The organism is Marinobacter sp. RI1 (assembly GCF_041155085.1).
Classification (GTDB): Bacteria; Pseudomonadota; Gammaproteobacteria; order Pseudomonadales; family Oleiphilaceae; genus Marinobacter; species Marinobacter nauticus.
Genome location: NZ_AP031605.1, coordinates 802720 through 918062, shown reverse-complemented (window position 1 = coordinate 918062; position 115343 = coordinate 802720). Strand labels below are relative to the sequence as shown.

General features: G+C 59.0%; 93 protein-coding genes (2 of these 93 only partly in view). 37 read left to right on the top strand and 56 right to left on the bottom strand.

Translation table 11 applies throughout. The annotated features are described in order from the left end of the window. The 3 genes from ACAM27_RS04025 to ACAM27_RS04015 form a co-directional block, all read right to left on the bottom strand. Window positions 1-2556 carry the 5' portion of a cation-translocating P-type ATPase gene (locus ACAM27_RS04025; protein ID WP_369612606.1) on the bottom strand. Its footprint begins 177 nt before the window's first position, so only the first 2556 of its 2733 coding nucleotides appear in the window; the start codon lies at window positions 2554-2556; the stop codon falls past the left edge of the window. Window positions 2557-2659: 103 nt separating this feature from the next. Next, a complete protein-coding gene (locus ACAM27_RS04020) occupies window positions 2660-4390 on the bottom strand; it encodes an alkaline phosphatase (protein WP_369612605.1) in 1731 nt (576 codons plus the stop codon). A 211-nt stretch (window positions 4391-4601) separates the two neighbouring features. Then, a complete protein-coding gene (locus ACAM27_RS04015) occupies window positions 4602-5213 on the bottom strand; it encodes a Yip1 family protein (RefSeq protein ID WP_011787018.1) in 612 nt (203 codons plus the stop codon). A gap of 260 nt (window positions 5214-5473) precedes the next feature. On the opposite strand from ACAM27_RS04015, the gene ACAM27_RS04010 reads away from it, so the two are divergent. Further along, window positions 5474-6277 (top strand): dienelactone hydrolase family protein, encoded by an 804-nt coding sequence (locus ACAM27_RS04010; protein WP_011787019.1) that lies wholly within the window; start codon window positions 5474-5476, stop codon window positions 6275-6277. A 62-nt stretch (window positions 6278-6339) separates the two neighbouring features. Here the strand turns inward: ACAM27_RS04010 and ACAM27_RS04005 are convergent, their stop codons facing one another. From ACAM27_RS04005 to cysZ, 5 genes are all read right to left on the bottom strand, one after another. After that, window positions 6340-6546 carry a cold-shock protein gene (locus tag ACAM27_RS04005; RefSeq protein WP_008172950.1) on the bottom strand — a complete coding sequence of 69 codons (207 nt, stop codon included), beginning with the start codon at window positions 6544-6546 and terminating at the stop codon, window positions 6340-6342. A 260-nt stretch (window positions 6547-6806) separates the two neighbouring features. Next, window positions 6807-7187, bottom strand: coding sequence for a fluoride efflux transporter CrcB (gene crcB / locus ACAM27_RS04000; protein WP_011787020.1), 381 nt, complete (start codon window positions 7185-7187; stop codon window positions 6807-6809). Between the two features lie 14 nt (window positions 7188-7201). Then, window positions 7202-9649, bottom strand: a complete 2448-nt coding sequence (locus ACAM27_RS03995; RefSeq protein WP_023009476.1) for an acyl-CoA dehydrogenase — start codon at window positions 9647-9649, stop codon at window positions 7202-7204. A 138-nt stretch (window positions 9650-9787) separates the two neighbouring features. Next, window positions 9788-12649 (bottom strand): RNA polymerase-associated protein RapA, encoded by a 2862-nt coding sequence (gene rapA / locus ACAM27_RS03990; protein ID WP_011787022.1) that lies wholly within the window; start codon window positions 12647-12649, stop codon window positions 9788-9790. Between the two features lie 18 nt (window positions 12650-12667). Next, window positions 12668-13417: a sulfate transporter CysZ gene (cysZ, locus tag ACAM27_RS03985; RefSeq protein WP_369612604.1), complete on the bottom strand. Its 750-nt coding sequence runs from the start codon at window positions 13415-13417 to the stop codon at window positions 12668-12670. Between the two features lie 95 nt (window positions 13418-13512). Between cysZ and ACAM27_RS03980 the strand changes: the two genes are divergently transcribed. Further along, entirely contained in the window at window positions 13513-13917 is a 405-nt protein-coding gene (locus tag ACAM27_RS03980; RefSeq protein WP_222448528.1) for a VanZ family protein, read from the top strand. Between the two features lie 463 nt (window positions 13918-14380). On the opposite strand, the gene ACAM27_RS03975 is transcribed toward ACAM27_RS03980, so the two are convergent. Beyond that, window positions 14381-15037: a 50S ribosomal protein L11 methyltransferase gene (locus ACAM27_RS03975; RefSeq protein ID WP_369612603.1), complete on the bottom strand. Its 657-nt coding sequence runs from the start codon at window positions 15035-15037 to the stop codon at window positions 14381-14383. Between the two features lie 114 nt (window positions 15038-15151). On the opposite strand from ACAM27_RS03975, the gene mnmH reads away from it, so the two are divergent. The 5 genes from mnmH to ACAM27_RS03950 all read left to right on the top strand — a co-directional run bounded on the left by mnmH (window position 15152) and on the right by ACAM27_RS03950 (window position 19714). Beyond that, window positions 15152-16255 carry a tRNA 2-selenouridine(34) synthase MnmH gene (mnmH, locus tag ACAM27_RS03970; RefSeq protein WP_369612602.1) on the top strand — a complete coding sequence of 368 codons (1104 nt, stop codon included), beginning with the start codon at window positions 15152-15154 and terminating at the stop codon, window positions 16253-16255. A gap of 132 nt (window positions 16256-16387) precedes the next feature. Beyond that, on the top strand, window positions 16388-17221 hold the full coding sequence (locus ACAM27_RS03965) for a mechanosensitive ion channel family protein (protein ID WP_011787027.1): 834 nt from the start codon (window positions 16388-16390) through the stop codon (window positions 17219-17221). A 160-nt stretch (window positions 17222-17381) separates the two neighbouring features. Next, window positions 17382-17939, top strand: a complete 558-nt coding sequence (locus tag ACAM27_RS03960) for an aminoacyl-tRNA deacylase (RefSeq protein ID WP_121207836.1) — start codon at window positions 17382-17384, stop codon at window positions 17937-17939. Between the two features lie 77 nt (window positions 17940-18016). Beyond that, window positions 18017-19312, top strand: a complete 1296-nt coding sequence (locus ACAM27_RS03955) for an FAD-dependent monooxygenase (protein ID WP_369612601.1) — start codon at window positions 18017-18019, stop codon at window positions 19310-19312. A gap of 36 nt (window positions 19313-19348) precedes the next feature. Next, the gene (locus ACAM27_RS03950; protein ID WP_011787030.1) at window positions 19349-19714 is read left to right on the top strand and encodes a histidine triad nucleotide-binding protein; all 366 of its coding nucleotides are present in this window, start codon (window positions 19349-19351) and stop codon (window positions 19712-19714) included. Between the two features lie 64 nt (window positions 19715-19778). Here ACAM27_RS03950 and ACAM27_RS03945 read toward each other — a convergent pair whose 3' ends face one another. From ACAM27_RS03945 to ACAM27_RS03920, 6 genes are all read right to left on the bottom strand, one after another. Beyond that, entirely contained in the window at window positions 19779-20801 is a 1023-nt protein-coding gene (locus ACAM27_RS03945; RefSeq protein WP_369612600.1) for a CNNM domain-containing protein, read from the bottom strand. A gap of 102 nt (window positions 20802-20903) precedes the next feature. Then, on the bottom strand, window positions 20904-21626 hold the full coding sequence (phoU, locus tag ACAM27_RS03940) for a phosphate signaling complex protein PhoU (RefSeq protein WP_011787032.1): 723 nt from the start codon (window positions 21624-21626) through the stop codon (window positions 20904-20906). A gap of 31 nt (window positions 21627-21657) precedes the next feature. Next, entirely contained in the window at window positions 21658-22545 is an 888-nt protein-coding gene (gene pstB / locus ACAM27_RS03935) for a phosphate ABC transporter ATP-binding protein PstB (RefSeq protein WP_023009471.1), read from the bottom strand. Between the two features lie 11 nt (window positions 22546-22556). Then, complete coding sequence (pstA, locus tag ACAM27_RS03930) at window positions 22557-23831, bottom strand: phosphate ABC transporter permease PstA (RefSeq protein WP_113879120.1); 1275 nt, start codon at window positions 23829-23831, stop codon at window positions 22557-22559. Beyond that, entirely contained in the window at window positions 23824-25212 is a 1389-nt protein-coding gene (pstC, locus tag ACAM27_RS03925; RefSeq protein ID WP_011787035.1) for a phosphate ABC transporter permease subunit PstC, read from the bottom strand. Before pstC ends, pstA begins: the two co-directional genes overlap by 8 nt. 141 nt (window positions 25213-25353) lie before the next feature. Continuing rightward, entirely contained in the window at window positions 25354-26406 is a 1053-nt protein-coding gene (locus tag ACAM27_RS03920) for a substrate-binding domain-containing protein (protein ID WP_014422886.1), read from the bottom strand. Window positions 26407-26598: 192 nt separating this feature from the next. On the opposite strand from ACAM27_RS03920, the gene ACAM27_RS03915 reads away from it, so the two are divergent. Continuing rightward, complete coding sequence (locus ACAM27_RS03915; protein ID WP_369612599.1) at window positions 26599-27003, top strand: acyl-CoA thioesterase; 405 nt, start codon at window positions 26599-26601, stop codon at window positions 27001-27003. On the opposite strand, the gene ACAM27_RS03910 is transcribed toward ACAM27_RS03915, so the two are convergent. The 8 genes from ACAM27_RS03910 to ACAM27_RS03875 all read right to left on the bottom strand — a co-directional run bounded on the left by ACAM27_RS03910 (window position 27000) and on the right by ACAM27_RS03875 (window position 34069). Beyond that, the gene (locus ACAM27_RS03910; protein WP_222448522.1) at window positions 27000-28091 is read right to left on the bottom strand and encodes a DUF3524 domain-containing protein; all 1092 of its coding nucleotides are present in this window, start codon (window positions 28089-28091) and stop codon (window positions 27000-27002) included. The two genes, ACAM27_RS03915 and ACAM27_RS03910, sit on opposite strands and share 4 nt — an antisense overlap. Window positions 28092-28131: 40 nt before the next feature. Further along, window positions 28132-29307 carry an MFS transporter gene (locus ACAM27_RS03905; RefSeq protein ID WP_369612598.1) on the bottom strand — a complete coding sequence of 392 codons (1176 nt, stop codon included), beginning with the start codon at window positions 29305-29307 and terminating at the stop codon, window positions 28132-28134. 78 nt (window positions 29308-29385) lie between these two features. Then, on the bottom strand, window positions 29386-30183 hold the full coding sequence (gene fetB, locus ACAM27_RS03900; RefSeq protein WP_011787040.1) for an ABC transporter permease: 798 nt from the start codon (window positions 30181-30183) through the stop codon (window positions 29386-29388). Beyond that, a complete protein-coding gene (locus ACAM27_RS03895) occupies window positions 30170-30778 on the bottom strand; it encodes an ATP-binding cassette domain-containing protein (protein WP_049756947.1) in 609 nt (202 codons plus the stop codon). The genes fetB and ACAM27_RS03895 overlap by 14 nt, the downstream gene beginning before the upstream one ends. A 7-nt stretch (window positions 30779-30785) precedes the next feature. Continuing rightward, complete coding sequence (locus tag ACAM27_RS03890) at window positions 30786-31457, bottom strand: SDR family oxidoreductase (RefSeq protein ID WP_121207844.1); 672 nt, start codon at window positions 31455-31457, stop codon at window positions 30786-30788. After that, entirely contained in the window at window positions 31450-32661 is a 1212-nt protein-coding gene (gene arsJ, locus ACAM27_RS03885; RefSeq protein WP_369612597.1) for an organoarsenical effux MFS transporter ArsJ, read from the bottom strand. The genes ACAM27_RS03890 and arsJ overlap by 8 nt, the downstream gene beginning before the upstream one ends. A 1-nt stretch (window position 32662) precedes the next feature. Next, window positions 32663-33667, bottom strand: a complete 1005-nt coding sequence (locus ACAM27_RS03880) for an ArsJ-associated glyceraldehyde-3-phosphate dehydrogenase (RefSeq protein WP_369612596.1) — start codon at window positions 33665-33667, stop codon at window positions 32663-32665. Window positions 33668-33712: 45 nt separating this feature from the next. Then, entirely contained in the window at window positions 33713-34069 is a 357-nt protein-coding gene (locus ACAM27_RS03875; RefSeq protein ID WP_223268811.1) for a metalloregulator ArsR/SmtB family transcription factor, read from the bottom strand. 90 nt (window positions 34070-34159) lie between these two features. On the opposite strand from ACAM27_RS03875, the gene arsH reads away from it, so the two are divergent. From arsH to ACAM27_RS03860, 3 genes are all read left to right on the top strand, one after another. Beyond that, the gene (gene arsH, locus ACAM27_RS03870; protein ID WP_011787046.1) at window positions 34160-34876 is read left to right on the top strand and encodes an arsenical resistance protein ArsH; all 717 of its coding nucleotides are present in this window, start codon (window positions 34160-34162) and stop codon (window positions 34874-34876) included. A 9-nt stretch (window positions 34877-34885) separates the two neighbouring features. Next, window positions 34886-35956 carry an ACR3 family arsenite efflux transporter gene (gene arsB / locus ACAM27_RS03865; protein ID WP_228224180.1) on the top strand — a complete coding sequence of 357 codons (1071 nt, stop codon included), beginning with the start codon at window positions 34886-34888 and terminating at the stop codon, window positions 35954-35956. Between the two features lie 124 nt (window positions 35957-36080). Further along, window positions 36081-36878, top strand: a complete 798-nt coding sequence (locus ACAM27_RS03860; protein ID WP_369612595.1) for an undecaprenyl-diphosphate phosphatase — start codon at window positions 36081-36083, stop codon at window positions 36876-36878. Between the two features lie 371 nt (window positions 36879-37249). Here the strand turns inward: ACAM27_RS03860 and uvrD are convergent, their stop codons facing one another. Continuing rightward, window positions 37250-39415 carry a DNA helicase II gene (uvrD, locus tag ACAM27_RS03855; protein ID WP_369612594.1) on the bottom strand — a complete coding sequence of 722 codons (2166 nt, stop codon included), beginning with the start codon at window positions 39413-39415 and terminating at the stop codon, window positions 37250-37252. A gap of 252 nt (window positions 39416-39667) precedes the next feature. Between uvrD and ACAM27_RS03850 the strand changes: the two genes are divergently transcribed. Genes ACAM27_RS03850 through ACAM27_RS03840 form a run of 3 tightly spaced genes read left to right on the top strand, consistent with a single transcriptional unit; the run spans window position 39668 to window position 42938 of the window. Next, entirely contained in the window at window positions 39668-41281 is a 1614-nt protein-coding gene (locus ACAM27_RS03850; protein ID WP_014422897.1) for a methyl-accepting chemotaxis protein, read from the top strand. A gap of 28 nt (window positions 41282-41309) precedes the next feature. Then, complete coding sequence (locus tag ACAM27_RS03845; RefSeq protein WP_011787052.1) at window positions 41310-42515, top strand: hypothetical protein; 1206 nt, start codon at window positions 41310-41312, stop codon at window positions 42513-42515. A gap of 9 nt (window positions 42516-42524) precedes the next feature. Further along, window positions 42525-42938, top strand: coding sequence for a substrate-binding domain-containing protein (locus ACAM27_RS03840; protein WP_014422899.1), 414 nt, complete (start codon window positions 42525-42527; stop codon window positions 42936-42938). A gap of 67 nt (window positions 42939-43005) precedes the next feature. Here the strand turns inward: ACAM27_RS03840 and ACAM27_RS03835 are convergent, their stop codons facing one another. After that, on the bottom strand, window positions 43006-44454 hold the full coding sequence (locus tag ACAM27_RS03835; RefSeq protein WP_113879109.1) for an NAD-dependent succinate-semialdehyde dehydrogenase: 1449 nt from the start codon (window positions 44452-44454) through the stop codon (window positions 43006-43008). A 205-nt stretch (window positions 44455-44659) separates the two neighbouring features. Here ACAM27_RS03835 and ACAM27_RS03830 point away from each other — a divergent pair, with 205 nt between their 5' ends. After that, window positions 44660-45673: a histone deacetylase family protein gene (locus ACAM27_RS03830; RefSeq protein ID WP_369612593.1), complete on the top strand. Its 1014-nt coding sequence runs from the start codon at window positions 44660-44662 to the stop codon at window positions 45671-45673. Here the strand turns inward: ACAM27_RS03830 and thiI are convergent, their stop codons facing one another. Continuing rightward, a complete protein-coding gene (thiI, locus tag ACAM27_RS03825; RefSeq protein WP_369612592.1) occupies window positions 45674-47128 on the bottom strand; it encodes a tRNA uracil 4-sulfurtransferase ThiI in 1455 nt (484 codons plus the stop codon). 121 nt (window positions 47129-47249) lie between these two features. Between thiI and ppnN the strand changes: the two genes are divergently transcribed. Then, window positions 47250-48632, top strand: a complete 1383-nt coding sequence (gene ppnN, locus ACAM27_RS03820; protein WP_011787057.1) for a nucleotide 5'-monophosphate nucleosidase PpnN — start codon at window positions 47250-47252, stop codon at window positions 48630-48632. 26 nt (window positions 48633-48658) lie between these two features. Here the strand turns inward: ppnN and ACAM27_RS03815 are convergent, their stop codons facing one another. Then, window positions 48659-48997, bottom strand: coding sequence for a c-type cytochrome (locus tag ACAM27_RS03815; protein WP_011787058.1), 339 nt, complete (start codon window positions 48995-48997; stop codon window positions 48659-48661). Between the two features lie 214 nt (window positions 48998-49211). Here ACAM27_RS03815 and ACAM27_RS03810 point away from each other — a divergent pair, with 214 nt between their 5' ends. Beyond that, window positions 49212-50321, top strand: a complete 1110-nt coding sequence (locus tag ACAM27_RS03810; protein WP_222562213.1) for an enoyl-CoA hydratase/isomerase family protein — start codon at window positions 49212-49214, stop codon at window positions 50319-50321. 1 nt (window position 50322) lies between these two features. Here the strand turns inward: ACAM27_RS03810 and ACAM27_RS03805 are convergent, their stop codons facing one another. Then, window positions 50323-50910, bottom strand: a complete 588-nt coding sequence (locus tag ACAM27_RS03805; RefSeq protein WP_014422904.1) for an ankyrin repeat domain-containing protein — start codon at window positions 50908-50910, stop codon at window positions 50323-50325. Window positions 50911-50979: 69 nt separating this feature from the next. Further along, the gene (locus ACAM27_RS03800; RefSeq protein ID WP_369612591.1) at window positions 50980-53121 is read right to left on the bottom strand and encodes a tRNA(Met) cytidine acetyltransferase TmcA; all 2142 of its coding nucleotides are present in this window, start codon (window positions 53119-53121) and stop codon (window positions 50980-50982) included. Between the two features lie 57 nt (window positions 53122-53178). Here ACAM27_RS03800 and ACAM27_RS03795 point away from each other — a divergent pair, with 57 nt between their 5' ends. Together ACAM27_RS03795 and ACAM27_RS03790 are read left to right on the top strand one after the other, a co-directional pair. Further along, the gene (locus tag ACAM27_RS03795) at window positions 53179-55503 is read left to right on the top strand and encodes an ATP-dependent helicase (protein WP_222198302.1); all 2325 of its coding nucleotides are present in this window, start codon (window positions 53179-53181) and stop codon (window positions 55501-55503) included. Window positions 55504-55671: 168 nt separating this feature from the next. Further along, the gene (locus tag ACAM27_RS03790) at window positions 55672-56877 is read left to right on the top strand and encodes an OmpA family protein (protein ID WP_369612590.1); all 1206 of its coding nucleotides are present in this window, start codon (window positions 55672-55674) and stop codon (window positions 56875-56877) included. Between the two features lie 77 nt (window positions 56878-56954). On the opposite strand, the gene ACAM27_RS03785 is transcribed toward ACAM27_RS03790, so the two are convergent. Continuing rightward, window positions 56955-58199 (bottom strand): methyltransferase, encoded by a 1245-nt coding sequence (locus ACAM27_RS03785; protein WP_369612589.1) that lies wholly within the window; start codon window positions 58197-58199, stop codon window positions 56955-56957. Here ACAM27_RS03785 and ACAM27_RS03780 point away from each other — a divergent pair. Continuing rightward, window positions 58198-58878: a tRNA/rRNA methyltransferase gene (locus ACAM27_RS03780; protein ID WP_288036722.1), complete on the top strand. Its 681-nt coding sequence runs from the start codon at window positions 58198-58200 to the stop codon at window positions 58876-58878. The two genes, ACAM27_RS03785 and ACAM27_RS03780, sit on opposite strands and share 2 nt — an antisense overlap. Before the next feature lie 2 nt (window positions 58879-58880). Here ACAM27_RS03780 and ACAM27_RS03775 read toward each other — a convergent pair whose 3' ends face one another. Both ACAM27_RS03775 and ACAM27_RS03770 read right to left on the bottom strand, forming a co-directional pair. Further along, the gene (locus ACAM27_RS03775; protein ID WP_023009455.1) at window positions 58881-60152 is read right to left on the bottom strand and encodes a D-amino acid dehydrogenase; all 1272 of its coding nucleotides are present in this window, start codon (window positions 60150-60152) and stop codon (window positions 58881-58883) included. A gap of 10 nt (window positions 60153-60162) precedes the next feature. Then, window positions 60163-60993: a polyphosphate kinase 2 family protein gene (locus tag ACAM27_RS03770; RefSeq protein WP_023009454.1), complete on the bottom strand. Its 831-nt coding sequence runs from the start codon at window positions 60991-60993 to the stop codon at window positions 60163-60165. 119 nt (window positions 60994-61112) lie between these two features. On the opposite strand from ACAM27_RS03770, the gene ACAM27_RS03765 reads away from it, so the two are divergent. From ACAM27_RS03765 to ACAM27_RS03755, 3 genes are all read left to right on the top strand, one after another. After that, window positions 61113-61922, top strand: a complete 810-nt coding sequence (locus tag ACAM27_RS03765) for a TatD family hydrolase (protein ID WP_023009453.1) — start codon at window positions 61113-61115, stop codon at window positions 61920-61922. Further along, on the top strand, window positions 61919-63127 hold the full coding sequence (locus tag ACAM27_RS03760) for an HD-GYP domain-containing protein (RefSeq protein ID WP_023009452.1): 1209 nt from the start codon (window positions 61919-61921) through the stop codon (window positions 63125-63127). Before ACAM27_RS03765 ends, ACAM27_RS03760 begins: the two co-directional genes overlap by 4 nt. A gap of 69 nt (window positions 63128-63196) precedes the next feature. Next, the gene (locus tag ACAM27_RS03755; RefSeq protein WP_369612588.1) at window positions 63197-64804 is read left to right on the top strand and encodes a Na/Pi cotransporter family protein; all 1608 of its coding nucleotides are present in this window, start codon (window positions 63197-63199) and stop codon (window positions 64802-64804) included. Here ACAM27_RS03755 and ACAM27_RS03750 read toward each other — a convergent pair. The 7 genes from ACAM27_RS03750 to ACAM27_RS03720 all read right to left on the bottom strand — a co-directional run bounded on the left by ACAM27_RS03750 (window position 64786) and on the right by ACAM27_RS03720 (window position 72725). Continuing rightward, window positions 64786-67065: a diguanylate cyclase domain-containing protein gene (locus tag ACAM27_RS03750; RefSeq protein WP_369612587.1), complete on the bottom strand. Its 2280-nt coding sequence runs from the start codon at window positions 67063-67065 to the stop codon at window positions 64786-64788. The genes ACAM27_RS03755 and ACAM27_RS03750 overlap by 19 nt on opposite strands. After that, window positions 67062-68018 carry an ABC transporter substrate-binding protein gene (locus ACAM27_RS03745; RefSeq protein WP_023009449.1) on the bottom strand — a complete coding sequence of 319 codons (957 nt, stop codon included), beginning with the start codon at window positions 68016-68018 and terminating at the stop codon, window positions 67062-67064. The genes ACAM27_RS03750 and ACAM27_RS03745 overlap by 4 nt, the downstream gene beginning before the upstream one ends. Before the next feature lie 108 nt (window positions 68019-68126). Then, window positions 68127-69035, bottom strand: coding sequence for a lysine exporter LysO family protein (locus ACAM27_RS03740; protein ID WP_023009448.1), 909 nt, complete (start codon window positions 69033-69035; stop codon window positions 68127-68129). Window positions 69036-69096: 61 nt separating this feature from the next. Further along, on the bottom strand, window positions 69097-69417 hold the full coding sequence (locus ACAM27_RS03735; protein WP_011787074.1) for a DUF2288 domain-containing protein: 321 nt from the start codon (window positions 69415-69417) through the stop codon (window positions 69097-69099). A 69-nt stretch (window positions 69418-69486) separates the two neighbouring features. Further along, complete coding sequence (locus ACAM27_RS03730) at window positions 69487-69879, bottom strand: response regulator (protein ID WP_023009447.1); 393 nt, start codon at window positions 69877-69879, stop codon at window positions 69487-69489. Beyond that, a complete protein-coding gene (locus ACAM27_RS03725; RefSeq protein ID WP_369612586.1) occupies window positions 69876-71015 on the bottom strand; it encodes a response regulator in 1140 nt (379 codons plus the stop codon). Before ACAM27_RS03725 ends, ACAM27_RS03730 begins: the two co-directional genes overlap by 4 nt. Before the next feature lie 24 nt (window positions 71016-71039). Beyond that, entirely contained in the window at window positions 71040-72725 is a 1686-nt protein-coding gene (locus tag ACAM27_RS03720; protein ID WP_369612585.1) for a diguanylate cyclase, read from the bottom strand. Window positions 72726-72886: 161 nt separating this feature from the next. Between ACAM27_RS03720 and ACAM27_RS03715 the strand changes: the two genes are divergently transcribed. The 3 genes from ACAM27_RS03715 to ACAM27_RS03705 are packed head-to-tail and all read left to right on the top strand — an operon-like array spanning window position 72887 to window position 78572. After that, a complete protein-coding gene (locus ACAM27_RS03715) occupies window positions 72887-74611 on the top strand; it encodes an ATP-binding protein (protein WP_369612584.1) in 1725 nt (574 codons plus the stop codon). After that, window positions 74598-76643: a GAF domain-containing protein gene (locus tag ACAM27_RS03710; protein WP_369612583.1), complete on the top strand. Its 2046-nt coding sequence runs from the start codon at window positions 74598-74600 to the stop codon at window positions 76641-76643. The genes ACAM27_RS03715 and ACAM27_RS03710 overlap by 14 nt, the downstream gene beginning before the upstream one ends. Window positions 76644-76655: 12 nt before the next feature. After that, entirely contained in the window at window positions 76656-78572 is a 1917-nt protein-coding gene (locus ACAM27_RS03705; RefSeq protein ID WP_369612582.1) for an ATP-binding protein, read from the top strand. On the opposite strand, the gene acnA is transcribed toward ACAM27_RS03705, so the two are convergent. Further along, window positions 78569-81331, bottom strand: coding sequence for an aconitate hydratase AcnA (gene acnA / locus ACAM27_RS03700; RefSeq protein WP_369612581.1), 2763 nt, complete (start codon window positions 81329-81331; stop codon window positions 78569-78571). The genes ACAM27_RS03705 and acnA overlap by 4 nt on opposite strands. A gap of 215 nt (window positions 81332-81546) precedes the next feature. On the opposite strand from acnA, the gene ACAM27_RS03695 reads away from it, so the two are divergent. Together ACAM27_RS03695 and ACAM27_RS03690 are read left to right on the top strand one after the other, a co-directional pair. Continuing rightward, entirely contained in the window at window positions 81547-84447 is a 2901-nt protein-coding gene (locus tag ACAM27_RS03695; RefSeq protein WP_369612580.1) for an MHYT domain-containing protein, read from the top strand. Then, a complete protein-coding gene (locus ACAM27_RS03690) occupies window positions 84441-85433 on the top strand; it encodes an HD-GYP domain-containing protein (protein WP_369612579.1) in 993 nt (330 codons plus the stop codon). Before ACAM27_RS03695 ends, ACAM27_RS03690 begins: the two co-directional genes overlap by 7 nt. On the opposite strand, the gene ACAM27_RS03685 is transcribed toward ACAM27_RS03690, so the two are convergent. From ACAM27_RS03685 to ACAM27_RS03675, 3 genes are all read right to left on the bottom strand, one after another. Further along, window positions 85430-86731 (bottom strand): methyl-accepting chemotaxis protein, encoded by a 1302-nt coding sequence (locus ACAM27_RS03685; protein WP_226538079.1) that lies wholly within the window; start codon window positions 86729-86731, stop codon window positions 85430-85432. The genes ACAM27_RS03690 and ACAM27_RS03685 overlap by 4 nt on opposite strands. 180 nt (window positions 86732-86911) lie before the next feature. Then, complete coding sequence (locus ACAM27_RS03680; protein WP_023009438.1) at window positions 86912-88435, bottom strand: methyl-accepting chemotaxis protein; 1524 nt, start codon at window positions 88433-88435, stop codon at window positions 86912-86914. 11 nt (window positions 88436-88446) lie between these two features. Beyond that, on the bottom strand, window positions 88447-89016 hold the full coding sequence (locus tag ACAM27_RS03675) for an SCO family protein (protein WP_023009437.1): 570 nt from the start codon (window positions 89014-89016) through the stop codon (window positions 88447-88449). Window positions 89017-89280: 264 nt separating this feature from the next. Between ACAM27_RS03675 and ACAM27_RS03670 the strand changes: the two genes are divergently transcribed. Further along, window positions 89281-90735, top strand: a complete 1455-nt coding sequence (locus ACAM27_RS03670; RefSeq protein ID WP_183577623.1) for a hypothetical protein — start codon at window positions 89281-89283, stop codon at window positions 90733-90735. Window positions 90736-90753: 18 nt separating this feature from the next. Here ACAM27_RS03670 and ACAM27_RS03665 read toward each other — a convergent pair whose 3' ends face one another. After that, window positions 90754-92205: a rhomboid family intramembrane serine protease gene (locus ACAM27_RS03665; protein WP_369612578.1), complete on the bottom strand. Its 1452-nt coding sequence runs from the start codon at window positions 92203-92205 to the stop codon at window positions 90754-90756. Window positions 92206-92430: 225 nt separating this feature from the next. Between ACAM27_RS03665 and ACAM27_RS03660 the strand changes: the two genes are divergently transcribed. Next, on the top strand, window positions 92431-92871 hold the full coding sequence (locus ACAM27_RS03660) for an OmpA family protein (protein WP_369612577.1): 441 nt from the start codon (window positions 92431-92433) through the stop codon (window positions 92869-92871). Window positions 92872-92928: 57 nt separating this feature from the next. On the opposite strand, the gene ACAM27_RS03655 is transcribed toward ACAM27_RS03660, so the two are convergent. The 5 genes from ACAM27_RS03655 to ACAM27_RS03635 form a co-directional block, all read right to left on the bottom strand. Then, entirely contained in the window at window positions 92929-93330 is a 402-nt protein-coding gene (locus ACAM27_RS03655) for an MAPEG family protein (RefSeq protein ID WP_011787087.1), read from the bottom strand. A gap of 1 nt (window position 93331) precedes the next feature. Continuing rightward, window positions 93332-93574, bottom strand: coding sequence for a GlsB/YeaQ/YmgE family stress response membrane protein (locus tag ACAM27_RS03650; protein WP_011787088.1), 243 nt, complete (start codon window positions 93572-93574; stop codon window positions 93332-93334). Between the two features lie 71 nt (window positions 93575-93645). Continuing rightward, on the bottom strand, window positions 93646-94365 hold the full coding sequence (locus ACAM27_RS03645; protein ID WP_022993254.1) for a 1-acyl-sn-glycerol-3-phosphate acyltransferase: 720 nt from the start codon (window positions 94363-94365) through the stop codon (window positions 93646-93648). Between the two features lie 49 nt (window positions 94366-94414). Next, complete coding sequence (locus tag ACAM27_RS03640) at window positions 94415-95002, bottom strand: class GN sortase (protein WP_023012123.1); 588 nt, start codon at window positions 95000-95002, stop codon at window positions 94415-94417. Then, window positions 94999-97137, bottom strand: coding sequence for a marine proteobacterial sortase target protein (locus tag ACAM27_RS03635; RefSeq protein WP_369612576.1), 2139 nt, complete (start codon window positions 97135-97137; stop codon window positions 94999-95001). The genes ACAM27_RS03640 and ACAM27_RS03635 overlap by 4 nt, the downstream gene beginning before the upstream one ends. A gap of 189 nt (window positions 97138-97326) precedes the next feature. On the opposite strand from ACAM27_RS03635, the gene pdsR reads away from it, so the two are divergent. From pdsR to ACAM27_RS03620, 3 genes are read left to right on the top strand one after another with little or no spacing between them, the layout of a single operon-like run. Next, window positions 97327-98028 carry a proteobacterial dedicated sortase system response regulator gene (gene pdsR, locus ACAM27_RS03630; RefSeq protein WP_369612575.1) on the top strand — a complete coding sequence of 234 codons (702 nt, stop codon included), beginning with the start codon at window positions 97327-97329 and terminating at the stop codon, window positions 98026-98028. Window positions 98029-98031: 3 nt separating this feature from the next. After that, window positions 98032-100071, top strand: a complete 2040-nt coding sequence (gene pdsS, locus ACAM27_RS03625) for a proteobacterial dedicated sortase system histidine kinase (protein WP_369612574.1) — start codon at window positions 98032-98034, stop codon at window positions 100069-100071. Further along, window positions 100068-101375, top strand: a complete 1308-nt coding sequence (locus ACAM27_RS03620; RefSeq protein WP_369612573.1) for a DUF3422 family protein — start codon at window positions 100068-100070, stop codon at window positions 101373-101375. Before pdsS ends, ACAM27_RS03620 begins: the two co-directional genes overlap by 4 nt. A gap of 4 nt (window positions 101376-101379) precedes the next feature. On the opposite strand, the gene ACAM27_RS03615 is transcribed toward ACAM27_RS03620, so the two are convergent. Next, on the bottom strand, window positions 101380-102159 hold the full coding sequence (locus ACAM27_RS03615; RefSeq protein ID WP_011787095.1) for an ATP-binding protein: 780 nt from the start codon (window positions 102157-102159) through the stop codon (window positions 101380-101382). Window positions 102160-102277: 118 nt separating this feature from the next. Between ACAM27_RS03615 and ACAM27_RS03610 the strand changes: the two genes are divergently transcribed. After that, window positions 102278-105217 (top strand): transporter substrate-binding domain-containing protein, encoded by a 2940-nt coding sequence (locus ACAM27_RS03610; RefSeq protein ID WP_236078939.1) that lies wholly within the window; start codon window positions 102278-102280, stop codon window positions 105215-105217. A gap of 16 nt (window positions 105218-105233) precedes the next feature. After that, window positions 105234-106205, top strand: a complete 972-nt coding sequence (gene cysK / locus ACAM27_RS03605) for a cysteine synthase A (protein ID WP_011787097.1) — start codon at window positions 105234-105236, stop codon at window positions 106203-106205. A 76-nt stretch (window positions 106206-106281) separates the two neighbouring features. Here cysK and ACAM27_RS03600 read toward each other — a convergent pair whose 3' ends face one another. From ACAM27_RS03600 to ACAM27_RS03590, 3 genes are all read right to left on the bottom strand, one after another. Further along, window positions 106282-106860, bottom strand: a complete 579-nt coding sequence (locus ACAM27_RS03600; RefSeq protein WP_011787098.1) for an outer membrane beta-barrel protein — start codon at window positions 106858-106860, stop codon at window positions 106282-106284. 120 nt (window positions 106861-106980) lie between these two features. Further along, complete coding sequence (locus ACAM27_RS03595) at window positions 106981-107277, bottom strand: hypothetical protein (protein ID WP_011787099.1); 297 nt, start codon at window positions 107275-107277, stop codon at window positions 106981-106983. After that, window positions 107274-108191, bottom strand: a complete 918-nt coding sequence (locus tag ACAM27_RS03590) for an esterase/lipase family protein (RefSeq protein WP_369612572.1) — start codon at window positions 108189-108191, stop codon at window positions 107274-107276. Before ACAM27_RS03590 ends, ACAM27_RS03595 begins: the two co-directional genes overlap by 4 nt. Before the next feature lie 204 nt (window positions 108192-108395). Here ACAM27_RS03590 and ACAM27_RS03585 point away from each other — a divergent pair, with 204 nt between their 5' ends. Continuing rightward, entirely contained in the window at window positions 108396-108995 is a 600-nt protein-coding gene (locus ACAM27_RS03585; RefSeq protein WP_011787101.1) for an ATP-dependent zinc protease, read from the top strand. A 1-nt stretch (window position 108996) separates the two neighbouring features. On the opposite strand, the gene ACAM27_RS03580 is transcribed toward ACAM27_RS03585, so the two are convergent. Further along, window positions 108997-109884, bottom strand: coding sequence for a DNA ligase (locus ACAM27_RS03580; protein WP_369612571.1), 888 nt, complete (start codon window positions 109882-109884; stop codon window positions 108997-108999). 51 nt (window positions 109885-109935) lie between these two features. Then, on the bottom strand, window positions 109936-110373 hold the full coding sequence (locus ACAM27_RS03575) for a YtoQ family protein (RefSeq protein ID WP_011787103.1): 438 nt from the start codon (window positions 110371-110373) through the stop codon (window positions 109936-109938). Window positions 110374-110593: 220 nt separating this feature from the next. Here ACAM27_RS03575 and ACAM27_RS03570 point away from each other — a divergent pair, with 220 nt between their 5' ends. Next, window positions 110594-112003, top strand: a complete 1410-nt coding sequence (locus ACAM27_RS03570; RefSeq protein ID WP_369612570.1) for an SPFH domain-containing protein — start codon at window positions 110594-110596, stop codon at window positions 112001-112003. Between the two features lie 60 nt (window positions 112004-112063). On the opposite strand, the gene ACAM27_RS03565 is transcribed toward ACAM27_RS03570, so the two are convergent. Next, window positions 112064-115343: the 3' portion of a DNA repair ATPase gene (locus ACAM27_RS03565; RefSeq protein WP_369612569.1), read on the bottom strand. 1970 nt of this gene lie beyond the right edge of the window; the window shows 3280 of its 5250 coding nt (coding positions 1971-5250); its start codon lies off the right edge, out of view — the gene reads right to left on this strand; it ends in the stop codon at window positions 112064-112066.

Genomic DNA, 115343 nt, shown 5'->3' with positions numbered 1-115343 from the left:
TGCGATCGCTGCCAGCACAACGGGGGTGCCGAGCACCCCCCGCAGGGTAATCGAGGCACTGTCGAGATAACGCACCGCAAACAGGTAGAAAACCTCCATCGCCACCAGGGTGTTGACCGCCAGGGTGCTGGCCAGCACCGGGTCCTGATGGCGATGCATGACCCAGAACCAGGCCGCGAAGATGCCCACCAGAAACAGCAGGGATACAAACGCCACCCGCCAGACCACAAAGCCCTGCAGCAAGGACTCGTCCCGTGGCCTGGGAGGTTGCCGCATAACTCCGGGCTCGGGCGGTTCAAACGCCAGGGTCATGGCCAGCAGCACCGAGCTGACCATATTCACCCAGAGAATCTGCAAGGCGGAAATGGGCAGCGTGAGCCCCAGCAACAAGGCGGTGATCAGGCTGACGGATTCCCCCCCGTTAATCGGAAGCATAAAGGCAATGCCCTTACGCAGGTTGGTGTAAACCGTGCGCCCTTCCCGGACAGCCGCAGCAATGCTGGCGAAGTTATCATCCAGCAGCACCACCGATGACGCCTGCCGGGCCGCTTCCGAGCCCTTTACACCCATGGCAATGCCAACATCCGCCCGCTTCAGTGCCGGGGCATCGTTGACGCCATCACCGGTCATGGCCACCACACCATGCAGTGCCTGCAGGGCTTTCACTAACCTGAGTTTGTGCTCGGGGCTGGTGCGGGCAAACACATCCACCTCTCCGGCCAGACTCCGGAGCTGATCTTCATCCAGGTCATCAAGCTCTTTGCCGGTCAGTACCCGGTCGGCATTACGCAGCCCGAGTTTTCGGGCAATGGCACCGGCCGTCAGGGCGTGGTCGCCGGTAATCATCTTCACCCGAATACCGGCATCGTGGCACTCTTTGATAGCGCGGATAGCCTCCTGCCGGGGCGGATCCAGCAAGCCCACCACCCCCAGCAATTCAGCGCCCTGTTCCAGCTCTTCCAGCACCAGTTCCCGGCTGCCTTTCGCCATTGGCCTGCGCGCCAGTGCCAGCACCCTCAGGCCTTCGGAAGCCATTTCCGTAATGATCCGTTCCCAGTGCTCCGTGCTCAGCGGCTCCGTTCCACCGTCGGTGGATACCTGGTGCGCACACATGGCCAGAATCCGTTCCGGAGCGCCTTTGAGATAGGCAATACCGTGACCGTGGTGGTCGTGATTCAATGTGGCCATGAACCGTATGCGGGTATCGAAGGGAACCTCATCAACCCGTGGCCAGGCGGAGGCACTGTTCACATGATCAAATTCCGCCTTGCCGGCAAACACTTTCAGCGCGGCTTCCATGGGGTCACCATGAATAGAAGGCTGCCCGTCTTTGCCAATAATGCTGGCGTCGTTACACAGTGCCGCCGCCCGGGCAAGCTCAGCCAGCACCCCATCGCCGGTGACCGGCTGCCCCCCCCGGCAGACCATGCCATCGCTACCATAACCTTCGCCGGTAATCTCATAGCGCTCACCGGAGGTCACAGCAGTAGTCACCATCATTTCGTTACGGGTGAGCGTGCCGGTTTTGTCAGAGCAAATGACTGAAACCGCGCCCAGGGTTTCGATCACCGGCATCCGGCGTACCACCGCCTTGCGACGCGCCATCTGGCGCACACCAATGGCAAGGGTAATGGTGAGAATGGCAGGCAAGCCTTCAGGAATGGCTGCCACCGTCAGGCCCACCACCGCCATGAACAACTCCCGGAATTCCAGGCCACTGAACACCAGTCCGCCAAAGAAGATGAGAATGCCGGTCGCGATGACAATCAGAGAAAGCCCCCGCGCAAACCGGTCCATCTGTTCCAGCAGCGGAGTTTTAAGACTGGTGGTATCAGCCAGCAGGCCGGAAATGCGGCCGATTTCGGTATGTATACCGGTACGTACGACAACGCCCCGGGCGGTGCCCGTGGCCACCATGGTGCCGGAGAACGCCATGCCAGTCTGGTCGCCGAGGGCCGACTGCTCGTCCACCGGATCGGGGAACTTGTCCACCGCCTCGGATTCGCCCGTCAGGATAGCTTCCTCAATCTTGAGGTTGTTGGTTTTTTCCAGGCGAAGATCGGCGGGCACACGGTCACCAGCCTCCAACAGCACCGTATCACCTGGTACCAGATCGCCGGCATCCACCTGATGCTGGCCGCCGGCCCTGACAATGCGGGCGCGGGGAGCCAGCATATGACGGATAGCGGACAAAGCCTGCTCGGCCCGACCTTCCTGGATGAAGCCGACCAGGGTCTGAACAATCACCACCGCCAGAATCACCCCGGCGTCGACCCAGTGTCCGAGAGCACCGGTGATGGCCGCTGCGGTCAGCAGTACATAAATCAGGAAATTACGTAACTGGCGACCGAGCCGGGCCAGGGGGCCGGACGCCCTACCCTCTGGCAACTGGTTGGGACCAAACCTCTCATACCTGGCCCGCGCACTTTCGTCGGTCAAAGGCTCCGGCGCTTCCAGAAGAACCCGCGCCTGTTCTGCGGCCAGGGCATGCCAGGCCTGAGACTGTGCGCCCCCGGCCACTGTCCGCTTTGAACCTGGCGTGCTGACATCTGACATATCCCTGCTCCCTGCCTGAGGTCTGGGTCAACTACACAGGATTCTGCCGGTACCGCCAATGCGCCAGGTCAAACCGATGGCCGGTATAGCTGCACCCGGTTGGCTATACCGGATCGACCGTTCGGTTCCCGGCACCCGGCAAGGTCTTCCGTGCCGCAGACCGACTGTTATCAACGGTGTATTCCCGGCTCTTGACGGTATCCACGAAATACCAGTTAGCCAGGGCTTCGTCCTGAGTGAAAGTAACCACCATATAACCACGTTGATTGATGTTCAGGTAGTCCAGGCCATCCACCAGCAGGCCAATGCCCTGCTCTGCATCGGCAATCATGGCATCAGGCAGTCCCAGATAGTCCTCCAGTCCGGGAGAAGACACCGAGGCAGTGGCAAATTCCACACCCACCTGGTTGCCATTCATATCCTTCAGATTATTGGCCCAGGCGTTATGGGTATCTCCGGCCAGCACCACCAGGTTTTTGTCGAATTGCCGCGCCATGCCCAGAACAACTTCTCTTTCGGCCTGATAGCCGTCCCAGGCATCAAGATTGTAGGGCGCGGCCGTGTTGATTCGGCTCAGTTCCTGCTCAGTGAGTGTGGGGTCGCGCTGCAGGGCTCGGAATTTGATAGTCGCAAGTTCCGCCAGAGCTTGCGGCAGTTCCGAAACGTTTCCCGTGGCAATACCCAGCAACAATTCCGCAGGCAAATCCATACGCCCCATCAACACCTGCTGCCCCAGCACCTGCCATCGCCCGGATGACGTAGCCAGCTTGTTCTGTAACCATAAACGCTGTTCAGCGCCCAACAGTGTCCGGTTTGGATCAGCCACATCGGCCATGAATTGCTGTGCGTTCAGCCCGCTTTCACTCAGATAATTCAGGTAATCCAGCTGCTGATCGCGCCCGATAATGCGCGTATCCAGCATATGCAGATCCACCAGATCGCCAAAACGGAAGCTGCGATAGATGGCCTCGTCATTACCTTCAATCACCGGTCGGATCGGCATCCACTCGAAGAAGGCCTGCAGCGCCGACAGCTTGCGCTGATCAAAATCGCCTTCAGAGTCATCGTGATTTTCAGCACCGTTACGCCAGGTATCGTTAGCCACTTCATGGTCGTCCCACACCACAATGAACGGTAACCGCTGATGGGCCAGCTGCAGATCCGGATCCTGCCGGTAAATAGCATACCGGCGGCGATAATCCGCCAGTGTCAGCAACTCCCGGTTATTGTTTTCCGGGAAGGTCCGGCCCAAAGCCCGGGCATCTTCCGAGGCATAGCTGTCCGGGTCACTGCTGTACTCATAGATATAGTCGCCCAGATGAATCACAGCATCCAGGTCCGCCTGGTTTGCCACTTCACGGTATACGTGAAAGTAACCGGCCGGGTAGTTGGAGCAGGACACCACAGCCAGTCGCACCTGCTCTACCGACCCTTCCGGCAAGGTAGTCGCGGCCCCTACGGGAGAGGTGGCACCCGAGGAGCGGAAACGGTAATAGTAACGCTGGCCCGGCATCAGCCCCTGGGCATCCACCTTAATGGTGAAATCATGATCTTCGGTGGTTTCGGCGGTTCCTGAGCGCACCACCGAGGCAAACTCCGCATCGGTGGCGATTTCCCAACCTACTTTCACCTTGCTGCCACGCTCGGGCACGGCCCGGGTCCAGAGAATAACGCTGTCCTGTAGGGGATCACCACTGGCCACACCATGGGTAAAATCAACCCGCCGTTTGTCATCGCTGTCCAGCACACACCCCGCCAGGCCGCTGGAAATCGCCACCGCCCCCATACCCAGTGCCGATGCTTTCAGAAAATCCCGTCTCGTCAGTCTAGCCATTGTCCACCCCTGTCATGTTCGTCATATGCTTTTTATCGTGTCCGGAAACCAAAACCGGTTGGCCTGAAAAGCTAGACCAGAGATATGAAGAACGCGTTGCCGGATTGCGACAGGGCTGTGGCAAATTCCGACAGGTGCATCGCAAGCAGACGGCAGTCACAAAAAACGGGAGCCGAAGCTCCCGTTTTGACAGAGTGAATAACGTGTTTGGCTAGCCGCTGACGAACACCGGCCCGAGCCCCAGATTCCAGAGAATGACCGAACCGACTCGGGTGGATACCAGGATCACCAGTGCCACCGTGAGTAGAGCCCCTCCGTACATGACCGCCCGCTCCTTTTCGATGCCCATGACGATCGGTAAGCCGTCGTACATCAGCCAGGCGCCGTAACAGGCCGCTGCCAGAAACACCACAGCATTGAACCAGGGCACCGGGTACAGCAGCGCAAAACCGGCCAGGAACAGTGGCGTACAGGAATAGGCTGCCAAGGCAATACCGTTAGACGGCACGTGCTCTTCCTTGGCGCCATAGGTTTTCGCCATCCAGTTAATGGCGTACCCGAGGGCGAAGACCCCCACCAGCATGGCGAGGTAGGTCAGAACGCTCATCTGGAGGGCACTGATTTCGGTGAGCTTGATCAGCCGTTCGCTACCGATAGACCAACCAAAATGGGCCGTCGAGATGTAGGCACAGATTGGCGCTATGGCCGCCAGAACGACGACGTACGCCACATAAAGACGAGTTGGATGTTCGTGTTCTTTCTTAATGGATACCCACTCATCTTCCGGGTGGGTGAAGAGACCAAACGCATGGGACAGAAGCATAAACCACCCCCTTTATTGCTGTTGTTGGTATGGGTGGATACGGTGCCCGAACCATTTCGGACTTAAAACCGTTCCTGTTCTTAACTATAGTCAAGAATCAGATTCGGGAAAGCCGGCATTGATTCTCTTTACTTATCAGATCCGGCCTATAAGACCGTTTTGTTCTGAGAACAGGACACGCCAGTGAGTCTGGATCGATTTTCTGGCTGCCAACGTAATCATGGAAGTGTCACCAATCCTGGCAAGGAGTAAAAAACGCGATGATCCGTATCAGAACCGCAGTACCCACAGCAATCCTCTCCCTTTTTATGACCAGCACACAGGCGCTTGCAGAAATGCAGACCGAAACCATTGAATACACCGTAGACGGCCAAACCTTCACCGGCTACCTGGCCTGGGACGACGAGTCCGACCAGAAACGCCCCGGCGTGCTGGTGGTACACGAATGGTGGGGCCACAATGACTTTGCCCGGGAGCAGGCGGAAAAGCTGGCAGCCTCCGGCTATACCGCCTTCGCACTGGATATGTATGGCTCCGGCAAACAGGCCGACCATCCGGATACCGCCCAGAAGTTCATGCAAGAAGCCACAAGCAACATGGAGCAGGTTAAAGCCCGCTTCCTGAAAGCCAAGGCACTTCTGCAGAACCATGACAGCGTTGACCCAGACCGTATTGCTGCCCAAGGCTATTGCTTCGGTGGTGCCGTGGTCCTGAACATGGCTCGTATGGGCGTGGATCTGGATGGCGTAGTCAGCTACCACGGTGCCTTGGGCAGCCCGCTGCAGGCCGAAGCTGGCGCTGTAAAAGCAAAAGTGCAGGTCTACACAGGCGGCGCAGATGACATGGTTCCCTCGGAACAGGTGGCCGGGCTGGTTCGGGAAATGCAGAATGCCGAAGTGGATCTGACGCTTGTCAGCTTTCCCGGCGTGAAACATTCCTTCACCAATCCCAATGCCGATAAGGTGGCCGAACAGTTCGGCATGCCAATCGCCTATGATGAAGCAGCTGCGCGGCGCTCATGGCAGGGCACCATGCGTTTTTACGAGGAAATTTTCGGGGAATAAACAGGCAACAAAAAAGGCAGCCTCGGCTGCCTTTTTTGGGTTATTGCTGAATCCTCAGGGGATTACAGAGCAACAACGTTCTCCGCCTGAGGACCTTTCTGGCCCTGAGTTACGGTGAACTCGACCTGCTGGCCTTCGGCCAGGGTCTTGAAACCAGAGCCCTGAATGGCGCTGTAGTGAACGAATACGTCCGGGCCGCCTTCACGAGTGATAAAGCCAAAGCCTTTTGCTTCGTTGAAGAACTTAACAGTACCGGTAGTAGTAGACATACTTAAACTTCCTGAAATCAATCATATTATCTGCTGCCACACACTCATAGGGTGCTGGTCAGCGTGTAACGGAAAAACAGAACTCGCGGGATCAAAAACAGGACGGTCACTACTAACTGCGGAGGTACGTCTTATTCATGAACTGCTTTACTGATTCTTTCCTACGAACCCACTCTACTCTGGAATTTCGGGCTTGCCAAGCGTAATTTCAATAATTTGTGTAGGTAGTGATACCCACAGATTCTGACTCGCCCGCAGGCTTACCCACGCACCAGGGAAAAAGTCAGAAATCCGAGTGCTGTCATCAGGATAGAGCCAACAACATGGGCCAGAATTCCGACCAGGGCCATACCCCACTTGCCTTCCTGAAGGGCGGCGAACATCTCCAGCGAGAAGGTCGAGAAAGTCGTCAGGGCGCCACACAAACCTGTCACCGCAAACAGACGCCATTCCGGCGAAAGCACACTGCTCTGGCTGAAAAAAGCCATCAACACGCCAATCAGCCAGCCACCACTGAGGTTGGCAACCAGTGTGCCCCAGGGAACGGCGTGATAACTGGCGTTAAGCCAGAGCCCAAGCCCCCAGCGCAGGTTGGCGCCTATAACGGCACCAACGCTGACTGCAAGAACCGACCACCACATGCTACCCGGCCGCCTCAGGCCGGGTTGTGGTCGATCAGGGTTTCCCGGTTTCGGGCAAACTCGTCAAACGGGAAATCATCCACGGTGAGCATTTCCAGCACCACCTCTTCATACTGGCGCATGAAGTCGGCTTCTTCCTTGCTGAATACACCGGCCTCCAGGGCGGCCTCAAAACGCTCCTCGGGATGCAGTGCGGTCATCGGCAGTTCGCCCTTGGCGTAAGCCTTGGTGGCCTTCCGATACAGCTGCTCGGCCTTGTCGTAGTCTTTCAACAGACCGTTATAGCGGGCGACGGGATTTTCCACCGTGCCTTCCCCGTCTGTAGTCCAGGCACCAGCCATCAGCTTGTTGCGAACCGGAGTATCGGTGGTGATGGAACGGGCCAGCTTGCGCGCCAGATCATCATGGGGCGCATCCCAACGGCATCCCAGCGGCAGGGTAATAGCTCGCAGAGCCAGTGCCACCGGCCGGTTCGGCAGGTTCTGGAGGAACTCGTCCAGTGCCAGCTCGGTACGATGCAGCAGATAGGCCAGGCTGTACTGCATCAGTTCTTTCTCGCCATCCACCGGCTGGGTTTCGTGCCAGTTCTTCAGCACCATGGAAGCCAGGTACAGATTCGCCAGCATGTCACCCAGGCGTGCCGAAATCAGCTCGCGCATTTTCAGCTCGCCGCCCAGGGTTGTCATGGCCGCATCGGCACACAGGCCGAAGGCAGAGCTGAACCGCGCCAGGGCCTGGGCATACTTGCGGGAGGCACTGTCGAATGGCACATCAGCCTTGCCCAGGCCCAGCGCCTGCGTAAAGGCGCGGGCGGCATTGCCAAAGATTAGCCCGGCATGACCAAAGAACGCCTCATCAAACGCCTTGATATCGTCATTGTCCTTCGCGGCAAGCTCTTTCAGCACATAAGGATGACAACGGATGGCACCCTGACCGAAGATCATCAGGCTGCGGGTCATGATATTGGCGCCTTCAACGGTGATCGACACCGCCGCACCACTGTAACCAATGCCCAGGTAGTTGCGGGGTCCAAGGGTTACGGTTTTACCACCGTGCACATCCATGGCATCGGTGAGGATTTCACGCTGAAATTCGGTCAGGTGATACTTGAGGATAGCGGACGGTACCGCCGGCTTCTCGCCCCGATCGATCATGTTAGCGGTGTGATTAACCGCCGCCTGAGCAATGTAGGTTTTAGCCGCAATGCGGGCCAGCGGGGCTTGTACCCCTTCCATCTCCGCCACCGGCGTATTGAACTGGCGGCGAATTCGGGTAAAGCCACCGGCCGTGCCCACAGCATAGGCAGCGGCGCCGGCAGCACCGGACGGCAGGGTGATACAGCGACCCACCGAGAGACACTCAACCAGCATGCGCCAGCCCTGGCCCGCCATTTCCTGGCCACCAATAATATAGTCCAGCGGAATGAACACATCCTTGCCCTTGATCGGGCCATTCATGAACGGGGACCCGATGGGGCAATGGCGCCGGCCGATTTCCATGCCCTCGGTATCCCGGGGGATCAGCGCACAGGTAATGCCGTAATCTTTGGTGTCCCCCAGCAGCCCGTCCGGGTCAAACATCCGGAACGCCAGCCCGACCACCGTGGCGACTGGCGCCAGCGTAATCCAGCGCTTTTCAAAGTTCAGGCGGATACCCACCACTTCTTTACCATCCACTTCCTGCTTGCAGACAATGCCGGTGTCTGGCAGCGAAGTGGCATCAGAGCCTGCGCGAGGCCCGGTCAGGCCAAAACAGGGGACTTCCCGGCCATCGGCCAGTCTCGGCAGATAATAGTCTTTCTGCTCTTCGGTACCGTACTTCACCAGCAGCTCGCCCGGGCCGAGGGAGTTGGGCACGCCGACTGTGACCATCAGCATTTCGTTGGCGGCCAGCTTCTGCAGCACTGCAGTCTGAGCCTTGGCGGAAAACCCGAGGCCACCGTATTCCTTCGGAATGATCATGCCGAAGAACTTCTCTTTCTTCAGGAAATCCCAGAGCTCCTTGGGTAGATCGGCACGCTCAACCGCCAGATCCCAGGCGTTACACATGGAAATGGCCTGGGTGCACTGGTCGTCGACGAAGGCCTGCTCTTCCTCACTCAGACCGGTGTGGCGGTTAATCAGCAGGTTGTGCCAATCCGGGCGACCGGTGAACAGTTCGCCATCCCAACCAACGGTACCCGCTTCCAGAGCCACTTTCTCAGTGTCTGACACCTTGGGCGCCACCTTCTTGAACATGGCAAACACCCGGGGGGTGAGCCAGCTCTGCCGGAACTGGGGCAAACCCGCAACAGCGGTAACGGCCGCGCCCGCCAGAAGGACAAAAGCAAGCCAGCCAGAGGCCAGAAACAGGGACAGCACACCCACCACAGCCATCACGCCAATGGCGGGTTTGGCACCGGATTCCCGGCGCATCACGTACAGCAGGCCGGCCAGAGCCACCAGAAAAAGAATCAAAGTCATCTCAGGATCTCTCTGTCTTCCATGGATTGGAGTCTCCGGCCAGTGCCGGAGCCCTTTGACTACACTTCGTTACGTTCAACTTACCCTAACAGATGTCTGTTCGCCAGATAATGACCAGTGTTCAGTCGGTTAGCACCATTACGATGTGACAATCACACGGATACCTTCCAGGGCCAGGGACGCATGCTCTACAGCACTGCGGGCGGCATCCAGCTGGGTGCGCAGGAAGTCGATTTCTTCGTTGCGGATGGCCGGGTTCACTTTCTGCAGTGCTTCCAGACGCCGAATCTCCGGCATAAAGCTGTCTTCTACCCTCGCCAGCGCCTGTTCGCGAAGCGGTGACAGATGCGGCTCCGCCAGTGTCTCGACGTGGTCGACCATGGTTTCCACCTCGGCCCGGATTTTCGGCACGATGGCCTGGGCCGTGCGTCGACGGATATTGGAACAAAGCTCATTCAGCCTTTCATGGGGCAGAGCCTTGGACAGATCCCGGCCATTCACATCCACCACCAGGCGCAGGGGCGAAACGGGCAGATACCGAGTCAACTGCAGCGATTCGGGCGCCGGACAATGCACCGCGAATACGGCTTCCAGCAGGAGCGTCCCCGGGGGCAGAGCCTTGACCGAGAGATTGGCCAGGGCAGCCTTGCCCAGACCGGAACTATTCACCGAATCCATCACCCCGGTAACCATCGGGTGCTCCCAGCTCATGAACGCCATATCTTCGCGCTGCAACGCCTGCTGACGATCCCAGGTAACGGTCAGCCCGTCTTCCGGAAGCTCCGCCACCAGGCCGGCCTGGAACTGCTCGCCCGGCTTCAGGATATCCGCATGCTCACTGTGGTCTTCCAGGTCGACGCCGAGGATATCGAAAGCCTGAATCATGTAGTCCCGAACTTCAGCGGCGTTCTCCTCTTCCTCGATCCCGGCGATCAAAGCCTCAGCCTCATCAACACGACAGGAGTTCAGTTCAATCAGCGCATCCCGGCCGTTGTGCAATATGTCTTTCAGACGCGCCGTCTCAGACGCACTGGCCGCCACCAGTGGCTCCAACTGGCTTTCGTCTCCGTCCAGGGCCTGCTGCCACTGGCCCTGAACATGTTCCTGAACAGCAACACCCACGGCGCAGCTCTCGGCAAACGCATTCAGCCCTTCCTGGAACCAGCGGTACTGTACCTCCTGACTGGTGCCCTGAAGATAGGGGATGTGAATACGGATCGCTTCGGTCTGGCCGATCCGGTCCAGGCGACCAATGCGCTGTTCCAGCAGATCCGGATTAGCCGGCAGATCAAACAGCACCAGATGGTGGGCAAACTGGAAGTTGCGCCCCTCGCTGCCGATTTCCGAACAGATCAGCGCCTGTGCCCCCTGCTCCGTATCGGCAAAATAGGCCGCGGCCCGGTCGCGCTCAATCAGACTAAGGTGTTCGTGGAAGGCTGCACTGCGAATACCGGCCCGTAACTGCAGATAATGCTCAAGTGCCATGGCCGTGCTGGCTTTGGCACAGATCACCACCACCTTGGCCGGGCGCAGGCTGGCCAGTTTCTTCTCCAGCCAGCTCACCCGGGGATCCTGAGCCAGCCAGTCTTCTTCATCCACTGACTGCTCGGGCGCCAGCCCGGTGACACCGTATTGATGGTGTTCATACAGGTCCGGGCACGGCAGGGGTTCCGGTAACGGCTGTCGCTCCGGGAAGCCCTGAATGGCGGCCCGGGTATTCCGGAACAACACTCGCCCGGTGCCGTGACGATCCAGCAACGCATCAATCACCGCCTGGTGGGCATCATTCCGGGCCAGCAATTCGTCCAGCTCATCTCCCAGCCAACCGGCCAGGGCCTGCCGATCGTCTTTTGAGATAGTATCCGGCGCCTGCTGCAGGCGCCGGACCACCTGATTGATCACTTCATAGTGCTGTTCTTCTTCCCGGAAGGTCTCCAGATTGTGGAACCGGGCCGGGTCGAGCAAGCGCAGGCGGGCAAAGTGGCTGGCCACGCCGATCTGTTCCGGTGTTGCGGTCAGCAGCAGCAGGCCCTGGCTGGCACCGGACAACTGCTCAACCACATCGTATTCCGGGCTGGACTGTTCCGGCGACCAGGCCAGGTGATGAGCTTCGTCCACCACCATCAGATCCCAGCCCGCCGCCACTGCGTCTTTGCGGGCCTTCTCGCTGCGCACCAGGAAGTCGAGGCTACACAGCACTAGCTGGTCAGATTCAAACGGGTTAACCGCATCGTCATCACCAAAAATATGGTTAACCAGAGCGTCGACATCATCTTCTTCGGCCTTGAGGTCGTCGTACCGGGCCTGATCAATAATGGAAAAGCGCAGATTGAAACGCCGCAGCATTTCCACCAGCCACTGGTGGATCAGTGAATCGGGCACCACAATCAGCGCCCGGCGGGCTCGACCGGTCTGCAGCTGATAATGAAGAATCAGACCTGCCTCAATGGTTTTACCCAGACCGACCTCATCGGCCAGCAGAACCCTGGGAGCATGCCGGCGTGCCACTTCGTGGGCAATATAAAGCTGGTGCGGCAGGTGCTGGGTGCGTGCCCCAATCAGCCCCTGGGCCGGCGACGCCCGCAGACGGTCCATGTGCTGAAGGGTGGCGACTCGAAGCCGGAAGGCACCGTTGCGATCAAACTGGCCGGCAAAGAGGCGCTGATGAGGCGCGGAAAAATTCACAGAGCCCGCCAGCTTAACCTCGGAAATCGGCTGAATATTCTCACCGTCATCGGCGTGATACACCAGAACGCCATCGAGATCTTCCACTGCGCGCACGGTATAGCGCTCACCGTCAAAGGTCTCTATTTCCTCGCCCTGTTGATACACGATCCGTGACAGGGGCGCATTGTCGATGGCATAGGTGCGTTCCTCATCGGCGGCGGGGAATCCCAGGGTGACTCGGCGACCTGAGATGTCCGTCACGATACCCAGACCCAGGGCAGTATCGCTGTGGCTGACCCAACGCTGGCCGATGACAAATTCCGATGTTTCCAAGAAACCTCCGATAAATGATTACTGAGTGTTTGAACCGTTTTCCCGAACCCAATAGGCCGTTGCACCACACACCGCCGCTGGCACCACAAACAGGTTGAGCACCGGCACCATCGCCGCCAGGGCGACCGGCAGGCCGAACCCGAGGGCCGACAGCCGGGTGTCTCCCAACAGCTTGCGCAGAGCCGGAAAACTGACCTTGTGATTGTCAGCTGGATAATCCACATACTGCAGCGCCATCATCCAGCTGTTGAACAGAAACCAGAGCACAGCGGCCACCAGGTTGACCACGGGAATCAGGCCAATAATGAACAAGCCCAGGGCTCTGGGCAGGTAATAGGCAATCTTCTGAACCTCCCGCCAGAGCGCGCGGGGAATGTCCTTGATAATGGCGGACCAGCTATCGTCCGTAGACACTTCCTGACCGGTCAGCTGTTTTTCAGTGAGCTCTGCCAGGTAACCGTAGAAGGGAGAGCCGATCAGGTTGGCCACGATCACAAAGCCATAGGCCAGCATCAGCAGAATCACCACGCCGTACAGCAGCCAGAAAAGCCAATCGAGTGCCTGCAACCAGGCCCAGTCCGGCAACCAGGCCATGGCGGCAGCGATCATGGCGGTGAACAGTTCGGCCAGAAAATAGAACAACACACCGAAAAGCAGGATGTTGATGATCAGCGGGATGACCACAAACAACCGGAGGCCTGGCTGGCGAATCAGCCCGAAGCCTTCCCCCAGATAGCCCAGTCCACGAAAAAAGTTACCCTTGAGCATTACTGGTGTTCCTCCGCTGCCATGACAATAACGGGGCGCAAAGCATATCATGTCGGAACCATTCCCACAGCCCGCGAGGACTCTCGGATTCCACTATGCCCCGCATCCGTTCCATTATCGTCTCCATTCTGGCCATGCAACGGCTATGGCAGGCAGCGCTGTTTGTTTCCATTGCTGCGATCCTTTACCTGGCAACCACCAGTAACAGCTATCCCATCCCTGCGGCGCCCAATGACAAGATCAATCATCTGATTGCCTTTCTGGAGCTCACCCTGGTGACCCGCCTGGCGTGGCCGCGACTTTCTGTGCTTTGGTATGCCCCCGCCTTGCTGGTTTTCGGCCTGATACTGGAGGTGGTGCAAGCCAACCTGCCGTACCGGGATTTCTCCCTCGCAGATCTGACAGCGGATGCCGTTGGCATCGGGCTTGGCCTGCTGCCTTGGCCGGGACTTCGACTGGCTCAAGAAACGGATTTGCGAAAATCGCCCGAATCCTTGTGAGACATTTCCTACATACCTGTAGGAACTCCCTGTGACATCTCGTACGCAGTCTGTAATTCCAGTTACAGACCAAAATCTACATGAATGATTTGTAACAACTTTCCCGTGTTTGGCGAGTTCGGCAACGCGTTCTGCGTGCATAGTTCACACGTTTGTAAAGCTGGCATTGGTAATATGAACGCCGTCAAGGATGACAGGGAAAGGACGACGCACTGGATGCACCCCGGCACGGACTGCGGGGAGAAGCAGGGACACAGGGACGCTTCGCTTAAGGGATAACGAATCGGATCGCCGGCTCGGATGCTGGCACCAGGGAACGGCAGCAAGGAATGGCAACACGGCAGTTGCCCATCGCGCACGGAGGCGCCAACCTGTTCCGAATCTGAACTGCCCCGGACGGCGGTTCAGTACCTGTTCAAGGGCAGCTTGATGGCTGCCCTTTGTTTTTTCTGGTCAGAAAAATTCAGTCACCGCCGGCCAGATAGATCCTCACCTTGTTGAATTCCTCAAACTCATTCAGATCCGGCCAGGTTCTGGCTTCGATCACAGCCTGCTGCACATAACCGGGATGTCCAAGGTCCTTGATTCGCGAATCCGCCAGCAGCACCTGGGGCGCGGCTGCTTCGAAGGCCGCCAGTAACGGGCGATTTTCAGGGTCGTACAGAACATCCGCAGCGGTAATCAGATCGACGCTCCCGGGCCGGCTTGCCCAGTCGTCACACAGATCAACTTCCACATTGTTCAGGCGGGCATTGGCGGCCGCGGCATCCAGCGCTGCCGCGTCGATGTCGCACGCTATAGACCGTGCAGCACCGGCCAGTGCGGAGGCGACAGCCACTACCCCTGAACCGGAGCCAAAATCCAGCACGGTCTTGCCAGCCACCACGTCCGGATGCTGCAGAATCCACCGGGCCAGCACCTGCCCGCTGGCCCAGCAGAACGACCAGTACGCCGGTTCGGCCACCACAGCCTGGGCTTCATCATGGCTCAACGGTCCATCCAGCACCCCCGGGTCAAACAGATACAGCTGGATATCCGGGCAGCCCGCAGGCGCCGAAACCGCCACCCGACCTCGACTCAGGGTTTTCTGAAGATGCCGATTGAGAACATCCGGGCTCATAATTTTCCCTCGCCAGTGCTGAAAGGACATGGGATTGTACCCTTGTCCGGGATGCCGGGATATCGCCGGTTCGGTATACTGCCGCCTCACCCTGAATCACAGTGATCCGTTGATATGGCCAGCAGACCCGATACCGACGACTACCTCGACCTGTTCCTGAACGATGTGCCGCTGATGGACGTCCGGGCGCCGGTGGAATTTGCCAAAGGTAGCTTCCCGTCTGCAGAAAACGCCCCGCTGATGAACGACGAAGAACGGCATCGGGTGGGTATCTGTTATAAGGAAAAGGGCCAGGACAAGGCCATTGAACTGGGGCACCAGTTGGTCTCCGGCGACATCAAGGCCCAGCGAATTGAAGCCTGGAAGCGCTTTGTGGCACGACACCCGGAGGGGTATCTGTTCTGTTTCCGGGGCGGATTGCGCTCGCGCCTGACCCAGCAGTGGATCAGGGACTCCGGCATCGACTACCCGCTGGTGAAAGGCGGCTACAAGGCCCTGCGTCGCTTCCTCATTGACAGCCTGGAAGCACAGATCGAATCAGGTCAGTTCCGGATTCTCAGCGGCCGTACCGGTACTGGCAAGACCCGGGTACTGATGCAACTGCCCAATCCGGTCGATCTGGAGGGCCTGGCCAATCACCGGGGCTCCAGCTTTGGCCGGCAGGTAACTCCCCAACCCTCCCAGATCGACTTCGAGAACCGACTGGCGGTGGCCATGCTCAAGGCCAGGCACCAGGTGGGAGGGCCAGTCTACCTTGAAGACGAAAGCCGCCTGATTGGCCGCTGCGCCCTGCCGGAAACCCTTCGGGCCCGGATGTCTGAATCACCCCTGCTGATTCTGGAACAGGCCATGGAAGAGCGTATTGCCATCATCCGTGCCGACTACGTTGAAGGCATGCTGGCCAGTTACCGGGCCAGGGACGGTGAAGACGCCGGCTGGCTGAATTTCCGGGACTACCTGTTGAGCGCCATCGACCGCATTCGCAAACGCCTGGGCGGCGAGCGTTACCAGAAACTCCGTAACCTGATGCTGCAGGCTCTGGATCAACAGGGAGCCAATGGCTCCCTGGAAGGGCATCATGGCTGGATTGAGGCCCTGCTGACCGACTACTACGACCCCATGTACGACTACCAGCTCACCCAGAAACAGGGCGAAATACTGGTACGGGGCGGCCCTGAAGTCATCATCGAGTGGGCCAGATCCCGCGCCAGCGCGTAATTCTGGCCGTTGGCGGTAATGCCGTGTACAGCTTTATCTGCTATATAGTTGGTTCAGACAAATCCCGCTGAACCACGTCATTTGTCGATAAGAACTCACTCAGAAAATATTAACGATCAAGGAGTTTTCCCTATGGAAGAGTTATTCGGTGCTAACGGGCAGGCCTCTGAATGGGCGGATCAGGCCATCGCGCTGATCATGGCTTATGCCCCAAAGGTTCTGCTGGCGATTGTTACGCTGATTATCGGCCTCTGGCTAATCAACCGGTTCGTCAGGGTGCTGGACAACCGCCTTGGCAAAAAAGATCCGACCCTGAACAAGTTTCTCTGTGGCCTGATCAGCGCCATTCTGAAGATTCTGCTGCTGATCTCCGTCGCCTCCATGGTGGGCATCGCTACCACCTCGTTTGTCGCCATCATCGGTGCCGCCGGCCTGGCAGTGGGCCTGGCCCTGCAGGGCAGCCTGGCCAACTTTGCCGGTGGCGTGCTGATCCTTATCTTTAAACCCTTCAAGGTCGGCGATGTTATTGATGCCCAGGGCTTTCTGGGCTCGGTGCGGGAAATTACCATCCTCTACACCATTGTCGACACCTTCGACAATCGCCGGATCGTGATCCCCAACGGCCAGCTTTCCAACGCCAGCCTGACCAACCTGAGCGCCTACGAAACCCGCCGCTGCGACATGAGCTTCGGCATTGGCTATGGCGATGACATCGACAAGGCCAAGGCCATCTGCAAACGCCTGATCGAAGAGGACGAGCGCGCCCTGAAAGACCCGGCGCCGCTGATCGTTGTTGGCGCCCTAGGCGAAAGCTCGGTAGACCTGACGGTGCGCGCCTGGACCAAGGGCGCCGATCTGTGGCCGTTCTACTGGGATATGCAGGAGCGGGTGAAAAAAGCCTTCGACGCCGAGGGTATTTCGATTCCTTTCCCGCAACGGGACGTGCACATGTACAAGGCTGATTAAACGGAACCGTTTCACATGGAAACATCCGGTAACTCGCAAAGTGCGTATCCTGAACTAAGCTGACGACAAGGCGGGGTAAAAACCCGCCTGCCATCGGGGCCCGGCCCGGGAAAGGCGGATGGCTCCACAACACTGTCGATGCTGTCAGGAGGTTGTGAACATGCCGGCAAAGCAGCTGAAAACATTTCTGGATGAGGCAGGTGTGGACTACATGTGCCTCTCTCACCCCCCAGCCTTTACCGCCCAGGAACTGGCCCATCACGTCAGGATTGCCGGAGACCGGGTCGTCAAAACCGTCATTATCGAACTCGATGGCAAAATGGCCATGCTGGTCATGCCGGCCACCTGGCGTATTCGCTGGGACAGACTGAGCAAGATTCTGGACACCGATTTTGTCGACCTGGCCGACGAACAGGCCTTTCAGGATCGCTTCCCCGACTGCGAAGTGGGCGCCATGCCGCCGTTTGGCAACCTCTTTGGCATGAGCGTTTACTGTGCCGAGGCTCTGACCGAACAACCGGAACTGGCCTTTGCCGCCGGCAGCCACAGCGAATCCATTCACATGAACACCCGGGACTTCCTGAGTCTGGTTCAACCCATGGTCATCAACCAGGGCTTCACCCGGCCGGGCGCCCGCAAACCGGCCTGGCTGGTCCGCAACCCCCGCCGCTCCGGCAACCGGGAGGAGACAGCGGCCACCTCCATGGCCGGCTACTGATCCACCCGGGATTGACCCCGGTCGCTTGTCTGCAGCACGGCATCGCGTAAACTGAGGCCAGCAGACAGGAACCGGATATGACACAGACCTTTGACACCATCATCGTAGGCGCCGGCATGGTCGGCGCCGCACTTGCCACCGGGCTGGGCCAGCAGGGCATCCGCGTGGCGCTGATCGACCAGGCTTCCCCCGCCCCCTATCAGCCAGACAGCCACCCGGATATCCGGGTATCTGCCCTCAGCGCCGGCAGCGAACGCTATCTGGCCAGCCTGGGTGCCTGGCCCCGAATACTGGCCATGCGCGCTACGCCATATTGCCGCCTGGCGGTCTGGGACGAGACACCAAATCCGCTCAAACGACTGGTGCCCCGAAGCCTGACCGAGGTGGAATTCGATGCCAACAGCCTGGGTGCGCCACATCTTGGCCATATCGTTGAGAACAGCATTACCCAACTGGCCCTGTGGCAAACCGCCGAAACGGAACCTGACGTCACCCTGATCACAGGCCACAGCGTTCGGGACCTGGTCCAGAGCACAGAGTACGCCACGGTGACCCTGGATGATGGCAGCCAGTTGCAGGCCCAACTGGTGGTCGGCGCCGATGGCGCTATGTCCCGGGTCCGGGAATTGGCAGGTATCGGCGTTACCCGGGATCAGTACGAACAGCAGGCCCTGGTGATCTCGGTGCGCTATCGGGGCAATGTGGAAGACATTACCTGGCAGGGCTTTTACCCCAGCGGCCCCAGGGCCTTCCTGCCCCTGCACAGCGCTGGCGAGCAGCACCCTGGAGAGAGCTGGGCCTCCCTCGTGTGGTACGACCACCCGGCCCGACTGGACGAACTCAAGGCCATGGGCGAACAGCAACTGATGGCTGAGATCCAGCAGCATTTCCCCGAACGACTACCGGAACTGACCCACATTGACGCCAGGGCCAGCTTTCCCATCGCCCGCCAGCATGCCAAGCACTATTACCAGAACCGGGTGGTGCTGGCAGGCGACGCCGCCCACACCATCAATCCGCTGGCGGGCCAGGGCGTCAATCTGGGCTTCCAGGACGCCCAATGCCTGCAGGGCGTGCTGAAAGAAGCCCGGCGCGGGGGCGAAGACCTGGCCAGTGCGCACTGGCTCAAACTCTATGAACATCGCCGCCGGCCCGCCAACCAGCGGATGATGCTGACCATGGATCTGTTCTACCACCTGTTCAGCAATGCCATTCCGCCAGTGCACCTGGCCCGCAATCTCGGGCTTGGCGCTGCCCGGGTACTGCCGTTCGCACGCAATCGCGTCGCTCGCTACGCCATGGGCCTGGATGAACAGTTGCCCGCGCCGATTCAACAAATCGTTAATCGCCTGCCCGGCCTGGGTGGCCTATAGTGGCGTACGCGCATTTACTCGACACAAGGAGCCGTTATGTCTGAAACCATCTTCACCAAGATCATCAACCGGGAAATTCCCGCCGACATCGTGTACGAAGACGACATCAGCCTGGCCTTCAAGGACATCAATCCACAGGCCCCGGTGCATCTGCTGATCATTCCGAAGAAAGCCATTGCCACCATCAATGACATTGGGGAAGACGACCGTGAGCTGGTCGGCCATCTTTACTGGGTGGCGGCAAAGCTGGCCAAAGACATGGGCTTTGCCGACGATGGCTACCGGGTAGTGATGAACTGCGGTGAGAATTCCGGCCAGACCGTGTTCCACATTCACCTGCATCTGCTCGCCGGCAAACCCCTGGGCTGGCCGCCGTACACCGACAAGATGAAACAGGCCTGAGCATCCTTCTCACAGACTTGTCGCACAGAATGACAAAGGGCAGCACCGAGGCTGCCCTTTTTGATTACTGCACGGCTGACCGCTTCAATCGTCGGCTCCAACGCTGTTTAGCATAGCGGCGCAGGTTGGAGACATTATCGGTCTCATCCATGATCTCCGTACCCAGCAGGGTTTCCAGAATATCCTCCAGAGTCACCACCCCGAGCCAGGTTCCCAGCTCGTCGTACACCACCGCAATGTGCTGGCGCTCCCGCAGCATTTCCGAAAACAGGAACTCGATGTTGGTGTTGGCCTTTACCTGTTTGATCTGGCGCAGCCGGCTTTGCAGGTCGTCATCGTCGCTCATGCTGATCAGGTCTGCCCGATGCACGTACCCCAGAGTCTCCCCGTATTCATCAATCATCGGGTAGCGTGAAAACGGCGACTTCATCACTTTTTCCCGGAATTCCGGCACGCTGGTGTCCGGATCAATAAATTTGCACACCGTGCGGGGGGTCATGATGGAACTGACCTTGATCTCGTGGAAACGAAGTACGTTGTGGATAATCCGGCGCTCTTCTTCATCCAGAGCCTGCTGATCACGGCCGATCTCTACCAGCGCACTGATTTCCGCCCGGATGTCGGTATCGCCGTCACCCGGGGCAATCCTGCGCGTAACCTGCTTCGACAGCCAGACAAACGGCAGCAGGGCTTTCATCATGAATCCCAGCACCGCCGGCAGCGAAGGGGCGATCACACGCCAGTACTTGGCGCCGATGGTTTTCGGGATGATTTCCGAAAAGATCAGGATCGCCAGGGTCATCGCCGCTGACGCCGCACCCAGCCAGACCTCACCGAAGACAACCGCCACCTGGGCTCCAACGCCGGTAGCGCCGGCCGTATGGGCAATGGTATTGAGGGTCAGGATCGCAGAAAGCGGATCGTCGATTTCATCCTTGAGCCGGCGCAAGCGTGCAAACAGTTGCGGCCGATCATTTTTCAGGGACGCAATGTAACTGGGCGTGATAGACAGCAGGGCTGCTTCGAGAATAGAACAGAGAAATGAAAAGCCGATGGAGATAATCGCGAATGCGACAAGGAGAATCATAGGGCCTCAGAAATGGATTTGTCCCCGCCATGATAGCGCAACTGCGGGCAGGGACAAGAGCGGAAACGGCCACCGAAAGCAGCCGTTCCCAGCCACCCGGGATTAGCGGCCAACCACCCGTTCCGCTTCCTCCATCGGGGTATGGCGAACGTCTTCGCCCTTGACCATGAAGATCACGTTCTCAGCAATGTTGCAGGCATGATCCCCCACCCTTTCCAGGGCACGAAGCACCCACATCACTGACATGCAACGGGAAATATTGCGGGTATCTTCCATCATGAAGGTCAGCAGGGTACGGGCGGCAGCCTGGTACTCTTCATCCACCCGCTTGTCCTCTTTCATGATCCGCAGTGCCTGCTCGGAATCCAGCCGGGCAAAGGCATCCAGTGCATCATGCAGCATGGTCAGCACGTGGTTGCCAATGTGACGGATTTCGACGTAACCGCGGGGTGCCTGACCTTCCTCCACCAGCTTGATGGCCATTTTGGCAATCTTCTTGGCTTCGTCTCCAACCCGCTCCAGATCCGCCACCATCTTGATCACAGAAATCACCAGGCGCAGGTCCCGGGCAGTGGGCTGACGACGGGCGATGATCAGGGTAGCCTCTTCGTCCAGGTCCACTTCCATTTTATCGACTTTTTTGTCGTTGGCGCGCACTTCCTCCGCCAGGTGGCTATCGCCATCGACCAGGGCCTGCACTGCCCTTTCAACCTGGGTTTCCACCATTCCACCCATCTTGAGGAACTGGGTCTTCAGCTCCATCAGTTCATCATTGAACTTGTGGGAAATGTGATCCCCGTAAACGTCGTCCTTTTTATTAGGCATAGTGTCTGTCTCCGTTATCCCCGAACATGCATCAGCCGAAACGGCCGGTAATGTATGACTCCGTCAGCTCATGTTCCGGAGAGGTGAATACTTTGTCGGTTTCGTTCACTTCCACCAGGTGGCCAAGGTGGAAGTAGGCGGTGCGATGGGAAACCCGGGCCGCCTGCTGCATGGAGTGGGTCACAATGACAATGGTATAGCTCTCGGACAGCTCCGCAATCAGCTCCTCAACCTTGGCCGTAGCAATCGGGTCGAGTGCAGAACAGGGCTCGTCCATCAACACCACCTCCGGGCTCACGGCAATCGCGCGGGCAATACACAGCCGCTGCTGCTGGCCACCGGACATCCCGGTGGCGGTGGCATCCAGACGGTCTTTTACTTCGTTCCAGAGCCCCGCCTTGCGCAGGCTGTTCTCTACAATGTCATCCAGATCGGACTTGCGATTGGCCAGGCCATGGATGCGTGGGCCATACGCCACGTTATCGTAGATCGACTTGGGAAACGGGTTCGGCTTCTGGAACACCATACCCACTCGGGCACGCAACTCCACCACATCCCGCTTGGAATCGTAGATGTCCTGCTCGTCCAGCTGCAGCGAGCCCCTGACCCGACAGATGTCGATGCTGTCGTTCATGCGGTTCAGGCAACGCAGGAAGGTGGACTTGCCACAGCCCGACGGCCCGATAAACGCAATCACCTCGTTACGGGCAATATCCAGGCTGATGTTCTTGATGGCCCGGTCTTCACCGTAGAAAACCTCGACGTTGCGCAACTTGAACTTGGGATCGTCGGCAAACGGCGTTCCGACCGTTTTACCCTCTTCAATCACTGTCTCTGCCGGTCGTTCGTCCTGCACCGGAATGGCCTTCTCTTCGGGCACATCAGCCTCACTGGTTACCGTTGTATTCAGGGTATTCATATAACTCCTCCTCACCACCGGCGCTCAAGACGCTTACGAAGCCAGATGGCCAATGCATTCATTCCAATCAGGAAAGTCAGCAGCACCATGATGGCTGCTGACGCTCGTTCGATAAAGGCAAGCTCCGGGCTGCCGGCCCACAGGAACACCTGTACAGGCAATACCGTGGCGGAATCGAAGAAACCATCGGGCACATCCACGATAAAGGCCACCATGCCAATCAACAGCAAGGGTGCAGTCTCTCCCAGGGCCTGGGCCATCCCGATAATGGAACCGGTCAGCATACCCGGCATGGCCAGCGGCAGCACATGGTGCAACACCACCTGCATCTTGGAGGCACCGATGCCCTCGGCCGCCTCCCGAATGGACGGCGGCACACTCTTGATGGCCGCACGGCTGGAAATAATGATGGTGGGCAGGGTCATCAGGGTTAGTACCAGACCACCCACCACTGGCACCGAACGCGGCATGCCGAACAGGTTGATGAAAACGGCCAGACCCAGCAGACCGAAGATGATTGAGGGTACCGCCGCCAGGTTGTTGATGTTGACCTCAATGAAGTCGGTCAGTTTGTTCTGGGGCGCAAACTCCTCCAGATAGATGGCCGCAGCCACCCCGATCGGGAACGACAGCGCCAGAGTCACAACCATGGTCAGCAAAGAGCCAACAATCGCCCCGAGAATGCCGGCACGGGACGGATCCCGGGAATCGCCCCGGCTGAAAAACACGTCATTGAAACCGGTATCCACCACGCCGCGCTCGTACAATGCATCTACCCACGCCTGCTGCTTCTCGTTCAGCTTGATGGAGTAGTTCTCATCCCCGGCATGTTTGACGTACACATCCACATCGGTATGGGACAGGAAGGTCATGGTCTGGGTGGTATTAAGCAACTCCGGGTTTTCCCGAAGCGCATCCCGCAGCTGATTGGAGGCATAGGGGTTGATCAGATCTCGGACATCGTCCCTGTCCGACTCCCCGGCTTCCGGGATTTCTTTCATCAAGGCGCGGATCAAGGGCTCGACAAAGTCGGCCATTTTCATCTGGCGTTCGTCGGACGCGTCGTCCAGATACATGGCCTCACCGTCGATATCCACCTCCAGGGTAACGGTGGTTTTGATAAAGGCGGTATGGCCCTTGCCAATAATATCGGCAAACAGGATCACCAGAGCCGACAGAGCGATGGCGATGGCAGCGATACCATAGGCACGGAAGCGGCGCTCCTTGCGGTAACGGCGCTTGAGTGACTGGCGGACAAGTTCCGCCTGTGAACGTTGATCAGTCATACTGTTCCCGATATTTGCGGACAATTTTCAGAGCAATAACGTTAAGCAGGAGCGTGGCCAGGAACAGCATCGCACCCAGGGCGAAGGCGGCCAGAGTTTTGGCGCTGTCGAACTCCTGGTCACCGGTCAGCAGGGTGACAATCTGCACGGTTACGGTAGTCACCGATTCCAGCGGGTTAGCGGTCAGATTCGCCGCCAGGCCTGCAGCCATAACCACGATCATCGTTTCACCAATGGCCCGGGATACCGCCAGCAGTATCCCGCCCATGATCCCGGGCAACGCCGCAGGAAAGATAACCTTTTTCATGGTCTCGGACTGGGTGGCGCCGAGCGCCAGCGAACCATCCCGGAGCGTTTGCGGCACGGCGTTGATAACGTCGTCGGAAAGAGAAGAAACGAAAGGAATAATCATGATGCCCATCACCCCGCCGGCTGCCAGGGCACTTTGGGAAGACGCATTGATACCCAGGGAAGCGGCAAAATCACTGATAAACGGCGCCACCGTCAGGGCGGCAAAGAAGCCGTAAACCACAGTCGGAATACCCGCCAGCATTTCCAGCAGCGGCTTGAAAATACCCCGTACCCGCTTGTTGGCATACTCAGACAGATAGATAGCCGATAAAAGCCCTACCGGGACCGCAACCACCATGGCAATGGCAGAGATCAGCAGCGTGCCTGTAAACAGGGGCACCATCCCGAAGGCGCCCTCGGCTGCCACCTGATCGGCGCGCAACGCTGTCTGGGGGCTCCACTGGGTGCCGAAGAAAAACTCAAAGAAGGAAATCTTCTGGAAGAAACGGAAGGTCTCAAAGGCAACCGAAAAGACAATGCCAACCGTGGTGAGGATCGCCAGCGCAGCGCAGGCGAAAAAGATCCACTTCAGGGTGGTTTCAACCTGGCTCCGGGCATTCAGCTTCGGGCTGATCCGGATCCAGCCCAGAAAGCCGGCCAGCACTGCAACGGCCACAACCAGAACCGACATGTAGAGCCGACTTTGAGCACGCAACGCCTGCAACCGCTCGGCTGCCTCGGCAATCGGAGCCTCGACAAAGCCCGGAGGCAGGGCGCCACTGGCCACATTGCTGATTTTACTGAGCAGCAGACTGGCTTGCCCTGCCCCTTCCGGCACCAGGTCTGGTGGCAGGGAGCCGATCACCAGCAACTGAATGACTTTACCCTGAAATGCCGCCCACAGTGCCAGCACAATCAATGCCGGAATGCCGCACCAGAGCGCAGCACGGGCACCGTAATAGAACGGCAGGGATTTGAGATGCCGGATACCACCCATCGGCATGGCCAATGAGCGGGAGCGGGCATATCCAAGACCATAAGCCACCACCACGAAGGCAATGACCAATAGCATGAGGTTAGCCGGTTGCATGAAAATTCCTGTTTGACACGTTTAGCAGGTCACAAGTGTAAAGCGTAAAAAACCAATTCGCACTTTCAACTATCTTACGTGCGAAAGGGTGCGGCCCTTCAGAGCCGCACCCTTTCGCTCACTACTCGCGGTAGTCCGCGCTTACATCAGCTCGTCTTTGGTCAGGTTAGGCATCTTTTCAGCCTTCTCCTGCAGATCCATCAGCGCATCGCGCGGCGGAACGATCAGACCAACGCTTTTCAGGTAGCCATTCGGGCCCATGGCGCCCATGCCGGTAAACTCCTGAGCGTACTCCTGGATGCCAGGAACAACACCAACGTGGGCTTTTTTCACGTAGAAGAACAGTGAACGGGCAACCGGGTAGTCATCGGCAGCGATCGCTTCGGCAGTCGGAACCTTGCCGTTCAGAGTAGCGGCCTGCAGACGATCAGCATTCTCTTCCAGGAAGCTGTAACCGAAGACGCCGTACATGCCGGTATCACCAATCAGTTTCTGGACGATCAGGTTGTCATTCTCACCCGCTTCGATGAAAGCGCCGTCTTCGCGAATGCTCTGACACACACCTTCCATGTCATCTTCACTCATGTTGGCAACTGCAGGCAGGTCTTCACAGCCGCCCTGCAGAGCCAGCTCGTTGAAGGAGTCACGGGTACCGGAAGTCGGAGGCGGCCCCATCACACGGATCGGCTTGTTCGGCAGGCTGGAATCGATGTCGCTCCAGTTCTTGTACGGGTTGGCGATCAGCTCATTCTCGTTTTTCGGGTTGGGTACTTCTTTACCCAGCGCCAGGAACAGCTGCTCCAGGGTTACTTCAAGATTTTCGGCTTCTTTGGAGCTGGCGATCACGATGCCGTCAGAACCAATGCGGAACTCGGTGATGTCCTTCACGCCGTTGCTCTGGCACAGATCAAACTCGGACGGCTTCATACGACGGGAAGCGTTGGTGATGTCCGGGTGCTGGGTGCCTACGCCCTGACAGAACAGCTTCAGGCCGCCACCGGAACCAGTGGATTCCAGCTTGGGTGTCGGGAAATCGGTGTTGGCACCAAAACGCTCGGCTACCACAGTAGCGAACGGATACACGGTGGAAGAGCCCACGATGCTGATGGTGTCACGGGCCATGGCCGGTGCAGACAGGGCGGCAACAGAGCCGGCCAGCGCAACGGTTGCAAGTGCTTTGTTCAGTTTCATCACGTCGAGTCTCCATTATTTACTTTGGACGTTGTGTCGGATCTGCTTTACCGATGACTGCATCCTAGGGGCACTCTGTGACAACTTTGTTACAGCTTTTGAAATATAGCTGTCATTGTTCAAATTTTCTTGCAGCCCCGCGCCAGCCCGTTACCATGCACAGAAAACAACTCACAAGCTGTACAGGCGATCCTGATGACTGCGTACGATGATGACAAACCGGCCCCCCGGGGCGAGATGATGCTGCAGGTGGTGCCACTGCCGTCAGACACCAATGCCAACGGCGATGTCTTCGCCGGCTGGCTGGTCAAACAGATGGATATTGCGGCAGCGACCATGGCTGGTCGCATTTCCCAGGGCCGTAATGCCACCGTCGCGATGGACAGAATGGAGTTTCTGTCACCCTTGCGTGTGGGCTCCCAGGTGGGCTGCTACTGTGAATTGGTGGACATCGGCCGCAGCTCCATGAAAATCAACGTGGAAGTCTGGACACTGGACCGCGCCTCCAAGACACCCCGCAAGGTGACTGAAGGGCTGTTTGTGTACGTGGCGATTGATGAGCAGGGGCGCATCCGGGAAGTCCCGGAGCAGAATCACTAAGCCCGCGCCATCAGCTGCTGAACCAGCGCCTGGTACTTCGGGGCCAGTTCTGAAGCCCGCCAGGCTTGTGGCGGGTTAAGCTCGGGAGGTTGCTTTAACAGCAGCGCCAGTCGTTCAGCGGCCGCCAGGGCTTCGCCGCCGGGATCGGATTCCAGGCTCCGGTATCGGCAGTCTTCCCGCACATATTCCCGGTAGGCCAGGCGGTCCGGTGCCAGCGGCAAGCACCCCGATGCCATGGCCTCCAGCATCGCCAGGCCCTGAAAATCGTGCAGGGCGGTCGACACCACGATATCGGCGCTGCGCAGCAGCCGGTCGTAGTCTTCCCGATGCGCCAGAAAGCCCCAGTGTTCAATCCGGCCGGCAAACTGTTGGTATATCCGGTCAAAGGCTTGCGGGCGGCTGCGAAAGCCTTCACCCACCACACTGATGCGATAGTCCAGCTTGCGCTGCTCCAGCTGTTCCAGCAGGCCGAACAACCGGTCGGGCCCCTTGTCGTATTCCCAGCGATGATTCCATAACAGATGCGGCCGTTCCCGGTTCACGGACCGTGGCTGCTCGGTAAACAAGCGGTCTTCAATCGGCACCGGCAGCACCGAAGACCTTTCCCTGAGCGTTTCTATCACCCCGCAAGGCACCGCATCCGGCATCTTGTTCAGAAAGTCTTCGACACCCTGCAGAAAGCTGTCCCGGTTCCAGGCACTGTTAAAGACCACCGCATCGGCGGCCAGAGCGCTGTAGAGATTGACCATCTGCGGCTCCACCCGGCTCCGCTGCTGATCGCTGACCGGAAAGGCAAACTGGTTCTCATGCATATAAAGCAGACAGGGGGTGTTCGCGATTCGAGGGTGCAGCCCGCGCAAGGTGGCCAGATCAACCATGGAAGTGGCAATGACCAGGTCCCAGGATTCTTCAAGGCAGGGCTGATCCAGCCAGCTCACCGGATTACCTCGAATCCGCCACTGGAAGAACCTGGGCGGAAGCGCCAGCGTCTGCCAATGATAATCAGGCAGCATGGCGACCAGTTGCTCGCGCCAGCGCTGATGACTGGCAGCATCATAAGCGGACAATAACAGAATGCGTTGGGTCATGACGGTCCAAAGCAGGAGGTCGACGTAATCGGCAAGTATATCAGGCCTCGGACTTCCCCCGGCTCAGAGACCACAGGCCGAACACCGGTCCCGGAAAAAGCAGCAACGCGACCCACCCCCCCCAGGGATTCCAGAGCCCACTGGTGAGCCAGATGGCCGGCAGGGTCAGGCCAAAGCCGACCGCGTTCATGACCGCCAGAGATGAGCCAACGGTTTTTTTCGGGGCCGTGACTGCAGCCAGCGCGGAGAATTGCGGGGAATCGGCCACCACAGCGACGCCCCAAACCAGTAGCACCGCCAGCAACAACTCCGGGGGCAGCCCGTTCATCCAGGGATAAAGCAGGCACAATGCCCCGGACACCATCAACGCCCGCCGGGCAACCCACTCACTGCCCAGAGTCCGACTGATCCGGCCGCCGCCAATACATCCAGCCGCACCCATACCGATCACCGCAAACGACAACCAGGGGATCAAGGCATCACCCTGTCCCAGCCGCTGCAGTTCTCGCCCGATCAACAGCGGCACCAGCGTCCAGAAGGCGTAAAGCTCCCACATGTGGCCAAAATAACCGCCCGCCACGGCCCGGAACCGGGGCAGGCGTAAAGCCGACAAGCCCTGTCTCAGGGGAAGCCGCCCGCTGGTTTTGGGCAGGTGCGGCCCGTCACCCAGCAGAAACACCAACAGCCCGCCCAGTAGCGCCAGACAGGACGATGCAAACAGTGGCCACTCCCAGGGCATACCTGCTGTCGCCCCTCGCATCAGATGTGGCAAAGCGGTGCCCAGGGTCAGCATACCCACCAGCCAGGCCAGGGCGGCGCCGGCATATTTGGGTGTCCAGGCAATCACCAACTTCATACCGAGGGGGTAGATTCCGGCCAGACACAGGCCGGTAGCGAACCGGAACAAGCTGTCCAGCGGAAACACCCCGGCCCCCGCTACAAAGCCGGCGTTCGCCAGTGCGCCCAGCAGGCTCGAAATAAGGAAGATGCGGCTGGCGCCGAAGCGATCCGCCAGGCCGGTCACCGCCAGAGCAAGCGTACCGGCAATAAAGCCCGCCTGAACAGACAGCGTAAGGCGGCCCAGATCCGATTCCGCTAACCCGAGTTCGGCGGACAGGGATAGCCAGACCCCGTTGATACTGAACCAGAGGGAGGTGCCGAACAATTGTGCGAGCACAATGACTGGCAAAGGATAACGTTGCAGTAGGCTGGTCATATTATTGTCTTTGTGGTTACCGGAAAGCCAAGCCTAGCTCGAAACCCGACTGAGACCCCATGCGACTTTGGTGCCCGGTCACGGTTTGGTTAAACGATCCAGCCGCAGGCGCTCCCGGTCATCAAACAGCCGCCGGCCTCCCCAACTGACCGCCATCACCGCGCCAAACCCCGTGCCGACGGTAATAATCAGCATAACCAATATCTGGTACTTAACGGCGACCGCGGGCGGGCTGCCCGCCAGTATCTGACCGGTCATCATGCCGGGCAGGCTGACAATGCCGGCCGCTGCCATGGCGTTAATGGAGGGCATCATGCCACTGCGCATGGCTTCCCGACGGATGTCTTCCAGTGCCTGTTGCCAGGTCTGGCCCAGCATCAGCCGGTTCTCGATTACCGCCCGCTGGCGCCAGACCGAATCATTCAGACGATCCAGGGCCAGGCTGACCCCGGTCATGGTGTTGCCCAGCATCATACCCAGCAAAGGAATCGCGTACTGTGGGGTATACCAGGGCTCCGGACCAATCACCACCGCCAGTGCCAGCACGGTCACGGTAAACGAAGACACGAACATCGCGCCGGTGCCGATCCCGAACGCCCACCCGCCTTTCAGGCGTCGGCCCTGGCGCGCCACCACTTCCCGGCCAGCCACCAGCAGCATGACCGCCGCCAGCAGCGCAATCCAGTAGAAGGCGGAAGAGGCAAACAGGGCTTCCAGTACCAGGCCAATCAAAGCCAGCTGAATAACCGTTCGTATGGCCGCCACCAACAGGCTGCGGGTGATCCCCAGCCGCCCCAGGTAAGCCGTCGCTGCCAACGCCAGTACCAACAAGGCCGCCAGGCCCAGCTTCCACCAGGCCAGGTCAATCACTTCCATGGACAGGCTCCAGTGCGGATCCTCGAATCCGATAGTGAACGTTGGCTACCCGATGAATCTGGGCGGAATCATGGGCGACCCACAAAGTGGCGATCTGCCGCTGTTCAATCTCCTGCAACAGCCAGCGTTCGATCGCCTCTGTCGATTCGTTATCCAGATTGGCGGTCGGTTCATCCAGCAGCAGCGCGTCTGGTTCCAGAACCAGGGCCCGCCACAACGCGAGCCTTTGTCGCTCACCGGAGGACAACCGGCTGATCGACCAGTCCATCACCTCGGCAGGGAAACCCAGAGCAGCAGGCAAACGCTCACCAGCCCCCTCGGGAAAGTGGGCGCTTACCTCATCAAACCACCACTGGCTTTCCGCCGGCACCATCACCACCTGGCGCCGCCACTGATGTGCCGGTACGCTCTGTTGATTGAGGTTATCCAGAGAAATCTGACCGCCGTGGGGCTCCAGATCGGCCACCGCGCGCAGTAACCGGCTCTTGCCACTGCCAGAGGCACCGGACAGGCACACTACCTGTCCGCCGGGAACGGTCAGCGTTACTTCACGCAGCGCGCCAACGCTGACCCCTTGCAACAACAGCCCGGTCAAAGCCAAGTCACCAGGGCAGTTCCTCACCATTGCTGTGCCAGAACGACCCGGTGTTCTCCAGAGTCAGATTGGCAATGCGCTCGGCCAGCCCCCTGGCAGACTCCTCCGGCGTGATCAGCCCGCCAAAGTTCACCATTCGCGTTTTCACATAACCGGGGTGCAGCTGCGCCACGGCAATGCCCCTGGGTTTGAGATCCACCGCCAGGGATTTTCCGAAAGCGTTCAGCGCAGCCTTCGAGGCCCGATAGCCATAACGGCCGCCGGAGTCGTTGTCGGCGATAGAGCCCATCCGGCTGGTTATATTGGCGATCTTGCTGCCCTGCCCCATCAGAGGCGCCAGGGCTTCGGCCACGCGCAGTGGCGCGTAGGCGTTGATTTCCATCTGGGTGCGAATGGAGTCGAAGTCGATACTGCCCAGCTGCTCGTCCTGCAGCAGGCCCGCGTTGTTGATCAGCAGGCTGATACGCTTGCCCGCCAGACCGGATTTCAGCTTATCGATGCCGGCATCGGTGGTGACATCCACGCCGTCGATCACCTGACCCGCCACACCGGCAAGCTCTTCCGAGGACTGTCGGCATACGCCAATGACCTCGCAGCCCTCAGCGGCATAGTGCCGGGCCAGCTCCAGACCAATACCCCGATTGGCACCGGTAATGACCACCACATTGGAATCAGACATAGCCTTTTTCTCCTATTGGTTTCTCCGCTCGTTCCGGCAACCATACTGACAACGCTGCCGCTGTGGCTACCAGGGCAGCGGAAATCCATAAACAGGCTTCCAGCCCGTAGGCCTGGTACACCCAGCCAGAGAGAATGGTGCCCAGCAGCCGGCCGGCGGCGTTAGACATATAATAGAACCCCACATCCAGCGATACACCGTCACCCCGGGCGTAGCTGACAATCAGGTAGCTGTGCAGCGAGGAGTTGATGGCAAACAGCACCCCGAACAGCAGCAAACCGCCAATCACCACCACCTGTGCCGACCAACCGGCCAACAGAGCCCCGGCAATGGCGGCAGGAACCAACGCCAGCACTGCCGCCCAGATCACGGCACCGGACTTACCGTTGGCGTGGCCGGTGATTCTGGGCGCAAGGGTCTGGATAAAACCGTAACCGATAATCCAGCTGGACATAAAGCCGCCAACTTTCCAGTGGTCCCAGCCGAACACCGTGGCCATGTACACCGGCAACGCCACTACAAACCACACGTCCCGGGCGCCGAACAGGAACATCCGGGCCGCCGACAACACGTTGATGGCCCGGCTCTTGGACAGGATCTCGCTGAACTTTGGCTTGGCCTTGCTCTTGCCCAGGTCCTGCCCCAGCAGGAACAGACTGGCCAGCCACACCAGCCCCAGCGCTACCGCCATGAGGATCACCGCACCGGTAAACCCGGCGGCCATCAGCAACAGGCCGCCCAGAAAGAATCCCACCCCTTTCAGGGTGTTCTTGGAGCCGGTGAGAATCGCCACCCACTTGTACAGGGCGCCCTGTTGCTCATCCGGTACCAGCAGCTTGATACCGCTCTTGGCGGACATCTTGTTGAGGTCTTTGGCAATACCCGACAACGCCTGTGCCACCATCACCCAGGGCACCGTGAGCATGGCGGCCGGCACCGCCAGCATGGCCAATGCAACAATCTGCAGGAACAACCCGGTGTTCATGGTGCGGTTCAGGCCCATGCGGGCGCCGAGATAGCCGCCCACCAGGTTGGTCACTACCCCGAAAAACTCATAGAAGATGAACAACAGGGCGATTTCCAGGGGCGAGTAACCCAGCTGATGAAAGTGCAACACCACCAGCATTCGCAGGGCGCCATCGGTCAGGGTGAAAGCCCAGTAATTGCCGGTGATCACCAGGTACTGGCGAATGGCGACATTCATATCAGGCCTGGCCTACCTTGCGTGCCAGTTCGACGGTGCGGTTGGCGTAGCCCCATTCGTTGTCATACCAGGCGTAGATTTTCACATGGGTGCCGTTGACCACCAGGGTGGACAGGGCATCGACGATGGAAGACCGGGGGTCGGTTTTGTAGTCGATGGACACCAACGGCCGCTCTTCGTAGCCCAGAATATCTTTCAACTCGTCCTCAGCCGCCTCTTTCAACAGTTGGTTGACGGTATCCCGGTCCGTCGGCGTTTCTACTTCAAACACGCAATCGGTCAGTGACGCATTGATCAGCGGAATCCGCACCGCGTGACCATCCAGCTTGCCTTTCAGCTCCGGGAAGATCTCGATAATCGCCGTGGCGGAACCGGTGCTGGTGGGGATCAGCGAGCTACCACAGGCCCGGGCCCGGCGCAGATCCTTGTGGGGCGCATCAATGATGGTCTGGGTATTGGTCAAGCTGTGGATGGTGGTCAGGGAGCCATGCCTGATACCCAGTTTCTCGTGGATCACCTTCACCACCGGCGCCAGGCAGTTGGTGGTGCAGGAAGCCGCGGTGATGATGCAGTCATTGGCCGGATCGAAAATGTGTTCGTTCACGCCCATGACAATATTCTTCGCGCCCGGCTCTTTCACCGGGGCGGTGACCACCACCCGCTTGACACCCTGGTCCAGGTAGCTCTGTAGAACAGCCACCTTCTTGTTCACACCGCTGGCTTCGATCACCAGGTCGCAGCCGGACCAGTCGGTCTCGGCGATGGCCTTGTTATGGGTTACCCGGATGCGCTGGCCGTCAATCAACATATCGTCACCATCGGCCATCGCTTCACGACTCCAGGTGCCGTGTACGCTGTCAAAGTTCAACAGGTGCGCCAGCGTGTGGGTGTCCGCGCCGGGATCGTTGATGGCGACGAATTCGAACTCTGGCCAGCCCCAGGCCGCCCGCAGCGCCAGCCGGCCAATGCGGCCGAATCCGTTAATGCCTACTTTGATCTTGCTCATGATGTTCTCCTTGCGACCTTCGCGATCCGTATGTGCGATAAATGATCAGAGGCACTGCACCGCCGGGCGATCCGCCATGGCCTGTAATCTGGCCAGCGGCTGCTTAATCAGTGCCGGGTTGTTAACGGCAGTTTCCTCCAGCACCCTCTCCATCCAGTCTGGCAGGTGCGGACTAAGGTAATAATAGACCCATTGGCCCCGGCGCTCTGTTTCCAGCAAGCCAGCTTCACGCAGCGATGCCAGGTGGCGACTGACTTTTGGCTGAGGCGCCTCAAACGCCGCCATCAATTCGCACACGCACAACTCACCCTGACGGTGGATCAACAGCGTGGCCGCAAGCCGGAGTTCATCTCCCAGGGCCTTGAACAGGGTCATCGGATTGTAATGGGCTTGACCTTTCATATTTACCGACCAATATATACGCTTATTCGAATATGCAGTTTTTCGCATATTAGTGTGACACAGTGATGACGTAAAGGATCGACGATCAACATGCCAACCGCGGATCTTCCCAACATCAAAGCTGAGCTGTTCAATGCTCCCACGGCATCGAAGGTATTCGAGGCCCCCGCCTCCGAGCATCCAGCCCGGATTCTATTGCTATACGGCTCCCTGCGCGAACGCTCGTTCAGCCGCCTGGCGGTGGAAGAATCCGCCCGCCTGCTGGAAGCCATGGGCGCGGAAACCCGTATCTTTAACCCCCGCGGCCTGCCCCTGGCCGATGCCGAAGACGCCAGCCATCCCAAGGTTCAGGAACTGCGGGAACTGGTGCAGTGGAGTGAGGGCATGGTGTGGTGCTCCCCGGAACGCCACGGCGCCATGACCGGCATCATGAAAACCCAGATCGACTGGATACCTCTGTCCCTGGGTGCGGTTCGGCCGACACAGGGCAAAACCCTGGCAGTGATGCAGGTATGTGGTGGCTCCCAGTCATTCAACGCCGTTAATCAGCTGCGGGTGCTGGGCCGGTGGATGCGCATGGTCACCATTCCGAACCAGTCCTCGGTGCCCAAAGCCTTCATGGAATTTGATGGCAATGATCGCATGAAGCCCTCGCCTTACTATGATCGCATCGTGGATGTCATGGAAGAGCTGGTAAAGTTCACCCTGCTGGTACGGGACCGCAGTGATTACCTCACCGACCGCTACTCCGAACGCAAGGAAAGCGCCGAAGAACTGTCGAAGCGTGTGAACCAACGTTCCATTTAAGGATATGCCATGAGCAGCAAAAGCGATGTGAACACGGTTGAAACCACTGACGGCGGCCTGGACCTGTTCGGGCGTTACCTGTCCGTGTGGGTGGCACTGGCCATTGTGGCCGGTGTAGCCCTCGGGCAGCTTGCCCCCTCGATTCCCGAGACCCTGTCCCGCTTTGAATACGCCCAGGTGTCCATCCCTATCGCCATCCTGATCTGGGCGATGATTTTCCCGATGATGGCGCAGATCGATTTCAGCGCCGTGGTCGGGGTGCGAAAAGAGCCGAAGGGCCTCGCTATCACCACTATCGTGAACTGGCTGATCAAACCCTTCACCATGTTCGCCATTGCCTGGTTTTTCCTGATGGTGGTGTTTAAACCCTGGATCGCCCCACAACTGGCCAGCGAATACCTGGCCGGCGCCATTCTACTGGGTGCCGCCCCCTGCACCGCCATGGTATTTGTCTGGAGTTACCTGACCAAAGGCGATGCCGCCTACACCCTGGTGCAGGTATCCCTGAACGACATCATCATGCTGTTTGCCTTTGCGCCGATTGTGGTGTTCCTGCTGGGGATTTCCGACATCCAGGTGCCCTGGGATACGGTGATTCTGTCGGTGGTCTTATACATCGTGATTCCCCTCACCGCCGGCTACCTGACCCGCCGGACCCTGATCGCACGCCACGGCGAACAGTGGTACGACAACGTATTTATGAAACGCCTCAGCCCCGTGACGCCTGCCGCGCTGATCGTCACCCTGGTCTTGCTGTTCGCCTTCCAGGGTGAAGTCATTCTGCAAAATCCGTTGCACATACTGCTGATTGCGGTGCCACTGGTTATCCAGACCGTGTTTATCTTTCTGCTGGCCTATGGCTGGGCCCGGCTGTGGAACGTGCGCCACTGCATCGCCGCCCCAGGGGCCATGATCGGTGCCAGTAACTTCTTTGAGCTGGCAGTGGCGGCGGCCATCGCCCTGTTCGGCCTGAAATCCGGCGCGGCCCTGGCCACGGTGGTGGGCGTACTGGTGGAAGTGCCCTTGATGCTCGCCCTGGTGCGCATCGCCAATAACACCCGGGACAAGTTCCCGGCCTGAACGATTAAGCTGAACAGGCGCGTCGCTATCCGCGCCTGTTCAGCCGACAACCACCCTGCTAATATCGCGCTCGTTTTTTGAGCGTCGAACCCGTTAATCAGCACCACCGACCGGAATCAAAAGAATGGATATTTTCCAGGCCCTTTTCCTTGGCCTCCTCCAGGGACTGACCGAATTCCTGCCCATATCCAGCTCCGCCCACCTGATCCTGACCCCTGCCTTCTTTGGCTGGGAAGACCAGGGCGTCGGCTTCGATCTGTCGGTCCACGTGGGCACGCTGCTGGCCGTGGTGCTCTACTTCCGCCGGGATGTCTTCGGCATCGCCCGGGACGGCCTGATCTCCATGGGCCAGCGCAGAATCGTCGGCCAGGGCGCCCTGGCCTGGTATCTGGTGATCGGCACCATTCCCGCTGGCCTCGCGGGTCTGGCCCTGCTCGACATGATCGACAACGAACTGCGTGGCGCCTCGGTGATCTTCTTCACCACCCTGGTGTTCGGCATCCTGCTCGGCATCGCTGACTGGCTGCCGAAACGCCAGCGCACCATGGATTCCCTGAACTGGAAAGACGCCGTTATCGTCGGCATCGCCCAGGCCATGGCCCTGGTCCCCGGCACCTCCCGCTCCGGCGTCACCATCACCGCCGGCCTGTTCCTGGGCATGACCCGGAAAACCGCCTCCCGGTTCTCATTCCTGCTGGCGATTCCGATAATCGTGCTGGCGTCGGCGGTAAAACTGCTGGAAGTGGCAACATCCGACGTGATCGTGGACTGGAATGGCTTTCTGATCGGCGGCGTCACCTCGTTCCTGATGGCCATTACCGCCATCCACTTCTTCCTGAAGTGGCTGAACAAGGTGGGCATGTGGCCGTATGTGATCTACCGGATCATTTTGGCGGGTGTAATCTACGCCGTCTTGATGTGACCGTCTGCAGTTTGAATTGCTGACCTTGGAGTCAGGCAGGTATCGGGGTGTGCCTCCCAAAAACCGCTCCTAGCGGCACATCCCTGTGGCGCTTCTGTTCCGCCATCCCTGGCTCCACACATTTTTGGGAGGCACACCCCGATACCTGCCCCGAACTTCTGAGTTAGCCTTCCAAGAAATCAGGGATCATGGACTATTTCGGATTGCCGAAACGTCAGAGCATGGCGGTGGGAACGTCTTTCCAAAAATTTGTGGAGCCATGGATGGCGGAACACAAGCGCCCATGGAAGGCTCGAGCGCTTTTTGGAAAGACGTGCCCACCGCCATGCCACCACCAAAACCATCAGGCTACAAGACGCCTGCAACCAAGCTTAGCAGGCCTCCAACGGCGCATAGGCCAGCACCAGCCACTTGGCGCCCTCATCGAAGTTCACCTGCACGCGGGTGTGATGCCCGGTGCCCTCGGAGTTCATCACAATTCCCTCGCCAAACTTGGGATGGCGCACCCGCTGGCCCAGACTGAAGCCAGACTGCTGGGCCGAATCCTGGGCAAACAGACTCTCATTCGGTCGCTCCACCATCGCCGGCCGCGTCACCGTATTACGCAACCGCACCTCCTGCAGACAGTCACCCGGGATCTCCCGCACAAACCGGGACAGTGCGTGAAACTTCTCCTGACCATACAACCGACGGGATTCCGCGTAAGTAAGTACCAGCTTTTTCATGGCCCGGGTAATGCCCACATAGGCCAGGCGGCGCTCTTCCTCCATGCGCCCGGGCTCCTCCAGCGACATACTGTGCGGGAACAAACCCTCCTCAACACCTGCCAGGAACACCATCGGAAACTCCAACCCCTTGGCCGAATGCAGCGTCATCAACTGCACACTGTCCTCATGGGCATCGGCCTGTGATTCGCCGGCATCCAGCGCCGCCTGGGCTATAAACTCCGCCAGCGGATCTACGCCTTCTTCTACATCATAATCCGCCAGCGCGCTGACCAGTTCCTCCAGGTTTTCCACCCGGGCCTGACCCTTCTCGCCCTTCTCACTGGCGTGATAATCCTTCAGGCCACTGGACTCAATCGCCTGCTTCATCAGCCCCTGCAGTGAAGCATGCCCAGCCATTTCAGACAGCATGTTGATGATCTCCATAAACTGCTGCAGGCCGGTTTTCGCCCGGCCCTTCACCTGGCCCGCGGCCAGTAACCGCTCGGACGATTCCCACAGGGAAATACCCTGGCCGGTGGCGTATTCACGAATTTCCTGCAGGCTCTTGGCACCAATGCCGCGGGTGGGAATATTCACCACCCGCTCAAAGGCGGCATCGTCCCGGTGGTAATGCACCAGGCGCAGGTAAGCCAACGCGTTTCGGATTTCCTGACGATCGTAGAACCGCAACCCGCCGTAAACTCGATAAGGAATACCCTGGCGCATCAGGGCTTCTTCGAGCACCCGGGACTGGGCATTGGAACGATAGAGAATGGCGCACTCGCTGCGCAGATTGCCCTCGCTGACCCAGGCCGAGATGGAATCGGCAATGTAGTTGGCTTCGTCCTGCTCGTTGAACGCGGCGTACAGACTGATCGGCTCACCTTCCACCCCGTCAGTCCAGAGTTCCTTGCCCAAACGCCCCTGGTTGTTGGCAATTACCGAATTGGCGGCTTTCAGAATGGTCTTGGTGGAGCGGTAGTTCTGCTCCAGCCGGACCAGCCGGGAATTGGGGAAATCCCGCTGGTACTGCTGGATATTCTCGATCTTCGCGCCCCGCCAGCCGTAGATGGACTGGTCGTCATCGCCCACCACCGTCAGCGGCACCCGGTTGCTGGCCAGCACCTGCAGCCAGGCGTATTGAATGGTGTTGGTGTCCTGGAACTCGTCCACCAGTATGTGCTGGAAGCGCTGCTGGTAGTGACTCAGCAATTCCGGACGATGCAGCCAGAGTTCGTGGGACCGCAGCAACAGTTCGCCAAAATCCACCAAGCCGCCCTGCTGGCAGAGCTTCTCGTACTGGCGGTAGATCTTCAGCATGGTGTTGGTGAAGTGATCGCCCGGATTCTCCTGAATATGATCCGCCCGCAAGCCCTCGTCTTTCTGGCTGTTGATGAACCACTGGGCCTGTTTCGGCGGCCACTGGCTTTCATCAATGCGGTTTTCCCGCATCACCCGCTTGATCAGCCGCAACTGATCGTCGCTGTCCAACACCTGGAAGTTTTCCGGCAAGCCGGCGTCTTTCCAGTGGGAACGAAGCAAACGATGGGCAATTCCGTGAAAGGTGCCGATCCACAGACCACGGGTGGGAATCTGCATCATCTGCTCCACGCGATAACGCATTTCCTTGGCGGCCTTGTTGGTGAAAGTCACCGCCAGAATGGACGTGGGCGGCACCCGGTCAACCGACATCAACCATGCCATCCGGTGCACCAGCACGCGGGTTTTGCCACTGCCGGCACCGGCCAGCACCAGCAAATGGTCGTTCTGCGCCGTCACCGCTTCGCGCTGGGCGTCGTTCAGGGAATCAATAATATGAGAGACATCCATGGAGCAAGGCTTCATTACTGGTTAAATTTACAGCCCAGTATACCAGCCAAGAGCCCGGCTGCCTCCCCTGGCACAAACTACCCCCTCAAGAGTATATACAGGCCAATTCAAGGCTCTAGGCTTAAAGAGACAGCCAGTGTGGCCGATACAGCACTTAACACACTGACACATTAATTCCGTGTCATGCATTCAAAAAACAACCTACACTCGCGCCGTTCAGAGTTGTGGGCCACGCATACAGGGATTTCATACATGCTTTCATCTCTCAAAATCTCACACAAACTCGCGCTGCTGGTGATTGTAGCCGTGGTGGCTTTCGTAGTGAGCCAGGCCTTTTCCATCATCACGGAACGAAACAACTCGGAACGACTGGGTGAGGTGCGCAACCAGCTCTATCCGTCCCTGGAACTCTCCACCATCAACCGGGGTCTGCTGCAACTCATCGAAAACCAGATCAACAGCGCCGTGACCACAGGCGACGATCAGCAGATCGCGGCTACCCGAGAGCAACTCGCCGAGATTATTGAGAATCTTGACCGCATTGCCCAGCTTAACCCGAGCCAGCAGAGCGACGTAAAAGCGCTGAAATCCGAGCTGAACGGCTACTACAGCACCGCCACGCGCATCGCCACCGCGATTATCGAGGGCACCGCCGATTTCAGTCGCATAGGCCAGGAAGCATCCGCCAACGCCGAGCGCCTGGCGGGCCTGCGCTCGGATCTCGACCAGATGCGTAATGCCATGGAGAGCCGCCTGACCCAGGCCATCGACGACACCACGGCGGCCAGCAGCGAAGCCGCTACCGTCTCCGTGACGATCGTGGTGGTCGCCCTGGTTGTCCTGATTGCACTGAGCCTGATTATCGGTCGATCGGTCTCCGGCAGCCTGCAGCAAATCATCAGTTCCCTGCGGAACATGGCTTCTGGCGAAGGCGATTTGACCTCCCGCATCGAGTACACCGGCAAGGATGAACTCCGGGATCTGGTGGACCAGTTCAACCGCTTTGTTGAAAAACTGCATAAATCCTTTGCCACCATTCAGCAGGATATCGGTGAGCTTAACGGCGTCGCCACGCATCTGGGCAGCACCAGCCGCACCAATCTTGAACGCATCAGCCAGCAGGCCCAGGCCATCTCCTCCACCCGCAATTCCGTGGAAGAGCTGGTAAAAAGCGTTGAGGAAGTGGCGGGCTTTGCCTCCAGCGCCTCCGACCAGACCCAGGACGCATCCAAGTTTGCGACCACCGGGCAACAGAAGGTCGAGGGCAACATACAGACCATCCAGCGACTGATGGCAGAAATCGAGAACACTGCCAGCCTGGTCAACCAGTTCGATGAGTTCTCCGTGAAGGTGGGCGGTCTGCTGGAAACCATTCAGACCGTGGCCGAGCAGACCAACCTGCTGGCCCTGAATGCCGCCATTGAAGCCGCCCGCGCCGGCGAACACGGCCGGGGCTTTGCAGTGGTCGCAGATGAAGTACGCGGCCTGGCGGTGCGCACCCACAAGGCCACCGAAGAAATCCAGCAGGTGATTTCAGAACTCTCCAAAGCCTCCGGCGCCGCCGTGCATTCCATGCAAGGCAGCGTAGACATGGCCAGGCAGGGCGTGGATGCCACCACCGAGTCTGGCGAGGTCCTGCGCAAGATTCTTGAGAACGTTCAGCAGATCAGCGAACTGAACGAGCAGATTGCCGCGGCCACCTATGAACAAAGCACCACCTTCAGCGAAGTCACTGGCCATATGGGCGACATGCATCGCAACGCCGAGGCCGTGATGGAAAGCACCGATGAGCTGGATACGGTCAGTCGCAAGATCCAGGACGTCAGTAATGGCTTGCAGAGCGTGGCCGGGCAGTTCCGCGTTTAAGTAAAACCCCAGAAAAAGGAAACTCCTGATGAAAAAACTGTTTACTGCAGCGCCCCTGGCGCTCGCCATTGCCGCGACCCCGGCTCTGGCACAGAGTACCGAGGACACCCTCGAGCGCATGCAGCAGCAGCTGAATGCCATGCAACAACAGCTGAACTCCGCGAAAGACACCGGCATTCGCTTCAACGGCTTTTTCAGCACCGGTTTCGCCCGGGCCAGCAACGATGCCGGTTACGCCGGAATCACCGACGAATCCGAAGTGGCGGATCTGAGCCTGTTCGCCCTGCAGGGCACCTTTGACGTCACACAGAAGAGCCAGATTGTGATGCAACTGGTCGGCCGGGGCGAAGATGACTGGGAACCCCAGGTGGAGTGGGCCTATCTGAGCCACCGCCCCACCAACAACCTGCAGATTCGGGCCGGCAAGATGCGGATTCCGTTCTTCATGTACTCCGACTCCCTGGAAGTCGGCTACGCCCAGCCGTGGGCGCGCCCGCCCCAGAGCGTGTATGGCCCGATTGCCGTGACCAGCTATGTCGGTGCGGATGCCAGCTACAACCTGAATTTCGACAACTCCTCGCTGACCGCGACCGGCTTCACCGGCTTTACCGATGAAGATGGCAACTCCGGCGATGTGCAGCTGCGCAACATCGCAGGCATGAACCTGACCTGGACCGACTACGTGTGGACTGTGCGTGGTGTGGCGGCGACCGCCGAGGCGGATATTGATGCGACCCGGCTAGGAGCCCAGGCCCCCGCTAATGTAAGCGTAGATACGGTCATTGCCGATGGGGAACGAGGCAATTTCTATGGCATCGGCGCTAGTTACGACGATGGTGCCTGGCAAATCATCGGTGAAGTCACCCGCGTTGAAGTGGATGGCAAATTTGCCGATACCGACTCCGCCTACTTGTCTGTCGGCCATCGGTTTGGCAGCTGGACGCCGTACATCGCAGTTGGCTGGGTTGAAAGTAAGGACGATGATGAGCGACTCGGATTTGTTACAACGACAGGAGGCACTCCGATCGCCCCCGAATCCATCCTGAACTTCCAGCGTGAAGACTTCAGCATCGGCACGCGCTGGGACATTACTCCGGGCGTGGCCATCAAAGCCGATTACACCCATTCCCGTGGTTTCGAAAAGGGCACTGGCAACCTGAACCCAAGTTATATTCTGGCTTCGGGCACGGACAGCACCAACGTCTACACCCTCAAAATCGACTCGGCATTCTAAGGAGGCCCCATGAAAAAGCTTAGCCTGTTGTTTGCGGCCAGCTTGCTGGCAAGCCCCCTGGCCCTGGCTGAAGTCGTGGTGATCGGCAACCCGTCCGGCCCGGACAGCATCAGCGCCAACGAAGTACGGGATCTGTATCTGAACCGCAGCAAAGCCTTGCCAAATGGCCAGAGCGCGAACCCGTTTGAACTCCCGGAAGGCAACGCCACCCGTGCCGAATTCCATGACAAGGTGACCGGCCGTAACGACGCCCAACTGAAGGCCTTCTGGTCCCAGCAGGTGTTCACCGGTCGTGGTCAGCCTCCGGCGGAAGCCGGCAGTGCTTCGGGCATGAAGGCCCAGGTCGCCTCCACACCAGGCGCCATCGGCTACATCGATTCCGCGGATGTGGACGACAGTGTCAAGGTTATCCTGACGCCCTGATCTCTGCCGTGCAGAACGCAAAAAGGCGAGCCGAAGCTCGCCTTTTTGCTGTTTGAAGACCGGCTGACTAGAAACCCCTCGGCACGGTCTGGGCTTCCACGAATTCAAACAGCCCTTCCAGACCACCTTCCCGGCCAATACCCGAGGCTTTCATACCGCCAAACGGCGCCTCCGGTGTCGGCCCGGTGCCGGTGTTCCAGCCCACGTGACCAAACCGCAGGCCGGCAGCCACCCGCTGGGCACGTTCGGCATCGGCAGTGAACACGTACGAGGCCAGGCCAAACTCCGTGTCGTTACCGGCATCAATGACTTCTTCCTCAGTCCGGAACAGCGCCATGGGCACCAACGGACCGAAGGTCTCCTCCTGGTAACAGCACATCTCCCGGTCCACGCCCTGCACCACCGTGGGTGGGAAAAACAGGCCATCACCCAGTTCCGCTGGCTGTTTGCCAGCCACCAGGCTGGCGCCCTTGTCGAGGGCGTCCTGCAGGTGCCGCTTCACCTTGTCGAAACCCTGCTTGTTGATCAGCGGGCCGATGTCGATGCCATCGTTCATGCCGTCACCGACGGTCATCTTGTTCACACGTTCGGCCAGCTTCTGGCCAAAGGCATCCGCCACCTTTTCGTGCACAAAAATCCGGTTGGCGCAGACACAGGTCTGGCCGCCACCGCGGAATTTGTTGGCAATCAGGTTATCGGCGGCGGCCTCCAGGTCGGCATCGTCAAAGACGATGAACGGGGCATTACCACCCAGCTCCAGTGCCAGCTTCTTCACCTGCTCGGCGGTGTCTACGATCAGTTTGCGGCCCACTTCGGTAGAGCCCGTGAAACTGAGCATGGGTACATCTTTATGTTCACACAGTACCTTACCGATCACGCTGGCCTTACCCATCACCAGGTTGACCATGCCATCCGGCAGGTCGAGTTTATCCATCACGCTGAAAAAGGCGATCATGGTCAGCGGCGTCTCGCTGGCCGGCTTGATGACCGAGGGGCAACCCGCCGCCAGGGCCGCCGACAACTTCTTGGCGATCATGCCAATGGGAAAGTTCCAGGGCACAATCAGCCCGGTTACGCCCACGGGCCGGTAGTGAACCGTCCAGGTGCAATCCTTGGGCTTTTCCGGAATCGTGTGGGAATCAAGCGCGCTGATGTGCTTGGCACAGTAATCGAAGAAACCGGCGGCGTAATCCACCTCGCCCTGGGCTTCTTTCCATGGCTTGCCATGCTCCATACACAGGATGCGGCCAATCTCTTCGCGGTTTTCTTTCAGGCCGTCACGAATATCCTCCAGCCACTTGCGGCGGGTTTCAATCGGCCAGGGATTGGTGAGCCGGAGCGCTGATTGTCCAGCCTCCACCGCTGCCACAACATCTTCCTCCGGCATCGACGGCGCTTTGGCAATCACCGAGCCGGTGGCCGGGTTGTAAACGTCGAACGTGGCACCGCCGGCGGAGTCTTTCCAGCGCCCGCCAATGTAGCCTGTGAGGTTTTCCAGTAGTGGTGACTCGATCATCTCGGCTCCTCTTGCATGACTGGTGACGCCCCGGACCGGGGCGAAGTTCATAAGCAACGCGTGCCTTTCATAGTGGATCCTGAGTGGCGGCCTGTAAAGTCAGGGGGAGATTTCCTGGCCGTCATTTTTGACCCGGGCGGGTGACTGCCTATACTCGAAGGAGAGTTTTTACAGGCTCTCCCTGACACCCCAAGGAGACGGATTCATGAAAGCATTTTTTCATCCGACGCAGGACCTGCACATCCCGAAGACGTATTTCACCCGAGGCCAGATGCGCCAGCCTCAGGAGGTGCCTGATCGCACCGGCCAGATGCTCGAAGGCCTGAAAGCCATGGGCATCCCGGTACTGCAGCCGGCCGACCAGGGCGCCGGCCCGATCACCAAGGTGCACGACCTGGGTTACCTGCGATTCCTCGAATCCGCCCACCGGCGCTGGATGGAAATGGAAGACTGGGGCGACGAGGTAATGTCGAATATTTTCGTACGTTCCCCCAACGCCATGCGGGGCATCCTGGCGGAAGCCGCCTGTTACCTGGCAGACGGCAGCTGCCCCATTGGTGAGAATACCTGGAAAGCGGCCTACTGGTCGGCTCAGACCGCTCTGGGTGCCGCCGACGCGCTGATCGCCGGAGAACGCAACGCCTACGCCGTGTGCAGGCCACCAGGCCATCACGCCCGCAAGGATGCCGCCGGTGGATTCTGCTACCTGAACAACGCCGCCATCGCAGCCGAGCATCTGAAGAGCCGGTTCCCGCGAACGGTGATCCTGGACACCGACATGCATCATGGCCAGGGCATTCAGGAGATCTTCTACGACCGCAGCGACGTGCTGTACATCTCCATCCACGGCGACCCCACCAACTTTTATCCGGTGGTCAGCGGCTTCGAGGACGAACGCGGGGAAGGCGAAGGCTATGGCTACAACATCAACCTGCCCATGCCCCACGGCTCCAGCGAGGAGGATTTCTTCGCCAAACTGGATGAAGCCCTGGCCGCCATTCGCCTGTACCAGCCGGATGTGCTGATCCTGACCCTGGGCTTCGACATCTACAAGAACGACCCGCAGGCGAAAGTATCGGTGACTTCCGAAGGCTTCTGCCGGCTGAGCACGCACCTTCGTCAGCTGGGCTTGCCCACGCTGGTGGTGCAGGAAGGCGGGTATGATCTGGACGCCCTCAGCGAGAACGTCCAGCAGTTTTTCAAGGGGTTGGAAGGCTGATCAGACCGCCGGGGCATACACCTTGATATTGCCATGCCCCTCAGCCTTCAGGTGGCCGGCGTGCATGCGGCTCATGGTGCCCCGGTCGCAGTACAGCAGGTACTGGCGGTTGCCCGGCAGTTCCGCCACCTGCTGATTCAGCTCGTAGAAAGGAATTTTGAGCACATCGTTGTTGGTCAGGGTCAGTGGCGAGCGCTCTTCTTCAGACGGGTGGCGAACGTCGATAATCACGTCGTCTACTGACGGCGTCTGGATCAACTCTACATCTTCCGGCGTCTGGGTGCTGTCCAGGAGCTGGCTGACCATGGTGTCGGTACGGTTAGCGATGGCATCGGCCAGGGCGGCCGGGTCCATGTTCGCCTCTTCCTCCTCCACGCGATGCAGCCTGGCACGGGTGACCGGCTTGCTGGAAATCACGCCGCAATACTCCGGCATGTTGCGGGCAAACGGCTCGGTACCGATGTCCTTGGCAATTCGGATGATTTCCTGCTTGTCCATGGCGATCAGCGGGCGCAGCACCACCTCGTCACTGGCACGGTCCACCACATTCAGGTTGGTCAGGGTCTGGCTGGAGACCTGAGCCACCGCATCGCCCATGACCAGACCCGAAGCGTTGTAATCCCGGGCGATCTCGGCAGCCGCCTTGAGCATCATCCGCTTGAGCACCACGCCCCAGTGGCGATGGTTGACCGAGCGCATGATCTCGGCGACCACACCCTCAAACGGCACAGAAATAAACTTGACGTTGTGGGACGAACCATAACGCTCCCACAGGTAGTGAGCCACCTGGCGCACGCCCACTTCATGGGCCGCACCGCCCAGGTTAAAGAACAGATAATGACTGCGAATACCACGGCGCATCATCAGGTAGGCAGCCACCGACGAGTCGTAGCCGCCGGAAATCAGCGTCATCACCGTTTCTACCGTCCCCAGCGGATAACCGCCAAGACCCTCGTGGCGACGATGGGCAATATGGTAGCTGTCGTCCTTTACCTCAATACGAACTTCCAAATCCGGTGATTTCAGATCTACGCCTTTGGCGTCGGAGCCCTGCAACAACGCCGCGCCCACTGAACGCTCCAGGTCAATGGAACGGAAATCATGATCGCCATGGCGGCGGGCGCGAACGGCAAACGTCTTGCCTTTCAGGCGTTCGGCATAGGCCTGCACCGCCTTTTCGCCCACATCGTCAAGATCGACAAACGGAAACACCCCGATCTCCTGGATGGTCGAGATACCGGGAATGCGCACCAGCTCATCAATCACCGGGCCGGCAAGGCTGCGGCCATCGGGCACATCCACGTCCACCCGGTCCCAGCTGCCATCCACACGGATCTCCGGATCCAGCCGGGCCAGTAATTTACGGATATTCTGCCGCAACTGGCGCATCTGCTGCTGGCGAACGGGTTTACTCTTGATAGCCACTTCCGGGGCGGGACGAATCAGCAATTTCATAAAAAAGACTTTGATCGGAATAACGTCGGGTGGCGTAAAAGCCAGAAAGGCCTTAGTGTACCCTTTCGCCAGACTGGCTCAAAATCCGTCATTGCCGAAACCATCAGGAGCTTCACCAACGATGACTGAAACCACCATGAATGCCCTGGTCTCCCCCGAGGGCAGCCTCGAGATCCTTTCCAACTACGAGGTAAACCGGCTCAAGGACAAGAGCGAGGGTGGTCTGTATCGCCTGTTCCGTCAGTGTGCACTGGCCGTGCTCAATACCGGCGTCGAAACCGACGACTGTAAGGAATTGATGGAAGCCCACGCCGATTTCGATGTACGGCTGGTGCCCCAGCCCCGGGGGCTGAAACTGGAACTGATCAATGCGCCCGGCCACGCCTTTGTGGACGGCGAAATGCTACGCGCCATCCGGGAACACCTGTTTTCTGTACTGCGCGATATCGTTTACAGCCACTCCCTGCCCAACAGCGTGGCCGGCTTCCGCAAAGACAACCCCGAAGACCTAACGAATCTGGTGTTCCACATTCTGCGCAACGCCAGGGTACTGGAGGCGGGGCGTCAGCCAGACCTGGTGGTGTGCTGGGGCGGCCATTCCATCAGCCACGACGAGTACCAGTACAGCAAGGATGTCGGGCACCAGTTGGGGCTGCGCGGCCTGAGCATCTGCACCGGTTGCGGCCCGGGCGCCATGAAAGGCCCGATGAAAGGCGCCACCATCGGCCACGCCAAGCAACGGGTGAAGAATGGCCGTTACATCGGCATTACTGAGCCGGGCATTATCGGTGCCGAGGCGCCGAACCCGATTGTAAACGAGCTGGTGATCATGCCGGATATCGAGAAGCGTCTCGAGGCCTTTGTTCGCTGTGGCCATGGTGTGATTGTATTCCCGGGCGGCGTGGGCACCGCAGAGGAGATTCTGTACCTGCTCGGCATTCTGCTGCACCCGGACAACGTTGACCTGCCTTTCCCGGTGGTGTTTACCGGCCGCCAGGAAAATGCCGAATACTTCGAAATGATCGACAAGTTTATCCGCAACGCCCTGGGCGATGAGGCTGCCAGCAAATACGAGATCATCATCGATGATCCGATACGGGTCGCCCAGACCATGAAGCAGGGCATGAAAGACGTGGAGACTTTCCGCCGCGCCATGCAGGATGCCTACTACTTCAACTGGATGCTGAAGATAGATCCGGTATTCCAGCTACCGTTCGAGCCGAACCATGACAACATGCGGGCCCTGGAACTGCATCGCGATCAACCGGTTCACCTGATTGCGGCGAATCTGCGCAAAGCGTTCAGCGGGATTGTGGCGGGTAACGTGAAGGAAAGCGGAATCCGGCAGGTGCAGGAGAAAGGGCCGTTTGAAATTGCCGGCGACCCGACGCTGATCAAGCCTCTGGAGGCCATGCTGGAGCAGTTCGTGGCGCAGAACCGGATGAAGCTACCCGGATCCTCAGCCTACCGTCCGAGCTATCGCATTGTCAGTGGTGCGGCCTGAGCCGCAACACTGACAAACACAACGTCTTACTTGCCGCCGTCGGCCGGCAGGCTGGCGTAGTAAGCTGCCAGGTTGGCAATGTCAGCATCGCTCAGGGCTGTGGCCTGACCCTGCATCACCGGAGCCTGTCCACCCTGACGCTGGCCTGCCTTGTACGCCTTCAGAGCTGCAACCAGGTACTGCTCTTTCTGGCCAGCCAGGTTCGGATAGATGGGCACCTGAGAGATACCGTTCTGGCCATGGCACGCGGCACAAACGGCGGCCTTGGCCTTACCAGCTTCGATGTCACCCGCGGCCATGGAAGCGACCGGTACCATCGCGCCAGCTGCGAACAGGCCCGCTACTGCAAGATGCTTCAGATTCATTGTGTTAACCCTCTCATCGTTTTAACGTTCACATTCCGGCATAAAACCGGTCAGTAACTCAGGTTTCACTTATAGCACACCCGCCCGTGAGCTCAAATGTGATAGATCAAGGACTTTCGTGCGACCATAGTCCTCTTTTACGCCTGAGCATTGTGAACGACAGTACGAACAAACCACAAATACCCAATCAGAGATACCACCGGAGAACCAAGCCATGCCAGTTGAGGTACAGGAGCTCCCCTGCCGGGAAGGACACATCGGCCTGCTCACCCTGAACGAGCCGGGCACACTCAATGCCCTGACCGAGGAGATGGTCAACCAGGCACAGCAGGCGCTGGCGCAATGGGCCGAGGATTCCCGTATCTGCCTGGTGGTTCTGCAGGGGGCGGGAGACCGGGCGTTCTGTGCCGGAGGCAATATCCGGGCCCTGTACCCGGCACTGACAGGCGATGGCGACAAAGCCGCGCCCGCGCGGTTCTTTGCGGCGGAATACCGTCTCGACTTTACCCTGCACCGGTTCCCCAAGCCGGTGGTGGGCATGGCCGGCGGCATTGTCATGGGCGGGGGCCTGGGCTTGCTGGCAGCCTGCCGCTACCGGTTAATCTACCCGAATGTCTCCATGGCAATGCCCGAGATCAGCATCGGTCTGTTTCCCGATGTGGGCGCGAGCTGGTTCCTGAACCGTCTCCCGGGCCGGCTCGGATTGTTTATGGGTCTGACTGGCGCTCGACTGAATGTCGCCGACGCCTTGCGAGTGGGCCTGGCTGATATGGTGATCGAAGCAGACCAGAGCAGCGCCCTGCTTGAAAGGCTGCAGGAGGAACGCTGGAGCGGTGAAACCGCCGCCGACGACAACCGCCTGTTCCGCCTGCTGAACCAGCTGGAAGCGCTGGATTACCGCACGCTGGCTCCGGGGCACCTGGAACAGCACGAACAGACCATCGCACGCCTGAGTGCAGGCGATGAGCTACCGGCCATCGTTGAAAAACTGGGGAATTCGGAGAGTACCGACCCCTGGTGGCAGGCGTGCATCCATACCCTGAAGACCGGCTGCCCAGTCACCGCCTGGCTGATCTGGCACCAGATACAGAAAGGCCAGCAGATGTCGTTGAAAGATGTGTTCCGTATGGAACTGGCCATGGCCGAAGAATGCACCCGGAGACCCGATCTGGCCGAGGGCATTCGCGCCCTGCTGGTCGACAAGGACCGCGCCCCAGAGTGGTCTTACCCCTCGGTTGCCGAAGTGCCGCAAGAGGTGGTTGAACGGCATTTTCAGCCGGTGTGGGATGACACGACCGACCCAATGATGCTGGACAGTCTCTGAATCAGCGGGCGGCGCCCGCCTGCACCAGCAGCATTTCAAGATCCTGATTGTTGCTGGCGCGGGCAAGATCCAGAGCGGTGGTGCCATCCGCCCGGCGATAGTGCACATCGGCACCGGCCGCCAGCAGCATCTCGGCGGTCAGAAGGTCACCGCTGGCCACCACTTTCATCAACAGGGATTCGCCACCCTGGCTGACGTTCACGTTGGCGCCCGCCGCCAGCAAGGCCCGGACCACCGCAAGATGACCATTTTCAGCAGCCTGGATCACCGCGGTATTGCCGTCGGCACTGCGTGCATTCACCTCTGCGCCTGCAGCCAGTAGCAAACGGACAATGCGGCGGTTACCGTTGGTGGCAGCCACCATAAGCGGGGTTTGCTCCGCTCCGGCCTGGGCATCCGGCCTTACCCCGCTGGACAGCAGCTCAAGTACCGCCCGATCCTCATTCGCGCGCACCGCAGCCATCAGCTCCTCCGGGCCGGCACCGGCCTCTCCGGTTTCAGGTGCTGACCCGGTTGTACTGCATCCGGCCAGCAGCGTCAGTGCCAGGAAAAATACCAGGTGGAAATAGCTGCTCGCGTCCCTGCCCATGTCGTAAGTCTCTTGTTTGCGTTTTGCAGCTATTCTGCTCAGCCAGTCACCGGAATTAAATCGAACCGGTCACAACTCCGTCTCGTTTTGCAGAAGTTCTCGAGCCAGCAACCGCAGCCGCGCCTCTGCATCGCGCTGGCCCCGGCATAGGCCGGCCTCCTGCAACTGCACCCAGGACCAGTCCTGCAATACCGCACGACACCAGAGCTTTGCCTCCGGATGGCTTTGAATTCGCTGAGCCATACCCTTGCAGGCAGAGAGCTCCTGCAAAACCGGCAAGGTGAGCTCAAAGCCGCGAAAGCCATACGCGAAGTTAGTCAGATCCCGTCGATCATCGTCATCCAGCCTCGCCGATGATGGCAGGGCGTCGCAGATGGCCAGCAATAGTTCATGGTCCAGCTGGCACCAATGGCGGGACACCAGATGTTGCCAGTGTCGGGCGAACCGGCTGCTCAGCTGTTGCTGAAGTTGCTGCCCCGGCTCAGAGGTGCCCATCAGCATTTGCAGGGGAAACTCTCCGGTGGACGCCTCCTGGCTCAGACCCATACGCACGATGCGCAGGCCACATCGGTGCCAGAACGCCAACAAACCCGGTTCGCCGCCAAAGCTGGTACCCAATGCATCCATCCCATCCTGAACACAGGCCTCATGGGCAGCCGCCACCAACCGTTGGCCGACCCCAAGCCTGCGTGCCGATTCCGCCACCGCTACGCGGACCACTCGAAGGGTTTTCAGGGTAGCAGCGGCGGGGGCGCCGCCATGATTGGCCAGTGACTGGGCCAGCATATGGCCCCTGAGCCGCCGTTTTCCAGCGACCACCTCTTCAGCCAGATCAGGAGCCAGGCCACCTTCAGTGGATGCCCAGAGCAAGCCAATGGTCCGCCCCTCTACGCTGGCCCGCCAGGTCATCGCGGCGGGGTCATCCAGCCATTGCCGAAGATCGGCGGGCGTGGTCCGGTAATGGGCATTGACCAGCAGACCAAACGCCTCCGACAGGGTCTGTTCGCTGGCCGCGGCAGGTTGCCAGCGTTCAATGCGCACGTCGCCGGCGATGAACGGTTGTGGCTCCGGCGCGTCTGCCGATAACAGATACAGCTGGAAAACCAGTCGCTCCAGCGGGTCACCCTGCGCCCAGCGAATGGGCTCGCGAACGCTGACGGCGCGCCAGTTCGGAGTTTCCTGTTCCAGAATCTGTCGAAAGCGCAAGGCAAAGCCCCGGCCGGTACCTTCATAGCCATGCACCGTACTGGCAAACACCACTCTCGGCCAGCCCAGCAACACGGCTTTCAACCACTGGGCCGGTAAACCCGCCGCTTCATCAACCAAGACCACTTCCGCCTCCGGCCGCTGCGACAGCAACTCCTGTGGCGGCAGAAAGCAAAGTTCATGACCGGACCGGGTGGTCAGATGGGTCGGCGTATCCAGTGCCAGAGCATCACCCAGTGCCTGCCGGGCGTGAGCGAACAGGGTAGCCACGTTATCAGCCGAAGGTGCCGTTACCAGCACCCGTTTCCGGCCGGTTTCGAGCAAGCGGGCAGCAGCCATGCCAAGGGCCGACGATTTGCCTCGGCCGCGATCGGCAGTAATGACCAGCGGCCGTCGGCGGCGGCCCTGGCCAGCGCGCACCACGTCAGCAACCAGCGTCTGCTGCTCGGCCGTCTGCCCGGGTTGAAAGTCCGCCCTGCCCGGCTCCGGCCGATTAAGAACAGGCACAGTGCCATTGTCCGCCGCAAGGCGAATGACATCGGGATCTTCCGCAAGTACCGTTGCCAACCGGGCGGCGAAGGGATGGCCGCTGGCCCGGTCCAGTCCGGTTCGTCTATAGTCCGGGTCATCAAAATCCGACCACTGCGCCAACGGCGGCATCAGCCAGAACAGCAACCCACCCGCCCGCAAGGTGCCGGACAGTGCCGCAAAGGCGTCTGGAGACGTTCCCTCCCAGCCATCCCAGACCAGAACTGGCAACTCCTGCCCCAGTACGCGCCGGTAATCTTTGACACGGATATGGCCAAGCCCGGCCATGATCGCATCCTGTTCACGACCGACCCATAGCCCCTGCGCGGCCGACAATTCCGGCAAGAGCCCGGCTACCCGGGCTATCGCAGCCTGCCGATCGCCCTCAACCAAGACCAGCCGGCGATGGCCGCGAGCTGCCAGGATGTGCTGGAACGCGCGCCAGCCTGAGGCGATTGTCTCGGTTTTATCATTCACGTCAATTCGGACCTGCTGGCCATAAGAAGGTATTTGCGCCTGAGCTATGCCGGGATTATGCGGCAGCGCTATCCGCACTACCAGTTGGCCAGTACAATAGCGACTATGCCGAGCCAAACCCAAGCCCCCGACCACCTGTCCCTACCGGATTACCTGACCGACGAGCAGCGCGCCATCATCACGGCCGGTTACGAGCATGCGGTGATTACGGCCGTGGCGGGCAGTGGTAAAACCTCCACGCTGGCCTGGCGCATCCGCTACCTGCTGACCCAGGGCCACGACCCGGACCGGATGCTGGTGCTGATGTTCAACCGCAGCGCCAAGGTAGACTTCGAACGCAAGCTGCAGTCCGTCTGCGAGCAGAGCGGGCTGGCGCTGCCGGAAATCCGTACCTACCACGCCATGGGCCTGCGGCTGTATCGTCGGTTTGTCCGGGAAGGCTATCTGCCGGGCTTTTCGGAAAAGATCCTGACCGAACAGGAGATCGGCTTCCAGGCCTGGTTGCTGACCCGGCGGCTGGCACCGGAGGAACTGGCCGATGAAATCCGCCGCAACAAGAAGGATTTTGTCGAAACCGCCACCGGCTTTATCGACCGGGTCAAAACCGGGCTGGCACCCGCGGAGGTGGTGTTCGAGGAGCTGGGCTACTCCGACAAACACCGCTACCTGATCGACCTGTTCCATTCCTTCGAACAGTGGCGCAAAAGCGAAAGCCGCATCAGCTATGCCGACATGCTGTATGAGCCGGTGATGGCCATCCACCAGAACCCGCCGTTGCAGCGTCTGGTGGGCAATAAAATGGATCTGATCCTGGTGGACGAATACCAGGACACCAACGAGATCCAGCACCTGCTTCTGCGTTATGTGGCCGGAGACCGTGCCCGGGTAACCGTAGTCGGCGACCCGGACCAGACCATCTACGAGTTCCGGGGTGCCCGGCCCGAGTTCATTCTGCGCAAGTTCAGTGATGAGTTTGAAAGCCCGCTGGAGCAGACCCTCAGCTACACCTTCCGTTACGGCCACCGGGTGGCGCTGCTGGCCAATCACCTGATCTGCCATAATACCGGCCGCCGGGATGTGATGTGCCATTCCCATCCGGGTACCCCCGCCACCGAAATCCATCTGCATCAGGCCGAAAACGATGGCAACCAGGTGCTGGCCATCCTGCAGGGACTGGCGCCGGAACAACAAAGCCAGAGCGCCATCTTGTTCCGGGTCTGGAGTCAGAGCGTGCCGATTGAACTGAAACTGCTGGCACGCCAGATCCCCTACCGGATCGACGCCGGTAAGGGCGCGCTGTTCAGCCGCGAGGTTCAGGCAGTGCAGGCCCTGTTGCTGGTGGTTACCCGTCGGCTCGACAAGCTGGCAGAAAATGACCGACTGGACATTGCCCGCCAGATTCTGAGGTTCCCCCACGTAGGCCTGAAAGAACCGGAACTGGAAAACCTGGCCCGGTTCCTGGCGGCGTTCGACACCGGCTGGCACGAACGGCTGCTCAGTCTGGATTTCGACGCCCTGGCGCCCATGGCGGCCAGAAAGCTGAAAAAACTCGGTGAAGTCCTGCAGCAACTCGACCGCTATCAGGGGCCGGTAGCTGGCCTGATCACCGTCTATGCCGAGCACATGGATCTCTATGAGGGTATTCGCAGTCTCGCACTAACCCATGACAGTGCCGAGGAGCGGATTGATACCATTCAGGGGTTTCGCGACTACCTGAAAAGCCTGGAAGTCAATGCCGACGGGGCCCTGGACCACCTCACTCTGCTGAAGCAACAGGCCAGCGAACATCGGGACGAGGGTGTCCTGCTGTCCAGCATTCACCGAACCAAGGGACTGGAATGGCCCGTGGTAATCATTCCCGGCCTGCAGGAGAAATATCTGCCCTATAGCCCGCGCCCCCAGGACGATGCCCGGGCCCTGCTGGAAAGCGAGCGCAGGCTGCTCTACGTGGGCATGACCCGCACCCGCCACCATCTGCACCTGATCACCCGGCCCACCCCGGCCAGCCCGCACCTGGCGGGCGAACAAGGCCCCAGTCGATTCGTTTCCGAACTGTGCTTTGGATTGGCTCAGGAACTCGGCTCCGCGCTGGATACCGGTACTGCCCCAACAGACCAGCCCCTGAAGCTGGACCACCCGTTAACCCCCGTGAGTCTGCGATACGCTGAACGCGAGGGCGTTCAGCTGGAAAGCGAAGGAACAGTCAGCCCAAACACGGCGGAACCAGTGTGGCATCAGCAGCGTCTGACCCATGCTATCTTTGGCACAGGTGAGGTTATCTCGGAAGATGAAAGCTCGTTCGAGGTCCGGTTTGGCAATGGCGACAGGCTGAATTTCAGTAAAAAAAGCGCGCACCTGTATTTCACGCCAGCGGGTGATTGATCTGTCGCCTGTGAAGGCTGCGTACAAATGCGAAGACGTCGAGAGATGCCAAATTTTGTGTTTTATGGCTTACTGGCCTAGATTTTCAGTAACGTGGTGTTTTACCGGAGTTTATCCGTCTTCAACGGAGACAGCTTCAGGACATAATAATCAGACAGGAGGTTCTGCATGAAACTCATGCGCCCGGTCGCTCTGGCCGCCCTTGCAACATCCCTTACGACGCCAGCCCTGGCGGAACGCCAGGAAACCATCTACATCAACCCGTTTGCCGGCTTCCAGCTCTTTGACGATAAACGGGACCTGAGTGAAACCGGCACCTTCGGTGTTGGTGTTGAGTACCGTTTCCGCCCTCACTGGTCAGTTGAGGCCCTGTACTCACGGGCCGACGCCGACCGCAAATATGTGGCTGGCGAATCCGATTTTGACGAAATCCGGGTTGACGGCACCTACTACTTCGCCGGCCCGGAAGCTGCCTGGAACCCTTACGTTTCTCTTGGTGCAGGCCATGCCGACTTCGGGCTGGGAGATTCCATTTCCTACCGCTCGGCAGGTACCGATCACGATGAAACCCGTGTAAACGTGGGTACCGGCTTCCGCTACAACGTCAGTGATGGCATTTCCATTCGTGGCGATCTGCGGGAATTCCACGGCATTGATGAAAGCACCTTCGACACCATGGTATCGCTCGGCTTGAGCTGGGCCTTTACCCGCACGGTTTCTGCCCCGGCCCCGAAAGCCCCGGCCGATGCCGACAACGACGGCGTGCCCGATACTCGCGACCAGTGCCCGGGCACACCGGCCGGTGCCAGCGTCGACAGCCGTGGCTGCGAGCTGGACAGCGACAATGACGGCGTGGCTGACAGCCGCGACCAGTGCCCCAACACGCCAGCCGGTGCCGAGGTTAACAGCCGCGGCTGTGAGCTCGACAGCGACAACGATGGTGTGGTGAACAGCCAGGATCAATGCCCGGACACCACCGCGGGCGCCACGGTGGATGAAACCGGCTGTGAGGGCATTACTGAAACGGTGGAAACCATTGAACTGCGGGTTCAGTTCCCCACCAACAGCTCTGTTATCGACAACGCCTATGACAACGAAATTCGTCGCGTCGCCGATTTCATGGAGGAATACCCGGAAACCACCGTTGAGATCGCTGGCCATACCGACAGCGCCGGTGAAGCGGGCTACAACCAGTTTCTGTCCCAGCGCCGGGCAGAAGCGGTTGCCGGTCGACTGACCGGGCCTCTGGGTGTCGATCCGGACCGTGTCAGCGCGGTGGGCTATGGTGAAGCCGAGCCTGTTGCCACCAATGATACGCCGGCTGGCCGTGCCCAGAACCGTCGTGTTGAGGCACGCATCCAGGTTCGCCGTTAAGGCAATCCGGGCAACCTCGGTAAGGCGCCTTCGGGCGCCTTTCTTTTTGATTCCGCAGTCAGAAAGCGCTCAGGCTTTCAACCGCCCTCACGTTCCGCATCCAGTAGCAGGTTTCTTGGCGTCAGCTGACGATCACAGAAGGTGCCCAGTCGAACCCGGTAACCCTGTTCTTCCAGAAACACGGCGTAGTCCAGGACCAGCCAGAGTTCCAGGGGCCGCCGGAACAGGTGCCGCAGCAGTTCATGCCGGCGCACCTGACGATATCGTTCCTCACCGCGCGCCAGCCATTCTGTCCAGTCAACATCGGCGGGCAGAGCCAGTTGTTTCTTTGCCGCCGCCCAGCGACAGAAATCCTCGAAACGGCCATTATTGAGCCGCGCCGGGTGCGACGGTACCGGCAGGTAATGCCTGTTGCCGGTCAGCTCCCGCTGCAACGCATCGAAACCCAGGCGCCAGGTACTGATGCGCGCGGTCTGCTCGCGCACTCTCTCCGGTGCCGTGACCGTTTCCTGGACTGCCAGTCGCAGATCGTTACGATCCACCGACAAGCACTGGCCGTATTCCCGGGTTTGCCGGGCTTGAAGCTGATACCGTTCACCCCCGGTCAGATGATAGCAGCAGGGTGACAGACTGAGCCGGGGCAAACCGGCCTGGGCACCAGATTGCATCAGCCGGCGGTGCAGATCGCCACAGGCGTGCAGCGCCACCCCATGGTGGCGCTCAGGCAGTTTGAGGCCATCAACCATCACATCCTGATGAGACAAGCGAACCGGGTCGCCATAGTGTTCGGCAAGGCGGTTGCCATCGGTCACCAGTTCCGGATTCCACTCAAATCCGGTTACCTGCACCACACCCCGCCGGGCCAGGGTCCGGCCCAGATGCCCCTTGCCACAACACCAGTCCAGTACCGGATAGCCCAGGGGCGAAATTGCAGCGGCGAATGCGCCGGCCTGCTGTCGTTTTCGGCCAGGCATATCAACGGCGGCCACCTCCGCCAGTTCCGCCTGCCGGCCCTCGGCCTCGGTCGCCAGACGGGGTAAATCAAGCAGATCCCGGTACCGGGCCAGCGCCGGGACATAGCCGGCTAACACCGAGGACAGTTCCGGGAGCCGCTCCTCCCAGTCCTGACACTCCACCTCTGGAAGCGCCTCCAGCCAGCGCGCCAGGTCCGGATGCGCGTCGCGCCAGGCGGGGGCAGGTTCCATGAACGGGATGGGGCGCCAGAGTGGCTCCAGTTCCCGCAGCCAGTCATTCAAAGACTGCCAGCGCTGGTAAAAACAACCCGAGGCTTGGTGTAAACTCGCCGCCGGAGGTAATGTCATGAAACTGGCCTTTGTACTGGTTGAACCGAAAGTCCCGGAAAATGTCGGCGCCGCTGCGCGGGCCCTGTGCACCATGGGTTTTTCCGAGCTATGGCTGGTCAATTCCGACCTGCATACGCGGCCCGAAGCCCACTGGCTGGCCCATGGCAGTGACCACATTCTGGATAATGCGCGCATTTTCCCCGATCTGGCCGCGGTTAGAAACTCCGCGGATTTGCTGATGGGCACCTCAGCCAAGCCCCGCCATCATCGGCAGGACTGGCATGAACCCGGCGCACTGCGCTCGGCACTGGCTAATAAAGGCGGCTCGGTGGCGACGGCGGCGCTGGTGTTTGGTCGTGAGGACCGGGGCCTGGCCAATGAAGAACTGGCCCTGTGCGATCTGCTTACCGGCTTTCCGATGGCGGTCAGCTATCCGTCCCTGAATCTGTCCCAGGCGGTCATGCTGTATGCCTGGGAGCTGTCCGGACTGGCGCGCCAGAGTGACAGCACGCCCGAGGTCGCCTCGGATGCCAGCCTCGGCGCCTTGCGACAACGCCTGGAAACACTGTTACCGGCGCTGGAGGCACCGGCCGACAGCAAGCTGTCGCAGTGGGTATTCCAGCGCCTGCCCATGCTTTCCGAACGGGACGTCGGCTTTGCTCACACCCTGTGCGGCAACCTCGAGCGCAAACTCTGAGTTTACTCCTGGAACCTCCCGGGCCGGAACGCATCCAGCGGCACGGCCGGTTCTTCACCGTCGATGACCTGGGCAATCAGCGAGGCGCTGCCCGCCGACAGGGTCCAGCCGAAGGTGCCGTGGCCGGTATTCAGGAACAGATTCCGGCGTGGCCCTCGGCCAATGATGGCCGGGCCATCCGGGGTCATGGGGCGGAAACCGGTCCAGGTTTCGGCAGCCTCAAGATCCGCGCAGCCGGGAAAGCGTGAACGCACAGATTTCTTGATGGTGGCGATGCGCGCCTCCGGAATGTCACGATTGAAGTCCGCCAGCTCAACAAAGCCCGTGGCCCGGAGCCGGTTGCCCAGTCGGGTCGACACTACTTTCAGGTTATCGTCGTGGATCGTGCTGGCCGGGGCCTTGTCCGGGTCGCTGAGGGGCACTGTCAGGCTGTAACCCTTGATCGGATAGATCGGTAGCTCCAGCCCCAGGGGCCGAACCAGCTGCGGTGACCAGCATCCGGCACAAACCACCACCGCATCCGCTTCCAGGTTTACTAACTCGCCGCTGCGGGTTCGATACTCGATCCCGTTCACCTTCTCGTCATCAAACAACAGCCGCTCAACCTCGACACCATAGTGGAAGGTTGCCCCTTGTTGTTCACACACCTGCGCCAGTGCCCGAGAAAACAGGTGACAGTCGCCGGTGCCGTCCGTGTCATAGCTGATGGCACCATAAAGGGGCCCGTCTCCGGTCATACCCGGCTCCGCGGTTCGAACCTGCTCGGGCGTGAGCAGCTGCGAAGCGATGCCCAGCTCATTCAGCAGGTCGTGAATCTCACGATAATCATCCATGGCCTCAGGGGTGCTGGCCAGGTGCAGCAGGCCCTTGTGGTCGCCATCAAAGCTCAGGTCATGCTCCTGTTCCAGGGCCAGAAAGCGCTCCCGACTGTGGATACCCAGACGCAGCATGGCCCGTTTGTTCAGGCCAAACAGTCCCGGGCTCCAGGCATAGCGCAGGGTGGCAAACATAAACTTGATGGCTTCTACCGAAGGCGGCACCCGCAGCTTGAGCGGGCCGTCGGTTTTGAACAGCCAAGGCAGTGCCTTGAAGACCATGGAGGGATCAGCCCAGGGGTAAACCACACCGTAAGACCGCTGGGCGGCGTTGCCTTTGCTGGTCTCGTTACCAGCAAGGTCGTGTCGCTCCAGCAGGGTCACCTGGTGCCCCCGGCGAATCAGTTCTCTGGCGGTGGTAACACCCACCACGCCACCACCTACCACTGCGATGTGCATAATACCTCCATTAGCTGACACCATTCGCTGCCAGCAGCTGACGATAGTCTTCCAGTACATCCGGATGTTCGGCCGGGTAGTCCGGCGCAAGCTGTTTCAGCACCTCGGCCAGCAGTGCCGCCACAATCGCCCGGGCCTGGGGCTTGCGGTCGCCGGGCACAATGAACCAGGGGGCTTCCTCGGTGTGGGTCTGAGCCAGGGCTTCCTCGGCGAAGGCCTGATAACGGGTGCGCTGTTTCCAGCCCTCGATGTCCGAGCGGTCAAACTTCCAGCGCTTCCTGGGCTTGTCCAGACGTTTGAGCAATCGCTGTTTATGCTCATCCTCGGAGAGATTGAGCCAGATTTTTACGACACAGGTGCCTTCGCTGACCAGGTGACGCTCAAAATGTCGTATCGCCTCGAACCGGGCCGGCCAGTGATAGGTTTCGGCATCACGCACGGGCCATACCCGCTCCCCGATCACGGCCTCATGATGACTACGGTTGAAGGCCACCATCTGGCCATAGGCGGGGAGATAGGGCGTCACCCGCCAGAGAAAATCATGCGCTGCTTCCGTTTCATTGGGTCGCCCGAATGACCAGGCATGAAAGCCGGCCGGGTCAGCATAGGTGGCCAGCGTCCGGATCAGGCTGTCCTTGCCGCTGGTGTCCGGGCCATGGATGACGACCAGCAATGCCCGCTTACGATTCGCCCACAACCGCCTCTGGTACTCTCCGATGTCCTCCAGACTGGCTTCAAGCGCAGGTAGCTTGTCTTCGCCCTCGTACAGAGAGGGATAGCCTTCGAGAGCCGGCTTGTCGGGATTCAGGAACCAGGAACGGGCAAACGCCGTATACTTCATCAAGGAAACTCCCTATCGCCACGATGCAGGTCAGTAATCGTACAAAGTGATAAACTTGTGTGATTCGCTTCTCAGAATAGCATCCACACACCGACCCTGATGGAGTCTAGTACCCCGGCATGAGCAAGAAACGTCGTGAGATTCCCGTATTCGATCACCCGATCATCGAGACCCACTGCCATCTGGACTACCTGAAAGACCGGCCGTTGTCCGATACCCTGGAGCAAAGCCAGCGGGTCAACATCGAAAAGGTGATCACCATTGCCGTGTCACCTGAGAACCTGGCGGCAGTGCGCGAGCTGGCTGGTTCGGCTGACTGGGTGTTTGGTACCCAGGGCATTCATCCCCATGAAGCGGAAACCTACACCGATGAGGTGGAGGCGGAGATTCGCCAGCATGCCACCGACGACAAGATCGTGGCCGTCGGCGAGATCGGGTTGGACTATTTCTACGACAATGCCGATCGCGCCGTGCAGCGGGACGTGTTTCGCCGGCAGCTGCAGATTGCCTGCGACAGCGACCGCCCGGTGGTAATTCACAGCCGCGACGCCGATGACGACACCATCGCGATTCTGAAAGAGTTCGAGCATTCGCTGGAGCGCCGGGGCGTTATTCACAGCTTCACCTCCGGGCCCGGGCTGGCACAATACGCCATCGACCAGGGCTGGTGCCTGGGCTTCAACGGCATCACCACTTTCAATAAGGCCGAGAACGTGCGCGATATCGTACGCATGACGCCCATCGAACAGATCCTGCTGGAAACCGATGCCCCGTTCCTGACACCCGTACCCTATCGCGGCCGCGAAAACGCACCGTTTTACCTGCCGTTCGTGGCCGAGAAAATTGCCGACGTTAAGGAGTTGCCGATGGATCAGGTATTAAGTCAGACCTATCAAAATAGCCTGAGAACGTTTTTCCCCCATCAATGATCAAGCGCATTCCTGTCTCCGCCCTGAAGGTCGGCATGTACATCACCGACCTGAACAACGACTGGATCCCCCATAACACCCAGCGCAAGCAAGGGGTGATAAAGCGGGAAGAGACCATTGAAAAAATCCGCAGGATGGGCGTGCAATATATCTACATTGATGTCACCCGTGGCGCCGACTGCCAGGATTCCGAGCCGGCGGCGCATGTGGATCAGCGCAATGAAACGGCCCTGCAGAACGCCGGAGCCCTGAAGCCGGGATACACCCCGAAGGCCCCTCTGGCAGAAGAAATAGTTATTGCTCAACAGGTGCACAGCCAGGCCCAAAGCCTGGTGGGCAGTTTCATGAACAACGTCAAGATTGGTGGTGCAATTGATGTGGCCCCGATTCACCAGCTCGCAGACGAGCTGCAAAATTCGGTACTACGCAATGCCAATGCCCTGAGTTGCCTGGGACGGATCCGCGAGAAAGACAATTACCTGTTGGAACACTCAGTCAATCTGAGCGTATTGATGTCACTGTTCGGACATTACCGGAAACTCTCTCAGGATGTTCTGCACCAGACCATCGTAGGCGCTTTGTTGCACGACATCGGAAAAATTCTTACGCCCGATGAGGTTCTGCACAAACCTGGCCGACTGACGGCGGAAGAATTCGAGGTCATGAAGCTGCACGCCCGCCATTCCCGTGACATTCTTGCCAGCACCGAAGGCATCGGCGAGATCACCGTGATAACCGCCGCCCAACATCATGAGAAACTGGACGGCAGCGGCTATCCAGAAGGTCTCAAAGGCGACGAAATCACCGAGTACGGACGCATGGTTGCCATCACTGATGTTTACGACGCTATCACTGCTGACCGGGTTTACCACAAAGGCCTGACGCCGACTCAAGGGCTGAAGAAACTGCTGGAGTGGTCCGGGGATCATCTGGACCCGACGCTGGTGAAACAGTTTATCCGTTGCGTTGGGCTGTACCCGATAGGTTCATTGGTCTTACTTGAAAGCGGCAAGCTGGGCGTGGTCATCGAAACGAATGAATCTGACCAGAGATTGCCCGTGGTGCGCGTTATGTACAATACGAAGTTCCGAATGCCTGTAACCTTGCATACCATCGATCTGTCTCGCCCCGGCAACCAGGACCGGATCGTTCGGGCGGTCGATCCAGACGACTACAAACTCGATATCCGGAAGTTTCTGGTCTGACACTCTGAAAGCTGCCCGGGCTCTGCTAGGCTTGTGTTAAAGCCCCATCCATAAAAAAGATAACCCATCATGCTGTCATCGGTTTTCCAGGTTCTGGGCGGTCTGGCCCTGTTTCTCCTGGCTATGGAGATGATGACCAACGGTCTGAAAAACGCCGCCGGCCATCATCTGCGCCATATGCTGGGACACTGGACCAGAACTCCGCTACGCGGTCTGTTTGCCGGCTTTGTCATTACCGGAATCGTGCAGCATTCAGGCGCGGTTACCGTGGCAACCATTGGCTTTGTGAATGCCGGCCTGATGACCCTGGCCCAGTCCCTGGGCGTCGTTTTCGGCTCCAACATCGGCACCACCATGACCGGCTGGCTGGTCAGCCTGATTGGCTTCGGCTTCAAGATTGAAGCCATGGCGCTGCCACTGCTGGCAGCCGGGGTGGGCTTCAAGCTGATCAGCCGCAACCCGAGAAACCAGTTTCTGGGGGAAGCACTGGCAGGTTTTGCGCTGTTTTTCCTGGGGCTGTCGATTCTCAAAACCGCATTGGAATCGTCAGCCCTCGGCTTCCAGAACGGTAACCTGATCAGCGCCGATTACGGCCTGCCGGCCTTCATGCTGATTGGCCTATTGGCCACGGTTCTAACCCAGTCCTCCAGCGCCGCGCTGGCCATCGTGCTCACCGCCGCGGCCGGCGGCCTGATTCCGCTCGATAATGCTGCGGCGGCGGTGATTGGCGCCAATCTGGGTTCCACGTCGACCGCCGCGCTGTCGGCTCTGAAAGCCACGGCAAACGCCCGCCGGCTGGCCACCGGCCACATCCTGTTCAACCTGGTCACCGGCGTCATCGCCCTGCTGGTACTGCCGGCCATGCTCTGGCTGGTGAATACCCTGACCGACTGGCTGGATCTGGAAGCCAACCCGGCGGTTTCGCTGGCCCTGTTCCATACCCTGTTTAACGTTCTGGGTGCCGCGATCATGCTGCCCTTCACCCTGCCATTCGCCCGTTTTCTGGGCCGGCTATTCCGCAGCAAGGAAGAAGACAACGCCGAACCGCGATATCTCGATGACACCCTGGTGACGACACCAGAACTGGCCATCGGCGCCGTGGATCAGGAGATGAAGCGGTTGATTGGCCACAGCCGGGGGTTGCTGCGGGTATGCCTGGATCGGGAAAGCCTGGAGGAATCCGATGTCCGCCCGAAGGCCGATGCCGTGCGTAACCTGAATCTGGCCATTAACGACTATATCGGGCGCCTGAGAGCCGAGAAAATGCACCCGTCGGTGGTGGATGCGCTGACGCTGAGCATTCGCACCTGCCGTTACCTGGCGGAAGCCACTGAGCTGACCCTGCATCTGGTCAGGCTTCGGGCGCTGGCACGCCGCACGGATTTCGAAACACTGGAGCCGGTTTTCAACCGTTATTTCGAGGTTATTCGGGTGTTGGTGGCGTCAGAAGCGCCAGCGCCGGAGCAGTTCCAGGAAGCCGAAACAGTCTACCATCAGCTTAAAGCCGCCACCCTGCAGAAGATGATCCGACGGGAGTTCAGTTCCAGCCTGGGTGACCAGGTTCTGGACGAACTCAGCGCTGTGCGCCGGCTCACCGATCAGTGGAGCAAGGCACTGTATTGGCAGGATGGCGTGGGGTTACTCAACCACAGCCATGATCAGGCATCGGTATCCTGAAAACAGCAGTAGCGGTTCTTGCCTTCGCGCTTGGCCCGATACATGGCCTGGTCTGCCTGGCGAAGCAGCTGATCACCGTCAATCTCCTCACCTTGCGGGTACAGGGTGTAACCCATGCTCGCGGACACTTCAACGCTGTGATTGGCCACCCACACCGGTTCGGCAATCACCGTTAGCAACCGTGAAAGCAGAACATCCAGGGTCGCCGCGTCCGGCACATTGACGATGATGGCGGCAAACTCGTCGCCGCCCAATCGTGCCAGACTGTCCTCCTCCCGGAGAGTCGAGCGCATGCGCCGGGCCACCTCCACCAGCAATCCATCTCCGGCATCGTGGCCAAAGGCATCGTTCACCGGCTTGAACTGATCCAGATCGATGTAGATCACCGCCAACCGGTAATTCTGCCGGCGGGCCTGGGCCATGGACTGGTGCAGACGATCCGAGAACAGTACCCGGTTCGGCAGATTGGTCAGCGCGTCGTAGTGCGCCATGATCCTGAGCTGCTTCTCGATCTCTTTCTGTCGGGTGATATCACTGAACACACCTACAAAGTGGGACAGCTCGCCCTGCTCATCCAGTACGCTGCTCAGGGTAAGGTTAAGTACAATGGCCTGGCCTTCCTGGTGCCGGGCGGCGAATTCCCCGCTCCACACACCGTGCCGGTTGGCAGCCACCAGTATGGCACTGCCCTCATCCACCGGCATGGGCGGCAAACTGCCAATGGCAGACTTGTGATCCCGCCCGGTAATCTGGGTATAGGCTTCATTGATATCCATCACCACGCCGTGGGCATCCGTAATGAATATGGCTTCGCGGGCATTCTTGAACACCCTCAGCGCCAACCGTTGCTGTTCCTCGGCCTGTTTTCGGCGGGTGATGTCGTGCCAGGAACAAAGTACCGAAGGGATGTCACTGTCGTGTTCATAAACCGGAGCCAGGGTCATGGCCACCCACACCCGGGCCCCATCCGAGCGTGCAAACAACCATTCTGTCTGGGACACCTCTCCGGCCGTCACCCGGGCAAAAAGCGCCTCGGACTTCTGTGACGACGGAGTTCCATCCGGCTGGCTATGGGGCGAGAAGGCCGCCAGGGATTTGCCCAGCAGCGACGCTTCTGACGTGTAGCCCACCAGATCCACTGCCGCCCGATTGCAATCCACCAGCTCGCCATTGCGGATCATCAGCATCGGCTGGGGCCAGCTGGCAATCAGTGAACGCAGCCGACGCTCTTCAGAAGCCAGTTGTTTCTTCTTGCGGCCAAGCCAGAGACTGGTGAGCACCAGCAGTACGAACAATACAGCAACGGTAATCACCCAGTTGCGGTATTGGTGGAGTATGTCGACCCAGGTTACCCTCGGCACCTGATCGTAGGGCGGCATACGCAGGGTTCGAGTCAGCATCTCGACCGACTGATAGTCCGCCGGCGGTGAAAACCCCGCCAGACCAGCCGCCTGCGCCGCGGCATGCTCTGGCTCCAGGGCAAACAGTGCCGACGCTACCCGGCGCACCGTCCGGCTATCGACATGGGGCAGAGAAACCAGAGGCCACTCCGGGTACAGCCGGGTGGACAGGACGAACGGATAGCCCCGCAGCTGCTGCGGATTGATGATTTTCAGTTCGCCGGCAAGGTTCGGGTTCTCGCTCAGCAGTTCTTCATAGATACCGGTACGGATGAATCCGACATCGGTATCGCCCGACAGCACCGAGCGGATTACCCTGTCGTGATTGCCCAGAAACACCATCCGGTTGTGGCGGCGGACATCCACGCCCGCATTGACCAGCTCCAGCGCCTGGGCCTGATAACCTCCCAGATACGTCAGCCCCGGCGTAGCAATACTCTTTTTCTCAAGGTCTTGCAGGCGGTTGATATCCTCCCGTTCGGCACGGGCAATGATTACCCCGCCGATACTGCCCGTGGTTTCGCCCTGCCAGTTTCGCCCCAGGGTTGCGAGTGCGCCGGTCAGGCTGCGTTCACTGCGAATCACCAGAAAATGGCTGGGATTGGTGAGGAAGAAATCGATCTGGTTGGCGGCCAGGGCCCGGTTCATATCATCCTGATTGAACACCCTCAGGTTCACCGGCAGGCCGGTTTCCAGGGTCAAGTAGTCGGCCAGGGGCTGATAACGTTCATTGATCACATTATCTGGCCGGTAGGCAAAAACGCCGAGCGTTACCGAGTCCCCGGCTGCCACCGGTGCAGGCACGCTGGCAGCAACCAGCAACAGCCAAACCAGGCAGTGGGAAAGCAAAGCCTTTATCATGGCAGGCTCCGTGGCAGGAAAGCCGGATCGGTCAGGTGCTCATATTGCAGGGGCTTATCCATCAGGCCCTCACGAACCATGATATTTTCCAGGGTCTTCGCCACCACTTCCAGCCGACCGTTGTGCGTGAGGTACCGGTGATTGGCCGAAAGTTCCGGCAACATCACGGTTGCCAGGGACTGGCGCACCATATCCGGTGACACCTCCTGGCGTGTGGCTACCCGATAGACCGCATCGTGCATGTTGCGAACCAGATGCTGCAGGCCAAGAAAATGTCCTTTCACCAGATCCCGTACCGCAGCTGGCTGCCGACTGGCCGCAGCATCCGTGACCACCAGCAGATCGAAGATGGTTTCCGGCAGTTGGCTGCTGTCAAACAGACGTACCGCACCTTCGGCCACCAGCCGGGAGGCCTCCGGTTCGTAGCTGATGGAAGCATCGATATCACCACGCTGCCAGGCCCGGGTATGTTCGTTGACCGGTATGTCCACCACCGATATGTCGTTGCTGGTCAGGCCCGCGCGTTCCAGCACCGAGAACAGCAGGATGCCGGACACGCCACCGAGTTCCACGGCCACCCGCCGGCCCCTCAACCCCGAAAGACCGGTGATTTCGGGCCGAACCAGCAGCACGTCCGCGCCTACGGAGACATTGGTGACGGCTACAGCCTTCACCGGTACACCTGCGGCAAGAACTCTCAGGGTTTCATCCAGGGTCAGGGCTGCGGCGTCCAGGTTGCCAGAAATCAGTCCAGTGATGGAATCACTGGCTGCCCGGCCTTTTACCAGTTGCACCGTTTCCGGCAGCCAACCAAATTCTTCTGCGAGGTACAGGGGTTCGTAACCAATCCAGGGGTGGATACCGGTTCTCAGGGGTTCAGACCGGGAGCAACCGCTCATGCCCGCGGCAACAGCGGCAGCTATCGTCAGTTGCAGAAATTGACGGCGGTGCATCCAGAGGCTCCGGGGACGATATGGTTATTCTTTGCATACTAATCCGTAGCCACTATAGCCGTAAATCTGACCAAAGCATTGCACCGGGTCAAATTGAGCAAAATCAACCTATCCCAGCGACAGAAAAACGCCCATCAGCACCGGTGAAAGGAAGGACAGCAGAAATCCGGAGGCGATAGCCACCGGCACACAGGCCAGGCCGCCACTGCTGCGAATGACCGGCAGCGTGAAATCCATGGCGGTGGCTCCGCCGTAGCCGATGGCCATGGCTGGCCGGGCATGGATCACTAGCGGAATCAGGGCCAGAGCAATAATTTCCCGCAGCACATCGTTCAGGAAAGCGACACCGCCCCAGGCGGGTCCCAAGGCATCACCAATGACAATGCCTGAGAGTGAATACCAACCAAACCCGGAGGCCAGGGCCAAAGACTGATGCCAGGGGATATCCAGTACCGGCACCAGAGCCAGCCCCGCCACCAGGGAGCTAACCACCAGGGCCAGTGCAATCCCCAGCCCCTGGCGGTTCATCAGCAGTTTGCGCAATGACAGGCCGGCATTGCGTAACTGAAGCCCTATAAGGAACAGCAACAACATCAGCGCCCAGGTGGCCACATCGTCCACCATCGGCAGATCCGGGAACAGGAAATACCCGAGCAGAGCACCGACAAGCACGGACAAAAGCGGTTTGAGGCCTGCCAGAAACAGGCGGCCATAACCGGGCCTGGAACCGGTTTCAGCCGCCTCCGTGTGCATGGGCTGCCAACGGTGAAACAGCCAAAGGCCCGCCATGTTCGCCACCAACAAGACCAGCACCAGCCCCGCCACCTGGGCGGCCATGGTACCCAGCTGACCCAGCAGCCCTTCCATCTGCCCCAGCCCCAATCCCAGCAGAGCCAGAATGAAATACACCAGGGCCTCCACCGAATAGTGAATCACGGTCATCAGCTGGCGATTGGAGAGGGCAATGGCAAAGCCCAGAAACAACGGAGCCAGTATCAGGAGCGCACCGGTCAGCATGACAACCTCGAATGAATACAGGGATAAAGTGTAGGACAGTTGCGGTGAAAATCAGGGGCGTTCAGTGCAGGCGCTCGCCGGAGCGGTCCTGTACCAGCACCCAGGGGGCAATGACGACCGCCCAGAGTTCGGCGTTGCGATCATACCAGGCGCGCGCGAGGTCCGGTGCCACCTCGCCCACCTGCCCTCCGGACATCCAGTGCTCGAACTGGGCCTTGTTGTCCGCCGCCAACTGGGCCGCCACATTCAGCAGGTCCAGCTCTGGCGCCACTCGCACTACCTGGCCCCGGGCATAATAGGTTTGCAGCTCATGCCAGTGAATGCGGGAGGTCTCCAGGTTGAGCTTGGCCTTGATTTCTTCCGGCGACTGGGGGGATGACATGACAACCTCGGTGATCAGTTCATTTGCGGGGCGCCAGCCTACCCTAAAACCGATGACGACGCACCCGGTTCAACGCTCCGGGTTGTCGGCCACCAGGCGCCGGATATCATCGGCCAGAGTCATGGGATCAAAGGGTTTCGGAATGACACCGATGGCGCCCAGCAACCGGTATTCCTCAATTTCCGAGGGCTGTAAACGAGCGGTCATAAAGATAACCGGAATATTCAGCCCCTCCGGGCGCTGCTGCAAGGCTTTCAGAGTCTGAGGCCCATCCATACCCGGCATCATCACATCCAGTAAAACCAGATCCGGTCCAAATTCCTCAATGCGTGATAGGGCTTCCTGACCGGAGGCACACAGGCAGACATCGAAGCCGCCCACATCCACCAGTGCCAGCTCAGCCACACTGCGAATGTCCTCATCATCCTCAACGTAAAGCACGCGATCAACTTGTTGGCTCACGAGGGCTTTAACTCCTTTGGTTCAGTCTCATCCAGGCCCAGCCGTCGCAGTAAACGCTGGCATTCTTCGCCGGATTTCGCACCTGCCGCTTCCAGAGAGGCCGCCCTCATCACCAGTCGGTCTTCACGGGTACAGTCAGAACCAAGCGAATGCACTGCCCCAATCAACTCCCTCAAACCGAGTGGCAGATGCCAGTGAATTTTCAGTCGGTTTCCAAACGGTGCGGACCATTCCCGAAACAGGGCTTCAAACGCGGCCTCCTCGACTTCGCCACCCAGCGCCACGTATTCATCCAGCACTTTGACCAGGGCCATCTCACCAAGGCGACTGAGCAGGCCAGCCTGCTGGAACAGCACCGGCTGCTTTTTGAGTCTCAGCGCCAGAGCCTGGGCGGATTTTGCGACACTGAGCGCCTGGCCGTAATAGACGCCAACCCGAGCGCGCAACGGCGGATGCTGGATATTGCGCGAAACATCCAGAGACAATGCCAGCGCCTGGTTTAACGCCATCGCAACCCCGATCGAACTGATCGCGTCCCGGACTGTATCCAGAGGTTCACCCGTACGGCGAAAGGAGGTGCTGTTGGCCACATCCAGCAGGCGCAGCGTCAGCGCTGGGTGATCCCGCCACCGTTCTGCAAGTTGCGAAGCAGAAAGCTCGTCCTGACGCCGGTATAAATCCAGAATCTCAGCAGCATCCAGATCGGACGGCAACTGCGTAATGTTCTCCAGCGCATCGGCCAGATAACTCGAGATCGAAGGCAGCTTCGCAGGAGTATCGGACAGGAGATCGGTGAGTTTCTTATGCAGGACACGAACGTCCAGCGGCTTGGTAATATAGCCATTGATGCCGTAATGGGCGGCCTTCAATACGGAGTCCCGATCGGCCCGGGCCGAGACAATCACAACGGGCATGGTCGCTTTAGCTGAACGAACCCTGCGAACCAGTTCCAGCCCCGAGCCATCCGGCAGGTTCCAGTCCGCAATAATCAGATCAAAATCGTCATCTTCAACATATCGGAAGGCTTCGGACAGCCGGCTCGCCACCGTAACCCGCATGCCTGGACGGAGCCCCGCCACTACGGTCTCCAGCAGCTCCGATAAGAGATCATCGTCTTCAAGCACCAATGCTTTCAAGGCATTCTCCGCAGCATGATTGACCTACGCGTTAGCTGTATACAGCGTAACGCCATTACGGCCGTTTCGTTTCCGCTCATAGAGTGCCTTGTCAGCCGCTTCAATGATTTGATCACCGGCAGAAAAATCATTGATTTTTGCGACCCCGGCGCTAAACGTCACGTGGAACACGTCGTCTTCACTGGAAAACTCCAGTTCAGAAAAACTCTCAAGAATACCGGACATAAGTCGCAGAGCAGCTGGCGGCTCACAATGCGGCAGTACCACGAGAAATTCTTCACCACCGTAGCGACCGATGGCATCAGATTCCCTCAGCCGGTTGCGCAAAAGATTGGCCAGAGTCCGGATGACAACATCACCCTGTGCATGCCCCCAAGTGTCATTTACCTGCTTGAAATGATCAATGTCGAGCAGAACCGCAACAGAACTGTAATCGCCCCGGGTGCAACGCTGACGCTCCCTTTCCACTTCCTGTTTGATTACCGAGTGTTTCAGCAGTCGCGTCAGACTATCGCGGTTCATCAGCTCAGACAGCTGCCGAGCCCGATGACAGCGCATCTGGACGGCCCGTATGAGGTAATCATCTGAAATCGGTTTGACCAGGAACTCATCGGCACCGCCGGACAACGCACGAAGCTGGCGCTCCGGATCATCTTCGGAAGACAGGTAAACAATCGGCAGGCTCAACCAGCGGGCATGGAAGCGGATCATCCGAGCCAGAACTACGCCAGAATGCGCGCCTAGCTCAATATCCATCAGCAACAGCTCAGGCTCGAACGCATAGAGTTCTGACAGCAGCGTCAAAGGGTCAGAGACGGCATGGGCCTCAATACCGGCAGACTTGAGCACCAGGCAATAGTGCTCGGCCAGTTCCCGGTCGTCGTCGACGATCATCACGCGGCCTTTGGTGCCGGCGGCCAGTTCCTGAACCAGGGTTTCCAGCCGCTCCACCAGTTCGGGCAGGTCCACCGGCGCCGACATGAACGCACGTGCCCCGTGCTGGGCAACGTGATAGCGACGATCGAAGTTTTCGGCCTGTCCGATGCAAACAACCGGCACCGGTGGCTGATAGGCGCCGCGGGGATGGGCCTCCAACCAACGAGCCACACTTTCAATACTGGCATCGCTGCAGAGCACGGCTGCGGCATTACCAGGATCAGTACTTGAAGCCTGCACCACGCCTTCCCGGCTCTCTATCGTCTCGACAGAAAACCCGTATTTCTGCAATTCATCCGGCAAGGACGCCAATTGATCCGTGGCGTCAAGAACCACGATCAGCCGAACCTGCATGCCATGGGAGACCAGCTCTTCATCGGCTTGCGCCGATCGCTCCCGCTCCGTGGACAACGGGTTATCCAGATCGGCGATGCCAATCAGGAGTTCAAGCTGGTCGGCGACATTTTCATCAACGGGAAGACAATCGAACTGGTCGTCGGATTCCTCCGCCAAAGCTTCTTGCTCCCGCTTGAGACGTTTTTCGAGCTCTCGCGCAAATTCTCCAAGGGAGGGGAAACCAAACGTGCCCGCAGATCCCGCCAACTTGTGCAACCTTTGACTACAGTCGCTGAGGGTCAGCTCATCCACCCGGCCCTCTCGAATCAGGGTCGCGAACCCCGAAAGGTAGGTCAACTCGCCCCTTAAACGCTCGATAAAACGCAGTTTCAGAACGTTCAGGCGATCACTGATGTCGTCTTGCCGTTGGTTATCCAAAAAAACTCCCCGAATCCTGGTTTTTCCGACTCTGGAAATACTCTAAGCTCTATGTAAGCACGTTTTTCCGCTCTCGACCACGCCACTAAGGATTACCGTTGAGATCCCCATCGTTAGGTATACGCGTTACCCTGATTACGATCTCCAGCAGTATTGCGACCATGGCAGCCGTGTTGTTTTTTGCCTACAACGGGCTGGTAAGGGATTTCGAGAACGTTCTGACCCAAAGGCAGCTGCTGGAAACCGACTCGGCTGCGCGCATTGTGGACCAACAGCTTCAGATTCGCCTGGAGGCACTGAAGGCCTTCTCGGCTTTTCTCACGGACGGCGACAACCTGCGCCCTCTGCCTGAGTTGAAAGAGCTTCTCGGGCGCCAGCCCAGTCTTGAACGCTATTTCGAAGGCGGCCTGCTCATTTTTGATGACAAGGGTGTCGCCATTGCAGAGAACCGTTTTGTGCCCAGACGAATCGGCACTGACTACTCAGACCGCCCGCATTTCCGGGAAGCCCTGACTAGCCGGCAAGCGGTGATCAGCCGTCCCATTATCGGCCGCACCACCGGATTGCCACTGCTATCTTTTCTGGCTCCCATTGTCAGTGACGACGGCGATCTGCTGGGCTTGGCGGGCGGCAGCATCAACCTGGCTGAATCCGGCATCATTCCCGACTCCTTGAGTGAAAAAAGTAACGCCATCTTCAAGGTGCTCGATACCGGGCACTTCACACAGGTGGATTCGCTGACCCCCGGCGCTCCGATGCCTGAGCTACCGCCACCCGGCGAGAACCTGATTATCGACGCAGCGCTGTCTGGCGTCACATCGGGGGTAGTGACCGACAAATCCGGTAAACGCTGGATTTATGCGACCCGTCATCTGGAGCGTGTCGGCTGGTTGTTTCTGCGCGCCGAGCCCTATGAAGGCGTGACCGGCCCGGCCAGGGCCTCATTTGAAAACTTTCTGCTGCTCAGCGTAATGGCTGCACTGATTCTGGCCACAGCAGCCTGGCTACTCGGGCGCACTGCCACCCGGCCCCTGGAACACATGTCCACACGGATAAGAGCCATGGTGGATGGCGCATCGGATACCCGCCGCTTGAAGCCCAAGGGCCCGCCGGAAACCCGCAATCTCGCGCTGGCCTTCAACCGGCTGATGGAGGAACGGGAAGCTCTGGACCAGATGAAAGACCAGTTTGTGGCCACCGTGAGTCATGAATTGAGAACGCCTCTGACCTCAATCAACGGTTCTTTGAAACTGCTGGACCGGGAGGCGGCCGGCGAGCTTCCGGAAAAGGCCAAGAAAATGGTGGAAGTAGCGCTGCGCAACGGCGAACAACTGCAGCTGCTGATTTCAGATCTGCTGGATTTCAATAAAGCCATCGCCGGAAAAATGATGTTGCAGATTGGCACAATCCAGGTCAGTGAAGCCCTGGAGCAGGCCATTGAAGGCAATCGCTCAATGGCCACCCATTATGGTGTCTCTTTGTGCGCAGTCCCGGCCGCTGAACCCTTGGTGGTCCGAGCCGACCCCCAGCGACTCCGACAGATACTGGACAACTTTATCAGCAACGCCATCAAGTTCTCTCCCACTGGCGCCGCCGTTCAGCTGTCCGCCCGAGCGGTTAATCAGAACACCATCCGATTCATCATTTCGGACCACGGCCCGGGGGTGGATGAGCAGTTTATCCCACATCTGTTCGAGCGGTTTGCACAAGCCAACCCATCCTCAAAACAGGCACAGTCCGGCACTGGCCTGGGGCTGGCCATTTGCCGTGAGCTGGCCCATCTGATGCACGGCCAAGTGGGCTACTATTACCAGCAAGGGGCCCATTTCTGGCTCGACATTCCCCGCCAGGAGACCTCAAGGGAGCCTGATCATGAAGTCACCTGAGTACCCACTCGAAGAACCACAACGGCTCTCCGCCCTGGAGGCGACAAAGCTGCTCGACACTCCCCCGGAGGAGCGCTTCGATCGGGTAACAAGGCTTGCCGCCGAGGCGTTCGATGTGCCCATTGCGTTGGTGTCACTGGTCGACCGGGAACGCCAGTGGTTCAAGTCCTGCTATGGCCTGGGAGTCCGGGAAACTGGTCGTGACATTTCGTTCTGCGGCCATGCCATCCTGAAATCCGAGGCTTTCGTGGTTTCCGACGCACTGGCCGATGAGCGGTTCTCCGACAACCCCCTGGTCACAGGAGAACCCCATATCCGTTTCTATGCGGGCGCGCCGCTGGAAGACCGCTCGGGCTTTCGCATTGGCACCCTATGCATTATCGACAAAAAACCTCGAGGCTTTTCGAACCGGGACGAGAAAACGCTCAGAGATCTGGCCGATATCATCGAACGCGAGCTCCAGTTTCAGGAGCTCGGCAACTATTACAGTGAGCGCACCCGTGCACTGAATACACTGAACGAAATCGTTCTGGAGGTGAAAGGCAATCTTGACACTGCCATTCCGCTAGCGCTCAACAAGGCCAACCATTTCCTGGGAACAGAAACGGCCATTGTCAGCGAAATCAATGGTGGCGCCTACACCGTACTCTGGCACCATGCGCGCCGAAACGAGGCACTTGAGAACGGACTCATCTTGCCCGTTGAGCAAACCTACTGCTCCATTCTTCTTGAGCGGGGTGACGTGCTCGCCATCAACCACATGGGGCGTTCGCGATTTCAGGATCATCCCTGCTACGCCGAGTTTGGTCTGGAAAGCTACCTGGCCGCGCCAATCTGGATAGATGACACACTGTTCGGAACCCTGAACTTTTCATCCTCCATACCGCGCAAACCACCGTTTACCGAAACGGAAAAGATGTTTGTAAACCTGCTGGCCCGCTGGGTTGCCGATGCCATTCACCAGTCCCGGCAGGCCGAGATCCTGGAAAAACTCGTCAGCAACGCGCCGGGAATGCTCTACCAGTACCGTCTCTGGCCAGACGGCCACAGCACCTTCCCCTACACCAGCCAAGGTATCCAGCAGATCTATAATATCAGCGCCGAAGCTGCGGCAAACGATGCCAGTCCGGTTTTCGGCGTTATCCACCCTGAAGACCTTCCAGAGGTTGCTGAAAGCATTCAAGAGTCCGCAGACAAATTGAGCCGTTGGCACCAGCGTTATCGAATTCAGTGGCAAGGCCAGAACTGGCACTGGGTCGAGGGGCAGGCCAACCCCGAAAAACTGCCGGATGGCAGCATTCTGTGGCACGGCTATATCGTAGACATCAACGAGCGATACGAAGCCGAACAGATGAAGAACCAGTTCATCTCCACCGTCAGCCACGAACTGCGCACTCCCCTCACTTCGATTTCCGGGTCCCTGGGACTAATTTTGGGCGGCGTGACGGGAAACATCGACGAGAAAAGCCGTCACATGCTCTCCATCGCAAAGCGCAACGCCGACCACCTGAAGCTGCTGATAGACGATCTCCTGGATATCGAAAAACTGATTGCGGGCAACATGCCCATGGCGCCTGAGGAACAGGACATTGGAACGTGCGTAACCACCGCCATTGAAGAAATCCAGCCCTTCGCCAAACAGCGTCACGTGCGTATTACACTGCGGGACGGCTCGCCGGGGCTCACGGCGCTGTTTGACAGCATCCGGCTGAAACAGGCTCTCACCAACCTTTTGTCCAACGCCGTCAAATTCTCACACGAGCACGGCGAAGTCCTCGTCGATATTGAATCGTCAGAATCGGCAGCCCGCATCTCGGTGAAAGACCAGGGGATCGGCGTACCTGAGAGCTTCCGGTCCAGGATCTTTCAGAAGTTCGCGCAGGCAGACGGCTCTGTTACCCGCGGACAAGGCGGGACCGGCCTTGGACTGGCAATCACCAGAGAAATCATGACGCAGATGGGTGGCAGTGTCGGGTTCAACTCGGTCGAGGGGCAGGGTTCCACTTTTTGGCTGGAGTTCCCCTTATCATGAGCTTGCATTGACATGAGCACACAAAAACAAGAACAAGCTTTTTTCGGCCTGGTCTGGCTCGCGCGATTGACGGTATGCCTGCTCACGGTCGGGCTCGCGCTGGCGATAGATTCAACCGCTACGGAACGACACCGGGCCGATGTGCGGGCGCACTGGCAAGAGCGGGTAGATGATCTGGGGCTGCGCCTGAGAGCCACCATCCTGCAAAACACACAAACAGTGTGGGGGCTCGCTGCAAACGTTGCGGTCCAACCAGATATCGGTGAAGAGCGATTTCAGCGGCTGGCTTCCGTCATCGTCAAACTGGCACCAGAACTGCTGAATATCGGTTTGGCCCCCGGATTTATCATAAAACACATCTACCCTCTGGATGTAAATGAGGCTGCCCTCGGGCTCGACCTTCAGGCTCAGAGCTTGTCAAGAGATCAAATGGCCCTGCTACTGGAAAGCCGGCGAGCAGTCTTCAGCGGCCCTATTAATCTGGTACAGGGAGGCCAGGGCCTGGCCGCGCGCATTCCCATTTTCGAGAACGACACGGGACGGGTTTGGGGGGTTATCTCCGCCATTCTGGATCTGAATCGACTTTACACCGCGATTGGGCTGGACAGCCTCCCTCCCGAGGTGGTCTTTGCGCTCTCAACGACAGGCTCCGGCAACATAGATGAAGGCTTGTTTTTCGGTGAGCCCGATGCAGCCTGGCAAGCGCCCGTGTCAACAACCATGGCCATGCCGGGATTTTCCTGGAAGCTCTACGCTCAGCCAGCGGATGGATGGCCGGACCATCCGGACTCTCCGTGGCTGCTGCGTAGTCTGCTCGGGCTGGTCACTCTGATCATCATTGCCGGCACACTCTGGATAACGACACTCATCCTCCGTGATCGCCAGATGCAACTCCGATTCTGGGGCCTGTTTGAACTCGCCCCGTTCGGCATCGCCCTCTATGACGCGATCTCAGGGGAGTTGCTACAGGCCAACCCGGGCTTCACCCGAATACTGGACTCGAAAGCCAAGAACATCGGGTATTTCGACGATGTGCGCAGCCTTTCCGGCGACCAACAACGCAGCGAACCTTCGATATCCAACCGCCTGGCAAGCCAGGTTCGCTTCACCGGAGTTGAAGGCTTCTTCCCCATGGCGGATGGGACTCTCCAGCCGCTCATGCTCCACGGTTTGCGCCTGGACCTCCAGGGAAAAGAGTCCGTTATCTGGATCATCGTCGAGGACATCTCCCAACGAAAAGAGGCGGAACGATTAAAGAGCGAGTTTATCTCGACCGTCAGTCATGAACTCAGAACCCCCCTCACCTCCATTTCCGGGGCGCTGTCGCTGTTAACGACCAATGCTGTCGGAGAGCTTTCAGGAAAAGCACAACAATTGCTGAAGATCGCCCAAAGAAACAGCGATCAGCTGGGTTTTCTGATCAATGACCTGCTGGACATCGAGAAACTGATTGCGGGCAAGATGGATTTCAATGTGGTCGAATTTCCTGTGTCTGAGGCGATCACCGAAAGTCTGGAAAACATCCAGAACTATGCCACCGAAAAAAACATCACTCTCAACGCTCAAGAACTTTCAACAACCACGGTTAAGGCGGACAAACAAAGGTTGGCACAGGCACTCAACAACATCCTGTCAAACGCGATCAAGTTCTCACCGGTCAACGGCCAGATTCGTATCTGGACAAAACTGCATGGCCAAGGGCTTCGAATCTACGTGCAGGACGAGGGACCTGGTATCGCTCCGGAATTCAGAGAGCGCATGTTCCAGAAGTTCTCCCAGGCCGACAGTTCGGATCGACGCAGCAAGGGTGGCACTGGCCTTGGCCTGGCCATCACCAAAGAGCTGATGGCCAGGATGGAGGGCGACGTCGACTTCACGTCAGAAGCTGGCCAGGGAGCCACCTTCTGGCTGGAAGTCCCGGCCGCCTAGGCGTTTTTCAGCATCTCCCGCACCACGTAATGCAGGATACCACCATGCTGGAAATACACTGCCTCGTTGGCAGTATCAATCCGTGACTTCAGCTCGCAGGTTTCGGTAGAGCCATCCTTGTATTTCACCGTCATGGTCAGGGTCTGGCCCGGCTTGATCTCGCCAGACAGTCCCTGAATGCTGATCGTTTCCTCCCCGGTGAGTTTCAGGCTCTTGCGATCAGTCCCCTCCGGGAATTGCAGCGGCATCACGCCCATGCCAATCAGGTTGGAGCGATGGATGCGCTCATAGGATTCCGCTACCACGGCTTTTACGCCCAGCAACCGGGTGCCCTTGGCGGCCCAATCCCGACTGGAGCCAGTGCCGTATTCCTTGCCGGCAATCACCACCAGCGGCGTGCCCTGTTCCTGATACTTCATGGCGGCATCGTAGATGGCCATTTGCTCCCCGGTGGGCACAAATTTGGTGAAGCCGCCTTCCACGCCGTCGAGCATTTCGTTGCGTATGCGCACGTTGGCAAAGGTACCGCGCATCATCACCTCGTGGTTGCCCCGGCGGGAGCCGTAGGAGTTGAAGTCTTTTGGCTCTACCCCATGTTCCTGCAGGTATTTGCCCGCCGGGGTATCCGGCTTGAAGGAACCGGCCGGTGAGATATGGTCGGTGGTCACCGAATCGCCCAACAGCGCCAGGATGTTGGCATCCTTGATGTCATCAATGGCCTCGGGCTGCTCGCCCATGCCTTCAAAGAAGGGCGGATGCTGTATGTAGGTGGATTTGTCGCTCCACTCGTACACCTTGCTTTCCGGCACCTTGATCGACTTCCAAATGTCGTCGCCCTCGAAGACCTCGCCGTATTCCTTGCGGAACATGTCGGTCTTCACCTTCTCGACCGCTTCGGCGATCTCGGCCTGGCTTGGCCACAGGTCTTTCAGGTACACCGGGTTGCCATCCTGGTCTGCGCCCAGAGGATCCTTGGTAAGGTCTACCCGTACGTTGCCGGCCAAAGCATAGGCAACGACCAGTGGGGGCGACGCCAGCCAGTTGGTTTTCACCAGCGGATGCACCCGGCCCTCGAAATTGCGGTTACCGGACAGCACCGAGGCCACGGTGAGATCTCCATCAGTAATCGCTTTCTCGACTTCATCCGGCAGCGGGCCGGAGTTACCAATACAAGTGGTGCAGCCATAACCCACCAGGTTGAAACCCAGTTGGTTCATGTCATCCTGAAGGCCGGCCACTTTGAGGTAGTCGGTCACCACCTTGGAGCCCGGCGCCAGTGAGGTTTTGACCCAGGGTTTGGTTTTCAGACCCTTGGCCACGGCCTTTTTGGCAATCAGGCCAGCCGCCATCATTACGCTGGGGTTGGATGTATTGGTACAGGAGGTAATCGCCGCAATCACCACCGCGCCCGGGTCCAGCCGGGTAGATTCACCATTCATGTGAAGTGGCTGACTGGCGGGGTGTTCGAAATAGGCGCTCTGAGCACCGACCGCTGTGCCACCCCCTTCAGATTCCAGCTTGGCCTCACGGCTTTCTGCCGGGCCTTCCGAGGTTTCCATCAGCAATTCAAACGACGCTTTCATGTTGGTGAGGGCAACCCGGTCCTGGGGTCGTTTCGGGCCGGCAAGGCTGGCTTCCACCTCACCCATGTCCAGCTCCAGGGTATCGGTATATACCGGCTCATGACCGGGCTCCCGCCACAATCCCTGGGCTTTGGCGTAGTTTTCAACCAGTTCCAGCAGTGCTTCATCCCGCCCGGTCAGGCGCATGTAGTTGATGGTTTGTTCATCCACCGGGAAGAAACCACAGGTAGCGCCGTATTCCGGCGCCATATTGGCAATGGTGGCACGGTCGGCCACGGGCATGTCTTTCAGGCCGTCCCCATAGAACTCCACAAACTTGCCCACCACGCCTTTCTTGCGCAGCATTTCCGTGACGGTCAGCACCAGGTCGGTCGCCGTGATGCCCTCCCTCAGCTTGCCGGTGATCTTGAAACCGATCACCTCCGGAATCAGCATGGAGACCGGCTGGCCGAGCATGGCGGCTTCCGCTTCGATACCGCCCACGCCCCAGCCGAGTATGCCCAGACCGTTGATCATGGTGGTGTGGGAATCGGTGCCCACCAGCGTGTCCGGGTAGGCGATGGTTTTACCGTCCACCTCCTTCTGCCACACCGTTTTGCCCAGATATTCCAGATTCACCTGATGGCAGATGCCGGTGCCCGGTGGCACCACCCGGAAGTTGTCAAAGGCCTGCTGGCCCCAACGCAGGAACTCGTAACGCTCCTGGTTGCGTTCCATCTCAATGGCGACGTTTTCCTTGAAGGCCGACGGGGTACCATACTTGTCCACCATCACCGAGTGGTCGATCACCAGATCCACCGGCGATAAAGGGTTGATCAGGGCGGGGTCTTTACCAGCGTTCTTCACGGCCTCGCGCATGGCCGCCAGGTCCACGACCCCGGGTACCCCGGTAAAGTCCTGCATCAACACCCGGGCCGGACGGAACTGGATTTCGGTATCCGAGCCGCGGTCTTTCAACCATTGCACCATGGCATCAATGTGGGAGCGGTCGACCGTCGTGTCATCTTCGTTGCGCAGCAGGTTCTCCATCAACACTTTCAACGAGAACGGCAGGCGGTTGAGGTCGCCCAGGGTGTCCGCTGCCTTGGGCAAACTGTAGTAGTGGTAGGTCTGGCCACCCGCGTTCAGGGTGGAGAGGGTATTCAGGCTGTCTTTACTCAGGGATGAACTCGACATGCGATGCCTCCTCTTCGGAAATCTCCTTTAACTATTGCATCGAATGGCGAGAGTTCAACTGCAGTCCCGTGAATGTTCCGCATTACCCCGGTGAATACTGTCAGTATCATCCGTGACCTGGCGTATACAAGTTACACAAAAAGACGATACTTAAGCCAATCCCGTACTGATACCGTACATACCTCAAATCTCTTCATCTTTTACAGGAATCTCGCTTGCTGGCGCTTGATCACTTCTTTGTTCTGAATCCAGAGACCGACAAGCTGGTGTCAGGCCAATACGACTATGGCCTGGTGGTGTTGTCGTTGCTGATTGCTATAGGCGCCTCCTACCTGGGACTAACCCTGGCTGCCGCTGCGCGCCGCAGCAACACCCTTTACATGCAGCGCCTGCACCTGTTCAGCGGTTCTGCCTCTCTGGGCTTTGGCATCTGGTCCATGCATTTTATCGGCATGCTGGCCATTGAAATGCCCACCCATGTGCACTATCACCCCTGGATTACCGCGTTTTCCGCCGCTCCGAGCCTGTTTGCCTCCTGGGTAGCGCTCAGCCTCCTGGCCCGGCACGACCTGACCGGGCAGCGACTGATCGGTGGTGGCGTGGTGGTCGGGGCCGGCATCGGTGCCATGCACTATCTGGGCATGGCCGCTATGGAGATCGGGCCGGCACTTCGCTACGACCCAACGATATTCGCACTGTCGATTGTGTTGGCGGTGATGCTAGGCACCCTGGCGCTGTGGATCAGCTTCGGACTGCGCCACAGAACGCGCCTGCGCGGGTACAAGCGCCGTTTACTCGCCGGTACCGTGATGGGGCTGGCCATCGCCGGCATGCATTACACTGCGATGGAAGCCGCCCGGTTTATCGGCCAGCCCGCCCCGGATTTTCTGCCCGGGAGCAACAGCCACACCATTCTGGCACTGACCATTGCATTCGTAACGGTAACGCTCAGCCTGCTCGCCTCCGGGGTCAACGCGGTAGCCCGTTATCGCGCCCTGATGAGACGCAGTCAGGAAACCGCCAGCGAACTGCGCACCATTGTCGATGCCGCCGTAGATGGCATTATTAAAATTTCCGATCGGGGCATTGTGCTCTCCTTTAACGAATCCGCTGAACGCATCTTCGGTTACCGCGCTGATGAAGTCGTGGGCAAGAATATCAACATGCTGATGCCCAACCCTCATCGGGACGCCCACGACGGCTATCTGAAAAACTACCTGCGTACCGGGAAACGCAAAATCATCGGTTCCGGCCGGGAAGTCTGGGCTTTGCATAAAGACGGCCACCAGATTCCGGTTCGGCTAGGCATTGGGGAATCCCGGCTGGGTGGCATCAGCACTTTCGTAGGCTTCATCACTGACATTTCCGAACGCCATCGAATGGAAACCGATCTGCGCCGGGCGAAAGAGGAAGCTGAGCAGGCTGCCGCTGCCAAAAGTGCGTTTCTGGCCAACATGAGCCATGAAATCCGCACCCCGATGAACGCCATTATCGGCTTCACAGACCTGGTACTGGACACACCGCTGGATGAAACCCAGGCACGGCATCTTGGCGTGGTGAAAACCTCGGCCCGGTCTCTGCTTAACCTGCTCAACGATATACTGGACACCGCCAAACTGGACGGTGGTCATACCGAACTCGAACTGCACGATTTTAACCTGCGCCGCCTCTGTGACCAGGTGATTGCCACGCAATCCCTGAATGCCGCGCGCAAAGGGCTGTATCTGACACTGGATTACCAGGCCGGAGAATACTACCAGGGCGATCCCTTGCGCATTCAGCAAGTGGTGCTGAATCTGTTAAGCAATGCCGTAAAATTCACCCAGACAGGCGGCGTCACCCTGAAGGTGCAGGAACCGGCTGCGCACAAGGTCGTTATCCGGGTTGAGGATACCGGCATTGGCATTTCTGCCGATCGCATCGACAGGATTTTCGAACCGTTTACCCAGGCCGATTCCAGCATGACCCGTCGCTTTGGTGGCACTGGCCTGGGCACGACCATTGCCCGACAACTGGTAGAACTGATGGGTGGCGCCATCAGCGTGACCAGCAGCCCGGGCGAGGGCTCGGTTTTCCAGGTAGAACTGCCCCTGCCTAGCGGCCTGGCCGTGGACGAGGATACGCTGGCAGACCAGGAAATCGCTCTTCCCCCTTTGCGCATTCTGGTGGCTGATGATGTGCCACAAAACCTCGAACTGCTGAGAACCCTGTTGAGTCACCGCAAACATGACGTCACCACGGTCGGAAACGGCCAGGAAGCGGTCGACCTCTACCGTAACCAGGCCTTCGATCTGATTCTGATGGATGTGCAAATGCCCGGAATAAACGGCCACGAAGCCACCCGGGCGATACGTCGACATGAAGCAGCCGCCCAGCGACGATACACGCCCGTAATTGCTCTTACCGCCAGCGTGCTGGAAGACGATCGGAGGCAGGCTTCGGAGGCAGGGATGGACGGCTTCGCCATCAAACCACTCAATCTGCCGGAACTCACTGCCGAGATGGCCAGAGTCCTGGGCATAGAGGCTTCGGCACCGAGCAATGCAGGTCATGATGTCGACGACAGTACGATAGATACCGTCACGCTCAGGCAGCTCTGGCCGGACGCCCAAAAACACCTACGGGCGGCAGGACGTCTGTTGCAAGCGCCAGAGAATCAACCCGAAGCAATCCGGCTCTGCCCCGATAACCCGACAGCCGAAGCCCACCGGGTTCGCGGCATTGCCGGCAATCTGGGTTTCCGGCGTTTAGCGGCAACGCTGGCAAACCTGGAGACCCGGCTGAAATCGGAAAAACCGGTGCCGGAGGCCCTGTGGCAGGAGCTCCAGAACGATTTTGATCGGGCACGCCAGTGGCTGACCGAACAAGCAGCGGACTCTGAAACGCGCCCCGCAAGCTGGACTGAACCGGATGCCATAGACCCGAAAACGCTGGCACAAGTGATCGAACGCCTGAGCCAGGGCGAGATTCCGGAGCGTGCTATCAAACAACTGAAGCCAGGACTGCCCAGGGAGATCGCCGATGCGATGAACGAGGCTCTCGATGACTTCGAACCGGAAAAAGCTGCCGAACTTCTGATGACCTTTCGCAACACCCTGGAGGCCTCGCAATGCTGACCGACACCAAGACCCTGTTGCTGGTGGACGACGAGCCAGCCAACCTTCAGGTGCTGCGCAACGTTCTTTCCGACCAATACCGGTTACTGTTCGCCAAAGATGGCAATCGGGCCCTGGAGCTGGCACGCAGCGAGCAACCGGATCTTGTTCTGCTGGATGTAATGATGCCTGGCCTGTCCGGTTACGAGGTGTGCAACGCACTGAAAGCCGGCCAGGACACCCGCGCTATTCCGGTCATCTTTGTCACTGCATTGTCCGATGCCGATGATGAGGCCCGGGGCTTTGAGCTGGGTGCTGTGGACTACCTCACCAAACCGGTGAATGCAGCGATTGTAAAGGCCAGAGTCAAAAATCATCTGTCCCTGGTGCGTATGGACGAGCTGATAGAGACCCGGCTGGCCGTCGTTCAGCGGCTGGGGCGAGCGGCAGAATACAAGGACAACGAAACCGGCCTGCACGTTATCCGCATGAGCCATTTCTCACGGCTGATTGCACTGGAGGCCGGGCTCGGCGAAGCCTGGTCTGACACCCTGCTCAATGCTGCCCCGATGCACGATATCGGCAAAATCGGCATTCCGGACGCCATTCTCCAGAAACCTGGCAAGCTGGAGCCGGATGAGTGGGTCATCATGCAACGCCACGCGGAAATCGGGGCGGAGATCATCGGTGAAGACGGCTCAGATCTGCTCAACATGGCGCGGGAAGTGGCCATGAATCACCACGAGAAATGGGACGGCAGCGGCTACCCGAAAGGCCTGAAAGGAACCGCCATTCCCATCTCTGCCCGGATCGTGGCCCTGGCCGATGTCTTCGACGCTCTCACCAGCGAGCGCCCTTACAAGAAAGCATGGCCGATAGAACAGGCAACGGATTTGATTCGCGAGCAAAGCGGCAAGCATTTCGACCCGGAACTGGTCGAAGCCTTCTTCCGCTGCCTCCCGGCCATACTTGACGTGCGCCAGCGTTGGCAGGAAGAGGCTGCCTAACAGCCCAGATCGCCACGCTTCAGAACTTCTTCAATCATGTCATCCAACAGGTCAATGACTTCGCCTGAGGAAGACTTGAGTGTGGCTACCAACTCCCGGGAGAGTTCAGAATAGCGATCAGAACTGATCCTCTTCTGATGAAATTCCTGGGCCGTTTTATAAAGCTCACGGCCTGCTTTATGCACTTGTGGGTGAACCACCTTAATCAGCCGGTCAGCACTGCGGAGCTGGTGCATGGGCTGAGCCTTGTCGCTGGCCAGGAAATGGCCCAGCCGGCACTGAGTGTGATCCTTCACTTCCGCCTCAGTGATCGAGTTTTCATTGAATACGGCAAAGCGGATGAGCTTGTCCACCCAGACCACATGATCACGCTTGGCACTGGCCAGCACGAGACAGGGAGTGGTTAACCGGATCTGGCTGAAGATGCGGTCGGTGTCGTCCCGAAGTGGGCGAATCGCCTGCATCAAATCCCGGAAAATACTGGCCAGAGCATCGGAATCTTCAGAGTTGGAACTGACCTGACGCGCCATATCCGCGGCCACCTGACTCTGCTCCTCGGCCGCAGCGGCAATGGAGGTTGCCTGGTCGTAGTTGATGTTCGAGGACTCCCGGGACTGATGTATCACCTCCGCCACCCGCTCCCGGCTTTCCCCCGAGGCCTGCACAGCACGTACGGAATTTCCCAACCGGGACTGGACCGATTCAGAGCCGGAGATGATCTGCGAGACAATCCCGTTGATTTCCTGCGCCGCCCCCGCACTTCGGGCAGCTAATTGCCGCACCTCGTCCGCAACCACCGCAAAGCCCCTGCCCGCCTCACCGGCACGGGCGGCCTCAATCGCCGCATTAAGGGCGAGCAGGTTTGTCTGGTCGGATATTTCATTCACGGTGTTGGTAAGCGATTCAATACTCCGGGTTTGCTCCGCCAGCGAACGCATTTCCTCGTTGGCCTGGGTCAGGGCGATATCCACCTCGGCCAGACGCGCCTCCATATCCTCCAGCGCGGAAATGGATTCCCTGGTGTACTCATTTACCCGGGAGGCTTGCTCCAGTACATCCTGGCCCAGGCCACCCACTTCCGACGCACTGGCCGACATTTCCTCAATGGCGGCGGACAACGTCTGAATATTGGCGACAAGGTTATGAATGCGGTCGTCAAACTCCAGAGCGCCCTGGCCCAGATCAGAAATATGGCGGGAGACATCCACAGCGCCATTAGCCACCGACAATTCCTCTGAACGCACTGACGACAAATACTCTGCCAGTGGCACCAGCCAGTCAGGACAACGTGTGGGCACCCCGTTATCCAGTAAAGATTGAATCTGTTGTTTTGCTCGTTTTTCAGACAGGAACATAGCTCTTACTCACGCAGATCCGGCAGTCGGAATTATTGGACTTGTTTGAATTTGATAACTGTCAATATTAACGGCATATGCGCCAGATCCTGCAGAACCCAGATCAATTTTTCTGACGGGTTTTCAGGGCAACCGGTAGCGGCTGATCAACTCGTCCACCCGGACCACGCTGTTCTCCAGCTCACCCGCCATGTTCTGCACACTGTCGGCCTCTTTGGCCACCTCAGCGTTACGGGTCGCAACCGCATGAATGTTCTCGTTGATCTGCAACGACGTGGCTGCCTGTTGCTCGCAGGCCGCCGCGATCTGGTTGTTCATACTGCTGACCGAATCAATGGCCTGTTCAATGCGGTTAATAGCCTCCGCGGCTTGCTGAATCGCCCGGTTGGATTCTGTGGAGCGCGTCTGCCCCATTTCCATGGCGGCAGTGGTGGCCTCGGACAGGTTCTTCAACTCATCCACTGTGGCACGAATTTCCTCGGTGAATTCCTGAGTGCGGCGCGACAGAGATCGAACCTCATCGGCGACCACAGCAAATCCGCGGCCATGCTCTCCTGCCCGGGCTGCCTCGATAGCCGCATTCAGCGCCAGCAGATTAGTCTGGTCGGAGATATCGTGAATCGAACCGGTAACCCGCGCGATGGATTCCACCTTGCCTGCCAACTGTTCCACCATTCGGGCACTGTCTTCCAGTGCCTTGTTGGTTGCATCCGTCATGGTTCGGGCACTAGTCATGGCCTGGCTGCCTGCGGAAGCGGAATCCGCCGCATCGCTGGCGGCTTCCGACGCCAGTTGAGCATTGTGCGCCACTTCCTGCACGCTGGCCGACATCTCGTTGGTGGCGGTGGCTACCTGATCAGCCTGCTGTTGCTGCTCATCTACAAATCGACGAGTGCTCTCGCTCGCCCGCAACAGCTGTTCGGAATTCCGACGCAGCTCCAGCGAGAACTCTCGCATTTGCCGGATCAGCTCGCAGGACTTTTCCATCATGTCGTTGAAGGATTTGGCACTGGCGTTACCGTCTGTGGCGGGCAGGCGGCCGGACAGATCATGTTCCCGGTCAAAGTCGCGGACAATGGCCATCATGCGAAATGCCTGATGTCTCTCCTGTTTCATCTGCACCGCAAAGAACACCAGAATGCCGGCCTCAAACACCACAAAGGCGGCGTGAAGGAAGGCGATACCCCAGCTACAGCCATAGTTGAAAATCATCAATGGCATTCCGCCCACCTCAGCTTCTGAAAGCTGCAAAGCGGTCAATAACAGATGGTGGGCGGCAATGGTGACGGCCGCAGCAACAACCGGCACCCAGTCCCGGTAAATGATCACCAGAGCCAGGGCCGAGAAGATGTGGAAATGCATTTCGATACGGCCCATCTGGGCCTGAATCATAATGGCCGAATACAGCATCAGGCAGGCCGCGAACAGAACCGAACTCGCCCGGGTGCCCCGCAGCAGGTAGTAGCCCGCCAGTGCCACCACACCCACCAACACCGAAGCCGCCAGTGCAAAACCATGGGTACCATAACCCCAGGGCACCCACAGCCCCACCACAGGCACATGGGCCAACAGAATAAAGAGCATCTGGCGGTCGGTTACCAGCGCCTGTTCTTTCGCCAGATCGTCAATCGCAATGCTGTTTGCCACGGCTGAAACCCTCAAAATTGCGACAGAAGCCGCTGAATGTCTTGCTCAACCCGGGCCAGATCCAGCGCCGGGGAGCTGTAAAGCAAATGGCGCCGATTATCTGCGGTGACGGCGTAAATCCGTGCACTGTGGTCGAAATCGTACTGATCACCGTTACCCACTTTCGCGGCATATTCGGCAAACCCCATCGCCAGTTCTTGCGCAGCGGCCTGAGATACGGGCCGGACGGCCTGAAAACCCTCGCCCATACTGGCCATAATCCGGTCAAGCTCCTGCTGGCTGTCTCGTTCGGGATCCAGTGTTACAAATACGAAGCGCACCGGTTCGTCGGCCATTCGGTCGTGAAGCTCCTTCAAGTTGACCAGTTGCAGCGGACAGACCGTGCCGCAATGCTGGTAGCCGAAAAACACCAGCCGAATCTCCTCGCTGCCACGCTGATACCCGGGTAACGGAGGTACTTCAATATTAGTTTTGAAGCCGTAGTAATCGCCATCACGGGTGATATGGCCCAGCAACGGTAAAGACACCAACAGACCGATCACCAACAAGATGACACCGGTAATCGCAGAACGTGTTCGCATTGAGTCATCTCCTGAGCAACGGTAAACAGGTTATCGGCTGAAGGAACCATGGGCTTATAAGGTTATTCCGAGATATTCCTTACAGGGTGATGATACGTAGCGAAGGCTCAGGGGTTCACATACATACCCGGCAGATGCGTAGATATAACCATCGTCACGACAACAAGGCGGACCGAGACCCAACTGTGAACACAGCGGGTGCGGCAACTGTCGAGTTCTGTCATGATTGGCGGCTGATTTCTGACGGATCAGGAACTGTCTCACGTGAAGCACGATTGTCATTACCATCCGGGCGACCCTGCCAAGTGGCATTGTGGCGAATGCCAGATGCACTACTGCAGCCGTTGTATGCCGGATGCCGATACCCGCCAGCGTCGGGGGCTTTGTCCCCGCTGCAGTAAAGCCATGCGTTATCTGGGCGCAGCCACCGAAGTGGTGCCCTTCTGGCAGCGGGTCGGGGCCTTTTTCCGTTACCCCTTCCACACCGATCCGCTGATTGTCATCGCCATCTGCACGTTGGTTCCTGTAGTGGCGCCAGCCAATATTATTGGCCTGATCATCTGGCTGGTGCTGGCGCTGGCGCTGTTCAAGTACACCTATGCGGTGATCAATCACACCGCTGAAGGCCATCTGAAACCGCCAGCAGTGTCGGTGGCGTTTACCGGCAGCGGTTTTGACATTGTGGTGCTGCAACTGCTGGTGTTTGTGCTTATGGGCGGCCTGGTAGGCGCCGCCGCCATGCTGGGCGGGCCGATACTGATGATGCTTGCGGTGGCGTTTGTAGTGCTGGCACTGCCGGCCAGCATCATGGTACTGGCCATGGAGCGCTCGGTCGGCGCAGCTGTAAACCCCATGAACCTGGCGGTGCTGATCTCGCGCATCGGCACGCCCTACTTCCTGCTTTACGGGTACCTGATTCTGCTCACCCTGGCCTCCGGCGCGGCGCAGGACTTTGCCGTGAATCATTTCCCCATGTGGGTGGCCCAACCGCTGGCCGGTTTCCTGAACAGTACCTTTACCCTGATCCTGTTTCACATGCTGGGTTATCTGCTATTCCAGTATCAGGAAGAACTCGGCTTTGCCTCAGACCTTCAGGACGAGATCTCGGAAACCGACCAACACCAGCGGGATCGCAGCAGCCGGTTTGATGCCGATCTGGATATGAACCTGAAGGATGGCAACTACGACCGTGTGCAGAGCATGCTCAAGGAAGCCCTCAAACGGGACCGGACCAACCCTGCCCGCATCGGCCAGCTTTACCAGCTGCTGACCGCCCGCAATGATGCCGAAGAGCTGTACCGCTACCACCCCAGGATTATGGCCTGGCTGGCCCAACGGCATGATGGAGACGGGCTGAATCAACTGTTACAGACGCTGCAGATGGTGGAGCCGAAGTTCCAGCTGGACGACCCGGAACTGGCGGTGCAGTGTGCCGGCACCCTGTACCATCGGGGCCACCACAAAGCGGCCATCCGTTTACTGCAGGATTTCCACAAACGCTTCCCGGACAGCGAGCAGCTGGCACCCGCCTATCTGATTGTGGCCCAGGCCCTGGCCAATGGCCTGCAGCAATGGGAAAAAGCCAGTGCTTTCCTGTCGTTCATCAAGAAGCGCTGCGTGAACCATCCGGCCCACGAGCATATTGATGTCTGGCTGGAACAGGCGGCGAACCAACAACCGTTGAAAGGGCCAAAAGCGAGCTTTCAGGTTTCAGACTGAGGGCGTGCCTGCCACGCCTCAGCCGTGAACCTGCAACAGCTGCCGGTAATGGCGCGCTTTCGGCTCCATCTGCAGTTTCTCGAACTCCGCCACCAGTAGCCGGCAGGCTTCATTCACCATGTCCGGTTCGGCCTTGGCTCGCATGCGTTCAAACGCCTTCTCTGCGGCTTTGAAATCATGGCGTTTCAGGCTGGCGAACAGCACACGATTGTGCGCCTCCGGTGCCAACGGATGATAGGCCTCGCCCTTGCTCAGATACTCCTGCCAGACATCCACCATCTGTTCCGGCTGCCGCCGGGCGATGGCATCGGCCATCATTTCTTCGGCACGCATCCGGTAGCTGTCCAGGTCCGGCCTTAATTTAGCCAGTTGATACAGGTGCTCGAGCAGCACGGGCCGTTCCGGATAACGCTCCCGCAACGCCTCGAACTGGCGCCGGGCCAGATCGAACTCCATGCGGCCAAGGCTGGCCATGGCCTGGCCATAGGCCTTGGTGAACTGTTCGTCCTGTTCTTCCTGCTCCGGTTCGAAGAACTCTTCTTTCACCTGCAGCCAGCTCTGGCCCAGCAGCCAAACCAACCCTGCACCGGCCGCCAGGCCACCGGCATGGGCCATATAGGCAATACCGGTGGCACCGGCAAACCAGTAGTCATAGATTTCCTTGCCCAGCCAGACCGGCAGCATGGCGATGGCCGGTGCCCGGAAATAATTGAAGTAAACGCCCAGGAAGTAGAAGAAGCGAATGCGCTGCAGCCCGTAAATAGCCACATACATGCCCATCAACCCGGAAATGGAGCCGGACGCGCCCACCAGAGGTACCTGACTACCCATGGAAAAGGCGGTGAATACCAGGCCGGACAAAGCACCGCACACCAGATAAGCCACCAGAAAGCGCCCCGGGCCCAGCGCTTTTTCCACGGTAAAACCCAGCAGGAACAGGAACAGCAGGTTACCAATAATGTGGCCCCAGCCGCCGTGCAGGAACTGGTAGGTAATGAGCGTGTACAACGAGAGCTCTGCCGGCACCAGTCCCAACTGATAGGCACTCATCCGGCTGATCCACTGTTGCTCGATCGCCAAGCGCTGCTCCAGCCAAAGGTTGCGCTGGGCAGGGGCCCAGATCAGATCCCGGTTCTGCTGCAGATACTGGTAAAACTCACGATCCAGCAGCAGCGTCACCGCCTGCCAGAGTGCCTCCTCATTTTCCTGAAGCTGCTGGAATTCCTGCAACTCCAGAACCCGCTGCTGGCTGCCTTCGAACTGGATTTCCCGCTGCAGGTAATCCTCGTAGGCGGGGGCCTCCAGGGCCAGCAGATCGCTCTCCAGATAGTCTTCCAGTGCGGCTTCGAACTTGCGGTCGTCTCCGCCCTGGTAGAACAGAAAGACCAGCAGGCAGGCCATGATCAGGCCCAGGGTTACCCAGGGTGGGCGTTTCCAGTTTACGGCATTCTCGGCAGGAATAATCAGCATGGGCGGTCACAATTCATCATAATCTGTCCCTGAAAAGCTGCTTTTTACCACAGCGGGGCCTTCTTTTCCCGGTGTAATCACACAGTCACACAAATGCCATTCAATCGGTAGCTATAGAACCCGGGCGGCTATCGACCATTCGCCAATTGCCGTTATGGCCTCTGACATCAATAGTGAAGGGGACATAACAAAAAACGCCGGGCACTCGACTCGAGGAAGCAGCAAATGACCGTACTTGTTCTGGACAACCCCGATATGCTGGCCAAGGCCGCCCTGGCCTTCGCGGGCGCCAACGGGCAACTGTCGGCCGACGCCGACCGCCCCCACCGTACCCGATTCCACTACGGTTTCAACAAACACACGCTGGATGCCCCGGATATCGATATCCTCAAGCGGCACGCGGCCTATATCAAAGGGCACCCCGGCATGCAGGTTCGCATTCACGGCCATGCCGACAACTTTGGCTCTGCCGAATACAACCGGTTTCTGGCCCGGCTCAGAGCCAACGCTGTGGCCCGGCTACTGATTCAGGAAGGCGTGTCTCAATCGTCCATCCTGCTTGCCACCTGGGGCTCGGATCGCCCGCTGACCCGGCCGGAGGACCACGCCGCCAACCGGCGTGTGGAACTGGAATACCTGAGCCTGGACGTCGCCCGGGCGCTGTAATCGACAGAAACACAAACGGGGCCCCAAGGCCCCGTTCTTCAATGGCTGGACACTGTTTCAGCCATATACCTGCCAGACGTTCCAGAACAGCAACAGTGCCGCAACCAGAATCGCCAGCCAGGTTAGCAGGATACCAATCATGCGTGCCCAATGAGGCCCGCCCTTGCCGTTGATCATTCCCCAGGCATGGAGAATGCGGCCGACCACCAACGCCATCCCGGTCCAGTAGATCAGCGAACCGGAAACGCCATTGAGCTCGGCAATGGCGAGCATGATCAAACCCAGCGGTGCGTATTCCACAAGATTGGCGTGGGCCCGCACGGCAGCTTCGAACTCCGGATCCTCATTGACGCCCAGACCCTTGCGGTATTTCAGCCGGTACTTGACCACCTGAGCCGACAGCACCAGCAACAGCAGGCCAGTGACAGCCGCAAAAACAGCAGTGACAGGTACGATCATGTCAGCCCTTCTTGATCTTGTTGACGATGGCCAGCAGCAGCACGGCCCCGACTGTTGCGGTAACCAGGCGACCAATGGCACCGTGGGCCGACAACTGCAACAGGCCAAACAGGAAGCCGCCAATAAACGAGCCGACAATCCCGATACCAATGTTGGCCAACACGCCAAAGCCCTTGCCCTTCATGATCAGTCCGGCCAGCCAGCCGGCCAGACCACCAATGATCAGAAACCAGATCAGGTTCATTATGTCACTCCCCAGATGTCCAGAATCAGCGTCAGTTTCGTCCGAAAGACTGCCCTGTTTTCACTGGCTGTTCAAGCAGTTCCGTGGGTAAGTGCGAGGTCAGCAATGGCCTCTTCCATCTGTTGGCGACAACGGTGCATCAATTCGGGAATGTCCTCGCTGGTCATGCCCTGTGTTTCGACTGGCGGGAGAATCCGCAAAGGCACAGGCTCCCGTCGTCCGGTCCAGCCTCTGGATTTGCCATGGTATTCGCCCGCACACACCATGGTGATGGGTGCGCCAGCGGCAACGGCCATGTGAAATGCCCCTTTCTTGAAGCTACCCAGGCCACGGCCACGGCTGCGGGTTCCCTCCGGAAACACCCAGATGCTCTTGCGTTCCCGGTTAATGGCGTCGCTGGTGGCCTGCATGGTGGCCACAGCTTTCGCCGCACGGCCGCGATTCAGGATGATGTTGCCTCCCAGCCAGAATACCTGCCCGAAGAATGGCACCCAAACCAGTGAAGATTTACCAACCGCCACCCCACGCGGCGGTAGCAAATCACCCATTACAAACAGATCATCGTTCTGCTGATGATTGGCGATAATCACGGTCGGCCGATCCTTGGGCATGTTTTCAGCGCCGTAGAGGGGGCGCTTCATTCCCAGAATACATCGGCCGACTCTTGCCACGACCCAGCCCAGGATACGGTTGTTGTCAGGATTGAAAGGCCGTAAGAGGTAGAGCAACATCATAACCAGGCATACGACAGGAACACTGAGCCAGGCCAGGATTTTTCGAACTTGTGACATTCTGTTTGATCCGATCCACTGCATTTTGGCGCACAAGTGTACGCCAACATCACAGAGCGGCGACAGTATCAATTTGTTCCATACCGTAAGCCGGCTTTGCCTCCACCACATAACGCAACGTGCCGGAAGCGTCCAGGCTGTCAAACGGGTAACAGGTGATCAATACCAGGGTATCCCGGGCCAGAGACCGTGTATCCAGGGACTCCCGGGAACTGTCCACCACCCGGGTGGCAGTCACCTGATAACGTCGCCACTGCCGGTCCATGCCCTGCAGCCTGACCGCATCGCCCGGTTCCAGATGCTGCAGATGGCGAAAGTGAGTGTCACGGTGGCCCGCGAGCACCACCGGCGCACCGGGGCCTTCACTACCGGGCACCCGCCCCGGACCAAACGCAAGGCTTTCACCATGAACGCCCTCCAGCACGATCATGGACACGCCTTGTTCCGGTATATCCAGCTTCGCCACTGGCCAGGTATCGGCCCAGGGCCAGGGCCTCGCCTCGCTCTGTCGGGCCTGGCTCTCGGCCCAGGCCAACTCCAGCATTTCCTGGGCCACCAGTGCCTTGAACGGAATCCACAAACCAAAGACCAGCAGGGTGGCGGAACAACCCACCAACAATAGCAACGCACGGCTCATAGCGACTGCCTCCGGCTGAGCATGACAATGGCCAGCGAGAACATCAGCCCCACCAGCCCCAGGGCGGTCAGCAACGGACCGAAGGTGGCAGTTTGCGGGTAACGCAGCATTCCGGGCTGGCTGCCGGCCGGCAGCAAGGTGGGCACGGCCTCCTGATTGAGGGATTCCCCCTCTGGTCGGGATACACGCTCCTCAATGGCGACGAAGCTGGTGAACGGCGACATCACACCGTGGCTCAGTGATAACTCGACGATGGCCGCTTCATCGGGCTCAGTGCCCGCCAGGCGCGCGCTGTCCATCACTGCATCGATGCGCCCCCGGGCCCACTGTCGGTCCAGGCCCTTGCCCGGCGCAGCACTGGCAAGATCCAGGCTGGTGCGCCACGACCGGCCACCGGGTAAACGGCCAGAGACCGTGAGCTCCCCTTCAGCCGGTGCGCCACGAACCACCTGCACCAGAGGCTGACCATGAAACAGATCCCCCGGTTTGGCCGGGACCGGTTGTGCAACAGTACCGGGCCATTGCACCTCGACATCCGTCATCACCGGCGCTTCCATGGCGGCAAACAGCTTACCCAGGGCTTTATCCACTTCCGCTGCGCTGTGTACCGCGGTGTACTGGCCCCGGCCCCAGCGCGCGGCTTCCCGGAGAAAATGCATATTTGGTGCAGAACCGATGGCGACGGTAAACAGCCGGCGGTTTCCAAGCCCGGTGCGGATCTGATCGAACAGTGCCGATTCATTGCCGACGGCCCCGTCCGTCATGAACACCATCTGCTGCACATGGCCGGACGGCTCCGAGCTGTTCATTCCCATCGCCAGTGACAGCGCACCGGCCATTTCCGTGCCGCCATCGGCGTCCAGATCCTGCACATAACGACGCGCCCGTGCCAGATAGTGGCCATTGGCGGGCACCGGTTGCGGATAAAGGGCATGGGCCTGGCTGTTGAACTGGATAACATTGAACCGGTCACCGGGGCGCAGAGTATCGAGCCCGCGCAACAAAGCCGAACGAGCCTGCCGGATAGACTCCCCGGCCATGGAGCCAGAGGTATCAATAACAAACAGCAGCTCTCGGCGAAGAACCTGGCCGGTGGTCGCCGGCGGCATGACCATGGCCATCAGAAAATCCTCGCCTCGCCATTGCTGATGGAACAACGCCGCCGTCGGCGCCTGGCTGCCGGCGGGCCGCCAGCGCACGATCACATCCCGGTCCATCAATACCGGCCCCTGTTCCGGCGCCACTTTTGCGCGGCTACCCTGCAGCTCTACCTGCAAGGGATGGCTGGGGCTGGTCACCTCATCTACTGGTAACCCGGCTTCGATCTCCAGGGCAATGGTCGCGCGGTGACTGCCGGCGTTTACATCGTCAGGAAGCACCGTAAACGGACTGATTTCATCGGCGTCGGCAACTTGCGTGGTGGGTAATGACCAGCCGGATTGCCATGCACTGGCGGGCGCAGAAACAGGTGCGCCAGGCATGTATCGGGGTGTAAGCGTGGTAGGCAAACGCAACTCGAATTCGCCATGACGATAGTTTACCGGCTGCTGATATTGCACTTCCACGGTCACTTCCTCGCCCGGTGCGATGTTGGCAATCCGGCTGGTGAACAGGTTAGGCCGGTTCTGCTCCACGGTCGCCGCTTTCTGGCCAGCCTGCTTTGCCTTTTCATAGTTCTGGCGAGCCTGGGCCCGAGGTTGTAGCTGGCCCACAATCCGCCGCTCGCCAACGGTCATGGTGAGGCCATAGACACTGGCCTGCTCCGGTAACGGAAATACAAACAGGCCTTCCTGCCAGACATCGCTGGTGTTGCGAAAGGTACGGGTCAGGTGCGTCTGCGCCAGCAACCCGGTCACCTGCACGTCAAACCGGCTGTCCAGTACCAGGGCCGGTTCCTGCCATGCACTTTTGCGATCAACCAGATACAGCTGCCCGGGCTGCTCGGATTCCATGGCGCGGGCCTCGGCATACAACGGATGCACAAACAACATCAACACCATGGCCAGCCAGAGGCTGATGCCCTCGGCGCAGCGGATCATCTTTCGTCTGGCCCGGGTCGACAGCGACGGCTTTAAGGACGGTTGGTGACATTCGGGCCGAACGACCGGGTTGGCAAGCAGCGATAGCAGCATCATTGGATTTTCCTTGTCTTGATGGTAATGCCACTATTTCAGCTCGGCCACGGGGCAACCCGATGGCAGAATCCGGCAGGCTGACGATGAAAAATGATGAATTATGGCAATGGCTTCGACATCGCTTGTATGCCATGGTCAGCGTGATTTAATGGCACTGCGATTTCGTCAACAAGGCAGATTGAACCGACCATGAAGAAGCACATCGTCCTGATTGAGGATGAAGCCGGCATTCGCGACAACTATCGCTCGGCCTTCGAACGCCGGGGCTACCGGGTATCCACCTACGGCGACCGGCCGGCGGCCTGGCAGGTGCTGCGCCAGAGCCTGCCCGATCTGGCCATTATCGATGTCGGGCTGGGCGAGGAAGCCGAGGGGGGCTTTACCCTGTGCCAGGATCTGCGCAGCCTGTCTGCCACCTTGCCGATTATCTTCCTGACCGCACGCGACAGCGACATCGACTCCGTGCATGGCCTGAGGCTGGGTGCCGACGATTACGTCACTAAAGACATGAGCCTGGAGCATCTGTTGGCGCGCATCACCGCCCTGCTGCGACGCGCGGAAGCCTGGGCCGAAGCGCTGCAGAAACCCGATGACATCCTCACGCGGGGCAAGCTGACCCTGAATGTGGACCGGATGACGGTGGTCTGGCAGGGCCAGCCTGTGGACCTGACCGTGACCGAATTCTGGATGCTGCATGCCCTGGTTCAGCACCCGGGCCATGTGCGCAGCCGCGAACAACTGATGGAAGCTGCCAGCACCGTGCTCGATGACAATACCGTGACCTCCCACATCAAGCGCATCCGCCGCAAATTCAGCCAGCTCGATGACCAGTTCGACGGCATCCAGACCGCCTATGGCATGGGCTACCGCTGGAATGCCCGTGAGGTCTGAACCTTGAGCCTGAAACGGCAGTTGCTGCTGGCCAGTTTGCTGATGCTGCTGATTCCCTGGGCAGGGCTGCGCTTCGTGCTGGAACTGGACAATGCCCTGCGCCAACAGGCCTTGCAGCAGCTTCAGGCCCAGGGCACCCGCCTGGCAGACGTGGCCGGCGACCGGCTGCTGGACACCCCGATCACCGCGGACCAGACCGCCATCTACGCAGGCAGCACCGACCAAGCCATCACCATCGATGGCTATGGCCATGAGTGGCCCGGATTCGACGAGGGCGATCAGCCTGCCCCCTGGCAAACCGACGCCACAGCAGCATCCCCAATACGCTGGCAGGCCAGTCACGATGATCAGTTCCTGTATTTGCTGATCCAGCGGCTGGATCAGGGCCTGGCGCTCTATAATCCCGCCCGCCCGGACCAGGCCCATGAACGCTTTGAATTATGGCTCCAGGCACCGGCGCGAGAACTGGGCGCCCACAACCAGGGCCAACGCTGGTTTATCCGGGCCGTGGCCCCCGGTGACGTGCCGGTGTATCGGGCTGAGCCAGCACAAGCCAGAGATCACCGGCTACAGGCCAGTTGGCAGGACAAAGGCGCAAGCTGGGAACTTGAACTTAAACTCCCCTTGCCATCACCAGGCAGCCGGCTTGGCTTTCAGGCCACCAGGGAAGGTCAGCCAAACAACAACACGGGCACAACACTGGCGCCACCACCGCTGCTGGTGCAACAGGACAACCGTCTGGAGCACCTGCTGAAGAGTCAGATCAGCCCCGGACAGCAGGCCACAGTACTGGAACCGGGGTCCTGGATACTGGCCCACAGTCGGGTCGCTGCGCCAGCCCCAGCCTCGGTGTTTGATGACTTGTCCCCCGGGCAGATTCTGGAACAGATCAGCCTCAACGCACTGAGTGGGCTGATTCGCCTGTATCAGCCGGAACCGATGCACTTGCCGAAGGAAAACAATCGGCTGGAGATGACGCGGTTGCCCGACAACGGTCTGGTTCGGCACGACGATGGCTCGGTCTGGCTGGCCACGCGGCATGAGTTGTTCGGCGGCCGAATCCTGTTACTGGAGCAGTCCCTGGATCAGTTACTGACCCTGTCCGGTTCAACCCTGGGGAGCGTTCTGGCCCGGAGCCTGTTGATCATTCTGGCATTGATGCTGGTGCTTCTGGGTTATGCCAGCTGGCTCTCCTGGCGCATTACGCGGCTGCAGGCACTGGTTGAGGCCAGTGTCGATGACGATGGTCGCATTCTGGCCGCCATTCCCTCACCCCGAAGCCGGGACGAACTCGGGCAACTGCAGCAGCACTTTTCCCAGATGGTAGCCCGCCTGCAAAACTACAATCAGTATCTGGAGAGCTTTTCCAGACGCCTCTCCCACGAGCTGAAAACCCCGGTCGCGGTGGTGCGTTCTTCCCTTGAGAACCTGGCCCAGGGAGTCGCCGAGAACGAACGGCAGCAATACCTGGAGCGTGCAGCTACCGCCACCGAGCGCCTGCGACGTATCCTGCACAGCATGAGCGAAGCCGCCCGGCTGGAGCAGAGCTTTGAGGACACAGAAAAAGAGCCGTTCGATCTGGCCCGGGTGCTGGCCGAAGCCACCTCCGCGTACCAGCAGTTGGATACCGGGCATCGAATCGTTTATTCAGGCCCTACTTCTGATTGTGTGATGAACGGCTCGCCGGAAATGCTGGTGCAGATGCTCGACAAGCTGGTCGACAACGCCCGGGACTTCACACCGGAAGGCGGCGGCATTGATGTTTGCCTGCACACTCGCGATGGCCATTACCTGATCGAGGTGTTCAACGAAGGCTCCCGACTGCCCGACCATGACGGCGTCGATATTTTCGGTGCTTTCGTCTCGCAACGCAGCGGCGCTCACGACGGGCACCTTGGCCAGGGTTTGCTGATCGTGCGACTGATTGCCGACTACCATGGTGGCCGGGTAGAGGCCAGAAACCAGCACCAGAGTGGCATTGACGGGGTCTGTTTCCGGGTTATCATCCCCGCTACCGAGGCCAAAGCAAGGACATCACCGTGAGTGCCGACACCAACAGCCTGGATTTTCACCCGCTCCGGGCGGATCTGTATCAGGAACTGCATTCCCGACCGTTCCAGATCATTCCGCCCCATGCCCGGGTCACCCAGATTGCGGTGATCACCACACCGGAACAGCGAACCCGGCAGTTTGAACATCTCCAGAAACTGCACCGGCTGCTGGGCGAACCCTGGCCGGAGCAAGAGGTAAGCTGCTACGAACAGAGCTTCGGCAAGCTTCGCATCCGGCGTGAAGTGCACATGGAGTTTACCTCCTACACCTTCATCAATCTGGCCGATTCAGACGCGGATCCGTTTGCCGAAACCGGCCTGAGCCTGTTGCCCGACGGCTGGCTGTCGCAACTGGAGGGTACCGTGGTGGGCGCCTTTCACGTTGAGGTGCGCTCCTCTTCGGAGGACGCCCGCAGCGAGCTGGCCTTCATGCGTAAGCATTTTGAAGGCATGCGCCTGGTGGGCAGCAGCCCGCAGGAAGGCGCAGCTCGGGTACTGGGCTCATTCCAGTTGCACAGCGACAATTTCGGGCGGTTCATGGTACTGAACCACCATATGTCCAACAGCCAGCTCGGTCGTCTGATCCAGCGCCTGATGGAGATCGAGACCTATCGCCTGATGTCCCTTCTGGCCTTACCTGTGGCCCGGGAGATAACCCCTTCCCTGAACGACATGGACCAGCAGCTCGCCCGTATCACCCAGTCCCTGGCGGACAACGAGAGCCTGGATGAACAGCAGATTCTGGCCGAGCTGACCAACATAGCAGCCCGAATCGAAGCCTACCGTGCCCATACCACCTTCCGGTTCTCCGCAACCCGGGCCTATCACCGGCTGGTGCTGACCCGGTTGGAGGAACTGCGGGAAGATGAAGTCTCCGGCCACCTGACCATCACCGAATTCATGACCCGGCGACTGACTCCGGCGGTAAAAACCTGTGAAGCCGTCAACGAGCGCCTGGAAGATCTGTCACGCCGGGTCGACCGGGCCTCGGAAATGATGCGCACCCGGGTGGAACTGGCCATCCAGAGCCAGAACCAGCAACTGCTCAGCTCCATGGACCGGCGTTCCCGCATTCAGCTGATGATGCAGCATACCGTGGAAGGCTTTTCCGTGGTGGCCATTTCCTACTACCTGATTGGCCTTCTGAAACTGGGGCTGGACGCCCTGACGGGCACCGGCCTGACCATCAACGAACCGCTGGTGACAGGCCTGGCCATACCGGTGGTGATGGTGCTGGTGTTTATTGGCATCCGCACCATCCATCATCGCTTCATCCGTATGGCCCGCCGGCAGTAGCGGTTCAGCAGAACCGGGGGTCGCCGGCGAACTGGCGGTAGAACTGCTGGGCGGTGCGGCCATTGCGCACGCCCTTACCGGTGGCAAAGCGCACCGCCTCCAGGTGCAGAGCTTCACGGTCTTGCACCTGGGGAAACAGCAGATCCACCGCCTGCAGATAGACATCCTGCGAGAACGGGTAAAACGACAACTGAAGACCGAACCGATCCGCCAGCGACACCTGCTCCTCAATGGCTTCGGCCGGATGCAGTTCGCCATCCCGGACTTCGCTTTTCAGGTTGTCGCTCATGAATTCCGGCATCAGGTGGCGCCGATTCGAGGTGGCATAGACCCGCACATTCTCCGGCGGCAGCTCCAGCGAGCCTTCCAGCACACTTTTCAGTGCCTTGTACCCGGATTCCCCCACATCGAACGACAGGTCATCGCAATAGATCACAAACCGGAACGGCAGCTCGCAGATGTCGTCGACGATTTCCGGCAGGTTGACCAGGTCGTCCTTGTCCACCTCGATCATGCGCAGGCCCTGATCGCAGTAGCGGTTCAGCAAGGCCTTGATCAGCGAAGATTTGCCCGTCCCCCGCGATCCCCAGAGCAGGACGTTATTGGAGGGTTCACCCGCCAGAAATCGTTCGGTATTCCGTGCCAGCGCCTGCTTCTGGTGGTCAATGCCGGTCAGCGCCGGCCACTGCACCGGGTCCAGCCGGCGAATGGCCCGCAAGCCTGAACGGTGCCTCCGCCAGACGGCGGCGGGTGTGTGCTGCCAATCAAACGCCTGTTCTGCCATGGGCTGCGGTTCCTCGCTGAAGTTTTCACAAAGACTGTATGAATTCTGGCCAGTTATGACTGTCAGAGGTTACGATTTGCAACTACACTGTCGCGGTAAGCAACATGGAAGGTTCATTTTGACATTCCCCACGTTTTCAACGCTACAGCGCCCGGTCACAGTCGTATCCCGGCTGCCTTTCCTGGCCCTGATGCTGTTGCTGGTTGTTGCCGGACTCGCCCGGGCAGAGGCTCCTGCTGACAAGCCACCGGTGATTACCATCGGCGTGGTCGCCGATAACGAGCCATACACTTTTTTCGAAGGGCGCACTCCGACCGGTTTTTCCATCGACGTCCTGCGGGAAGTCGCACGTAACGCCAACCTGACCTTTGATTTCCGGGCCGGCAGCTGGCCAGACATTTACGCGGCATTCCTCCGGGGCGATCTGGACGCCATTGATGGTATTTCCTGGCGCCCGGAGCGGGCTGAAAAGATCCTGTTTACCGAACCCTACCATTTTCGCGAAGTCTACCTGATGCGGGACAGCGCCCGTTACCTGCCCCCAATCCAGAATCTGACGGACCTGGAAGGCCTTAGGATCGGCGTGGTGGAGAATATTTACTACCTGGATCGGCTGCAGGACGAAGACCTTACCATACAGACCTACGATACCTTGCCCAGCCTGGTGCGGGCTCTGGCCTTTGGCTGGGTGGATGTGGCCGTTGGCCCACGCCTGACCATGGAGTATCTGGCCAACCGGGCCGGCTTCCGCTTTCTGGAAATGGCCGGGCCAGCGCCCCTCGACCAGCTATCGCGGGAGGATTTCCGCCTTGGTGTCAGAATGGGCGACCAGGCCTTGCTGGACCGTTTACAGGCGGGCCTCGACGCCATTCCGGCCAGTCGCCTGAGTAATCTGCGCGAGCGCTGGCAGGAATTCGGTGGCGTTTCCACAGAACGATCCGCCAGGCTGCCCTTAAGTTCCGAACAACTGCAGTTCCTGGCCACCCTCGGGCCGGTTCGAGTGGGTTTCATGGACGATTATGCTCCGTTCAGCTTTACCGATGGCGGCCGAACCCTGGGACTGAGCGTGGACGTTATGGATCGTCTGGCCGACCTTACCGGCCTGCAGATCATTCCGGTACGCGGCCAGTGGGACGAGCTGATTCCAATGCTGCAGAACGGCGATATCGATATCATGGCAAACATGTCCTATCGCCCGGAACGGGAAGCCTTTGCCCGTTTCACCGAGCCCTATCACACTATCCCCAATGTCATATTTACCCGCAGTGACAGCCTGAACTACACCCGGCTGGAAGACCTGAGAAACTACCGCCTGGCCATCGGTGCCGGCATCTATTACGAAGAGGCCGTCAAAGAGATTCTGGGCACAAAAAATCTGCTCACCTTCAGCACCCAGGAGCCTATGTTCCACGCCTTGGCGAAGGGCGACGTGGATGTAGTGATCAATGCCCTGCATTCGGGCAATTACTGGATACATGAACTTGGCATCAGCGGCGTGCGTATTGCCGGCGAACTGGTACTTCCCGGTTTTACCGGAGAGGATCTGCGCTTCGGCATCCGACCGACCCTGTCGCCCCTGGCGGATATCCTGAACCAGGCTCTGGCGTCGATCTCACCCACCGAGCAGAGAACCATCGAAACCCGCTGGCTCGGCGCCACGGCCCGCCGGGCTGACCAGTCAGGTGGCCGAATTGAGTGGAATGAAACGGAAGCCGACTGGCTGCAACAGCATAATCGCAGAGTCCGTATTTGTGTCGATCCAGACTGGAGCCCGCTGGAAGCCGTCGAGAATGGCCAGCATGTTGGACTCTCAGCCCAGGTACTGGAGCTGTTCCGGGAACGGGGTGACCTCAATTTCGAGCTGGTGCCAACCGACAGCTGGCGGGAATCCATTGACGCCGCCCGCGACCGCCGCTGTGACATGTTCCCTATGGCTATGGAAACCCCGGAACGCACCAGCTACATGAACTTCACCACACCCTACCTTGAAGTGCCTAATGTCATCATGGGGCGTATTGAGGCACCGTTTATCGAACGGCTGAGTGACATGGGCGACAGGCCCGTTGGCGTGGTCGACGGCTACGCGTTTGCCGAGCTCCTCAAGCAACGTTACCCCTCGCTGCAGCTCGTTCCGGTTGGCTCCGAGCAAGAAGGGTTACGGCAGCTGCAAAACAGCAAACTGGCCGGCTACATCACCACGCTGGCGACCGCCAGTTATTACATGCAGTCACTCGGCCTGGCCGACCTGAAAGTGATCGGCCGGGTTCCTGCCGACTGGTCTCTGGCCATTGCTACTCGAAATGACGAGCCTATACTGCACAACATCATGCAGCGGCTGGTTTCCAGCCTCACTCGAGAGGAGAGGGAAAACCTGGAGAGTACCTGGCGTAATCTCCGGATTGAGGAACGGGTTGATTACACCCGTTTCTGGCAGATTCTGATTGCCGGCCTTGTGATAACGGCTCTGCTGGTGTACTGGAATCGCAAGCTCGGCCGGCTGAACCGGGAGCTGGCCGACGCCAACGAAGCATTGTCACGACTGAGCGTAACCGACAACCTCACCCAACTGGGTAATCGCAGCTATTTCGACCGCGAGTTCCCGCACAGCTTCCAGTGGTGCCAGCGCCACAAAACCGGATTCGCGGTGGCCATGGTGGATGCCGACCACTTCAAAAAAATCAACGACACCTGGGGCCATGAAGCCGGAGACCAGTGCCTTCAGGCTCTGGCCGATGTCATGCGGGAGCACTTCCGCCGGGAAACCGACCGGTTGTCGCGTTTTGGCGGTGAGGAATTCATAATTTTCACCAGTTACGAAGACGCATCCGATATCATGGAGCGACTGGAACGTTTCCGGGCAGCGGTTGCCAACCGGCAGTGCGATACCTGTCAGGGCAGCGCGATCGAGCTGACGGTCAGTATTGGCCTCGCCTATGGCGTGCCCAAGCCGACCGGCTCTCCGGCAGAGTATCTGAGGCTGGCCGACCAGGCGCTCTACGCCGCCAAGGGCAATGGTCGAAACCGCCTGGAAGCAAGACAGACCGGACGCAAGACATAAGGAACAGGAGCAGAACATGGCACGTATCTATAACGACAATTCCCTTTCCATCGGCAACACACCGCTGGTGAAGCTGAACCGGGTAAACGATGGCGCAACGATCTGGGCCAAGATCGAAGGCCGGAACCCGGCCTACTCGGTCAAATGCCGGATTGGTTCCGCCATGATCTGGGATGCCGAAAAACGCGGTACCCTGAAACCCGGCATGACTATTGTCGAGCCCACCAGTGGTAACACTGGCATTGCCCTGGCCTATGTTGCCGCTGCCCGCGGTTACAAGCTGATTCTTACCATGCCGGCCTCCATGAGCCTGGAGCGGCGCAAGGTTCTCAAGGCCCTGGGGGCCGAACTGGTGCTGACCGAACCCGCCAAGGGTATGCCGGGCGCCATCGCCAAGGCTGAGGAAATTTTCGCCTCCGACCCGGACAACCACTTCCTGCCGCAGCAGTTCCAGAATCCCGCCAATCCGAAGATTCACGAAGACACCACCGGCCCGGAAATCTGGGAGGATACCGATGGTGAAGTGGATATCTTTGTTTCCGGCGTTGGTACCGGCGGCACCCTGACCGGCGTCTCCCGTTATATTAAACAGACCAAAGGTAAAGCCATTACCACTGTGGCGGTGGAGCCCGCGGATTCCCCGGTCATCGCCCAGACACTGCGGGGCGACGAGATCAAACCCTCTCCCCACAAGATTCAGGGTCTCGGGGCCGGCTTTGTTCCCAAGAACCTCGACCTTGATCTGGTTGACCAGGTAGAAGCCGTGTCCAACGAGGACGCCATGGCCATGGCCCATCGCCTGATGCGGGAAGAGGGCATTCTGTGCGGCATTTCCTGCGGCGCAGCGGTGGTGGCCGCGGTTCGGGTCAGCAAACAGCCGGAACACCAGGGCAAAAACATCGTGGTGGTATTGCCGGATTCGGCCGAGCGTTACCTCTCGTCGGCCCTGTTTGCCGATACTTTTGGCGAGCTTGAGAATCAGCAGTAATTCTCACCGAGCCCGAATATAAAAAAAGCGCAGCCTCTACGGGCTGCGCTTTTGTTTTCTGGAACTGACGTCAGTGTCAGAACTGGAACTTCAGACCAACCCGACCGGTATCGAAATCCGGGCCGTCGTTGGTTACCTGGCCGTTGAAGTCGTCTTCGTCGATGTCGACGTTGTAGCGGTTGTACTCAGCAAACGCCGTCAGCTGTTCGGTTACCCGGAAGTCGACACCAGCACCGACAAACGGATTCACCTCATCGTAGGTTTCATCCTCATCGAAGGCTTCAACATCAAACGCTGACGCGAAGGCACCGGCCTTGGCATAAACGCCAAAGCTGTCGGTCAGTGGCAGGCGACCGATGGCACTCAGGCCCGCGCCTTTAAGCTTACCTTCCACGTCATCATCGCCGAAGTTGCCAAAATCGATATACTCCGCTTCAAGGGCAAAGAATTCGTTGAACTGATAGCCCAGAGCTGCACCAAGCAGATCGTTCTCGTCCTCGAATTCGCCGCCGTGGGCCTTGTATCCCCCGTAACTACCACTGATGTACGGTCCTGACTTGTCGCGGCTGACATTATCCTGGGCCCAGACAGCAGGGGCAGTGAAGACGGCAGCAGTCAGAACAGTTGCACACGCAAATCCAGCTTTGTAGCTCATAACGCGTTTTCCTCTGTGGTTGGGTTTTCCATTCGTCGAAACGATCAATCGGAAATCCTGTTTCCCGATTGCGTAAAACCAGCCTACAGAAGAATTCAGGGGTACCGGGTTAAAACCGGACTAAGATTTATTCACATTCCTGTCATCTCGTTCCCGCAGATAACCGTCGGTAATCCGCGTCACGGCCGCTCCCGCCATCGCCACACTGCCATAACTCAGCCGGGAAATGCCGTGGTGCCATACCCGAACCACTCTCGCCCCGGGCCGGGTAACCGGCACAGTTTCCAGTATCCGAAAGCTTTCTTCGGCCACCGACAAATGAACCCGCTGCAGCTTCACCGCGCTGTGTTGCACCCCGTGAGCGAGAAGATCTACCAGGCCCAGCCACCAGTGCATGTCGCCATTAACCTTGTTCATACCAACCAGTCCTCCAGTTGCTGGCACACCGATGTATGGTGAGCCAGGCGGATATGATCCACACCCGGAACATTCGCACAGCCCGCCAGCTGCCAGCCGGATTGGCCAGCGCCTTCAGCACTGGCCTGCTGCACCAAGGCGTCACCAAAGAGCAGGTTCACAGGGTGTTGTTGACCGCGCAGGAGCAAGCCACTGATCACATAATGCCGGGCCTCCGGTAACAGTGGCTGGGGCTCCACACCGGGTTCCAGGACATCGCCCCGGGACAGGTTACGGATACCCTCGCTACGCAGGTCGATCACTTCACCAATCACCCTCAGATAGTCCCGGGATCTCCGGTTTAACCAGCCGGCCGCCCGGTGGGCACCAACCGCCAGCCAGGAGCCATCGTGTGGCGAACCGATGTACACGCAATCCGGGTTCCGTGTGACCCAGGAGTGCCCATTCACCAGACCATAGTGGCAGGCACTTCGAATCAGCAATCCGCCCATGCTGTGCCCGATCAGGATCAACCGCTGCACCGGAACGGGCCAGTTACTGACCAGGGATTCAAGCAGGGCCGCCAGCTCCTGACCGTTACGATAAATCGGCCGACCGGTGTTGAAACGCAGTTTCAGGGCGCTGGCATCGCCAAGCTGTTCCGCAAGGTAGCTGCCATAGTGGTAACCCGGTCGCGAGGGAAAATCCCATACCGACTCCAGTTCCATGAGGCCGTGGATCGACAGGCACAGGGTACGGCCGGGCACCTCGGGTTCCGGTTTCTCTACCTGCAGCTCTGTATCTCCGGCAAATACAGACATAGGAACGGCAAGACCATTGCCACGATGCTCCAGCCAGTCGCCAAGAAAACCACTGGCGATGGCCGCTACCTGTTGCTGGATTCGCCCGGTTGAGACCTGAGGTGCCATCATCATTCTCCTGTTGATAACTCCAGTGTACGCCTGCCAGGGACAATGGCTATGGCGATAATCGGGCCAGAATACGGCTCACGGGCGAATGGCTGCCAACGCTTCGGCTCAAGGAAGTTTAATCTGCCGGCAAGGGCGACAGAGAGGGAATCCTGATACGCTTTCGAACCGTATTTGTCGTTTAACCGGGAAAATACAAGGAAGCATCTAATGCGATCTGCTGTTCTCTTACTCACTCTGACAAGCCTGATTTTCTCCGCGCTTCCGGCATCGGCCGAAAGCACAGAAGAGGCCACACCGGAACCCGAGGTTATGGGGTTCGTGGAATGGGTGGTAATGGGCGAAACCGGCATACGCCTGAAAGCCCGTCTCGACACCGGTGCCAAGACCTCCTCACTGCATGCGGTCAATGTTGAACCGTTCGAGAAGGACAATGAAGAGTGGGTCCGGTTCCAACTTCCACTGGGCGACCACAAAGACCAGCCCAGTGAAGGGGATATTGATCACGAAGAAGTGATTCTCGAATTCGAACGGCCGGTATACCGGACCGTACTGATCAAGCGCAAGGGCGCGCCGTCACAACGCCGATACGTGATAAAAATGGACTTCTGTATTGGCGGCAAAACCCATGAAACCCAGTTTTCACTGACGGATCGGGGCAAGTTCTCTTATCCGGTGCTGCTGGGCCGTCGCTTCATGCGCGATGACAACATCCTGATCGACTCAGGCCGCAGCTTTATCGTTGAAAACGAGTGTGAATACAGCACCCTCGAGGAACTCGCCGAGAGTAAGAAGGCGCTGGCAGGCTGAACTATTCGATACCCTCCGGTTCGTCATTACGAATTCTTAGAAAGCTGGCGAACCGGGGTAAGCCTGTAGCCGTGAGGCCGCGATAGCGGAACGTAACCCGGGCGCCAATAGCAGGCGGATTGTGCCGCTCCTCATCGGTAAACCCGGTGCCAAGCCGGAACCGGCGACCACTTTCCAGCTCTACCTCCAGTGCCCCCAATAATCCCTCATACTTGCCCTTGCCGGGAAGATGAGCAACCACTGTGGCTTCCGCATCCTGATGTTTTTTCACTTTGAGCAGGTCATCTGAACGGCCCGCCTGATACCAACTTTTGCGGCGTTTCAGCATCAGTCCCTCACCACCGGCCGCGACCGTTTGCTCAAGCCGGGCCATCAGCTCATCGTGGCTGGCAACTACCCGCTGTTCCACCAGTACCGAATAACGCGAATCTGCTGCGGTCACCAGCTGTTGCAAGCGTCTATAGCGTTGCTCAAAAGGCCGATCTGGCTCGGGCAAATCAAATACGTAGAAGCGCACCTGACGCCATTCCTGGTCTACTGGCTGAACTTTGCGGACTACGCCAGATAGTTCCGCAAAACGGCCACGACCGCTCCAGAGTTCGCCATCCAGGGGTTGAGCGGGAAACTGACGGGTAAACCAGGCCGGTGCGCTATACCTGTACCCGCCCCGAGACCAGAGCGTCTCGCCATCCCAGAATGCCCGGACACCGTCCAGCTTTTCACTGACCCAGTACTCTTCCAGATTGACCCCGGGATGGTAGACATTGGCGAGCGGAAGAGCCGGCGGCCGGCCACTGGCATGCCCAAACGCTGAAAGGAAGATTGATACAACAATAAAACTGAATGCCAGAGGCATCGCCCTGACACGGGTGGTATTGCAGAGTGGCATAGTCCTTTGCCCTGTTACGTCCCTGTTTACAGAATTCCGATATTACGGTTCTTAAGCCGTTACATACTTCAGCAGCTCTACCACCTGTCCCGGCGTTTTAGCCCATGCCATGGCGGCGGCGTCCACTTCTTTGAGCGGATGCACAATGTCTTCGTCATGCAGGGTAATGTATGGCGTGCCCATCGCCGCACAATAACCGGCGTCGAAGGCCGCGTTCCACTGCTTGTACTTGTCGCCAAAGCGGATGACCGCCAGATCACACTGCTCAAGCAGGGTTTTGGTGCGGATGGCGTTTACCTTGGACGACTGGTGGTCACGCCAGAAATTGTTTTCCGGTTTGCCCAGGAAGTCACCTGCGGCATCACTGGATTCGTGATCGGTATTGGCAGACGTGAATTCTACCGGCAGGCCGGCCGCCTCGGCACCCGCAGCAATCTGCTCGCGCCAGTCGGTGTGGATTTCGCCGGAGAGGTATACGGTCCAGATCATGTTGGGCTCCTTACGCCAGTTTAAAGCCGGCCAGTCTAACCTACGGGCCGGCTTTAATGTAGGCGCCCGGACGACCACCGCTCCATGGCGCTCTCAAGCCAGTGACGTTACTGTCGGCCACATACAGACTTTTCCTACAAAAATATGACCCATCTTCCTACACACTATTTCTGCCATTCCGGTACATTCGGCCGCCCCAAGAACCCATCTGGAGTATCGAATGGACGCCCCGGCAATCTCACGGACAGAGAAACTGCTCTCTGCTGTTCTGAATAATCTGAAAAAATATCTGTTGGCCATCGCAAGCTCGCTGTTCGCGGTCTTCCTGGCCATGTCTTCCTTTTTTACCACGGAGCTGGGCTACACCTATGTGGTTCAGGACACCCTGTTTGGCACCATCCGCGTGTTCACCGAGCCCGGCCTGCACTTCAAGGTACCGTTCTTCTCAAACGTTTATACCTACAATCAGGCCATGACCCTGAGTTTCGGTAACCAGGAGAGTGGCGAAAAGATCAAATCCACCCGGCAGCTGGGCGAAGTGGAGGTGCAGTTCGCTGACACCTACACCGCCCGGATTCCGGCCACTTTCCGGTTCCGACTGTCAGCAGATCCGGAAAAGATTGTGGCTATGCATCGTGAGTTCCGTAGCTACGACAACCTGATCGATTCGCTGCTGATCAAGAACGCCAAAAACGTGACCGTAGTGACCGCCACCCAGTACACCGGCGAAGAGTTCTTCCAGGGTGGTCTGAACAAGTTCAAGGTTCAACTGGAAGACCAGTTGCAGAATGGCCTTTACGAAACCGAGCGACAGCAGGTGGAAGTGGAACAGACCGACCTGGCTGCCGTATCTTCAACCAACGACGACGGCGACCGGCTGGAGCGGAAAGTGCAGCTGGTCTGGAAAAACATCATCCTGCAGGACAGCTCCGGCCAAGCCAAGCGCATTGCCAACCCGCTGGATGCTTATGGCATTCAGGTACGCCAGGTCACCATTGGCCGTCCGCTGCCCGAGAAGCGACTGGATGAGCTGCTGGTGAAAAAGAAGGACCTAGTCGCCAAGCGGATTACCGCGATCCAGGCCCAGGAAACCGCCCGCGCCGAAGCCAAAACCGCGCAGCTGGAAAAAGAGATCGAGAAGGCCCGGGCCATCCAGGACGCCCAGCGCAGCAAAGAACTGGCCATTATTTCCAAGCAGAAAGAAGTGGAAATGGAGCGTCAGCAGGCAGAACTGGAAACCGTCCGCAAAGAGAAAGAAAAGGCCGTAGCCGTGCTGGAGAAACAGAAGCAGCTGGAAATCTCGGTTGCTGAGAGAGACATCCAGAAAGCCAATGCCGAAGCCGCCACCTACGCTGCAAAAGCCATTCGTGAGCAAGGCCTGGCGGAAGCCGAAGTCGCCAAGGCACACCTGCTGGCCAAACAGGCCGCCCGGGATATCTATATGGCCGAAATCCAGCGCGATATCGCCCAGGTAATGTACCCGGCCCTGAAGGACGTAACCATCGATATGCCGGACTACTATGTCGGGGCCGACGCAGGCGCCAGCCCAGTCAGTAGCCTGGAAGTATTTACCAGTCTTGGTGCTATGGAGCAGTTGCGCCGGTCTTCAGGACAGACCATCCCTCAGTAAAGCCAACGCATTGATACCGGGGTGGGCGATCCAGACATTCGCCCCCCGGTATCAACGTGGTCAACCGGCCAGCAAACGCTCCTGCAGCTCCCGGATCACCCGCAACACCCGGCTCATGTCACTCTGGGTTTTCAAATCCAGATCCAGCTTGCCATCCATGGTTTTCACCAGCGGCACAATGGATTCTTCAAAGATCCGGGCGAAGGCCATCAGCGCGTCGCCCACCTGGGGCGGGCTGTCCAGGTTGACGGTGACAGCGGGATTCAGCTGTACCGATTGCAGGCCTTCGGTGAGGCCGGTTTCGAGGGAACGGGACAGCTGGCTCAGGGCTTTATCCAGATCGGGTTCCGGGTGTTTTCCGCTGTCCAGTCCGGCAACAAGCTGTTGCCCCAGTTGCTGCAGATGTTCCGAGATCAGCCCCAGTTGGCGAACCACTTTCACCCCGGTTTCCTCGTCGCCACCGGCTTGCTGACGGCGGCGGTATTCTTCACAGATGGCCTGCCAGCGTGCCGCTTCTTCGTCGTTCATGGTGCCGCGCATCTGCTTGAGCTTGAGCAGGTTTTCTTCGGCGCCGTAGGTCAGCAGCTGAGCCTCGCCCTGGTAGTGGTCATCAATCAGGGCTTCAAGTTCCTGGTCACTCATCACCGGCGACAGCTTCTCCGCCAGCTTGTTCATGTTCCGGTAACTGCCCTGCAGCTTGAAGGTGGGCTCGGTGCGGTACGCTTCTGCCTGGGCGCTGGAGGCAATATAAGCCTGATTGACCCGCAACACGGTTTCCCGCACCCGGATCATTTTCTTCAACAGGGCAACGATTTCATCGCGCTCGGCGGCGCTGTAGTCGTGTTCAAAGTCCGAATCCGCCACCGTTTTGCCTTCGGCCAGATCGGCGAACCGGTAAAAGTCCGCCATGCCCCGGGTGGCCAGCGGTGCCAGCACCCGGTTGGAGCTCAGGCTGTTCTCGATGTAGGACAGCGCAAAGGCATGCTCCATGCCCGAGAGCACGTCACCCAGGTTGTAGATGTCGGCCCGGTTGGCGAGCATGTCGGGGACCTTGAAGACTTCGCCGCTTTCGGTATATGGGTTCCCGGCCATCACCACACAGAAACGCTTGCCGCGCATGTCGTAGGTGCGGGTCTTGCCGCGCCACACCCCTTCTATGCGGCGCGTGCCGTCACACAGGGAGATAAATTTCTGCAGGAATTCAGGGTGGGTGTGCTGGATATCGTCCAGATACAACATCACGTTGTTACCCATTTCCAACGCCAGGTTAAGCTTGATCAGCTCTGCTTCGGCGGTGGAATGCGGTGCCTTTTCGGGATCCAGCGACATCACGTCGTGGCCCAGGCTCGGGCAGTTGATCTTCATGAAGATCAGACCCAGGCGGTTGGCCACGTATTCCATCAGCGTGGTTTTACCGTAGCCCGGCGGCGAGATCATCATCAGCAGCCCGGACTGGTCGGTGCGGCGGTCTTCACCCGCCGTGCCCATCTGCTTGGCCAGGTTATCGCCAATGATCGGCAGGTAACTCTCGCTGATCAGCTTGTTACGCACGAACGACGACAGCGGGCGGGGCCGGAACTCGTCCAGCCGTAACTGGCCACGCCATTTCTCCAGTACCTGCTGCCGCACCTCCTGCAACTGCTGCCAACCAGGAATGATCTCCTGCTGGTGATATCGCAGACGCTCGTCAAATTCATCCAGTTGCAGGCTGAGCGTGCGCTCTTCAATGCGAGGGTGTTGGCCCAGCAGACCCTCAATCTGGAACGCCAGTTCCACACTGCGAACCGAGGTTTTCACCGTTTCGCCTACGTTCAGCACAACCACGGCCTCCGGAAGATAGTGCAGCAGATGCTGCTGATCCGTCTTGGCCATCCAGGCTTTCAACCAGTGGCTGGTGATGCTCCAGCGAGCAGCCGGCTGATCGGCCACGACCTCCAGTGCCTGCTGATACTGGGCAAACTGGTTATCCCGTTTCAGTGCCTCGACAAAGCCGGTCGCCAGATCCCCGGCATAGCGAGTGATATCGAAGCCTTCGGATTCTTCCGCCAGCTGCCGCACCAGGTACTGGGCTGCGGAATGCACCAGGCTGCGACCATCGCTGCCCGGCCCGGCCAGGCTCAATTGCTGTTCTTCCACAAAGTTTGCGAGCTGCGGTTCCAGTTCCTGTTGCAGGGATTCCAGCAGCTCATCGGACTGCATCATGCGGCTGAGGATGCCGGCAGACAGGCACCGGGAACGCAGTTGCTGGCCCGCGCTCTGTTGCTGGCTCAACCCGGCCCAGAACAGCATGGCCAGTGCCCTCGCCCTGGGGCTGAAACGGAGCAACCCGGCGTTCTGAATCGCCGGCCACAGCGTACTGACAATCAGCGCTGCGTCGTGATCATGGATGCCTTTTTCGTAGCCCTCCCGGTATCGGGGCGAGGCGAACTTGCGGATGTAACCGGTCAGTTCATCCAGATCCGCGACGTTAACCGGCAGGTCTCCGGCCTTGCGGAACTCATCGATTACCAGTGCCGACAGATACTCCGCCCGGTACACCCGGTCGGATTCCGAAGGCTGGCTCATGTTCCAGTAGCCCCGGAGGCGGTCCAGCTCGGGCTCCTCCAGGCGCTCGTAATACTGGGTCCCGGTCAGGTGCAGCAGCACATAATCGTCCCGGGGAATCAGGGTCAGATCCAGCTCCCGCTGGTTAACGCTGAACTTGTGCTTGCCCAACCGGATTACGGCACCGCCATCCTCAAAGATATCGGCTTTATCCCGAACGCTGCGCAGGGCGGTGTCCTGAGCCGCTTTGAGCTGGCCCAGGCAATCGTCCGCTTCCATGGCGGCGCCCAGCTCCCGTAACTCTCCGGCCATACTGCGCAACCGGCTAACCATGGCATCAGAGGCGAAGAAGGCATGCAGCTCTTCCGGGCTGCTGAAACGTTCGGTACGGCGGCCCAGATTCTTGAGAATACGGGCGGAGGCATCGGTGAGCGTGGTTACCCGGCGCTGTTGCTGATCCTGGAGCTGCTGGCGCCATGCCTCGATGCTCTCATGGGCGTTCTCACGCTGCTCCAGAATGGCCGCCAGGAACTCGTCATATTCGCCAAACTGGCTTTCCAGCTCTTGGAGCTGATCCAGCATCCGGGTCATCAGACCATCGCATTCGCGCACATCCGACAGCGCGCTGACGCCGTTCGCCAGGCTCTGCTCAAACAGCCGGATACGAGCCGCAAACTGGGCCCGGGCTTCCGCACTGCCCTGCTCTCTCAGCCGGATTTCCGCTTCGGAACGCTGCTGGTTGATGGTGGCGTAGATGCCGGAGATATTATCGGTGATCGCCGTTTCCAGCGCGGCA

Excerpts from the sequence above, each read along its gene's own strand:
- ACAM27_RS04020 (WP_369612605.1), bottom strand. The coding sequence starts at position 4,390 with ATGGCTAGACTGACGAGACGGGATTTTCTGAAAGCATCGGCACTGGGT.
- ACAM27_RS04015 (WP_011787018.1), bottom strand. The coding sequence starts at position 5,213 with ATGCTTCTGTCCCATGCGTTTGGTCTCTTCACCCACCCGGAAGATGAG.
- ACAM27_RS04010 (WP_011787019.1), top strand. The coding sequence starts at position 5,474 with ATGATCCGTATCAGAACCGCAGTACCCACAGCAATCCTCTCCCTTTTT.
- ACAM27_RS04005 (WP_008172950.1), bottom strand. The coding sequence starts at position 6,546 with ATGTCTACTACTACCGGTACTGTTAAGTTCTTCAACGAAGCAAAAGGC.
- crcB (WP_011787020.1), bottom strand. The coding sequence starts at position 7,187 with ATGTGGTGGTCGGTTCTTGCAGTCAGCGTTGGTGCCGTTATAGGCGCC.
- ACAM27_RS03995 (WP_023009476.1), bottom strand. The coding sequence starts at position 9,649 with ATGACTTTGATTCTTTTTCTGGTGGCTCTGGCCGGCCTGCTGTACGTG.
- cysZ (WP_369612604.1), bottom strand. The coding sequence starts at position 13,417 with ATGCTCAAGGGTAACTTTTTTCGTGGACTGGGCTATCTGGGGGAAGGC.
- ACAM27_RS03980 (WP_222448528.1), top strand. The coding sequence starts at position 13,513 with ATGCCCCGCATCCGTTCCATTATCGTCTCCATTCTGGCCATGCAACGG.
- ACAM27_RS03975 (WP_369612603.1), bottom strand. The coding sequence starts at position 15,037 with ATGAGCCCGGATGTTCTCAATCGGCATCTTCAGAAAACCCTGAGTCGA.
- mnmH (WP_369612602.1), top strand. The coding sequence starts at position 15,152 with ATGGCCAGCAGACCCGATACCGACGACTACCTCGACCTGTTCCTGAAC.
- ACAM27_RS03965 (WP_011787027.1), top strand. The coding sequence starts at position 16,388 with ATGGAAGAGTTATTCGGTGCTAACGGGCAGGCCTCTGAATGGGCGGAT.
- ACAM27_RS03960 (WP_121207836.1), top strand. The coding sequence starts at position 17,382 with ATGCCGGCAAAGCAGCTGAAAACATTTCTGGATGAGGCAGGTGTGGAC.
- ACAM27_RS03955 (WP_369612601.1), top strand. The coding sequence starts at position 18,017 with ATGACACAGACCTTTGACACCATCATCGTAGGCGCCGGCATGGTCGGC.
- ACAM27_RS03950 (WP_011787030.1), top strand. The coding sequence starts at position 19,349 with ATGTCTGAAACCATCTTCACCAAGATCATCAACCGGGAAATTCCCGCC.
- ACAM27_RS03945 (WP_369612600.1), bottom strand. The coding sequence starts at position 20,801 with ATGATTCTCCTTGTCGCATTCGCGATTATCTCCATCGGCTTTTCATTT.
- phoU (WP_011787032.1), bottom strand. The coding sequence starts at position 21,626 with ATGCCTAATAAAAAGGACGACGTTTACGGGGATCACATTTCCCACAAG.
- pstB (WP_023009471.1), bottom strand. The coding sequence starts at position 22,545 with ATGAATACCCTGAATACAACGGTAACCAGTGAGGCTGATGTGCCCGAA.
- pstA (WP_113879120.1), bottom strand. The coding sequence starts at position 23,831 with ATGACTGATCAACGTTCACAGGCGGAACTTGTCCGCCAGTCACTCAAG.
- pstC (WP_011787035.1), bottom strand. The coding sequence starts at position 25,212 with ATGCAACCGGCTAACCTCATGCTATTGGTCATTGCCTTCGTGGTGGTG.
- ACAM27_RS03915 (WP_369612599.1), top strand. The coding sequence starts at position 26,599 with ATGACTGCGTACGATGATGACAAACCGGCCCCCCGGGGCGAGATGATG.
- ACAM27_RS03910 (WP_222448522.1), bottom strand. The coding sequence starts at position 28,091 with ATGACCCAACGCATTCTGTTATTGTCCGCTTATGATGCTGCCAGTCAT.
- ACAM27_RS03905 (WP_369612598.1), bottom strand. The coding sequence starts at position 29,307 with ATGACCAGCCTACTGCAACGTTATCCTTTGCCAGTCATTGTGCTCGCA.
- fetB (WP_011787040.1), bottom strand. The coding sequence starts at position 30,183 with ATGGAAGTGATTGACCTGGCCTGGTGGAAGCTGGGCCTGGCGGCCTTG.
- ACAM27_RS03890 (WP_121207844.1), bottom strand. The coding sequence starts at position 31,457 with ATGTCTGATTCCAATGTGGTGGTCATTACCGGTGCCAATCGGGGTATT.
- arsJ (WP_369612597.1), bottom strand. The coding sequence starts at position 32,661 with ATGAATGTCGCCATTCGCCAGTACCTGGTGATCACCGGCAATTACTGG.
- ACAM27_RS03880 (WP_369612596.1), bottom strand. The coding sequence starts at position 33,667 with ATGAGCAAGATCAAAGTAGGCATTAACGGATTCGGCCGCATTGGCCGG.
- ACAM27_RS03875 (WP_223268811.1), bottom strand. The coding sequence starts at position 34,069 with ATGAAAGGTCAAGCCCATTACAATCCGATGACCCTGTTCAAGGCCCTG.
- arsH (WP_011787046.1), top strand. The coding sequence starts at position 34,160 with ATGCCAACCGCGGATCTTCCCAACATCAAAGCTGAGCTGTTCAATGCT.
- arsB (WP_228224180.1), top strand. The coding sequence starts at position 34,886 with ATGAGCAGCAAAAGCGATGTGAACACGGTTGAAACCACTGACGGCGGC.
- ACAM27_RS03860 (WP_369612595.1), top strand. The coding sequence starts at position 36,081 with ATGGATATTTTCCAGGCCCTTTTCCTTGGCCTCCTCCAGGGACTGACC.
- uvrD (WP_369612594.1), bottom strand. The coding sequence starts at position 39,415 with ATGGATGTCTCTCATATTATTGATTCCCTGAACGACGCCCAGCGCGAA.
- ACAM27_RS03850 (WP_014422897.1), top strand. The coding sequence starts at position 39,668 with ATGCTTTCATCTCTCAAAATCTCACACAAACTCGCGCTGCTGGTGATT.
- ACAM27_RS03845 (WP_011787052.1), top strand. The coding sequence starts at position 41,310 with ATGAAAAAACTGTTTACTGCAGCGCCCCTGGCGCTCGCCATTGCCGCG.
- ACAM27_RS03840 (WP_014422899.1), top strand. The coding sequence starts at position 42,525 with ATGAAAAAGCTTAGCCTGTTGTTTGCGGCCAGCTTGCTGGCAAGCCCC.
- ACAM27_RS03835 (WP_113879109.1), bottom strand. The coding sequence starts at position 44,454 with ATGATCGAGTCACCACTACTGGAAAACCTCACAGGCTACATTGGCGGG.
- ACAM27_RS03830 (WP_369612593.1), top strand. The coding sequence starts at position 44,660 with ATGAAAGCATTTTTTCATCCGACGCAGGACCTGCACATCCCGAAGACG.
- thiI (WP_369612592.1), bottom strand. The coding sequence starts at position 47,128 with ATGAAATTGCTGATTCGTCCCGCCCCGGAAGTGGCTATCAAGAGTAAA.
- ppnN (WP_011787057.1), top strand. The coding sequence starts at position 47,250 with ATGACTGAAACCACCATGAATGCCCTGGTCTCCCCCGAGGGCAGCCTC.
- ACAM27_RS03815 (WP_011787058.1), bottom strand. The coding sequence starts at position 48,997 with ATGAATCTGAAGCATCTTGCAGTAGCGGGCCTGTTCGCAGCTGGCGCG.
- ACAM27_RS03810 (WP_222562213.1), top strand. The coding sequence starts at position 49,212 with ATGCCAGTTGAGGTACAGGAGCTCCCCTGCCGGGAAGGACACATCGGC.
- ACAM27_RS03805 (WP_014422904.1), bottom strand. The coding sequence starts at position 50,910 with ATGGGCAGGGACGCGAGCAGCTATTTCCACCTGGTATTTTTCCTGGCA.
- ACAM27_RS03795 (WP_222198302.1), top strand. The coding sequence starts at position 53,179 with ATGCGGCAGCGCTATCCGCACTACCAGTTGGCCAGTACAATAGCGACT.
- ACAM27_RS03790 (WP_369612590.1), top strand. The coding sequence starts at position 55,672 with ATGAAACTCATGCGCCCGGTCGCTCTGGCCGCCCTTGCAACATCCCTT.
- ACAM27_RS03780 (WP_288036722.1), top strand. The coding sequence starts at position 58,198 with ATGAAACTGGCCTTTGTACTGGTTGAACCGAAAGTCCCGGAAAATGTC.
- ACAM27_RS03785 (WP_369612589.1), bottom strand. The coding sequence starts at position 58,199 with ATGACATTACCTCCGGCGGCGAGTTTACACCAAGCCTCGGGTTGTTTT.
- ACAM27_RS03775 (WP_023009455.1), bottom strand. The coding sequence starts at position 60,152 with ATGCACATCGCAGTGGTAGGTGGTGGCGTGGTGGGTGTTACCACCGCC.
- ACAM27_RS03770 (WP_023009454.1), bottom strand. The coding sequence starts at position 60,993 with ATGAAGTATACGGCGTTTGCCCGTTCCTGGTTCCTGAATCCCGACAAG.
- ACAM27_RS03765 (WP_023009453.1), top strand. The coding sequence starts at position 61,113 with ATGAGCAAGAAACGTCGTGAGATTCCCGTATTCGATCACCCGATCATC.
- ACAM27_RS03760 (WP_023009452.1), top strand. The coding sequence starts at position 61,919 with ATGATCAAGCGCATTCCTGTCTCCGCCCTGAAGGTCGGCATGTACATC.
- ACAM27_RS03755 (WP_369612588.1), top strand. The coding sequence starts at position 63,197 with ATGCTGTCATCGGTTTTCCAGGTTCTGGGCGGTCTGGCCCTGTTTCTC.
- ACAM27_RS03750 (WP_369612587.1), bottom strand. The coding sequence starts at position 67,065 with ATGATAAAGGCTTTGCTTTCCCACTGCCTGGTTTGGCTGTTGCTGGTT.
- ACAM27_RS03745 (WP_023009449.1), bottom strand. The coding sequence starts at position 68,018 with ATGCACCGCCGTCAATTTCTGCAACTGACGATAGCTGCCGCTGTTGCC.
- ACAM27_RS03740 (WP_023009448.1), bottom strand. The coding sequence starts at position 69,035 with ATGCTGACCGGTGCGCTCCTGATACTGGCTCCGTTGTTTCTGGGCTTT.
- ACAM27_RS03735 (WP_011787074.1), bottom strand. The coding sequence starts at position 69,417 with ATGTCATCCCCCCAGTCGCCGGAAGAAATCAAGGCCAAGCTCAACCTG.
- ACAM27_RS03715 (WP_369612584.1), top strand. The coding sequence starts at position 72,887 with ATGGCAGCCGTGTTGTTTTTTGCCTACAACGGGCTGGTAAGGGATTTC.
- ACAM27_RS03710 (WP_369612583.1), top strand. The coding sequence starts at position 74,598 with ATGAAGTCACCTGAGTACCCACTCGAAGAACCACAACGGCTCTCCGCC.
- ACAM27_RS03705 (WP_369612582.1), top strand. The coding sequence starts at position 76,656 with ATGAGCACACAAAAACAAGAACAAGCTTTTTTCGGCCTGGTCTGGCTC.
- acnA (WP_369612581.1), bottom strand. The coding sequence starts at position 81,331 with ATGTCGAGTTCATCCCTGAGTAAAGACAGCCTGAATACCCTCTCCACC.
- ACAM27_RS03690 (WP_369612579.1), top strand. The coding sequence starts at position 84,441 with ATGCTGACCGACACCAAGACCCTGTTGCTGGTGGACGACGAGCCAGCC.
- ACAM27_RS03675 (WP_023009437.1), bottom strand. The coding sequence starts at position 89,016 with ATGCGAACACGTTCTGCGATTACCGGTGTCATCTTGTTGGTGATCGGT.
- ACAM27_RS03665 (WP_369612578.1), bottom strand. The coding sequence starts at position 92,205 with ATGCTGATTATTCCTGCCGAGAATGCCGTAAACTGGAAACGCCCACCC.
- ACAM27_RS03660 (WP_369612577.1), top strand. The coding sequence starts at position 92,431 with ATGACCGTACTTGTTCTGGACAACCCCGATATGCTGGCCAAGGCCGCC.
- ACAM27_RS03655 (WP_011787087.1), bottom strand. The coding sequence starts at position 93,330 with ATGATCGTACCTGTCACTGCTGTTTTTGCGGCTGTCACTGGCCTGCTG.
- ACAM27_RS03650 (WP_011787088.1), bottom strand. The coding sequence starts at position 93,574 with ATGAACCTGATCTGGTTTCTGATCATTGGTGGTCTGGCCGGCTGGCTG.
- ACAM27_RS03645 (WP_022993254.1), bottom strand. The coding sequence starts at position 94,365 with ATGTCACAAGTTCGAAAAATCCTGGCCTGGCTCAGTGTTCCTGTCGTA.
- ACAM27_RS03640 (WP_023012123.1), bottom strand. The coding sequence starts at position 95,002 with ATGAGCCGTGCGTTGCTATTGTTGGTGGGTTGTTCCGCCACCCTGCTG.
- ACAM27_RS03635 (WP_369612576.1), bottom strand. The coding sequence starts at position 97,137 with ATGATGCTGCTATCGCTGCTTGCCAACCCGGTCGTTCGGCCCGAATGT.
- pdsR (WP_369612575.1), top strand. The coding sequence starts at position 97,327 with ATGAAGAAGCACATCGTCCTGATTGAGGATGAAGCCGGCATTCGCGAC.
- ACAM27_RS03615 (WP_011787095.1), bottom strand. The coding sequence starts at position 102,159 with ATGGCAGAACAGGCGTTTGATTGGCAGCACACACCCGCCGCCGTCTGG.
- cysK (WP_011787097.1), top strand. The coding sequence starts at position 105,234 with ATGGCACGTATCTATAACGACAATTCCCTTTCCATCGGCAACACACCG.
- ACAM27_RS03600 (WP_011787098.1), bottom strand. The coding sequence starts at position 106,860 with ATGAGCTACAAAGCTGGATTTGCGTGTGCAACTGTTCTGACTGCTGCC.
- ACAM27_RS03595 (WP_011787099.1), bottom strand. The coding sequence starts at position 107,277 with ATGAACAAGGTTAATGGCGACATGCACTGGTGGCTGGGCCTGGTAGAT.
- ACAM27_RS03590 (WP_369612572.1), bottom strand. The coding sequence starts at position 108,191 with ATGATGATGGCACCTCAGGTCTCAACCGGGCGAATCCAGCAACAGGTA.
- ACAM27_RS03585 (WP_011787101.1), top strand. The coding sequence starts at position 108,396 with ATGCGATCTGCTGTTCTCTTACTCACTCTGACAAGCCTGATTTTCTCC.
- ACAM27_RS03580 (WP_369612571.1), bottom strand. The coding sequence starts at position 109,884 with ATGCCACTCTGCAATACCACCCGTGTCAGGGCGATGCCTCTGGCATTC.
- ACAM27_RS03575 (WP_011787103.1), bottom strand. The coding sequence starts at position 110,373 with ATGATCTGGACCGTATACCTCTCCGGCGAAATCCACACCGACTGGCGC.
- ACAM27_RS03570 (WP_369612570.1), top strand. The coding sequence starts at position 110,594 with ATGGACGCCCCGGCAATCTCACGGACAGAGAAACTGCTCTCTGCTGTT.